Here is a 111437-nt window from a genome sequence, read left to right on the forward strand (position 1 = left end):
CTCCGGCAGTGGTGCCGGGTCCGGAAACGGGTCCGGTGACTGCTACGGCGGTTCGGGGTCCAGCTCGGGTTCCTCGGGCGGCTATTCCTCCGATCCCGGCGCGTACGGACCGGAGTCGACGGCGTTCCTCGCCGCGTTCGCCTACGGCCTCAACAACCCCGATGCCGCCGCGCCCGGGACGAACGACTGGAACTGCAAGCCGACCGCAGAGCACCCCCGCCCGGTCGTGCTGCTGCACGGCACCTGGATGAACGCCTACAACGGTTACGCCTACATGGGTCAGCCGATCAAGGACGCCGGTTACTGCACGTTCACGTTCAACTACGGTCGCTCGAACATCATGGAAGGCGGCGGCGTCGGTTCGTTCCTGCCCGGTGTGATGGGCACCGGTTACATCGAGGATTCGGCCAAGCAGACCGCCGCGTTCGTCGACCGGGTCCTCGCGGCCACCGGCACCGCCGAGGTCGACATCGTCGCCCACTCGCAGGGCGGGGCGATGGCGAACTACTACACCAAGTTCGAGGGCGGTGCGGCCAAGGTGAACAAGCTGATCACCTTCGGCGCCACCCACCACGGCACCAGCCTCGACGGCATCGGCGCGCTGGGTCGCATGATCAACAACCTGGGTATCGATATCCTGGGTCCGATCGAGATCTTCGTCGGGCACGCGGGTATCCAGCAGACCATCGGCTCGGATTTCGTCAACAACCTCAACGCCAACGGCGATACCGTCGCCGGTGTCGATTACACCGTGGTCGGCACCCGGTACGACGAGGTCACCAACCCCTACGAGCTCACCTTCATGAAGGCGGGCCCGGGGGCGCACGTCACCAACATCACCCTGCAGGACGGCTGCGAGCAGGACATCTCCGATCACCTGACGATGATGTACTCCCCGCGTGCGCTGTCGATCGCGCTTCGTGCGCTCGACCCGGTTCAGAACCCGCAGTTGACCTGCGCGTTCAACCCGTGGCTCGTCGGTGGCGGCGGTTCGATCTGACCCGCTCGCGCTGACAACGACGAAGGCGCTGTCCACGTGATGTGGACAGCGCCTTCGTCGTGTTCGGGATCAGGCAGGGACGGAACGGTAGCTGCGCGCGACGAGTGCGGAGCGCAGGTACCACAGCCCCGAAGGCTGGGTGGGATCGAACCCGGTGAGCTGGCCGATCCGCTTGAGCCGGTAGTCGACGGTATTGGTGTGCACGTGCAGGACGCGAGCGGTGCGCTGGCGGTTGAGGTTGTTGGCGATATGGCGCTGCAGGGTTTCGAGCAGCTCGGGGTACTGATCGAGCGGATCCAGCAGCGAGCCGAGGAATTCGCGGCCGGGGCCGGGGCGGGTCAGCTGGTATTCCAGGGCGAGCTCGTCGAAGCGGTACAGGCCCGAGGTCACCTCGAGCCGCTGCACCATGTCCAGCAGTTCGTGGGCCTGGTCGGCGGCATCGGGGACCCCGGTGGTGGTTGTTTCGACCATCGCGGCGGTGATGCCGACCTGTGCGGCCTGGGAGAGCTGGGCGACCAGTGCGGTCAGACCCTCACGGTCGAAGGTCGCGGCCGGGATGAGTACGGTCCCGCCGTCGACGCTGAGCAGCGACAACGCCGAGTCGCCGCAACGCTTGGCCAGCTCGGCCTGCACCCGGCGCAGCTTGCGGCGGGCGACGACCTTCGAATCCAGCGCCGGATTGGCTTCCTCTCGGTGCTGGGGGATCGCCAGGGCGAAGACCGCGTAGGTCTCGGCGATCGTGATGCCGCATTCGCGGGCCATCGTCGAGGTGCTGTGGCCGCCGAGCAGCGCCGAGGTGAGGGTGTGCACGGCGGTGTGGTGTTCGCTGACCACGCCGCGGAGCTCACGAACATAGGCCATCGAGATCTGGGCGGTGATCGTGTCGAGCAGTTCCATCACGACCTTGACGCCGCCGACAAGACTGTCGAAGTCCTTCCCGGAGGCGCTCGATACCACCAGGTCGAGGCCCATTTTGAAGCCCTCGGCAATCGAGTGGTGGATCGTGTCGATCGGCACGCCCTCACGGGCCCACGCGCTGGCCGCATCCTGCAGACGCTGCAGTTGACTGGGGACATCGCGCCCGTCGAGCATGCCGACCGCGAATTCCAGGCAGATCCGGGTGATCGTGGTCACATCACCGGAGATGGCGTCACCCGGTAGCGTGCCGCACGGTGCGACGTTGGCGACGAAATGGCCGACCATCTGACGCGACAGCGCGCGAACGTCCTTGAGTGGCAACGACATCGGCCTGCCCGAGACGGTCAACGACGGTCGGGGTGGATTGTGGACGGACATCTATTTCCCTTCGCCAGTTTCGGCTGTACCCCCCGCTGTCCAGCGAACCTCACCCTAACGAACTACAAAGGAAACCGGAATGGATTGTCAGGTTCTGGGTACGGGGCCCACGACTGGAGGTCGGCGTAGTGACCGGTCACAAGTCTGGTTCTTCGCTATGAGTGGTTGTAGAGTTCAGCGCCATGCGACCTGCCGTCCGTTGTCTGGTCTGGGAACTGGACGAGACCCTGTGGGAGGGTGTCGTCCACGACGAGACCGGCACCACGCCGCGCCCACCGGCACTGCGCACGCTGACGAAACTGAGCGAGCGCGGTGTGCTGCATGCTGTCGCCGCACGCGGTGACCGAGCCAGAACCATGCGCACGCTCTACCGCCACGGTCTCTACGAGATGTTCTCCGCGGTCGAGGTCGGCTGGGGTCGCAAGTCCGCCTCGATCGTCCGGATCGCAGGCACCCTCGGCCTCGGCCTCGACGCCCTCGCGTTCGTGGATGCCGAGCCGGTCGAACGCGCCGAGGTCTCGCGCGCATTGCCGATGGTGCGTTGCTATGCCGCCCGCAATGTCGACGTGCTTCCGCTGCTGCCCGATTTCCGGCACGATCTGCGGTCCGGCCGCGTACCGACCCCGCCGTTGGGATTCGCCCGCGTCCCCGCCCTCTGACCGGGACGAATCTGCATCAGCCGCATCATTGCATCGACTGCCACAATGGCCGTGATTCGGTCATTCTCGCAGCCCTGATCACGGCAGCAGCGACAGCGTGAGCGCGGCCAAACGGTGCGGCGCGGCCACCACGTCGTAAGCCGCGATCTGCCCGTCGCGCACCAGGAACGTCACCGCGAACACCGGGCCGCCCGCACCCGCCACCACCAGGCCGGGCCTGCCGTCGACGAGGACCAGCACCGCCTCGAGCGACCGGCGGCGCAGTGCGAGGGCGCCCTCTGCCACAGCCCGGGCCCCGCGCACGACGACGGCCATCCCGGGCGAGAGCGCCGCCGGATCGGCGGTGCGCACCACATCCGGCGCGAGCACCGCCAGTAGTCCGCCGAGGTCGCCCCCGCGAGCCGCCCGCACGAAGGCCGTCACCGCGGCCCGATGCGCGAGCAGTTCCATCGGCTCGATCCGGGCGGGCGCGTGCACCCGCAGCCGCGCACGACTGGCGAGCTTCTTGGTGGTGGCGGGTGTGCGTCCGAGCATCGGCGCGATTTCGGCGAACGGCACCGCGAACAGATCGTGCAGAACGAAGGCGACCCGTTCCTCGGGCCCGAGCGCGTCGAGAACCACCAGCAGCGCCCGTCCGACGGAATCGGCCCGCAGTGCTTCGGCCTCGGGGTCGATGCCCGCGCCGGTCGCCGCCCGCGCGGGCGCGTCCGGTGCCGCGACCTCGGCGCGGCGAGCACGGGTGCGCAGCATATCGAGACAGATCCGCGACACCACCGTGGTGAGCCAGCCGTCGAGATCGGCGATCTCGGCGTCGGTCGCGGCCAACCGCAACCATGCCTCCTGGACCGCGTCCTCGGCTTCGGCCCCGGAGCCCAGCATTCGAAAGGCGACACCGCGCAGGCGATCGCGCCGTTGTTCGAACGCGTCCGCCGACACGTGGGTCCGGTCCGCGCGCATCGGTCACCTTTCGCTCACGCCGGTCGTCTATCGAATGGACGGCACTCGCTGTCCGATCACGGCGGCTGTCTCCACGATGGCAGAGGCGGCCGATCACCCCGAAACCGGAGGACCTGATTCGATGCACACCACCTATGTTGTCGTCACCGTGCTCGCCGCGGTGGCAGCCTTGGCAGCCGCGCTGATCGACGTCGTTCGTGCCGACTGGGTGCGCGAGAACATGCGCCATTACGGCATCGCCCCGTGGACGCTCACGCCGCTGGCCCTGATCAAGGCGGTGGGTGGACTCGCTCTGCTCGCCGGCCTGGCCTATCGGCCGCTGGCGGTGGCTGCCGCGGCCGGGCTCGTGCTGTATTTCGTGGCCGCCGAATTCACGGTCGCACGCTCGGGCCGGTACTCGGATCTGGGCTACCCGCTGCCGTATCTGCTGCTCGCGGCCGCTTCGCTGGGCCTCGCGGCGGCATGAGGCACGTGGTGGCGCGCCGTCGCGGGCACGCCACCACCACCTGGGTCAGGCCTCGGCCAGGATGAAATCCGCGGCCTGTTCGCCGATGAAGATGGCGGGGGCGTTGGTGTGGCCGCGGATGATCAGCGGCATCACCGAGGCGTCGGCGACGCGCAGCCCCTCGACGCCGCGGACCTTCAGGTCCGGGGTGACGACGCTGGCGGCGTCGGTGCCCATCCGGCAGGTACCGATCGGGTGGTAGAGGGTGTGCGAGAACTGTTCGATGGTCAGCGCGATGACGGCCTCGAGATCCTCGGGTGCCTCGGGCGGGTAGATCAGCGCACCGAGTGCGCTCTTGAGCGCGGGCTGCCCGGCGAGTCCGGCGCACACCCGAAGTCCGGTGGTCAGCGCGGCCCGGTCGGCACCGTCGGGATCGGACAGATACCGCGGATCGATCACCGGCTTGGCGGTCGGATCGGCCGAGGCCAGGCTGATCTTGCCGCGGCTGCGCGGGCGGAGCAGGATCGCGCCGAGCACCACACCGTGTTCGGTGGGCTCGACCAGACCCTCGTGGTAGAACGGCGCCGGTGCGTAGATCAGCTCCAGATCGGGGTGCTCGAGGTCGGGTTCGCTGCGCACGAAACCGTAGGCCTCACCGACATTGGAGGTGAGCATGCCGCGGTGACGGACCAGGTAGTTGACCAGCTCGAGGGGCTTCTCCGCGGTGAACAGCGAGTCCGAATCCACGCTGTAGCCCAGCGCCGAGATGAGGTGGTCCTGCAGGTTCGCGCCGACCTCGGGGGAGTGGGCGACCAGCTCGATGCCGTGTTCCTTCAGCTCGTCCTGATCGCCGATGCCCGAAAGCTGCAGCAGTTGAGGACTGTTCACCGCCCCACCACACAGGATGACCTCGCGATTCGCGGTCACGGTGAGTGTCTGCTCGCCGTTGCGGTACTCCACACCGGTGGCCTTGGTGCCCTCGAACAGCACGCGGGTGGCCAGCGACTCGGCCAGCACGGTCAGGTTCGGCCGCTTCATCGCAGGACGCAGGTACCCGTCGGCGGTGCTCCAGCGTCTGCCGTCACGCTGGGTCACCATGGTCTGGGTAAAGCCCTCGGGCGCGGGCCGATTCGCCGATTCCAGGTCGTGGCCCGCCTGGCGCGCGGCCTCGAGGAACGCGTGCGTCGACGCGCGCGGGCTGCGCTGGCGCTGCACGTGCTGCGGCCCCTTGGAACCTTCGTCGGGGAACTGCGCGTCCTGGACGTTCTCGATCTTGCGGAACTGTTCCACCGCGGCGGCGAAGTTCCACTTCTCGCCCGCCAGTAGCCCCCATTCCTCGTAGTCGGCGCGGAAACCGCGCACCCACATCATCGCGTTCATCGACGACGAGCCGCCGAAGGTCTTGCCGCGCGGCCAGTAGATCTGGCGGTCGCCGAGCTCGGCCTGCGGCTCGGTCAGATAGTCCCAATCGCGCTCGCTGCGAAACAGCTTCGAGAACGCGGCCGGAATATGGGCGAATTTGTCGTCGTCGGCCGGACCGGCCTCCAACAGAACGACCGTGGTGCTCGGGTCGGCACTGAGCCGATTCGCGAGCACCGCCCCCGCGGATCCGGAGCCGACGATCACGTAATCCGCGGACGTCCCACCTGCTTGCACTGTCCAACTCCGATCTGCACTGCGTCTGTCGTTCGGCGCGCCTGCTCACGGGCGTGAAAAGACCGCGAGCCCAGCCGGACTCGTCGTCTGGCGTGACGCTGCAAGCAGAGTACTGACAGAAGGCCGATGGTGGGTTGTGCGTCGGTCAGCCCGCTGCGGCGGCTTTGCCCGCGCGACGACCGTAGAAGCTGCCGTCGCCGAGCGAGGCGCCACTGACGTAGCCGTAGGCGCACAGTCCCGAGGTACAGCGACCCGCCGCGAACAGGCCCTCGATCGGCTCACCGCTCACGTGCAACACCCGCGAATCCAAGTCGGTGCGCAGTCCCCCGAGGGTGAACCCGGCGGTGAACCCGCGCAGATCGAAGCAGGCGAGCGACCCCGTGATCGGGCGCACCCACTCGGGCTTCTTGCCAAGCACCGGATCGGTGCCGTGCTCGGCGTGCTGGTTGTAGGTGGCGACGGTGGTCTGCAATGTCTGTGCGGGCAGCCCCATCTCGGCCTCGAGTTCGGCGACCGTCTCGGCGACCCACTTCGGCTGGAAGCGGAAGAACGGGGTGGCGCTCTCGGTCGCGAGCGCCTCCTCGAGCGAGGTCTCGTCGATGATCAGGAACGCCTGGTTGTCGTTCTGCAACAGCGTCGCCTGACCGATCCGGCCGGGGTAGGTGTCCTCGGTGACGTAGCGCTGACCGCGTCCGTTGACGAGGATGCCGCGCGCCATCATCTGCGGATCGCCGAAGATGGCCACCTCGCTGGCGTCCATGTGCGCGAGTTCGGCGCCGAGCGCTTGGGCCAGCCGGATGCCGATGCCGTCGTGTTCCTCGATGGCCGCACCGGGCCTGCCGCTCAGCCGCGGGGTGTAGCGGTCGATCATCTCGGTGTCGTAGGCGAAGCTACCGGTCGCCAGCACCACACCGCGCGCGGCCCGCACGGCGACGGGTTTGCCGTAGGTGGTGGCCAGCACGCCCACCACCCGGTCCTGCTCGTCGACGACGAGCCGACGGATCCGGGTGTCGTACTCGACGTCGATGCCGAGCTCGGCGACGGTGTCGGCCAGCGGCTTCATCAGCATGTAGCCGCCGCTGCGCTCACCGATCTTCTTGCCCGCCAGCTCCGGAACATGGCCACGCGGAGCGGGTTCGGCGATGTCGAGAAACGGCGCGGAGTTCTCGCCGCCGGAGTACATCAGACCTTCGTCGTGCGGGGGCTCCCAGCCGGGCTCACCCCAGAACGACTCCTTGAACGGCACACCACAGTCGACGAGCCAGTTGTAGTGCTCGACGCTGCCCGCGCAGTAGTCGTTGATCTTGGCCTCGTCGACGCCGGGCCCGAGCGCCGCGGTGAGGAACGCCGCCATGTTCTCCGGGGTGTCGTCGAATCCGAGCGCCTTCTGCAGCGGTGTGCCGCCACCGAGGTAGACGAATCCGCCCGCCAATGCCGCCGCACCGCCCCAGCCGCCGGTTCGTTCCAAGATGAGCACCTTCGCACCGGCCCGCGCGGCTTCGATCGACGCGCACACGCCCGCGATGCCGAAACCGGCCACCACCACATCGGCCTCGAAATCCCAGTGCGTCACCTCGCTCGCGCGCAGCGGGCGGACGGTATCGATCCGATGTGGCTGGTTGCTCACGGGCTTCCTCCGGTGCTCGGGGTGCGGGCGTTACCGCCCGTCCTAGGAATGGTGCCGCCAATAGCGCGACAAAACAAGAACGTGTTACAGATTCTCCCGCCCAGCGGGACACTTGCGCACCCCTCGGGCTCCGGTACGGTGGCGATCGAACCTACATAGACGAGATCTGGTGGTGATGTGATGAGCGCGAACATTCGAGACATTGCGGTGCAGACCCTGGCGGGCGAGGACACCACACTGGGCGAGCTGGCGGGCGAGCGGGCAGTGCTGCTGGTCAACGTGGCTTCCAAGTGCGGTCTGACCCCGCAGTACAGCGCCCTGGTGGAGCTGCAGAAGACCTACGGCGAGCGCGGTTTCACCGTGATCGGCTTCCCGAGCAACCAGTTCATGGGCCAGGAGCCGGGCAGCGCCGAGGAGATCCAGGAATTCTGCTCGGTCACCTACGGCGTCGACTTCCCGCTGCTGGCCAAGGCCGACGTCAACGGCGACGAGCGGCACCCGCTCTACTCCGCACTGGTCGAGACGGCCGATGCCGAGGGCGCGGCGGGCGATGTGCAGTGGAACTTCGAGAAGTTCCTCGTCGGTCGCGACGGCACGGTCGCAGGCCGGTTCCGCCCGCGCACCACCCCCGATGCCGCCGAGGTCGTCCAGGCGATCGAAGCCCAGCTCTGAACTACTGAGCGTTCGCCAGCAGCGCGTACTGCGCCGCGGCCTGGCGTCGAACCCCCGCGGGTTCGGCGCCGCTGACGAAGGCGCCGTAGCGGCGGTAGCTCACATAGCAGCGGGTCAGCGCCGGCGCGCTGCCCGCCCGGCGCTCCACACACCGCGCCTGCGGCAAGCCCTCGGGCGCCGCGACTGGGTGCGCGGCCGCGCTGAGCGTGTCCTGCCAGGTGCCGCCGAACGCGATGGCCGCGGCATCGTCACGGAACCGGAACAGCGTGGTGCTGTAGGAATGCGCCACGCTGTCCACCCCACCGCGATCCCAGGCCGCACCGAGCTCGGCGGGTTCGGTGGGGCGGTAGTGCAAGCCGGCGCGCCCGGTCCACGACGCGAACTCGCGCGAGGCGATGGCTATCTGCTGATTGGCCGGACCGGGAATCAGGGTGCGCCGCAACAGATCATCGGGATCGCGGGGCAGGTCGGCGATCCGGTCGGGTGCGGTCGGGGTGAACGTGTCGAGCAGGGGTACCTGGGCGTCGAGGACTGCTGCGACGCGCTTGGCGAGCGCATCGATGTCCGGTGACGGATGCTGCAGGAACAGGCTCACCACGATTTCGCCGCGGGCGAAGGTCGCTCCGATCGTCTTGATGCCCGGTCGCCAATGCGCGTGTGCGGCGGGGTAACCCGGAATCGGCACCGGCCGGTTGTCCGGGCTGACCCCGAAATCTGTCGCCGCGAGTTCGCGCGCAGCCTCTTCGGCGATCTTCGCGCCGGGAAACCGCAACAGCACGACCCTGGTGATCCGCGCGTCGGTCTCGATCGCGGGTTTCGCCGTGTCGAAGGCCTGGGAGCCCTCGGCGATGTCGAAGCCCACGATCATCCGATGCCGTTCCAGCACACCGAGATTGGCAGTGGAGATCGCCGAGGCATCCGAGGCCCGTCGCGGAGTGTCGAGGACATCGGTGCCCCAGTTATGGGTCAGCGCCGGATCGACCTCGTGCGGAAACACCACCGCCCCCGCCATCCGCAGACCTTCCAGAATCGGGCCGTCCGTAGGCTTTCGGCTGATCTCGATATCGGCGGGCACTGTCGTATAGCTGCCCACATCGAGGGACCGGACGTCGATCTCGCCGGGTGTCGCGGTGCCGTTGACGGTGCCGCAGCCGACGAGCAGAACCGCGAGTGCGCCCAGAGCCAGTCGCGCGGTCACAGGGGTGCGGTGCTCAACCATTGGTCGATCATCTCCTGATGGGTGTGGCCCTTCCAGTACACCTGGAGCAGCACAGTCGAATACGGCGCGGCATCGAAGCGCACCAGCAGCCATGGTCCGGTGGAGCCGTTGAAACTGTGCACGGTCAGCGGTCTGCCGTATCTCGACCGCAGCTGCTGGGTCGCCCCGGCGGGCAGGGTCGCGACGAACCGCCCGACGGTCTCGGCGTCGGAGTGGGCCATCACCTGCAGCTGCACTGTCTCGCGATCGGTGCAGTCGAACCCCGTGTCCCACACGGCCTGCGGGCTCTTCGTCGCGAAACTGCACCGCAGCCCCCGATACCCCTCGCTGTCGGGACTCGCGGGCAGCAGGTCGGGGAACATCGCGATCGTCGGTCGTGCCGCCGCCCACGCATCGATCGAGGTGGTGGTCGGCGCGATGGCAGTGGTCGTCGGCCCCGCACCGGTGCTTCCGGACCCTCGGCTCAGAAGGGCCGCCGTCACGATCGCGAGCACCGTGACCAACCCGATCGCGCCTACGGCCCACCATGCCGCGCGCCCTCGGCGAGTGCCCGTGCCGTTGAAGCCTGCCCGATTGTTCACATCGAAGAGTCGGCCGCCCGCGACACCGGCTTCTGCCACGGGTTGTCTGCCCATCGGGGTGACCTGTGGACCTCGATTGTCAGGCCCGAGGACTCCGGCGGAGTCGGTCACCGGACGCGTCGGAGCGAGTCCTGTCGTCAGCGCCGTGGTCGCCGCCGCGACCATCTGCGCGCAACTGGCGAATCGGTGATCGGGATCCTTGGCCAGCGCCCGAGCGAACACCGCATCCACCGCGGCCGGTAGACCCGGAACCAGTGCGCTGATCCGCGGCACCGGCTGCATCACGTGCGCACCGACCAGCGCACCCGCGTTGGTGGCGGTATACGGAGGCCGCCCCGCGAGCAGGTGAAACAGTGCGCATGCCAACGAATACTGGTCCGAGCGCGGGCCCGCGGCGCGTCCGTCCAGTTGTTCGGGCGCCGCATATCGCAGCGTTGCCACCAGCGTCCCGGTCCGGGTCAGTGCGGTGGCCTCATCGATGGCCTTCGCGATCCCGAAATCGGTGAGCAGTACCCGCTCACCGCTGCCGCCCGCACTCTCGCCCAGCAGGATATTGGCGGGTTTGACGTCGCGATGCAGCAAACCGGCCGCATGCGCGCAATCGAGCGCGTCCGCTGTCGCCCGCGCGATCCGCAACGCCCGATCCGGTGCCAAAGCCCCTGTTCGCAGCGCTGATTCGGCATCGCTGCCCGCGACATACTGCATCGCGATCCACAGCCGCCCGTCCTCGCTGCCCCGATCGTGAATCGCCACGATGTTGGGATGATCGAGGCGGCCCGCGAGATCGGCCTCGCGCTCGAACCGTCCACGGAACACCGGATCCGCCGAGAACGAGGAGTGCAGCAGTTTCACCGCCACCAGTCGCGGCAGTCGCGGATGTCGGGCGGCGTAGACGCTGCCCATCCCACCCGACCCGAGCACCCGCTCGATGCGATAACCGGCGACGACGTCACCGGGCCCGAGCTCGTGCATGGTGCCACGCTAGCTCAGGACCGGCGACCATGTGATTGGCACGTTCAGCGGCTGATCCTGCGCACGGCGAGCGCGGCCGAGACGGCAGCGACGAGCGTGATCGCGACGCCGATCAGATAGACGACCGCGACCGCATCGGCCGCAGATGACGCGGTCGTTCCGACCGCTTCGAAGAACACCGACCCGAGGCCCGCGATCCCGACCACGGTTCCCAGCTGCACACTGGTGACGAGAATGCCGCTGGCGTCGGCGGCGAGCGTCACCGGCACCGCGGCCAGCGCCCGGGTCATCAAGGGGCTGAAGGCAAGCCCGTTACCCAGACCGAACAGCGCGAACGCGATCGACGCCGCGAATCCGACTCCCGCACCGTCGCCCAGCAGCCACGCCAGCCAGCCCAGCGAGGCCGCGCTCACCACCAGCCCGAACAGAATCATCCTCGCGTGCAGACGGACCGGGACCCGATGCCAGGACAGGCCGACTACCGCGAACGTGGCACCCATCGGCAAGAACTGCGCGCCCGCCCGCAGCGCGCTGTAACCGAGGTCGCTCTGCATGTGAACGGCGCTCACGAACAGCCACCCGCCGAAGGTCGCCATCACCAGGAGCAGGGTCGCCGCCGTCGCGAGCAGACCGGGCGCGCCCAGCGCCTGCGGCGCGAACAGCGGATCTCGACCTCGCCCGGCGACCGACCGCTCGACCAGCACGAACACGACCAGTCCCAGCACGCCCGCCCCGAGGCAGAGCAACGACCACAGCGGAAATCCGAGCTCTCGCCCGAGCACCAGCGGGACAACCAACAACAGCACGGTGGCCGTCAGCGCCACCAAGCCCATCCCGTCGACCGTCCGATCGGTGCGCGCGGCGGTCACCGGGAGCACGCGCGGCGCGAGCACCAGCAGGGCGAGCCCGATCGGCACATTCACCAGGAACACCCCGCGCCAACCAGTGCCGCCCAGGTTCGCGTCGACGATCAACCCGCCCAGGATCTGGCCCGCCAGCAGGCCACCGGAGACGATCGCCGCATAGATACTGAGCGCCCTGGCCCGCGCCGCTCCGGTGAACGTGCGCTGGATCAGCGTCATCACCTGCGGCGCCATCGCGGCCGCGCCGACGCCCTGAGCGAATCGGAACACGATGAGCGACTGTTCGTTCCACGCCGACCCACAGGCGAGTGAGGCCAGGGTGAACACCACCAGCCCCGCGATGAAGGTGCGCCGCTGAGTGAACCGGTCACCCAGGCGCGCACCACCGATCAGCAACACCGCGTAGGCGATCACATAGCCGGCGACGATCAATTGCAGTGCGGCCCCGCCGGTATCGAGGTTCGAGCGAATGGCCGGAATAGCGACATTGACGATGGAGCCGTCGAGCACCACCATGAATTGTCCGGTGAGAATCACGACGAGCACGGCGATCGAACGTCTGCCCGTCACCGAATCGGGCGCCGGGACCGGCGCGAGCATCTGGATCATGCTCTGATCGTGGGACCGGCAGGCACTGGAGGAATAGGAGCCCATCGTTACGGGTACTCCGGGTGCCCGGCTCCGCATCCTGGCCGGCCGTGGGTCGGAATAGCTTGTCTGCCAACGCAACCGATGCTCTAGGCTGAAATCGTCCCCTCGGCTCCGATGCTCGAAAGGCGCTACCGATGTCGCATTCTTCTGCCGCCTACCCCAGCGCTGTTCCGGTCGGGGTCGACACCACCCGTGCGAGTATCGCGCGTGTCTACGACGCCGCGCTCAACGGCAAAGACAACTTCGACGTGGATCGCCAAGTGCTGGACCAGGTCCGCACCGTCGCCCCCCAGGTCAACGACCTGGCCTGGGCCAACCGTGATTTCCTCATCCGCGCCTGCCGGTTCCTGGCCAGGGCGGGCATCGACCAGTTCCTCGATCTCGGATCGGGTCTGCCCACCGCGGAGAACACCCACCAGGTTGTCCAGCGGGTCAACCCGGAGTCCAAGGTCGTCTACGTCGACAACGACCCCTCGGTTCTCGTGCACGCGCAGGCGTTATTGGCGAGCAACAGCCGCACCCGCATCGCCGAAGCCGACATCTTCCGGCCTCTGGACGTTCTCGGTAACCCCACGGTGCGCCGCGAACTCGACTTCACTCGTCCGCTGGCCCTGTTCCACATCGGCACGCTGCACCACTATCTGGGCGAGGACGGCCCCGCGCTGATGCAGACCTACATCGACGCACTGCCCTCGGGCTCGTTCGTGGCGATCGCCCACTTCCACGACCCGGAGAACGCCGAGTACAGCGAACTCGCCAAGAAGATGGAAGAGAAGTTCATCCACAGCCCGATGGGCAGTGGACGCTTCCGCACCCGCGACGAAATCCAGGCGATGTTCGGCACTCTCGAGATGGTCGAACCCGGCCTCGTCCGCTGCGACGACTGGTGGTCCGACGGCCCCCACCTCACCCCGCTCTCCGACGTCCGCAACTGCATCGTCGCCGGCGTCGGCCGCAAACCCTAGACGGTCACGCCGATCCGGGCCGGGTCGGCGGAGGGCTGAGATCGGACAGCCGCAGCGCGCCCTATGCTGTCGGGCGTGGCACGCACCGAAGGAACTCGAGCGCCCGGCCGCCCGGCCGGGGCCAGCCGTGACGCCGTGCTCGACGCGGCCGTCGAGGCCTTCCTGGCCGGTAAGCGGGTCGACGCGAATGCCATTGCCGCCCAACTCGGCCTCGGCCGCACCAGTATCTACCGGTGGTTCGGTTCCCGGGACGGACTGGTCGGCGCGGCGTTGGCGCGCCAGCTCGATCGCATGGTCGCCTACGCCGAACGGCGCAGCACCGCGACCGGCGGCGAACGGCTCGTCGAGATTCTCGACAACGCCATTCACTGGCTGGTCGAGGACGGTTCGCTACGCACCTATTTCGATCAGGAATCCACGGCGGCATTGCGCGTGATCACCCGTAGTGACGGGGTAGTGCACCCGGCGGCGGTCTCGATCGTCGAAGGTCTGCTCGAACGTGCCGAGCAGCAGGGGTATCGTCCGCCCATCGATCGCGCCACCCTCGCATACGCCCTGGTCCGGCTGTGGGAAGCATTCCTGTACAACGACGCCGTGGCGGGTTTCCAAGGGGACGTGGAGCGGCTGAGCCGTGTCCAGGCTGCCCTGCTGCGGGCCTAGGTGTAGCTGCTCGTCTCCCGCGCGCCCGCGCAGTACCACCCGGCGATGGCGTCCAGCGCCGACCGTCGCGGTATCGGTTGCCGTGTGCGGTGCCATTCGTCCGCCGCCGCCAGTGTCGCCCCGATGAGGCCGTAGGCGAGCAGGCGGGTCCGATGCCGACCGACGTCGTCGGGATGCAGATGAGTGGCCAGCGTGGCGACGAATTCGGCCAGGGCCGTGGCGATTCGGGCCTCGACTGCCTGGTCGCCGAGAGCGCCGGAATTGAAGACCAGCGTCGGTGTGGAATGCGGGCCGGATTCGACGAGGTCGAACAGGACCTCCACGGTGCGCCACACCCGGTCGAAGTCGGAGCTCGCCGCGTCGCGGACCTCGCTCAGCCGGTCGGTGAGCTCGGCCAGGTACTCCAGAATCACCGCGAGGTAGAGCGCGCTCTTGGTCGAGAAGTACCGGTAGAGAACGGGTTTGGTGACTTCGGCGACCGCGCTCACGGTGTCCATCGTGGTGCCGTGATAGCCGTGCGCGGTGAAGCTCGCCCGCGCGGCCGTGACGAGCCGACCGCGCTGGGTGCTGTGACGGGTGCCGGATCGGGCCGCCGCGAAGGAAGTGCTCATGTGCCGGATCCTGCTTCCATTTGATACACGAGGAACTCTATGTAACATACTGGACCATGCAACTGGCCTTCACCGAGGACGAGCTCGCCTTCCGCGACGAGCTGCGTGCCTTCTTCGACCGTGAGATCCCCGCGGACATCCGCCGGCGGAACCGGCACATGCACGAGCTGAGTAAGAACGACTACGTCAGCACCCAGCGCATCCTCAACAGCGCCGGGCTGGCCGTACCGAACTGGCCCGTCGAATGGGGCGGGCGGGACTGGTCGCCGGTGCAGCACCACATCTGGCATCACGAAATGCAGCTCGCCTCGGTGCCCGAGCCGCTCACCTTCAACGCCAACATGATCGGCCCGGTACTCGCCGAGTTCGGCTCGCCCGAGCTCAAGCAGCGATTCCTGCCCGCGACGGCGAATCTCGACATCTGGTGGTGCCAGGGCTTCTCCGAGCCCGACGCCGGATCCGACCTGGCCTCGCTGCGTACCGTCGCGGTGCGCGACGGCGACGACTACGTGGTCAACGGGCAGAAGACCTGGACCACCGCCGCTCAGAGCGCGGACTGGATGTTCTGCCTGGTCCGCACCGACCCCACCGCGCCGAAGAAGCAGGCGGGGATCTCGATGCTGCTGTTCGCCATGGACACCCCCGGGGTGACGGTGCGGCCGATCGAGCTGATCGACGGTGGCTTCGAGGTCAACGAGGTGTTCCTGGAGAACGTGCGCGTCCCGGCCGACCAGCTGGTCGGTCAGGAGAACCAGGGCTGGACCTACGCCAAATTCCTGCTCGGCAACGAACGCACCGGCATCGCCGCGGTCGGGCAGACCAAGGTCCGCCTCGAGTTGGCGAAGGAATACGCCGCCCAGACCCGGCTCGGTACCGGCACCCTCCTCGACGACGCGGCTTTCGCTGCCCGGATCGCCGACCTCGACAACGAGCTGCTGGCACTGGAGCTGGTGCAGCTGAGGGTCGCGGCAAGCTCGAGCGGCGGTGCCCCCAACCCCGTCTCCTCGATTCTCAAACTGCGCGGCACCGAACTACAGCAGGCCGTCACCGAACTGCTCGTCGACATCGCGGGCCCCGCCGCCGTGGCCCGGGTGGGCGAGACCGACGACTGGGCGCGCCGCACCATCGCCGGATACCTCAACTACCGCAAGACCTCCATCTACGGAGGATCGAACGAAGTGCAGCGCACCATCATCGCCTCGACCATCCTCGGACTGTGAGTACTCGCCATGGATTTCACCTTCACCACTGAACAGACCATGCTGCGCGACACCGTGCGCAGCGTGCTCACCCGCCACTACACCCCCGAGCGTCGCGCGGAGGTGATCGCCGATGATCCCGGCTGGGATCCGAAGGTGTGGGCGGCCTTCGCCGAGATCGGTCTGCTCGGGCTGACCGTGTCGGCCGAGGACGGCGGCATCGGCGGCGGCCCCATCGAAACCATGCTCACCCTGGAGGAACTCGGCCGCACCCTGGCGCCGGAACCGGTCTTCGACTGTGCCCTGCTGCCCGCCCTCCTGATCGGCCGGGCAGGCACCCCGGACCAGCGCACGGCCCTGTTGCCCGGCATCGTCGAGGGCGAGCAGCTGTTCGCCTTCGCCCAGGCCGAGCCCGGCCTCCGTTGGCCGTACACGCAGGTGGAAACCCTGGCGCTCGACGACGGAAACCAGTGGACGCTGACCGGTCGCAAAAGCCCTGTGTCCTATGGGGATCGGGCCGACCGCCTGATCGTCTCGGCCGTGGTGCCCACCGGCGAGACCGCCCTGTTCCTGGTCGACGCCCGTGACCCGGCGGTCGTGCGCACCGCCTACCGCACCTACGACGGGCGTCGCGGCGCCGATATCGAACTGCGCAATGCGCCCGCCGAACTGCTCGGCGCCAGCCTCGACGCCGGTGCCGTCATCGACGAAGCCGTGATCACCACCCAAGCCGCACTGGGTGCCGAAGCGGTCGGTGCGATGGCCGAGGCGCTGCGCCTCACCACCGAATATCTGAAGACCCGCAAGCAGTTCGGTGTCGCACTGCGCACCTTCCAGGCCCTCACCCATCGAGCCGCGGACATGTACGTCTCGCTGGAACTGGCCCGCAGCATGAGCCTGTACGCGGCGATGTCCCTGGCGGACGGAGTAGTCGACCCGACGGTGGCCTCCCGCGCGAAGCGGCGGATCGACCTCTCCGGCAAACACATCGGCCAACAGGCGATCCAGCTGCACGGCGGCATCGGCATGACCGCCGAATACCCGGTCGGTCACTACACCGCGCGGCTCACCACCATCGAGCACACCCTCGGCGACACCAGCGATCACTTGCGTTACCTGTCGGGTCTGCTGGCCGAGCCCGAGAAGGCGGAGATCTGATGCGCATCCGTGGCGCGGTCCTCGACCACCCCGACCGGCCGCGGCCCTTCGCGTCGTCGCGCCCGATCGGGGTCTACGACCTCGAACTCGACGAACCGGGTCCCACCGAGGTGCTGGTCCGCATCGAAGCAGCCGGTGTGTGCCACTCCGATCTCAGTGTGGTCGACGGCAATCGGTTGCGGCCGCTACCCATGCTGCTCGGTCACGAAGCGGCGGGCATCGTGGTGACACTCGGCGAGCAGGTCGACGATCTGGCCCTCGGCGACCGGGTGGTCATGTCGTTTCTGCCGCGCTGCGAGCGCTGTGCGGCGTGCGCCCGCGGCGGGGCGCTGCCCTGCACCGAAGGGACCCGAGCCAACACCGCGGGTGAACTCCTGCACCACCCAGGCAGACTGACCAGGGCCGGACAGCCGGTGCGCCATCACCTCGGCGTCTCCGGATTCGCGACGCACGCCGTGATCGACCAGGCTTCGGTCGTCGCGGTCGGTGCTGATGTGCCGCCGGAGGTGGCGGCACTGTTGGGGTGCGCCGTGCTCACCGGCGGTGGCGCCGTACTCAATGTCGCCGACCCGGGCCCCGAGGACGACCTGATGGTGGTCGGGCTCGGTGGTGTGGGAATGGCCGCGCTGCTCACCGCGACCGCGATCGGCGTGCGGCGCATCGTGGCGGTCGACCGCCTGCCCGCCAAGCTCGAGGCCGCCCGCGACCTCGGCGCCACCGAAACCTACACACCCGAACAGGTTGCGGCGCAAGGAATTCGAGCGCGCTACGTGATCGAGTGCGCCGGTCACGCTGCCGCGTTCGAAACCGCCTTTCTGGCCACCGCTGCCGGTGGAACCACCGTCACCGTCGGCCTGCCCGCCCCGTCGGCCACCGTGACGCTGTCACCGCTGATGTTCACCGCGGAGGCCCGCACCGTGGTCGGAAGCTACCTCGGCTCGGCCGTGCCGGCGCGCGACATCCCTCGCTACGAGCAGATGTGGCGGGCAGGTCGGCTGCCGGTCGAGAAACTGATCTCCGCCCGCATCGGACTCGACGACCTCAACGAGGCGATGGATCAGCTCGCCGACGGCGCTGCTGTGCGCCAGGTGATCGTCTTCGCACCGGAAAGGCCCACACGATGACATCCACTCTTTCCGACCTCCCGGTCGCCCAGTTCCTCGGCGGCCACTGGGTGGACAGCGCGACGACGATGCCCGTGCACAATCCCGCCACCGGTGCGCAGATCGCGACCGTCGCCGACGGCGACGACGTGACAGCCCTGGCCGCGCTGGACGTCGCGGCCGCCGCGCAGCAGGACTGGGCGGCCACCGACGCACGTCGGCGCAGCGACATCCTCCTGCGCGCGTTCCACCTGCTCCATGCCGACGCCGAGCGGATCGCGCGCACGATCACCCTGGAAATGGGCAAGCCGCTCGCCGAGGCACGCGGCGAAGTCGCCTACGGCGCCGAGTTCCTGCGCTGGTTCGCCGAGGAGACCACCCGCGGCAGCGGAGCCTACTTCCCGGCACCGAGCGGCGGCCGCCGCATCGCTGTCCGGAAACAGCCGGTCGGCCCGGTCTACGCGATCACACCGTGGAATTTCCCCCTGGCCATGGTCACCCGCAAGGTGGCCCCCGCGCTCGCCGCGGGCTGCACTGTCGTGCTCAAGCCAGCGCCCCAGACCCCGCTCACCGCACTGGAATTCATGCGAATCCTGGTGGAAGCAGGACTGCCACCGGGCGTCGTCAACTGTGTGACGACCTCGCGCGCGCCGCTGGTGTCGGCGCCGATTCTGGCCGACCGGCGGCTACGCAAGATCACCTTCACCGGCTCCACCGCCGTCGGCCGCACCCTGCTCGGACAAGCCGCGCAAGGAGTCCTGCGGGCCTCGATGGAGCTCGGCGGCAACGCGCCCTTCGTCGTGTTGGAGTCCGCCGATCTGGACAAGGCCGTTGACGGCGCGGTGCTCGCCAAACTGCGCAACGCCGGACAGACCTGCGTCGCCGCCGACCGCTTCCTGGTTCACCACTCGTTGGCAGCGGAGTTCACCGAACGATTCCGCACCGCCGTCGCCGCGCTGCCGGTGGGCGAGGGCCTCGACGAATCCACCCGCATCGGACCCGTGATCGACGACGCGGCGGTGCGGCGGATCACCGCGCTCATCGAGGAAGCGGTCAGCCAGGGCGCACACCTGCATACCGTCGGCGCCGAGATCGACGGATCCGGGCACTTCCTCCGACCCGCGGTCCTGACCGACGTCGACACCCGGACCCGCCTGTGGAATTCGGAGGTATTCGGCCCCGTCACCGCGATCCGCACCTTCACCGACCCGGCGGAGGCGCTGCACCTGGCCAACGACACCGACTCCGGCTTGGCCGGTTACGTGTTCGGTGAAAACTTCGGCGACACCCTCGATTTCGCCGAAGCGCTCCAGACCGGCATGGTCGGCGTCAACACCGGCGCGATCTCCGACCCGGCCGCACCCTTCGGCGGGATGAAGTCCTCCGGGCTGGGCCGAGAAGGTGGCAGCACCGGTCTGGAGGAATACCAAGAGGTGCAGTACCTGGCCATCGCCCGCTGACGACCCGCGCCCACGCCGATCCGGGTACCAGTACCACCTGGATACCGGGATCGGCATCGGCGACGATGGTGGGATGAGGGAAGTGGTCGACCTACGTTCGGTGCGCACCGAACGCCGAGCCCAACTCGGTGCGTTCCTGAAATCCCGTCGCGCCAAGATCACCCCGGGTGAGGTGGGTCTGCCACCGGGTCCCCGCAGGCGCACGCCAAGGTAGGCCACCATCCTGCGTAGGTCATCGGCGTTGTGCGCGTAGGGGTTACAGCAATCAGGGCGTTGTGAACACCCGGCGCAGCACCGATCACCCTGCATCTCACCAACCTGTCCCTGCCGCTGATCGACGGTGCCTGGGTGCAGACCTTCACTCCGGTCGACGAGGTGCAGGGCGCAAGACTGACCAGGCTGTTGGCGATGAGCTACGAGCAACGTCGCGCAGCCTGGGTCGACCACGTCGCACTGTGGCCCGGCGCCGCCCGCCCGGCACCTGTCGGCCTACAACGCTGGGAGTAGTTCGTCGCCGTAGACGCTGAGACAGCGCAGCGCGAGCTCGATGTGGACCCGTCGGCTCTCGATCGTATGACCCAGGCGGCGCTCCGCCTGTCTGAGCCGATACCGGACGGTGTTGCCGTGCACTCCGAGCAGACTCGCGGTCGCATCGATATTGCCTCCGGCGCACAGGTATTCGAGCACCGTGTCGCGAAGACGGGCGGTCGGCTCGCTCCGATCGGCGAGTTGGCCGAGTTCGCGCTCGATGAGCGCGCGCACGGAGTCGATATCTCCGTCGCCGGTGAGCAAGCAGACCAGGTCGACGTCCCGGTAGAAGGTGACCGCGCTCGTGTTGCGCGCGCTGGTCGCGATCCGCTGAGCGGCACCGGCTTCCAGGTGGCTGCGCCGAAAGCCCGCCAGTCCGGAACGCGGGGTACCGATCGCGAGATGAATGTGCGCGATCGGCGGCACCGGTACATCAGCGATGTCCGGGAGATGCGAGGTTGCCATCCAGGCCCACAGGCCGTGGACGCCGCTGCTGATCAGCAGCGGCGGTGGCGCCCCGAGGGCGTGGGCGATGTGGGACGCGTGCTCGCGAAGCAGACCGGTCGCGTGTCGAGCGGGCACCTCGCGGTCGGTCCAGAGAACGATCGCGACGTGGGATTTGTCCATCGGGTATCCGAGATAGTCGGGCGAATCGGCGGACGGCGCCGGCTCCCCGCGCAGGATGGCCTGAACGATCTCTGTGCGCTGGGCGTCGAAGTTGCGGGTGTGGTGCTCACGCTCGTTCATATACGCGGCGACGATGCCGTCGAGGCAGGTATCGAGCCACTGCGTGCTGTGTTCCCAGAAGATGACCAGCACCGCCCCGCGCAGCTCGGGATCGGGGATCTGCTGGTGGAGGACCTGGGTGATGTATCGCCACAACCCCCGCTGCGCGGCTCGGTAGGTCTTGAGCAGCATGTCGACGCCGTAGCCGCGGCGCGCCACGGTCCGCGCGCCGTCCATGGCTTCGGTGGGTGGGCGTGCCTCGAACTGCGTGCGCCCGATCACCGCGAGGAAGCCCAACCAATGGGCTCTGGTGGCTGCCCGGACTTCCCGATGGACCTCGACATCGGCGAGGTAGTGCGGGAACGTCTCCTGGATCGCGGAGTCGACAGCGGACAAGATCAGTTCGGACTCGGACTCCGACCGCATCCGCAGCGCGAAAGCCGCGAGCCATTCGACCGCCGATGCCTTGTTCGCCACAGGGGTGGGCGTCGACTCGCCACCGTGGCGTTCCGTGCGCGGGATCGCCGTCTTCACCGCACGGTCAGGTGGTAGTCGGGCCGTGCGGGCTGCGCGGATGTGGTGTCGGAGGGAGCGGATACCAGCATAGTTGCACCCTAGCGCAACCGGACTGTGATGTCCGGATAATTCCTGGTCTGCGATGTTCGACGGTAGGGATTGTGGGGGCGTACGAATCGTGCATTCGTGCTTGGAAAGGCGAACAAATTTGAAATATTCAGTTGGTAGGTCGGGGTGTCACTGCTACATTCGAATCGGTCAACGCCGGGCGGCGTAAATACTCCGGACAGCGTCGTCCCGGAATCCGTCTGGCGTCGGCTGAATTGTTTGATACTCGAAATACATTAGTTCGTCGGCTGCCAATTCTCGGTATTCGAATAGAACTTCGGTAGGCGACCGGGGGAGTGAACGGCTCGATGTCGGGGTGATCCGCCCGCGTTGTCGGGCACCTGGGCGCGCAGATTGCCGACACTTGCGGCGCAGTTCGGTGCCGGACTGGATCGGCTGGTGGGTAACGTTGCCCGGATGAGCTCGCCACGTCGTGCCAACAGGGGACCTGCTGCTGCCGCGGAGAATCGCGTCGCCCTGCTCGTCGCGGCGAAGGCCACGTTCGCCGAGCACGGGCTGGACGCTCCGCTGAACCTGATCGCGCGCACGGCGGGAGTGGGTCAAGGCAGCCTGTACCGGCACTTTCCGAGCCGTGAGGCGATTATTCTCGCGGTCTTCGAGGAGAACCTCGGCCAGCTGGAGTCGATGGTCGCCAATGTCGACTCGACTCTGGACGAACTGCTGGCCGAGATCGTCGACCAGATAGTCGAGGTCGCGGTGCTGTTCGACCTGTTTCGTCTCGCCGACAGCAGTGACCCGCGCCTGGCGGACATCATCGGCCGCCTGTATGCCTTGCTCGACGAGAAGCTCGCCGACGACAGTCGTCGCGGGAGTGTGCGCCGTGGCGTCACGGCCGAGGAGATCTTCCTGGCCGTGGGAATGCTGGGAGCGCTGCTGAACAAGACGCCGGAATCGGAACGAGCATGGGTGGCGGGCAAATGTTGGGGACTGTTGCAGCGCGCCCTGTGTGACTAGAACTCGCGTACTTGACTAGCGAGACGATTGCGTTAAGAATACGTTCCAGCAACCGGATATCTGTGTCCGGTTGTGGTCGAGTATTCGTGTCGATCCCGCCCTCGGCCTCGTTCGAAATGGCTGCTGGATTTCATCCGGTACCAGGTATCTGATTTCAGGGGAAATTCTTGAAGAATGCACGCTCGATCGCCCCGATGATGTCGGCGATTGCCGCGCTGTCGGTGGCGTTCGCCTCGACAACAGTGTTCGCACCACCGGTGCATGCGGTATCGGACCCGTTCTACAGCTACCGCGACAGCTTGTCGCTGGCCGACGTTGAGCCCGGCACCGTTCTGGACAGCCGGACCACGACCTATCACCTGGCCGGCATCCCCACGCCGATCACCGCGGTGCAATTGCTGTACCGGACGACCGACGCCCGGTACCGACCCAGTGCCAACGTCACCTCCATCTTGATCCCGCCCGGTGGAGTGGACCCGACACGGGCGGTCGCCTACCAGTCCTTCTACGACTCGCTCGACCCGGAGCACGGTCCCTCGCGTTCGATCGCCGGTGATGTCAGCTTCGGTGGCATGGTGCTCACCTCGGAGGCCACGGTGATCGCCGACATCCTCGCCCGCGGTTATGCGGTGATCATCGCCGATACCGAAGGGCAGCAGGCGAATTTCGCGGCGGGCCCCGAGTACGGCATGAACACACTCGACTCGATCCGGGCGGCAGTCCGTTCCGAGGTCACTGGGCTCACGGCCCAGACGCGAATCGGCCTGGTCGGCTACTCCGGCGGCGCGATCGCGACCGACTGGGCCGCGGCGCTGGCACCGGAATACGCCCCCGAAGTGAACGCGAACCTCGTCGGCGCGACGCAGGGTGGTCTGCTGGTCAATCCCGCGCACAACCTGCGCTACGTCGGCGGCAGCGTCGGCTGGTCCGGTGTGGCCGCCATGGCGATCATCGGTGTCGCCCGCTCTTATGACATCGATTTCTCGACCTACCTGAGCCCTTACGGCGCACAGATAGTCGCCGCACTCCGGTCCGCATCGATCGCCAACGTGCTGTTCCAGTACCCCGGCCTGAGCTGGCAGCAGATGGTCAAGCCCGAGTACCTCGACCCCAATACCGTTGCGCCCCTTGTCGAAGCGGTCGGCAAGGTCAACCTCGCGAACGCGCCGACACCGACCATCCCGCTCTACATCGCCCAGGGCGCCAACGGAGGTCTGGAAGGCACGGACGGGAGCAAGCCGTCGGTCGGCGCCGGTGACGGTGTCATGGTCGCCGGTGATGTCCGCAGCCTTGCCCGACAGTATTGCGCGGACGGAAACCCTTTCGTCGAATACCGGCAGTACGACGAGCTCAGCCACATTCCGACGTTGGGTGTGTGGAGTGTCGGCGCCGTCTCGTGGATCGATGCCCGCTTCGCGGGTGAGTCCGCCGGGTCGAGCTGCGGGACGATCCCCGAGGGCAACCCGCTGACGTCGGATCTGTGATCTCGGGCTGCCGGTCGCCTGCGACCGGCAGCCGTCGTCAAGCTCGGGATTCGGGAGAGTTCCCAGGCCCGCGCCAGATGTAAGGGTTTGTTGAGAGTGTGAACTGGTCACGGCCACCATGGCCTACCCGCTGGTAGCTTGTTGTGGCGTGTATCGCAATCTGCAAAAGTCCGTTGCGTCGGTGCGGGGCCCGGCGGACATGCGTCTACTTGCGCTGCCTGGTCAGGAGTTGCTGTGTTCAGTGAAGGAAATCTGCCGATTCCGCGCTATTCGGTCTCATCCCAACACGGGCCGTTCCTCTCGCCGCAGGAGTTGGTGGCCGCGATCCATGGGCGTACCGACTGTGATCTGCCGTTGGCGCGATGGGCTCGCACTCTCGGATCGTTGTATCGGGACTGGCTGACCGAGCCCACTGCTGTTCGCGTCGGCCAACAGATCGTCGAGGTCGTGCACGACATAGATGTCTGGATCACCGCCCGGCTTCCGCGGCCCCGCCCAGGTGTTCCGCGTGGCATCGATTCGGTGGGCGGGGTAATCGGTCGTGTCGCCGAGGCCGCTGCCTGCGCTCAATGGGCACTACACAATACCCAGGACACCAATCAACGGCACCGAGCGTGGAACCATCTCGCCGAAATGCGCGAAGGCTACGAGGATATGGTGCGGTTGATCCTCGATGGATCTATCCATCTGCCCGAGTCCTGGCCCAGCATCAGTTGGTCGGCCCCGACGATGTAGCACTGGCCTGAGGCGCCTCGCCCCTTCGAATCAACATTTCGGGATGCGATGTCGGATGGAAGCGGCTAGCTGCTCATCGTTTGTCTTTCCAATCGGGGGTATCCCGATTGAGTAAGGACAACACGGGGGATGCGAGGAGTAGCGGAATGAGCACCACCAGTGTAGTCGTGACTATCGTCGTCGCAGTCGTAGTCGTCATTGTGCTTGCTGCCGTCATTGTGGCTTTGATGCGCAGTCGGCGTGAACACCGGCGGGTCGACGCGGCGGAAATCCGCGATCGGGCGGCGGAACAAGAATTCGAAGTCGGACAGCGGGAAGCGCGGGCGGAGGAGATCGCCGCCCGAAGCCGTGCCGCACAGGCCGAAGCCGACGCCAAAGCTGCTCATGCCGAACAGCTCGCCCAGCAGGCGCAGGCACACCACAGCGACGCCGCGGAATCGCGCGCCGACCTGGACAAAGAATGGGAGCGCGCGGACAGGATCGACCCCGATCAGAAGCCCAGTCAAGCGAAGGAAGATCCAGAACAGCCGACGCACAGCACCTGAATGGCCTCGGTGGTAAGTGGCACGCACCGTCAATGGGAGTGCGGCCTGGGGATATGAATGCCTGCGGCACGGAGCTCGTTCTCGAAAACCGCGGCTGCTCGGGTCGTGGCCGATTCCCGATCCTCGCCGTGGCGGGCGATGAGCGTGTACCGAGTCGCGGCATCGGTGCGTGCTTGCAGGGCGGTCACAATTTTCAGGTGTTCGGGGTTGGCGAGGTAGTGCTCGGCCATGGCGGTGGCGAGCTCGGTGATGCGCGGATCGTCCGGTTGCCAGGCCACAGCCTCAGCGGCGCGTTTGATCAAGGCGACATAGTGGGGGTCGTCGAGCGCGTGCTCGAGATGGGTGAGGTAATCGTCGAAGCCATCGGGGACAAGGGCTTTGGCCAGCACCCAGCCCTCCTGAGCCTTCGCCACTTCGTCGATGGCGAAGCCGAGGCCGGTCATCCGCTCGAGCAACGCGACCGCGCGGTCGCCCAGCAACGCCCGGTCGCCGGCGGCGAGCCGATCCAGCGTGTCACGGCGCGCGATCAAATCCTCGATCCGTTCGGTGAGCTGACGCCCGACGTCGGCGAGTGCGGCAGCGAATGACCCCGCGTCGGCAGCGAGCAGGGGCTCGACCTCGGCGAGCGGCACCCCGGCGGCCGCCAGCGTCCGGACCTGCACCAGTCGCGACAACTCTGCTGACCCGTACCGGCGGAACCCGGAGCTGTCGCGGTCGGGCTCCGCGACCAAGCCGAGCTTGTGATAGTGCCGCACCGTCTTCACCGTGACACCGACGAATGCCGCCGCCTGCCCGATCGTGACCCCGTTGTTCATCTGCTCAGACTGCCCTGTGTGGCGGCCGCTCGCGCGGCCTGACCGCCTCCGAACACCTCGTCGAGGAGCTTTTGCTGAGCGGTCTGGAACGGCACCGCCACAGACATCTCTGAGTCGTCTACGCAGGTCAGCGAGGCGGTCATGGTCTTGCTGCCGTCGGGGCTCGCATACATCAGCGTCGCATAGCCCGCATGGCCGCCGTTGTGAGTGATGACGATGCCGCCGCCGTCCGGGCCCAGGTCCCGGATGAAGACCCCTAGGCCGTAGTCCATCGTCGGGATGCCCGTCGGATGCGGTGCGCACATCTGGGTCAGCAACTCCGGGGGAAGGAGCTTGCCGCTGAGCAGCGCGGAGATGAAGGTATGCAGATCCCGGGTCGTCGAGATCATGTCACCGCCGCACGGGTTCCAGGAGGGGTTGTGCCGGGTGACGTCGACGATCTTCTCCTCGCCGTCGTCCTCGAACCGGTAGTAGGCGTGGGCGTGCGGCTCGGGAATCTCCGGTGAGTTCTCCGGAACCACGGTGCCCGACAGGCCGAGCGGTTCGATGATCAGACGCTGCATCTCCTCGGCGAAGGAGCGGCCGCTGACTTTTTCGATCAACAGCCGGGCCAGGACGTAGTTGGTGTTGGAGTAGCTCCAGCTCGTGCCGGGCTCGAATCGCGCGGGCTTGGACAGCGCCAGCTCCACCAGGTCCTGCGGCCGGTAGGCGTGGAATCGGTTGTCCACCCACTCTTTACCCAAGGGGGTGCCCGGTGCGGGGATCCCGAGCACGATCGTCCCGTCCTCGTACATCTCGCCGGTGAAGTTGAATACCCCGCTGGTGTGCTGCAACAGGATCCGCACCGTGATCCGCTCGTCGAGCCCGAGCTCGGGCAGATAGTTCGCCACCGGGGTCTCGAGGCTGATTGTGCCAACAGCCACCAGCTGCAGCACCAGGGCCGCGGTGAATGTCTTTGTGTTGCTGGCGATCCGGACATGCCCGTCGATCGGGGGCTTCGCCGTCCCGCCCAGCTCGGCCACCCCGGCACTGCCGACCCACTCGCCCCGCTCGTCGTGCACGCGCAGCGATACTCCGAGGAACCCGGATTCGACGATCTGCTCGATCGCCTTCTGCAACTCCGGGCGATCTTGTCTGGCGGCCGCAGTCCGCGGAGTGCTCTCTTCGTCGCCGGAAAGGGTGATCGACATGGTGGTTCGCTCCTTCGATTTCCAGTCGGCTTCGTGCCGCTGCGACGAGCTTCCACCCTGACCTAAGGTCAACAGCAATAGTGATCTAGCTCACCTGCGGGGTCACGAAATCCGCCGTTGTCATGGCGCACGGTTTCGGTGGCACGCGTGACACCTGGCTGCTCGGCTACGCCGAAGCCTTCGCCGATGCCGGTATCGGCACCCTCCTGTTACCGGGTGTGGATCCCGACCGCGTCATCGTCTGGGGAACGTCCTATTCGGGCGGTCATGTTCTCGCCGTCGGATTGAACCGGCCGACCACCGTCGCCGGTCGCGTGTCCTGCCCGATCCTTTTCCAGATCGGCAGGCGCTCGGCGATCAACTGCGGTTTCTGTCCGAGGTTCTCGCACCCGAGCCCACGCCCGATCGCGAGCGGCCGTCACCCGCAATCAATTGACAATTGCGACCTGACGAATGTCGGCCGGGCGTAGCTGCGTGGTGAACCACCCACGCTATTTCATCCGAATCGGGTGAAGCAGCCAGGACTCGCCGACGGCATCATTCGAAGCACATCCGGCGCCTGGGTGTTGTCGCCGTGTTGGAAGGAGCCGAGGTTCGCGTCGGCGTTCTGACTCATATCCGAGCCGCCATCGCCGGTCTCTACTCGAAGGGATCTCATGTCGCGCAAACGCACGCACGCTCCGCAGATCGCCCCGGCGTATACCGGGCGGCTGTCGATGGATCCGGTACCCGCGCTGCGGATGCCCGCGGAAAGTATGGATCCTGATGTCGCCTATCGGTTCATCCACGACGAGCTGATGCTCGACGGGAGCAGCCGACTGAACCTGGCTACTTTCGTGTCGACGTGGATGGATCCTCAGGCCGAGAAGCTGATGGCTGAGACGTTCGACAAGAACATGATCGACAAGGACGAATACCCCGCCACCGCAGCGATCGAGCAGCGATGTGTATGCATGGTCGCCGACCTGTTCCACGCTGAGGGTCTGCGCGACGACGACCCGGCCAGTGCCATCGGGGTGTCGACGATCGGATCCAGCGAGGCGGTGATGCTGGCCGGGCTGGCCATGAAGTGGCTGTGGCGCGCGAAGGTCGGCGACGGGTGGAAGGGCCGCACCCCCAACATGGTGATGGGTTCCAACGTGCAGGTGGTGTGGGAGAAGTTCTGCCGCTACTTCGACGTCGAACCGCGGTATCTGCCGATGGAGAAGGACCGCTACGTCATCACGCCCGAGCAGGTGCTGGAGAACATCGACGAGGACACCATCGGCGTCGTGGCCATCTTGGGCACGACATTCACCGGTGAACTCGAACCGATCGGCGATATTTGCGCGGCACTCGACAAGCTCGCTGCCGACGGGGGACCGGATATCCCGGTGCACGTCGACGCGGCCAGCGGCGGCTTCGTGGTGCCCTTCGTCCATCCCGAGCTGGTGTGGGACTTCCGGCTACCGCGCGTGGTGTCGATCAATGTCAGTGGTCACAAATACGGGCTGACCTATCCCGGCATCGGGTTCGTGGTGTGGCGCAGCCCCGAGTACCTGCCCGACGACCTCGTCTTCCGGGTCAACTATCTGGGTGGCGACATGCCGACCTTCACACTCAACTTCTCCCGGCCCGGCAATCAGGTCATCGGCCAGTACTACAACTTCCTGCGGCTCGGTCGCGCCGGCTACGGCCAGGTCATGCATTCCCTCTCCCAGACCGCGCGATGGCTCGGCGATCGGCTGCGCGAGAGCCAGCACTTCGAGGTGATCACCGACGGCTCGGCGATCCCGGTGATCAGCTTTCGGCTGTCCGGCAACCCCGGCTACACCGAGTTCGACGTCTCGGAAGCGTTGCGCGCCTACGGTTGGCAGGTGCCCGCCTACACCATGCCGGACAACGCCACCGATATCGCCGTATTACGCATCGTGGTGCGGGAAGGGTTCTCCGCGGACATGGCCAGGGCATTGAGCGATGACATGACCACCGCGCTCGGACATCTCGACGCGCTCAAGCCCAACGGATACTTCGACCGGCTGCGCCCGTTCGCGCACTGAGCCCGGCCGGGGAATATCCTCTGCAAAGGTCGGCCCAATTATTCAACGCACATCGCAACATTCGCGCGAAATCAAATGACCGTCTCAGCGGGCCGCCTTGCACCCCCAGATTCACGTTCCGACGCATTGCCGATCAGCTGGACAGCGCTGTGGTGCGGGGGATGCGTTGCGCCCATGTCGGTATCCAGACCTCGGTCTCGGGTGTGTCCGCTCGTCTGGAGTCGAGGTAGTTGCGGAGCTTCCTGAGCGCGGGATGCGGATTGTCCTTCCGCCAGATCAGTGACATCGGGTAGATCGGTGTCGGGTGACGCACCGGTATGCGCCGCAGGTCGTAGCTGTCCGGCCATAGGTACCGTGTGCCCTCACCGATCAGGGTCGCCAAATCTGATGAGTCGGCTATCTCGTCGAGCAGAGCCTCTTTTGCGAAGACAGGGCCGAGCACGTCGATGGTGAACCCGAATGTGGCGGTGAGTTCGGTGTAGTAGTCGGTGACTTCGCCACGGCCGACAAGGCCGGGCATCCAGATTCGGTGTCCGGCCAGCTGCGTGGGCGTGACGGTGCGGGCGTTGGCGAGCAGGTGACGCGGGCCGACGAGCAGTTGGTGCGGTTCGTTGATTACTCGGGCAGTGCGGATCGCCGGGGGTAGATGTTGCTGAGGGGGGACGGCATGGAAGCTGGCATCGATCGTTCCTGCTTCGACAGCGGCGATCGCGGCATCGACGTCGGCATCGAGGGTGACAAGGTCCAGTTCGATGTCGGGATGCGCGCGATGGAAGTCCTGCAGGGCCATTGCTGTTATGACGCGCCGGGCGACGATGTCCACGCGTAGTGCGCGGCGGCCGGGGCGAACGGAAGCGTCGGCGCGCTCTGCGACTCGAAGCAGTTCCCGGGCATGGGGCAGAAATGCCTGGCCGTCGATGGTGAGCTGGGCGCCGCGGGCCGTGCGGGCGAACAAGCGCACACCCAGATGTTTCTCCAGAGTCGCGATGCGCTTGGAGACCGCCTGCTGCGTGATCGATAGCGCTGTGGCAGCTTCCTGGAACTGGCCCTGGTCCGCAGCGGTGACGAAGGTGCGCACGGCATTGAGATCCACGCGTTGAACCCTACTCGCACAACACTTGGTTGTGGCTCGCCGTCGGATCGGTTGTTTGATTCTGCTCTGTCGGCGCCTTGCTTTGATCACTGCGATCAACAGTGAGTTGTTCGAAGGGGAGGATTCGGGTTTTGGTGGCCAGACGATCGTTGGGTCGGCAGTTTGGATTGCTGTGGGCGTCCTACGCGGTCAGTGCCTACGGCTCTGGGCTGGGGTTCGGTGCGTTGCCGCTGATCGCGGTGCTGGTGTTGGATGCCGGCGCTGTTCAGGTATCCACGCTGTCGGCGGTGGGACCAGCGGTGGGCGCGCTGATCGCGTTGCCGCTCGGGCCGTGGGTGGAGTTCCGCCGCAAGCGATCGGTGATGATCTCGATGGACCTGGCGCGGTTCGCGGTCATGCTGACGATCCCGGCCGCCTATGCCTTCGGAATGCTCAGCTTCGTGCAGTTGCTGGTCGTCTCGGTGGTGGTCGCCGCGACCAAGATCGCCTTCGGGGCAGCGAGTGGGGCCTACCTCAAGGCGTTGGTCCGGCCGGACGATCTGCTCGTGGCCAACGCACGGTTCGAGTCGACGACGTGGAGTTCCATAGCCGTAGGGCCGCCCCTGGGCGGAGCGGCGATCGGCCTGTTCGGGCCCGTCGTCACCGTGGTGGCCGACGCGCTGAGCTACCTGCTCTCCGCGCTGGGGATCGCCGCGATACGGGGCCGCGAAGAACCTCCGCAACGCACCGACAAGCGCCGGATTCGAGCGAGTGACCTGCTCGAGGGCTGGCAACACCTATTGGCATGCAACGGCTTACGGGCGCTCTACCTCAACCAGCTGCTCGTCAGCGGTCTGATCATGGCCACCGAGCCGCTCTTGGCCGTGTTGCTGCTCCGAGAGCTCGAATTCTCGCCCTGGCAGTACGGCCTCGCCTTCGCCGCCCCGTGTCTCGGCGGGCTCATCGGCTCACGCCTGGCCGGGCGGGCCGTGGCGAGGTACGGCCAATTCCGGATCCTGCGTACGGTCGGTACGCTGCGCGTGGTCTGGCTGATCGGCCTCGCGTTCGTGCAGCCCGGGGTGGTAGGCCTCGTAACGGTGATCGCTGTCGAGCTCGCGATCATCATCAGCATGAGCCTGTACAACCCGGTACTGGCCACCTACCGACTCGAGCAAACCCCCAAAGATCTTGTGGCCCGCACCCTTTCGGCCTGGTCCATCAGCAGTAGCGCCGCCATAGCCATCCTCGGCGCACTAGGTGGAGTGCTCGCCTACGCCACCAGCCCACGCACAGCAATCGCGGTTGTAGGACTGCTGATCCTCGCCACTCCGCTGGTGCTGCCCCGCCGCCAGGACTTCAGATCTACACCCGACCTCGCAGTGCCCACAACCCGAGCCCAATCGCAGGTAGCGGTCGGTTCACATGAAGCCAAGCAATAATGCCACCAACAACTTTCAGCTACAGCTCGAGCGGCGGTTCGACCCGACCGGGATTCCGCACCGGCCAGCGTTGCGAGTCTCCTCCAGGTCGACGACGCGTGCCGGAAATATCGACTTGGAGACCGGAGCTGCTGGCGGCTACATGCAAATGGGATCCGCTCGGAGCGATTTCAACTCGAACCTCACGCCTGAGTCCCAGCTCAGAGACCGGACAGAGGTTACCGGCGGCACCGGTGAGTGCTTGCGGCTGTTTGTCTCGGCTCAGGCCGGTTATTCGTTACTCGACTGGCCCGACAGGAGCAGGGCGGTCGGACCCGACTGGAAGGGGTTAGACAATGAGCACAGCTGACAAGGCCAACAACAAGGCTGAAGAACTCGCCGGTCAGGCGAAGGAGAAGTTCGGCAGCGCGGTCGACGACAAGCACCTCGAGAACGAGGGCAAGAGCGACCAGGTCAAGTCCAATCTCAAGGCCGCGGGTGAGAAGGTCAAGGATGCTTTCCGCAGCTGACCGATAATTCTGTCGCTGCCGTCGAGCGGGTGCGCGCCCTACCGGGTGCCGCCCGCTCGTTCGTGTCCGCATACCGCCCGACGAACGGCGCACCCTTGTCGCTATGCGCGCTGCAGTCCCTGAACGCCATTCATGGAGCCATCAGCACGCCGTCGAGTCCAGAAAAGTCGTGATGGTGAGGATCGCGATCGCGACTCCGGGTGTGTACCGCGCCAGCCGCGCGAATGGTGAGTTGTCTTACAGCTCAGGGTCTTACAGGTCTCGGCTCATCATTTCGAGGTGGAGTCGTCGTCGGCCCGGTCGGTGGTGGCGGCCAGGCTCGCGTCCGCGGCGAGGGTACCGGCGGGTGCGGTGTTGGCGGTGAACATGCCGTGACGTGCGTTGCGTACCCAGGCTGGGGCGTGTGCCGACCGCGTTCAGCGATGTTGGGCCGACTCCGGACCGCGTCGCTCCATTGACGCCGATGGTGGATGCTGAGAGACTAGATGTGTCAATCTCTCATTCACTCAATCTGGGACGCGGTGGAGTAAGCCGATGGCGCCAACTACTGATACCCCTATTTCCTTGAATCGTGCGTTCGAAGCTGCGGTGGAGTGTCCCGACGAAGTCGTGCTGAACGTCGCGGGGACCATGCCGGATGGCTTGCGCGGCACGCTGTATCGCAATGGCCCGAGTAGGTGGGAGGCCGGGGGGTTCTGGGCCGGGCACGCCTTCGACGGCGACGGGTTGGTTTCGAAGTTCGTCATCGACGGCGGCGAGGTGCGGTTCCGGTCGCGGTACGTGCGGACTCCGAAATTCCTTGCAGAGGAACGTGATCGAGGCGCGAGGGTGCGAGGCTTGTATACGCAGGCATCCGGCATCTTGGCGAATACGGGACGGCCGCCCGCCGACAATGCCAACACTCACGCGGTGGTGCACGCGCGGCGCCTGTTGGCACTCAGTGATATAGGAAGGCCCTGGGAGATCGATCTGGATGATCTGCGCACTGTGGGGCGGTGCGACTTCGGCGGGAAATTGCCCCGCTCGTCGCGGTTCTCGGCGCACCCGAAGATCGATCCGGCAACGGGGGAAATGTTCAACTTCGGTCTGGATGTGACAGTCGGCCGCCGAACTCCGGCAGGCCTGCGTTGTTTTCGGGTAGACCCATCGGGTCGGCTGCATCGCCTCGGCACCGTCGGTCTCGATCACGTTGTCGTGCAGCATGACTTCGCAATCACCGAACGTTACCTGGTATTCGCCTTGGCGCCGCTGGTCGTCGACCCGGTGCGGGCCGGACTGGCGGTGCTCGGCCGGGGAACCTATGGCGATGCAGCGGACTATCGGCCGGAGAAGGGGATGCAGATCGTGCTCGTGCCGCGTGACGGCGGCCGTCACCGGATCGTTGAGTGCGACCCATTTCTTTACGTGCACGTCGACAACGCGTACGACGAACGTGGCGATGTCGTCCTCGACGTCGTATGTCACGACTCGCTCGCATTCTTGACCAGCGGGTTGAAGTCCTTCCGCGACGGGCTGCCACCCGTCGGACGTCCGGCCCGCGTGCGGATCACCAAGTCGGGGCACGTCGAGCGCACGATCATCGGTGAGTTCGAGTCGGTGGAGTTTCCCATGCATGATGAACGACGTACCGGGCGACCACATCGGTTCAGCTACTTCGCTGCCTACCATCCTGACACTTCCGGCGCCATCGTGAAATTCGACCATCGGACGGGTCGTGAACGTCGTCACGTCTTCCTCGGGGGCGAGTTCGCCGGCGAGCCGATCTTTGTTCCCCGGTCGAAAACCGCGGCAGAGGACGACGGATGGATTCTGGTTATCACTTATCTAGCCGCCGAACATTGCACCGCGCTGGTTGTCCTGGATGCCACCGACATCGAACGCGAGCCATTGGCGATCGCCCGTATGACCAGCCATGTATTTCCTGGTTTCCACGGTAGTTTCACCGACGACGTCGCAGGCCGATAGTCGACCCGCCGCACCGGCACCGGCCGAACCCGGGCTCGTGGTCGATGGGGAGGTCATAGTCGAACACGCAGACAGGTCCTCGTGGTTGGAGGTTCTGGGTACACGCGGTCAGGGTCGCGGCGAGCCCGGCGGCGGTGCGGCCAGGAGCGTGCGTCGCTGCGGGCACACTTTCCATGTAGGGCATCGAGAACCGGTACGGCGTTGAGGGCGGTGACGCGCCCCTGATGGCGCCGTGAACTATCTGGTGGCCGCCATACCGAGTTCGCCTCGATGCATCTGATCGGGGCAACGGTCGAGCAATCGCGACGAATGTTGGTCTGTGAAGCCGTCGCGGGCAGCCTCGGCGCTGTGGCCGGCACCATACCTTTCGCGATCGCCAAGACCGGCGAACCACTCGCAGCGCTGGCAACGCTGCCGCATTCGCTCGCCATCGCTGTCGGCACGGGCACCACTCTCGGCGTGACCGCGCTGGCGGGCCGCCGCGTAATCCGCACGGCCGCTGCATGACCGGAGGCCGCTGCGGCAAAAGACTCGGCTGCGTCGCTGGCACCGAGCAGTTCGGAACGGCGAGGTGGCAGGGCCGAACGCCGCAGACTGGCTGGTGTCCGCGGGCTAGGTCGACTTGGCGCGTAGTCGATCGCGTTCCGCGCGTAGCCGAGCGACGGTGTCTTCGAGCTCGAGGATGCGAGCCACCGCGGTCAGATTGACCCCATCGCCGGTAAGGGTGGTGATGCGGTGCAGGCGCGTCAGGTCTTCGCCGCTGTAGCGGCGGGTGCCGCCGGCGCTACGCGCGGGCGTGACCAGGCCGTGCTGCTCGTACAGGCGCAGGGTCTGGACCCCGATGCCGGCCAGCTCCGCGGCAACGGAGATCGCATACACCGCCTGTGCTGGTGACGGCCCTGAGTTGTGCGGGGAGACCATCGGCGTCCTCTCGATTACTACGATTCTCTCCTAGATTACTTGTTTCCAGTACTTGCACTCATCTAGGTAGAGTGCTAGAAAATATCTATGTCAGATGACAGAGGTTATCTGAACATCGTACTAGTGAGAATGGAGTGAGTTGGAGGTGGCGACCATGTTGATGCGCACCGATCCTTTCCGTGATCTGGACCGGTTGACCCAGCAGATGTTCGGCACTGCGGCACAGCCGGCAGCGATGCCGATGGATGCTTGGCGCGACGGCGATGAGTTCGTGGTCGAGTTCGATCTGCCCGGAATCGACCCGGAATCGCTGGATTTGGACGTCGAACGCAATGTGGTGACCGTGCGCGCGTCGCGGCCCGGCCTCGACGCGAATCGGTCGATGATCGCCGCGGAGCGCCCGCGCGGGGTGTTCAGCCGTCAGTTGTTCCTCGGCGAGAGCCTCGACACCGACCAGATCCGCGCCGACTACCGCAACGGTGTGCTGCGGCTGTCGATCCCGGTCGCGGAGAAGGCCAAACCCCGCAAGATCGAGATCGCCCGCGATCACGACCGCGAACCCCAGGTGATCAACGCCTGAATCCATTGGGAGAGGTCGGCGATGTCTGCCTCGAGCACCGAGGCAGACAGTCGCATATCGAACGATCTCCGAGCCCTTGCGAATGAGCTGAATTCGACTCCCTGCAGTCCGGTGGCCGGGCCCGCGGATCCGGCCACCGCCGCCATCCCGTCCGCTAGCCGAATCGAGGAGGACCCGATGACAGCCTTGCCGAGTGGTTCCGAGGCCGATCGCGTCGAACAGGAGACCTTCGTCTCGGATTCGGACCGCGAATCAGGCCTCGACGTCGCCGCCGTGTACGCCCAGGAGCCTGGGCGCGGCGCCGATCTGACCGACTGTATCGACCAAGCCTGGAGCCTTCCTGATGCCGACGACGACCTCTCCTGTCTTGCCTGCTGAGCGCTGCACGCACCCGGACCCGCATCAGCACGAGGCCAGGGAATCCCGGTACTGGCAGCCCGGCCACGTGAGCTGGTTCGACGCGGCGAAAGGGTTCGGGTTCTTGCGCTCCGACCGGGGCGGACCGGCGGTGTTCTGTGACTACACCGCCATCGCTACCCCGGGCTACAAGCACCTGCACGCCGGACAGCGCGTGATCTTCACCGTGACCGACACCGGTCGTGGGCCCGAAGCCGGCCAAGTGCTGACCTATGACGAATCCGGCACTGACATTGCGATCGCCACATCCCGACCTGGGGGTTGGGTGCGATCGCTGCTGCGGGCTCGCGCAACCCGCAGCCACTGAGCGCACGCAGTTCGACCTATTGCGAGGAACAGCAATGCCTACCGACTACGCCACTGACAGACAAGAACCGGCCACGCAGACCGAGACCACCGTCGTCCGGTGGCCCGAACCCAGCCCTCTCGACACGTGGTGGACCGAGATCATGGATGGTGTTTCACCACTGGGCGAATCGCGCTCTCGTCACTGACCGCCACGACCACGGCCCTTTCGTGTGTGGCTCCGGGGGCCGGGCGCTGGGTCTTTCCTTGATCGGTGTGCTGTGGCCAACTACGGTGAGCGCCAGCATCCGGATGGATCACCGAGGCCGGACCCCGCTGGCTCGTTACCCCCGAGGAAGGTCGCCGATGGGCTTCGTACAGCACTTCGACCACGTCGGCATCACCGTTGCCGATCTCGACACCGTCACCGCGTTCTTCGTCAGCCTGGGCCTGCAGGCTGATCAGAAGATGGCTGTCGAAGGCGAGTTTCTGGACACCGTGATCGGCATGAGCGGTGCCGCCACCGAGATCGTCATGCTGCGCTTGCCTGGCGGCGGGACAACGCTGGAGCTGTCGAGTTTCACACGCCCGGATCACCTTCCGGGTTCGCCGGTCGCACCGGCCAACGAACTGGGGCTGCGCAACGTCGCCTTCGAAGTAACCGACCTCCAGGCCGCGGTTGAGCACGCGGCAGCCGGCGGCTACGGCCTGGTGGGCGGTATCGGCGAGTACGAGGGCTCGTGGCGGATGGCCTACGTGCGCGGACCCGAAGGAATCATCGTCTCGCTGGCCGAGCGCATCCAGGACTGAGGAGGCAGCATGAGCTCGACGGTGACCGACGAACAGATCCGGACGCTGGCTGCGACCGCGAAACCCTACAGCCTGGCGTTGCTGTACTGGGGGCCCGAGCGTTCGATGGATGGTGCGGACGCCATCGAACTCGAACATCAGCGACGCATGGTGTCGCTGCGCGCCGAGGGGGTGATCGCTGTCCTGTGCCCGGTCGTCTCCGACACCGTGGCCGGTGTCGCGATCATGACTGTGTCGGCCGAGCAAGCGGCGGAGATCATGGCCGCAGACCCCTGCGTTCGCGCCGAAATGCTGCGCTGCGAGGTACACCCATGCCATGGCTTCCCCGGCGACACCCTCCCCGCATGAGCGATCCGGGCCCCGCCGATCGGAGCAGGGATGACCGTTCCCAACGCCGCGAGTCCGAAGGGTGACCAGGAGCGGAGGTCGAGTACCCCGCGTCGGCAGATCATCCGCGCCCGTGGTCCCTGAAAAAAGAAGCGCCGCAGTGTGATTCGATGATCGGTTCGCTCGACGCGAGTATGTCGTACGGACTGTGCTGCCGGGAGGATTCCGCCGGTGCATCGTTTCGCGAAAGGACAACTCGATATGACACGGTCTGCCATCGGGCGCACAGTTGCGATGATCGGAGCCGCGGGCACCCTAGCCGGGGCCGTTGTCGCGGGCGCCGGTGTTGCCAGCGCCGCTGACGTCCCTGCCTGCAAGGTGGCATCGTCGAGGAAGCCGGGACGACATGTGGTCGTCTCGGCCGACCTGATGAACGCCGATCAGGGTTGCACGCCGGCTGTACTGCCGCCGAGCGGCATGGCGGGCAGACCGAGTTTGCGATGGTCCCAGGAGCGGATCCGCGTCGGCTCGACCCGAACGACGATGCGTTTGTGCATCATGGACTCGACCAGGGGACGAGCCTGCTCGGTGTAGGGACCGACGTAGCGGCGGAAGACGTCGATTCCGGCGTTCCAGTACTCCTCATCCTCGGGGTCCTCGATCAGGTGCGCTGTTCCTTCGATCGAAACGCCGCGCAGCTGGTCATAGGTGTCGCCCGCCTCGGCCATGCAGGTCAGGGTCGGGTTGCGGCGCAAGTTGGCTGCCTTCTGCGACTTCGCCTTGGTCTCGAAGTAGATCTTGCCGTCGATGTGCCCGAACCACATCGCTGTCAGGTGCGGTTTCCCCTCGGCATCGAGGGTGGCCAAGGTGAGCACCCTGCTGCGGTCGAGGAACTGCGCGATCTCCTCCGCGCTCATCTGCACCGTAGCCCGCTGTTTGACTCCCACGTCCACCTCCCGCTCGATCTTTCAGCCGACCTTATCGAGCAACCGCGCTCGGCGATCCCGAACGCGATCATTCGCTGGTCGGCGCGGCTGTGGGCCGATCACCGGGTGCATGCCGAATCGTGCCGTAAGCGAGGAATAGGAACCAATTCTATACCGACGCTGCGTCATACGCGGCGATGACGTCTGCGGCGATCCGTCCGCGGGTAGAGACGGTGTGACCGTTTTCGCTGGCCCACGAGCGAATGGCGGTGAGATCGCTGCGTGGGGTGGTTGCACTCGCGGATTTCTTTCCGGCGAGACGACCGGCGGAAGTCTTGGCGCGGCCGATTCGACGGGCGTAGGGGAGCCACTGGTCGAACGTTTCGCGCAGCTTGGTGGCGTTCGTATCGGACAGGTCGATTTCGTAGGTGAGTCCGTCCAATGCGAACGTGACGGTCTCGTCGGCGTCGGAAGTGCCGTCGAAGTCGTCGATAAGGCTGACAACGACTTTGCGAGCCATGGGAATCCTTTTCATTCGAGTGCGGAAGGTTTCACACGGATGCTAGTAGCTGGAGGCCGGTCGAGCGCGTCCAGTGCCAGCGCACTGGCAGCGGTTGGGCCGTTCCGCGCTGTGCGCTGACGCCACAGAGGATCTCGCGACGGTGGCGCAATGATCCTCGGTCGAGGTATCTGACAGAGTACGACCGTCATATCGAGAATCGACTCACGGATTCGGGCTCGATGGTGATGAGCAACCATTTGCCGGCCAGCATCTTGTTGAGTTCGTCGGCTCGACTCTCGTCGTCGAGGTCCCAGTAGCGAGCCGCCAGGCGGGCGAGCAGCTCGTGGGCTCCGTCGGGTGAGATGGTGGTGTGGCCGGCGACGGAAACCCAGCGCTCGCGTTCACCGACGGGGGCCGCGACGACGATGGAGGCGCGGGGGTCGCGCCGCAATCGCGAGACCTTCACCGAGTCCGGGTCGGTGAACAGTTGGATTGTGCCCTCGGTGGTGACCTCGAACCACACCGGCCGGGGTTGGGGCGGTATCGGTCCGTCGGCTACGGACAGAAACCCGTACAGGTGGCGTTCGAGAAACTCGATATCCTTGGCGGTCAACGAATGTGGTGCGGTGCCCATCGTGATCCTTCCGAAGAGTGAGGGGTGTTGTGGGCCCAGTCAACGCAGCCGACTCGGGCAATTCCATAGGTGAGAAGCCGGATTTGATGTCTATTCGTCTAACCATCGCCGACGCACCGACGCGGCAGGGGAGTGCGTTTATGCCACGGGCCAGGTCAGTGCCCGGTCCGCGCGATTGCCAATAGGTGCGCGCTTGCGTCGATCAGCAGTGGGTCCTGCTCCAGTAGTCGTGCACAGTGCAGTGCTGCGGTGACGAGGGATCGAAAGCTGTGTTGTCCGGCGTGATCGAGTGTTGGCCAGGCCGGACCTTCGACGCCGTAGGCCACGACATCCAGGTAGCGACTGATCGCGGCCGCGATCAGGATGCCTCCGGGACGAAGCACGCGTATGGCCTCAGCCAAAGCAGGGCGCACCCGGAACGATGAATCTTATGGTCGTACCACGCGGTCCGTGCACGGAGAGGTGATGTCACTCGTGCCGGAATTTGCCCAGGTCAGTGGTCGGGGATGTGCACCGTGATTTCCCCGCCGAGGTGATACCCCTCGGCCAATCGCAGGTTGTCGCCACTCCAAAATCTGCCCGGGTCATACCAATTCGGACGTCTGTTCGGCAACAGGCCCATGGCCTCATACGTCATGGCGACGATCTCCGCGCAGTAGGCGTTCTCCAGACCGGCCTGATCGGATTGGCGCTCTTTCGACCGCTTCGGTACCGGCACCCGGCCCAGCAACCAGCGCCCCGCGAGCGCGCCGGTGGAGGGGAAGGGCATGCCGTCGAGCCTGGCCACCACTCGCAGCGCTGCATCCTCCATCTCGCTGGTCACCGGGCGATCCAACTGACGTATCCATGCCTGTTGCCCGTACTCCTGGCTCCATCGGATGACCGCGGCCCGCAAATCGTGCAGCTGTGCTCCGCGATGATGGCTACCCGACCAGATATCGGGCAGTGCCCGACCGAGCTCGGCATGCCATATCAGCGCTGGTAGGTCATCGATGACCACTGCCATGCCGACGTGGTTCACCGGGCTGTTGGTCAACCCCCGGATCGCGCGATCGGCGCGAGAATGCCCGCGAAACAGCCATAGATCCCCCGTTCGTGTTAGCTCTACTGCTTCGTCCAAGCCGATACTTATCGGCGTTTCGTCAGGCACAGCGACTAGCCTAGGCGCATGCGCTGGTGGAAGATATTGGGTCTGGCCGGGACCGCGGGTGTCGCGGCGACCGGGGTGGTCATCGTCCGGGCCGAACGCAAACGGCGCGCGTACACCCCAGATCAGGTCCGCGAACGGCTGCACGCGCGCCTCGGCGATCAATCCAACCGACCGAACCCCTCCACGCCAGTCGACGACGGAAAGTCCTGATCGAAGATCGTCGTGGGCCTCCCTCTATTCGAGGGAGGCGACACGACCTGCCATCGGCAGAAACGCGTGTTCGTCTGAGCCGACCGTCCAACGATGCCGTCTACGCGAGCGGCGGGGCCCAGTGTGGGCGAGCCGCTAGATCGCGGGTATCTGCTCGCCTTGTACGACTTCGATGTCGAGTTCGATCTTGACGGTGGTGCCGACCGCGGCCACTCCCGCGCGCACAACCGCGTTGTAATCGATGGCGAAGTCGTTGCGGTGCAACAGCGTTTCGGCGTGGAACGCGGCGCGTACACCACCCCATGGATCTGGCCCGAACCCACCGAAGGCCACCTCGAGATCGACCGAGCGGCGCTGCCCGTGCATAACCAGCTCACCGGGCATCACCCAGGTGTCACCCCCGGTACGACGAAACCCGTGAGCGGTGAAAGTGATCATCGGATACCTGTCGACGTCCAAGAACTCCGGCGAGCGCAGGTGATTGTCACGCATCGAGATACCGGTATCGATACCCGCTGCCTTGATCTCCGCGTGCCCGGTGGACCGCTCGAACGACTCGGCGATATCGAGTCGCCCACTCACGTCGGCGAATCGGGCTTTGATACTCGCGATTCCCAGATGACGCGCGGTGGCGATCACCGTCGAATGTGCCGGATCGATCGTCCATGGCCCCGGCGGGGGCAACGCCACTGCCCCTATCGCCGGCACCAACACCACCTCACCGAGCGTGCCCGTCCCCGTAGAAGAGATCTGCGCGATCCGCGCCACCGGCTCGAAACCGACAGCGGTGAGCACCGCGGTATGAATACCCGCGGGCAGCAGGCTGGTGCTCACCGCTCCGGTTTCGTCGACAACCGCGCGGGCGATCTGGCGGCCTGTCATATCCGTCACCGTCAACACCGCGTCCGGCACCGGCCATCCCTCCGCGGTGCGAACACGACCGGTCAACCCGCTCATCAACGATCCCCGAGCTCGTGACCGAGCCGCACGTCGTAGGCGGCCTCGCCACCGGTCACGGTGACCTGCCCGGTCACCGGCGGATAACCACGAGCGACCACGGTGTATTGCCCCTCGAGAAGATCGGTCACGACGTAGCGACCGTTCTCATCGGTGCGCACCGATGCGGCCACCTCACCCGCAGAGTCGAGCACAGTGACCAGTACGTCCGGCACCGCCCGCTCGCCGTCGGCCCGCGCCGATCCGGCGAGCACCGCCATCGCGGTCAACTCGATGTCATGACGCAAGACGCCACTGTCGGGCACCGTCAATGTGATCGCGCTGGGACGCATGTGCTCAGCGGCCGCGACCAAGGTGTAGACACCCGACACCACACCGTGGCACAGGTAGGCGCCGTCGCCGCCCGTGACCGCGGCCCCGACCACCTCACCCCGCATATCGGTCACTGTGACGGTCGCACCCGACAACGGCGACCCGTGAACCGCGGTACGGACGACACCCGACAACTCACCGGAACCCACCAGGGTCAGATCCATCGGCTGGGTCCGCTGACCCACCGACACATTGACCGCGGTCGGCTGGTGCCCCATCGCCGACACGATCAACACATGGGCACCCGACTCCGGCGCACTGATCGCAAAACCACCATCAGCGGCACTGCTCGCTCGCGCGACCTGACGGCCACGCTGATCGATCAACGTCAACACCGCACCCGACAACGGATGACCATCCTCGCGGCGGACATGACCGTCCACCGCTCCACGGCCGATGCCCGACCCGGACAACTCGCGGGGGGACGGAGCGGACTGCGCCGACGCGTCGACCTGGTACGCCCGATGACCGTTCTGATCTACCGGTGCGCGTCCGGCCGAGGCAGGCACCAGCTCCGACTCGGACAACACTCGCTCAGCGCCTTCCCAGACCGGGTCTTGTTCCCACCTCGACTCCGCGAGTACGGCCAATTCGGCATCCAGCGCCGCCATTGCGTCGGCATCGGTCGGATTGTCCTGCGACGCGGACTCTTTCGCGGTCGGGTCGAGGGCCGGATCGATATCGATCGTGCTACGCAACGGACGGTTCGGAAGCCACGCGGTCGCAAGGAGGGCGACGACCGCCGCCCCCGCGGCGATGAGGAAGATCCGACCGGTCGCATCGCCGTAGGCGGCACGCACGATCGTCGCGATCGGTGCGGGTAGGCCGTGGAGGTTCAGATTGCTGCCGCCGGAGGAACTGGTTGTCACACCGATCTTCGCGAAACCTTCTGTCGACAGCTCGCTCACCCGGGTAGCCAGGACCGACCCCAGTACGGAGACGCCGATCGCGCCACCGAACGTGCGGAAGAACGCGACGCTGCTCGATGCCGCGCCGATATTGTGCACGCTCACGGTGTTCTGCACGGCCAGCACCAGGTTCTGCATCATCATGCCGACACCGAGCCCGACAACGGCGATGTAGGTGCCGACCAGCCACAGGTTGGTGGCGTGATCGATCGTCGAGAGCAGCCCGAACCCGACCACCAACAGCGCACCGCCGGTGACGACGAACGCCTTCCATTTCCCGAACCGGGTGATCAGCTGTCCCGAACCGGTCGACGCGACGAGCATGCCCGCGACCATCGGGATGGTCAGCACTCCGGCCACCGTCGGTGAGTATCCGCGAGAGGTCTGGAAGTACTGGCCGAGGAAGGTGGTCGCTCCGAACATGCCGATTCCGACGGCGATCGAGGCGATGATCGCCAGGCCGGTGGTGCGCTCGGTGACGATCGACAGCGGGATGATCGGCGACTTGGCTCGGGATTCGACCAGCAGGGTCGCGAGCAGCAGCACTACGCCCACGCCGACATACAGGGCCGATTCGCGGGAGAACCACGCGTAGTAATCGGCCTTTCCCGCGAACGACACCCAGATGAGCAGCACCGACACACCGGCCGTCATCAGGGCGGCTCCGAGCCAGTCGATCGACACCCCGTCCTTGCGTTCGGTCGGCAGCCGCAGGGTCCGCTGCAGCAGCACCAGGGCGATCACGGCCAGGGGCACACAGACGAAGAAGCACCAGCGCCAGCCGAGCGGACTGTCGACGATGACGCCGCCGAGGATGGGTCCACCCGACATCGACACCGCCATCACCGCACCCATGTAGCCGGAATAGCGTCCGCGTTCACGCGGCGAGACGATGGAACCGATGATCGCGACCACGAGCGCGGTCAATCCGCCCATGCCGATGCCCTGGATGACTCGTGCCGCCAACAGCATGGGCACATTGCCCGCCACGCCCGCGATCACCGAACCGATGACGAAGATGACGATGGCCGACTGGACCAACAGCTTCTTGTTGAACAGATCGGCGAACTTGCCCCAGATCGGGGTGGACGCGGCGTTGGCCAGCAATGCTGTGGTGATAACCCAGGCGTATGCGGTCTGCGACCCTTCCAGGTCGCCGATGATCGTGGGCAGCGCGGTCGCCACGATCGTGGTGCTGAGCAGTGCTGTGAACAGCGCCGCCAGCAGCCCGGTCATGGCTTCCAGGATTTGACGATGGGTCATCGCGACCGGGGTCCGCCCCGTCCCCGCGTCGACTGAATTAGACATCCGCTTCCTGACTTCCTGTCGAATCCGGCCGACGCGCGCCCACCGCGCTGTGGGGCGCAACCGTGGCCAGTGAATTCCTGAGCTTGAGAACAACCGAGGTGGCCTGTTCTGCTTCGTCCTCGCTCCAATGGGCGAGAGCGGTCTGCAATCCCCGTGCCCGCGATATTCGGACGCGCCGCAGCAGATCGCTTCCTTCGCCGGTGATCTGGATGAGAGTGGCCCGGCCATCGTTGGGATCGGCGTGGCGGGCAATGTTGCCCGAGCGCACCAGCTCGGCAACATGCCTGCTCAGTGTCGATGGGCTGATGCACAAGTCCACCGCGAGATCCACCTGTCGGCACGGACCTCTGGCCTCGAGCGAGCCCAGCACGCCGATGCCGCCGGGAAGCAGATCACCTTCGTCCGGATGGGAGAGGGCAGCGCGGATGGCCCGGCCCATGAAATAGAGCTCTCTGATCAGGCTCTGAGCCGTATCGGGTGACACTGCCATGACTGCTCCCAGACGGACGAAATTTACTTGCAGAATGCAACTATACATTACATTACTTGCGCTAAGCAACGAGCCGATCGGGGTAGTCCTTGCCGGCACCTATGCGTTGAGCTCGGTCTCTGGCGATATAGCCGCGCCGATGCCAGCGCTTGGTCGACAGCGGTAAGCGCAGGCTGCATGGCAAGCCGAACCGAATCTGTGCCAGCTGCTGCCCGGTCTTTACCTGCACTCGTGAACCGAGAAAGCGCTGCCATTATTGTCATAGCAGCCAAGTTCTTCGCTGTATTCACCAGACTGTTCCCTGTCGTGCTGTGTGAAGACACAATCGGAGCCATGCTCGTGCAACAACCCGTCTCTGCCTTGCCCCCGCTGACAGCTCGACTGCTCAGTCGTTGGCCACAGATCGCCGAGCGGATGCTGACCGAGGGCCTGGACGCCACCGCACCCGCCGAACTGCCCGACGGTCACTTCACCGCCGAGGTCTTGCCGACGATCTACGCCTGTGGCAGGGCTGTCCTCGAAGCTATCGGCGCCGACCGTGAGTTCACCCGTGCCGAGGTCACCGCGTTCGTGGCGCCGGTCGCCGAGCGCCATGCCGAGGACAGACTGCCGCTGTCGATGCTGATCAGCGCGATTCATCGATCAGCACAGGCCGTGCTCGCCGAAGCCGCGGCGGTCGCTGACCCCACGCAGATGGATGAGTTCGTCCAGGTGTTCAACCGACTGCTCGAATTGCTGCGACGCATCAATATGACCGTCGTCGAGACCTACACCGAGGTCGAACAGTCGATCTACCATGCCGAGCGGGAGGCCCGGCGCGAACTGTGCTCGGCGCTGGTTCGCGGGCTACCCGCCGAAGAACTCGCCGTGCGCGCGGACACCATCCTCGCTGACCGGTACACAGTGCTGGCGATCCATGTCAGCGAACCGGCGCGCACCGGCAGCGCGGTCAACCTGGTGACTCGGCGCCGGATTCGATTGCTGCAACGCGCACTCTATGAGCTCACCGGCGCCACCACTCCCGCGACTTTCGACGGCGCGAGCGGGATTGCGTTGGTGGGCAACAGCTCCGAGTCCGACATCATCGACGCCAAGCGGTTCGATGAGCTGGCCGCCAGGCTGTCGCAGCAGTTCGGAGTCACGGTGTATCTCGCGGAATTCTCTGGAGTAAGCCGCGACGGGATTCCGGCGGCGGCCAAGGACGCGGGCGAACTGACCGAGCTGGCGCGTCTCTGCGGTCGACCCGGGGGCTGCTACCGGCTCGATGATCTGTTGCTGGAGTACCAGCTCACCCGGCCGGGTCCTGCGCGAGAACGGCTGGCGCAGCGCGTGATTCCGCTACTGGCGAGCCCTCATCTGCTCGAGGCATTGGAGGCCCACCTGCAATATGGGGCCGACCGCAAAACAGCCTCGCGCCGCATCCACGTCCATCCCAATACCTTTACCTACCGGCTGCGCCGCATCGCCGAACTCACCGGTCTCGACCCGGCCCAACCCACGGATTCGCGCATGCTGGCAGCGGCGCTCACCGTACACCGGCTCGGATCCTCTCAACATCAACCCGAGGCCTAGGATGCAGTATTTGTGAGACCGGTGCCGTCGGACAGTGATCCTGTGCGCTCGGCCGGTTCTCGCAGGCTGTCGAAGTCATTTCGCCCTCCTGCGCAATCAGTCCGGTGCGGATCGGATGCTTACTGCGTCGCACGATCTGGGACAGTTCGCAGTTACAGCATCACACTTCCTTGACGCGTCAGCAGGTGTGTTCGGCGGCCTTTTTGATACCGCTGACTTGGCTCTCCCACATGCCGCGAGCGTGTTCCACCTCGTCCGCGTCGGCATTGTTGTCTTGGCTCAGCAGCAGATGAGTCGTCGCGCCGTCCTCGGTCAGCTCGTAGGTGAGCGTGTGGTAATTCTCCGGCACGTCCGGCTGGCCGGTGAGCGAGCTGAAGTGGGTCATCTTCAGCAATCAGCCGGGCTCGAATTCGAGGATCTCGCCCTTGTCCTCGTATTGCCGCCCCTTGAACTCGCCCCTCCAGACGATCGGGCCGCCTACCTCCCAGTCGGTTATCACCTCGGCCCCGAACCAGAGCTCGCGGAGCTGCTCGGGATCGGTCATCACGGCCCACACGTGCGTGGAGGAGGTGCTGATATCGATCTCTGCGGTGGCAATGTATCCGGTCATTATTGCAACTCCCATAGTCGAGTGCCTTCACCGTATAAGGGCAGTGCACTGTGGTCTTGGACAAACACGTCATGCGGCCGAACGCACCGTCCGCGCCCGGCCATAATCGCCAAACCAGACGGCACCAAGTTCGGCAAAACCTGAGGTGGCGCAATCTGGCGCGACCCGGAGATGACTCGCCGTATTCCTTCTACCAAATCTGGCTCAACGCCGAGGACGCCAAGGCCGGCGACTACCTCGAGATCTTCACCTTCCTCCCGCAGCCAGGACGAAATCACGGTGCTCGAGGAATTCGCCAGGAGCGATCCGCTCGACAAGAGGCCCAGCGCGCATTCGCCGAGGACATCACCACCTTGGTCCACGGTGAGAAAACGATGCACCCTGTGTGCGCCGCCACCCAGGCACTCTTCGGCAGCGGCGATCTGACAACGCTGGACGCATCCACGCTCTTACGGTTGATCGTCGGGCGTCATGTCTGCAGCAAGACGGCAAGAGCCCTGTGTCCTCCTCGCAGATCAACAGCTCTGAAACCGCCACGCCCCGAAACGATTTCGCACGTGCTGCGCACCGAAGCCGCGCCGACACGCCGGAGTTCTCCTACGATGGACGGCGGCAGATACCAGCACAGCATGAGGGGTCGATGACGATGGGTGACAACGCGAATGTGATCGATCAGTCGAAGCCGAGCATCGCCCGGGTCTACGACTACCTTCTCGGCGGCAAGGACAACTACGAAGTGGACCGCGCGATCGGTGACCACTTCAAGGTGGATCTGCCCGGATCGGTGGCCATCGCGTTCACCAACCGCCAGGCCCTGATTCGCGCCGTGCGCACCATGGCCGAAGCCGGACTGACCCAGTTCCTCGATTTCGGCAGTGGCCTGCCCACCGCCGACAATGTGCATCAGATAGCGCAGGGGATCAATCCCGACGCACGGGTGGTCTACATCGACAACGACCCGATCGTGCTCGCGCACGGGCGTGCGCTGCTGGCGACCAACGACAACACCACCGTCATCCACGCCGACGTGCGTGATTACACCAGCATCCGGGCCGACCCCGAGGTGTCGCGGCTCATCGATTTCGACAAGCCGATCGCGATGATCTTCAGTGCGATCCTGCACCACCTCAATGATGACGAGGACCCGCGGGCGGTGGTCGCGTACTGGGCTGACCAGGTGCCCGTCGGCAGCAGCGTGTTCATCTCCCACTTCCGCTCCGGTGACAATGCCGAGACCATCAAGGCCGAGGCGAAGTTGCAGGCGACGTTCGGGCGTGGTCGCTGGCGCACCGACGACGAGATCACGGCCTTGTTCGGCGATCTCGCGGTGCGGGAACCCGGCGTGATCCCGGCAGCCCGTTGGAATCAGGACCTCGCAGTCGCTGATAGTGCGGCACCGATCGTTTCACCTGATCACGAGTTGTCGGTGTGGGAGGAACTCATCGTGGCGGCCATTGCCGACAAGCGCTGAGGCGGTTCATCCGGCTCGCGGCCACGGCGGAATCTGGCCTGACGGGCGCACCCAGCTGTGCGCGTGACCGGGTTGCCTGGGTCGCGCACAGCCGTTAGCCTGCACACTGCCGTCGGACCACGACCGGGGACGGCCACATCATCGCACCGGGGGAATATTCATGTCGGCACCACAAACATCGGGCTATTTCGCGTCTACCGCCAATGGCGTCTACTGCGCCTACTGCGGTTCGACGCCAGCGGCGCAGGTCGATATTCGGGGGCACCGCGGCTTCGTCATCTTCATGCAGTTCCTGAAGTCCTCCGGCCCATTCTGCCGCGATTGCGGACTCGCGACTTATCGCAGAATGACGGTCGAGAGCATGTGGATCGGCTGGTGGGGCCTCCTGTCAGCCGTGATCAATCCCGTCACCATGCTGATCAATCTCGGCTCCCGCTCGACGCTCACCAAACTGCCGCCGCCGATTCCTGGCGGACCGCGCACCCCCATGCAGCCGGGCAAGCCGCTGTTCCAACGTGTCGAATTTCTGCTGGCCATCGCAGTCATCCTTTTGGGACCGATCATCCTGCTCGCGCTGGCATCGCTGAGTTAGGACTGCAACGACTCTCGGGTAAGTAGCGCTGGCAGATCTGTGACGAGGTGTCGGATGATGCGGTGGCCGAGCCGGATTCGTTGAAGGCGGGACCGGGGAATCGGTGGCTGGCTGTGGATGATAGCGCGGTGAAGGAGGGGCCGAGCGGCCTCCGGCGATGCGGAAACCGAGGGCCGCAAGGCGCCGAAACTCCCTCTGCGTCGGTCGCAGAGAGACTGTCTGACAGAGTAACTCGGCCTTGCCGCTACTGCCTTCAACTGGAGCTGAGCGCACTGTCGCACGCGAGAAAAGGTGATGCTGGTGGCCTCGACCTCGGGGAGTCGGCGGCCATCGCTAGGCCGCCAGCATCCAGGCCGCCAGCGCAACAAGGGTGAGAAGGTAGGTGGCGCCGGTGAAGATGCCGATACGGTGCACGAGCGCGCCTGTGTGCGAATTGGCTGTCTGGTCGTCGAGAATTGGGATCAGCATGCCGTTGTCACCGCCGTCGGCCAGGGTCAGCGCAGTGGTGAGCAGCAGTACGTCGGCGAGTATGAGCAGGGGCCAAGCGGCGTGAGAGGCGCGAAATCCGGCATAGACCAGCGGCCCGAACAGAATCAATGGAGCCAGCCCCAACGTGCCCAGGACACTGAGCAGCAAGAACCAGCCCGCTGAGGTCCACCGCGCCAGCGCGGCGAAGGCGACTACGATGAGTTGGACCGATCCCATGATCATGTCCGAATTCATACCAGCGGAGTCCGACATCGCTGAAACCCGCCGGAGCCGCGGGAACACTCCTCCTTCCCCCCGCACAGCAGCGCGCCTATTTCTCTGGCACGGTAGCGCTTTCGACCCGCTGAGCGTACTTTTCGATCGTCCACGGCACAGGTGTCGGGCTGATCTCGGGTCCGCTCCACGGATGCAACTCCTGTCGGGCAACGACATCGACACAGCAACGGACGCTGCAGGTCAGGTGCGCGCGATGCTCGGCATCCTCGGATTGGACCCCCTGGACCCCCATTGGGACCAGCGCGCAGACACCACCGACACGGTCCATCATGCGCTTGACGTCTTGGTGACCGAACAACTTCAGCAACGTGCCGCCGCACGGGCGGCCAACGGCTGGGCCGCCGCCGACAGCGTGCGGGACCGTTTGGCTGCTGCTGGTATCGAGGTGACCGATACCGCCGATGGCCCGCAGTGGGCGCTCCGGTAGCAGTATGTGTCAGACGGTTTCCGGTGGTGGGTGAATTGCTTGTCCGCTGATGATGACGTCAGCGTGTTCTTGTGTTCGGTCGGTGGTGAAGTGCAGCTCCTCTTCGGCCATCCAACGTTGCCACAGCCCAAGCGCGCCGTCTCCATCGCGATCCAGCCCTCTGGCGAGTCTTACCCCGGGCGGGGTCTGAACCCAGACCAGTAGCGACAATCGGTCGCGCACAGCTGCACGGCCGGCGGATACCCCTTCGAGGATCAGGACAGCAGGTGGGGCGACATCATGCCATTCCGCCAAAGTCTGTGTGTCCCAGTCGTAGCGCTGATATCGGCCGACTCCTCCATGGGCGATCGGCGACAAGATCTGCTGCTCGAGACGAGGCCACCAATCGAATTGATTGTCCCAAGACGCGAAGTCATCAGTATGGAGCAGCGTCGCGGCGCAGGCAGCGGCCAGCTGTGCCGCAAGCGTGGACTTCCCAGCGCCGCCGGGGCCGTCCACAGCGACCAACCTCGTCGACCCCAGCCGCGGCGTGCTCCGCTCCACGAGGGAGACGAGGTCGTCAAGCCGAATATGAGTCATTGTCTCGCGCTCACGGTGCCCTGATGGAAGTACAGTCGCCAGCCGTGTTTCGTCCGCCGCCACAGCGAACTCCGGAAGGCGCGGCGCCCATCGGATTCGGATATGTAGGTCAGATGGACGACATCGTCGGCAAGAAGTTCGCCGTGCATATCGAGCGCCGAGATCGGCTCGGCCAACGTCGCGGCCTGCTCGACGACCACCGTGATGATCTCTGATCGGCTCCATCGGCGCCCCGAGGCGCCGATCTCGCAAAACTCGGGATCGAGCAACTCGGAGATGAGTTCCGGTGATGACCGCACTCTCGGATCGAGGAGTCGCAGTTCACGGATGATCGCGGCATCTACTGCTTCGGTCAGCTGATCCGACATACATCGCATCTTGGTCCCTGACTCAGTCGAAGTCGAACCAACTCCATCAGCTGGGGGAAGTGGAGCCGACCCCGGTTGGCCTCCGGTGGCGCAGCAACACCTCCTCGTTTCCCGATCAGTGGGCGAACAGTTGGACCTGGTTCTCGCTCAGGGCGCGGCGATGAGCTGGAAGAACCGTGCGGTGTAGATGTAGGGCGCGCGCGTGGCCATCGCCAGCTCGAGTCGTTGGAGTCGTTCGAAGAACCGCGGGTCGTTCTTGCGAGCGTCGTCGACGAGCAGGTCGCAGACACTGCGGATCCCGCAATGTGCCCGCAGATGCAGGCCTGCCTCGGCGAGATCGTGGGTGACCGAATCGGCGTAGCAGGCGCGGGTTTCGGTGTCGTAGGTGACGGTGTGGCGAGTCGAGCTGTCGAGCTGGCGCAGCGCTTCGTCGAGGTCGAGGTTCCGCACCGCGGTGAGTAGTGGATCGGCGTCGGCGTTCGGTGCGATCACCGACACCACCCCGTTCGGCGCCACCATCGCTGCCAGCACGGCGATCAGCGTTTTCGGGTCGGGCACGTACTGGATCAGGTTGTGGCAGAGCACCACATCGAACTGACCGCTTGTGAAATGCTGGGCCAGCTCATCGACGCCGAGGCGCCGCGTGCTGATCCGGTCACCGACGCCCTGCTTCTCGGCGAGGGTGCGCGCGTCAACCAGCGCCGGTTCGGAGATATCGACGATGGTGACTTGGTGCCCGCGATTAGCGAGCTCGACGGCGTCGAAGCCGTTGCCCCCGGCGACGTCGAGTACCCGGCTGCCTTGGTGGAGGTGAGGCATCAGGTTCGCGGCGGCGATGCTGTAGCGGAGTTTGCCCCACGGGGTCGTCTGCCATTGTTGAAAGGTCGCCAGTTTCGCATCGAACACGGTTTCCGAATCAGCCATCGCACCAACGCTTTCGGTCCAGAAGATTCCTCGGATCTGCGGCCCACACACTGCACCAGCTCCGACGATAGCCAATTGCGTCGCTCGCGGCGCTGACACCTCACCGACCGGGGCAGGCGAAGAGAACGAAGCAAGTGGTGGATGTGTCGGAGCTACCGGCCTTGGCTGGGTGGCCGGTCGCAGACACGGGTACGGTGACCAGTGCACCATGACGATTACTGGGTGCCGAGTCGATGTCCGCAGGGGCAGCCCTATCTGGCTGTTGTCCGAAATCGTGGGCGAGTATGCCGGGATGCTCGCGGCCGCACGAGGCCGGAATGTCGGTGGTGTACTCGCAGCAGCAACCAAGCCCCGCAGGGGAACTCGCCTTGAACTCAGGTCTGCCCAGCACCTCGGCTGTGTGACTCTCGTGTGCCTGCTTCTACCGACGCAGAGCGTCGGTAGAACGCTCAGATCATGGATGCGGTGGCGCCGAAGGCCGGTGACGTCGTGCTACCCAAGACCAGGCACAATTTCTTCGCGTGGACCGAATTGGGGCCGGTGCTGCGAAGTCTGCGGGTCGAGCGGTTGATCGTCGCGGGACTGCAGACCGATGTCTGCGTCGAAGCGACTGTTCGGGCCGGGCTCGAACACAATTTCTCCGTCGCGGTCGCCGAGGACGCGGTCAGCACTGACGGCCCCGACCTTCATTTCGCGTCGTTGAACTCGATGCGAGTCATCTACGTCGAGGTCGGCACCTGGCGGGAACTGATCAAGCCGAACGCGCCGTGGGATCGCGCCTTTCGGACGCCCCACTACGGGCGAAACCCCGAATACTGGTCGGATCCGGTGTTCGTCGAAAGCTGAGTCGGCTGCCCTTCGGCTCAGCGATCACCGTGACATGTCCGGTGGGGACGTGCGCGGCGATCTACGCAGGTATTGCCAGCTCACTATCGAGGCACGACTGTTCACAAAGACCAATCCAGTGCTGTCCGGCGGTTGACGTAGGCCTCATCCATCAGCTCGAGCAGATGTTCCTGGGCGAGCTGGGTGCGGACATCGCTGGCGATGTCGGTGATCTGAACCCTGTTCTGTGCGATTTCGGTCGGCCCGATGACCGCGATGAGGTGGTCTCTCATCGTGCGGGCGTGTCGAACGCGCGCTCCCAATGACCCGTCATAGTCGACTCGGCTACGAAGTCCTCGGTGACGAGCTCTGTCGGCGAGTGTGCGCGCTGCTGCGTCCTGGTCGGCGCTGACAGGTAGGACGGTGATGTGAGTAGGAGAGAGCCAGAACGGCAGGCGCCCCGCATAGCGTTCGAGTAGCGCTGCGGTGACGCGCTCCATCGACCCGACGGTGCCTCGATGGATCATGACGGGGTGGTATTCGCCGCCATCTGCGCCGATATAGGTGAGGCCGAATCGTTGGGGCTGATTGAAATCGAGTTGTACGGTGGCGATTGTTTCCTCGCGGCCGCGTCCGTCCTGAACCTGTAGATCGAGCTTGGGGCCGTAGAACGCTGCTTCTCCCGGACCTTCGACCAGTTTCAGTCCGTGTTCGTCGAGGACGGAGCGTCCGGCCGCGCGAAGGTTGTCTTGGGCGTGTTCCCACTGGGCGTCGGTACCGAGCCATGTCGAGGAGGTGTCGTCTCTGGTCGACAGTCGGACGTAATCGACGGGAAGTCCCAGGATCTGTTGCGCACGCAGCGCTGCTCGCAGTCCGAGTTCGGCTTCGTGTAGGACCTGGTCGGGTCGGCAGAAGACGTGAGTGTCGTCGAGGTTGATCTGGCGGACGCGACTCAAACCAGAGACGACACCGGAACGTTCGGCTCGGAACATGGCGGCGAGTTCGTTGAAGCGAAGCGGCAGTTCGCGATACGAACGTTGAGTCGATGCATAGATCAACGCGTGGTGGGGGCAGTTGGCCGGCCGCAGCATCAGCTCGTCCTCGCCCATCCGCATGGCGGGGAACATGTCCTGGCTGAACTTGCTCAGGTGGCCGGAACGCTCGTAGAGCGCCCGCTTCCCGAGGACCGGCGAGAACACGCCGAGGCAGCCATCGGCCGATGCCAGCTCCTTGGCCAGCTTTTGCAACTCCTCCCGAATAACGGCCCCGGCAGGCAGCCACATCGGAAGACCGGAACCGGCAAGCGGGTCGGTAGCGAAGATGTCCATGTCGAGATTGAGATCCCGGTGGTCGGCGACCATAGTGTCTGCTCCTGGTGGTTTGGTACCGGAACAGGCGGGGAAACGACGAAGCCCCGGAACACTGTTCCGGGGCTTGAGATGTCTGAGGGAGATCAGTCCATCACGAAGGCGCCGGAAGTAACCGGCGTCGTCGTAGAAATGAGATGTCCCTCCATAGCGCTGCAGTTTACATGATGCGCGCGTCGTTGCACGTTGACTGTGTCCGTCGACAAACCAACCCTGTCACCACCCGAAGACAATGCCATGACCCGCAAACCCTGCTGGTCCAACCAAATTGGCATCAGAAGAACTGATCGATTTCGGAGGATGTCCATTGTAGGCACCGCGACCGAAGATCGCTGGCGGCAGACCGGGTGAAGGCCACACGATGAGCAGCATGATCGTTCGCCGGATGACGGGGCGGCACTGAAACTTCGCATCCAGCGTGTCATCACCGGTAGCCGAGGTGACCTCGATACACAGTACGAGTTCGTCCAGTGGCTCTCGCGCGGTCATCAGCTACTCAGGCCTCCGCGAATCGACGATACGCCGGTGTGGGTTGACCCCGCACCGGAAATATGGTCTGCGCGATCGGAGAACTGTGTCGAGATGTGGAGTGGTAGGCGAATTCTCGACGAGGCGCAGGTGGGTAATCCGGGAGGCCGAATCGCCAGTTCGAACCCGAACCTCACCTCGCTGACTGGTCTGGCACGTCAGGAGATTCACGAACCAGGAACTGCCCGCTTCCGCATCGCTTGAACCTGGTTGCCGTAGCGGAAGTAAGTGGCCGCCGTGCGAGCGATCCAACCCACCACGATCGCGCAATAGACACCGGAAAGCCCCCACTGCCACACGACGGTGAACATCCATACATCGGGCAGGGTCACGCCGACCGAGAACAGCGAGACGTACATGACGCCCTTCGTGTCACCAGCGGCACGCAACTGGGCAGCGTAGACGGTGCCCATCGCCATGATCGGCGTCAAGACTAGCAAGGTCCATGCCACTGTGCTCGCGGCCGCTGTCACCGCGGGGTCGTCGGTGAACAGCCGGAAGAAGCCTGGCGCCGCCACCGCGATCAGCAGCGCCGTCCCGCCCGAGGCGGCCAGCATCAACACAGTCCCGGCCCGGACCACAGCGCGGCGACCGTGCTCGTCACCGGCACCGAGACACTGACCAACCAGGACCGAAATCGCCACGGCTGTCCCGAATACAAACATCCAGACAATCGCTATCGCCAGGCTCATCAGACGATGCGCGGCCAGGGCCACCGTCCCCGTTGTCGCCACAAGCGATGCGATCAAGGCGTCGGAGCCGTAGCTCGCCATTCCGAAGACGACATCCGGTACCGCCAGTGCGGACCAGGCCCGCAACAGTCCATGCGCTGCTGGCGCGGACCCCCTCTCGAAGCCCAGTTTCGCGCGTGCCTGAAGACACAGCTCGCCGGTTCCGGCGATGACAGCAATGGATGAGCCGATCGCCGCCCCCACCGGCCCCAGCCCCGCACCGAAGATCAGAACCGCTGACAGCGCCGAGTTCAGTGCGGCAACCGCCACGGCATTCCAGGCACCCGAAACCGTGTCGCCCGTTGCGGCGAGTACGCCACGCACATGCGCGGTCGCGGCGCTGAACGGCAACCCGCACAACAGGACCCACAGCATCACCGTCGCCTCGACGCGGTCCATGCGCGGGGGAGCGGTGAACGCAATGATTGCTGGCGCTGCTATCGCGGTCGCGAGTGCGAACACTGCGCCGATCCCCAGCACAGCGAACAGCCCGGCCCGAGCCAACCCTCGGATCGAGTCCGCGTCACCGGCGCCGTGCCAGCGGGCGACGCATACTTGGGTGGCAGAGCCCCACGGCACGACCAGCGCGGTGCAGAAGACCCAGACCGGCACCACGAGCGCCGCGGTGCCGAGTGCCTGGGTGGAATGGTGGCCCAATAGCGCGGTGTCGGTCAGTCCGAGCACGACGGTGGTTGCCGAGGTGAGAACGACGGGCCCGGCAATCCCCGCCACCTGCCGTAGCTGATCGACGAAGCGCGTATCCGGCAGCTGGGCCGCCGAATGAATCTCGGTCACTGGATGATTCGTTTCGTACACCGCCCCATGGACAGACTCTATTGAGTCCTGCGCGGGATGGCCTCCGCAGGTTGATGATTGACCCCGTCGATCCCGTAGCTCCCTGGTAGTCGTGTCCTATCCGGCATGCCGAACAGACCGAGAACAGATCGACGTGCGCGCCACTTCGGCATCGTGCAGCGTACGCACAGCTGCTGGAACTGATCGAGAGGTTCCACTTACCCCTACACCTGGTGGTCGGAAACCACGACGATCCGGCCGTGGGGCGCGAAGTATTTTCTGGGACAAAGTTTCTCGGAGAATCGGATGAGACCCGCTACGTCGTCGACCACGAGTCGTTCGCGGTGGTCACGCTGGACTCGTGGAGCTCTGACGGGCCGGGTGGACGGTTGGGTGAGAAGCAGTTGAGGTGGCTTGATCAAGCGTTGACGGCCCGGCGTGATGTACCGGTGTTCGTGTGCCTGCACCACCCGCCGGTCGGGGTGGGTATCCCGTTTCTGGACGGGATGCGATTAGCGGACGGAGCCGAGCTGGGTGAGGTCATCTCACGGCATCGCAATATCGTCAGAGTGCTCACCGGGCATGTCCATCGCGTGATCACGGCGCCGTTCGCGGGGACTGTGGTTTCGGTGGCACCGAGCACGTTTCGGCAGACGTCGCTGACACTGCGGGCAGATCGGCAGATCGGGTACCTAGCCGAACCGACCGGGCTGTTGTTGCATGTCGGCACCGACAACGGTGTGGCAACTCATACCGTTCCGGTCAGCGATGCGAGCGCATTGATCGGCGCGTTCTGAGCATCACGAGGCTTAGAGGCAGGGCAGGAATCAGCCGACGCGGGCACGCCCGGCAGTCCCATCAATCGAACGTACTGAGATGCCGCAGCCTGCGCGATCCCGAGGGCCGCGGCGCCACCCGACGAACGCACTCAACTGCCGAGTCGAGTGCACGCTCAGACGTCGGCGGGTTCGGAAACGAAGTCCAGGATTGACGGGACAGCCGCGAGCAACGTCCGGAAATGGCGGTGCACACCCTCGACCGGGGTGATGGCATTGACGCCCCACACCGTCATACCCGCTCGCAGCCCCGACTGGACGCCCGAAGCCGAGTCCTCGATCACCAGACAGTCATGAGGGGCGGCGCCGAGCATCTCGGCGGCCCGCAAATACGGTATGGGAGAGGGCTTACCCTCGGTTACCCCTGCCGCGTCGACGATCACCGTGGGCACAGGCAAGCCTGTCCTCGCGAACCGGCCGCGTACGCGGTGCTCATAGTTCGAGGTCACCAACGCCCAGTTGCCAAGCCATGCTTCCGACATCCGCTTATGCTGCCTATGGCGCGGTCGCGAACATCCGCATCTGCCGATGAGCGTGCGAGATTCGGATGCATCGTCGTTGGATGGCGCGCCTACTCTGAGAGCATGGTGCGGGATCTACTGTCGTTCGCAGTCGTGGCCGGGCTGTTGACTATCGTTCCGGGATTAGCTACTGCACTGGTTTTGCGGGCGGCAGTGAGTCGCGGCCGTCGTTGCGCGTTCGCCACTGCTGTCGGGATCGGGAGCGGCACGCTGGTGTGGGGTGTAGCTGCGGCCGCAGGGGTTTCGGCGCTCGTGACGGCCTCCGAGTTGGGGTACACGGTGTTGCGAGTCGCAGGCGCGATTTATCTGGTGTGGATGGGGACCAGCATGATCCGCGACGGACTTCGGCATTCCCTCACGGTGCCGGAGACTGCGGGGAATCACTCATCCGAGGACTTGTTCGAGGCGTGGGCGCGTGGCCTGGGCACCAATCTGCTCAACCCGAAAGTCGGGGTGTTCTACGGCGCACAACGTCGAGGGCATACTGTGGTTCGCAGCGATCATCATTGCTGCGAGCCGCGCGAAAGCGTGGCTTAGCCGAGATGTGGTGCGCCGCACGATGGACACCCTCACGGGAACCATCGTGGTCGGATTCGGGCTGAAGCTGGCCGCCAGCCACCGCTGATCGCCATCGCGACGAGAAGACCGGCTAGTCATCCACCAATGTCCTCTACTGCCGCCTATCAGGCGCTCCCGCTGACCGGCATCGGCCCTGTTCTGGGTTGGGGTGCACACCGGCTGGCTCTCCGCCTGCCTGCCCCGCTCCGGCCCCCGTTCACGCGCAGAGGCTCACAGATCGAACCGACGTCAGGCCGCAACGGCCGCCTTGGGCACCTTGACGACGAACAGACTGATCAGCAGGGCCGCCGCGGTGAAGATCACGGCAGCGATCACAGCGGTGGAAAGGCCGTGCGCGAGAATGTCCTTGGTCCCGGTGTTGTCCTGGGCCCGTGCGGCTCTGGCCGACTGATAGACGGTGGTCAGAATGGCCACCCCCAACGAAAGTCCGATCTGCTGGGTTGCTTGGAGCAATCCGGACGCGGCGCCCATATCGCGAGGCTCGAGTCCGCCGAGCACGGTCATGTTCAACGTGACGAAGGCCAGACTCAGACCCGCGCCGAGCAGAACGAAGGGGCCTAGAACGCCGGTGAGGTAGTTGGTCGACTCATCGGTGGTGGTCAGCCAGATCGCTTCCAGCATCATCAGCACCACCCCGGTCAGGAGTACCTGCTTGCGGCCGAATCGGGCGATCAGTGTCGGCGCCGACTTCGCCACACCGAACTGGACCGAAGCCATGGGCAGAAAGGCGATTCCGGCGATCAGTGGGCTGAAACCGAGCGCTTCCTGGATGTAGAGCGAGAGCAGGATGTAGGTGCCTGCCATGGCCGCCATCAGCAAGACGAATGTCAGGTAGGCACCGGCCCGAACCGGGTCGCCGAGCAGGCGCAACGGCATGATCGGGTGATCGGCGCGCCGTTCGATGTAGACGAACACCGCGATGAGCGCGATGCCGACGACGATCGGCACCACGGTGCCCGGCTCGGTCCACCCGCCGGATCCGTGGGTGAGCCCGTAGGCGACGCCGACCATGCCGAGCGTGGACAGGATTGCCCCGAGAAGATCGAATGTGCCTGTATGGCGCTCGGTTTCGGTCAGATAGCGCAGCGCGAGAACAATCGTCAGCACGCCGATCGGCACATTGACGAAGAACACCAGCCGCCAGCTCACGGTGGTGAGGACGCCACCGAGGATCAGGCCGAGGGTGATGCCGAAACCGGTGACCATGGAGAAGATTCCGAGCGCGCGGGTGCGTTCGGGGCCCTCCGCGAAGGTGGCAGCGATCATCGACAGGGCAGCGGGGCTCGCGAAGGCGAAGCCGACGCCCTGGAGCGCGCGTGCGGCGATCAGCAGGCTCTCATCGGGCGCGAGGCCGCCGAGGATCGAGGCCGCGACAACCAGGCCCAGGCCCCAGATGAACATTCGGCGTCTGCCGAGCAGGTCGCTGGCCCGGCCGCCGAGGAGTAGCAGGCCGCCGTAGGCCAGCGAATAGGCACTGAATACCCAGGCGAGCGCCGATTCGGACATCTCGAGCCCGGATCGGATTTCGGGCAGGGCGATATTGACGACATTGCTGTCGACCGCGACCATGAGCTGGCACGTCACGATGACGCCCAACACGATGGACAGGCGGCGGTCGCGCTTGCCGGCGGTCGGCGCATTCTCGTCGTGAAGTCGGTTGGTGGGCTGGGTATCTCGGCTGATCATCGCTGTCCGATCGAAGGATTCGGGGGATGGTCGAGCTGCTGCGCGACGGTGCGCTTCTGCTCTACGCTTGTAGACTGAGACCAGCATAGGGATCCCGCCCTATTTCGTCTACAGATGTTGAGTGAGGTTGCGATGACAGTGCACGAACTCGACGCGGTGCCCGCATCCGTCAGCCGGGCCGAGCGGCGCAGTCAGACCCGGCAGCTGATCCTGGACGCCGCGCGCGAGCTCTTCGCCGAGCGTGGCTACCTCGAGACCACGATCCGGGCCATCGCGCAGCGCGCAGATGTCGATCCGGCGCTGGTGATGCAGCATTTCGGCGCCAAGAGCGCACTGTTCGACGCGGTGTCGGGCATTCCGATCACCCTCGACGACGCCTTGGAAGGCCCGCCGGAGCAACTCGGTGAACGACTGCTGCGGCACGCCTTGGCGGATGTGGACCGCAAGGATGATCGGACGATGCCGGTGCTGCGGTCGATGCTCACTCATCCGGAGGCCGCGCATGCCGTGCGCTGCGCGATCATGAATCCGGAGACCAGCCCGTGGACGCGCGTGCTGGTCGGTCCAGACGCTGAGCGGCGGTCCGCGTTGATCGGCACGCTGGTACTGGGCGTGCTGGTCGCGCGCTACATGGTCCATATTCCCGGGGTGTCGGATGCGCCGGCGGAGCGGTTGGTCGAGTTGGTCGGACCGTGCCTGCGCCCGCTGGTGATGGATGGTTTGCCGCCGGAAGCCGAAGAGCCGCGCACTGCTCTGGCCGCGCTGGCCGAAGCGGATGCCGCGCGTCGGGCCGCTGCCGAACGGGTCGACGAGTGCGCCAGGATCGCGCTCGCTGGTGGCGCGTCCTACGGTGAGGTGGGTCGACTGGTCGGGATCAGTCGGCAGGCGGCCCGCAAGCGGTGGCCGAACGCCACGACCGGTGACAACTAAGGTTGTCACTTCGGTGGGTGGCTCATGGATAAAGATCTGGTCCATCAACTGTGACAACGTGAGTTGTCATTTCGGCAGGCATAGAGGGTGCGGCCTGCGCCGTGGCATCTAGCGGTCGGTATCTCTGTTGAGCTCGGGTAGGCACCCGCAGGACTCGCCCCGATCGAGGGTGACCGGCATCGGGGTGCGTTCCATGGAGTCATCTGTTGTCGCGCGATCGAGAACGTCGGCGATCGCGTGCTGCGCGATGGCCTCGATGGGTTGCTGCGCCGAGGTGAGAGTGATCTGGCCGAAGTTCTGCGTCGTACCAGCGTCGAATCCGACGACGCGGATGTCGGCGGGCACACGCAGGCCCGCGTCGGTGACTGCGCGCATGGTCGCGGCGGCCTGCGCGTTCGTGCCGACCACCAGGCCCTGTGGGGGAGGCGTGCCGGAAAGGAGACGGGCGCTGACTGCCCGGTAGGCGCCCTCGGGGGTCAGGTCTGTGTGGATCAGGGTGTCGGAGCCGGTGATCGAGATGAAGCCTTCGTGGCGCTGCGCGACGGTTTCTCGGTCACCGTATTCGACGTCTTGGGCGGTGAAGCCGCCGACGAAAGCGATGTCATGACAGTGGTGGACCTCGGTGAGGTGGGCGGCCGCCAGTCTGCCTGCCGCGACGTGGTCGGCGCAGACCAGCGGCGTCGGAGCGTCGACTGGCCCGCGTCGGCTGTGCACCCATGCGACGGGCACGCGGGCGCGGCGGCAGGACTTGGTGATTTCAGGGGTGTTGACCGCGCCGACCACGATCAGTCCGTCGATGCCGACGTCGGTGAACGCCGCAGTGAACTCGAGTTCGCGGTCGGGGTCGTATCCCGTGTTGCCGATCATGGTCAGGTGATCACGGGCGCGCGCCTCGATCTCGAGTCGCCCGGCCAGTGCGGCATACAGCGGCAGTCTGAGATCGGGGACCAGCAGACCGAGTTGGCGCCACTTGCGCGGTCGTCGCAGCGCTCTGGCATTGCGATCGGGGCGATAGCGCAGCTCGTCGGCGGCGGCGAGGACCTTGACGCGCAAGGCATCCGACACCGGCCGGGGCCCGTCGTTGAGGACGTAGCTCACCACGGCGGTCGAGACGCCGGCCAGCGTCGCGACATCGGCGAGGGTGGGCCGTTTCGTGGTCACATTCGCTCCAGTTTCGCAGCCCCCGCCGGAGGCCGTTCGGGTTTTGTTCATGCGGATTCCTACCCTATCCGGCGCTCGATTAGTGATTACGCTAATCGATTAGACACGTTACAAGCGTGACCCAGTGCCGCAACATACGACAGGTGAAGTAGACGACATGTCCTACGCACGACTCAGCGGAGTCACCCATCACGATCCCGACGACGCCTACGACAGCTACATCCTGTTCACCGGCGCGGACTCGATCACCCGCCTGATAGACCTCGCGGGCACCGTCGTTCGGGAGTGGCCGTTCGCGGGGGTCCCGCCCCGGATCATCGACCCGGCGCTCAACGGCGGCCGCATCGGTGACCTCGGAGTCCAGCTCAGCGAGAGCGGCGACGCCCGCGGCGGAATCTACGCCAACGGGACTGTCGGCCAGCTGGATTGGGCGGGGGACACGGTGTGGGAATGGGGGAGCCAGGCGCCAGGCGGAGCCGCACGTCAGAATCACGACTGGGAGCTGCTGCCCAACGGCAACCGGCTGTTGCTGGTCACCGTGCCCCGGGTGGTGCCCGACCTCGGTGCGGCGACCGTGGGTGATCAAGGACTGATCGAGGTCGATCCCGACGGCGCGATCGTGTGGCAGTGGCTCGCCGGTGACCATCTGCACGAGTTCGGCTTCACCGAACTCGGGTGGCAGGCCCTGCGCGCCACCGCGGCCCGTGACCCCGAAGACCCGTGGGGCTACCTGGAAATGAACAGCGCGAAATCGCTGGGGCCCAACACCTGGCACACCCAGGATCCCGACACGGTCTTCCATCCGGACAACATCGTCGTCAGCTTCCGCAAAGCCAATATTGTCGCCCTGATCGACAAGGCATCCGGCGCGATCGCCTGGAAGCTCGGCCCGTATTTCGACGCCGTCCCCGGCGCCCAGCATCAGCGCATCAACGTCCACAAGGTGCCGCGCCCGGTCGACCAGATTTCGGGCCAGCACAATCCGCACATGATCGCGCCGGGCCTGCCGGGCGCGGGCAACATCCTGGTCTTCGACAATCAGGGTGGTGCCGGCTATCCGCCTGCGTCGCTGGGTATCTACGCGGGATCGCGGGTGCTCGAGATCGATCCGACCACCGAGCAGATCGTCTGGCAGTACACCGCCGAGGACTCCGAGCGGCCGTCGTGGACGTTCTTCAGTTCCTTCGTCAGCAACGCTCAGCGACTGCCCAACGGCAACACCCTCATCACCGAGGGAATGCGGGGCAGGTTGTTCCAGGTGACCCCCGACGGCGCGGTGGTGTGGGAGTACCACAGCCCTTACGAGGGCTACGGCGTCGCCGGTGAGCCCGAGGTTCGCCAACCGCGCGTACCCGGAGTCGACCGACTCACGTTGACACCGTTGGTGTATCGAGCTCAGTCGGTTCCCTTCGAATGGGTTCCCGACCTCGCGTCGGCATCGGTTGACAGCTGACCGGACCACGTCGACACCGAACTGAAGGAAGGACGACGAGGTGACAACCAGCGTGGGAACCACGACAGCTTCCGATCCACCGGCGACCTCGAAACGCAGCGCGCGACGACCACGCCCCACCGGCACACCCGTGTGGATCGCGCGCGCGAAGGCACTGGCGTGGACGGTCACCGGGCTCGGTCTGGCCGCCCTGGTGTGGTCACTGGTCGCAGCAAGCGGGCAGTTCCCGGACGAGCTGTTTCCGGCCCTGCCCGAGATCGGGCGAGCCGGGTACAGCATGTGGCTCGACGGCATATTGGCCGACGACATCATCGCCAGCTTGCGCCGTGCCGCAACAGGATTCGTCATCGGTGCGCTGGCAGGCATCACCGCGGCAATCCTGACCGCGAACACCGCGACCGGACGCACACTGCTTCAACCGGTCCTGCGATTACTCTCTCCCATTCCGACGATCGGACTGGTCCCGCTGGCGATCCTGTGGTTCGGGCTCGGCGAGGACAGCAAGGCGCTGGTGATCGCGCTCGGCGTTTTCGTCCCGGTATGGATCAACAGTCACACCGGCTTGTCGGGCACCCCACGGGACTACTTGCAAGCCGCGCGCTGCCTGGGCGCTGGGCGGCGCCAGACGCTGCTCAGGATCGTGTTGCCCGAAGCGGCCCCCGACATCGTCTCCGGACTGCGTGTCGGTGCCGCGATGTCGTTCGTCCTCATCGTCGTTGCCGAAATGACGGGAACGACCGAGGGAATCGGCTATCGCATCTACCAGTCGCAGATGTTCTCCCAAGCCGACCGCGTGATCGCGTGCCTGATCGTTCTCGGCATCATCGGCGCCGTCTGCGACCTGGCGATCGCCTCGCTCACCGCGCCGCTGACGAAATGGTCGGAAAAGGAGCACTGAGATGGCACTACATACCCACGACCTCGTTGTTCACTACCCCGGACAACAGGCCCCGACGCTCGACGGGATCAACATGTCGATCCCCGACGGCTCGTTCACCGTGTTGGTCGGCGCCTCCGGTAGCGGCAAATCGACCCTGCTGCACTGTCTTGCCGGTCTCATCACCCCCACTGCCGGGACGGTGACCGATAACGAGACCCCGGTACTGGCGCCGGATCCGCGCCGTGGCATGGCCTTTCAACGCGATGTGCTGTTTCCGTGGATGTCGGTGGCCGACAATATCGAGTTCACCCTGCGGGCTCGGGGCGTGCGCGCCCGGCAACGACCGGCGCGCATCGTCGAACTACTCGATGTTGTCGAGCTGCCCGAGGGAGTCGGCGCACGCCGTCCCAGCGAACTGTCCGGTGGCATGCGCCAGCGAGTGAGCATCGCCCGCATGCTCGCCGGCGAGCCCGCCGTGATGCTGATGGACGAACCCTTTGCGGCACTGGACGCGCTGACGCGGCTGAAAATGCAGGACCTGCTCATCGACCTGTGGACCCGGTACCACCGCACCGTCGTGTTCGTCACCCACGACATCGACGAAGCGATCCGGCTGTCCGACACCGTCAGCGTGCTGCGCGACGGCCACATCGTCGAACACATCGCGAATCCCTTGACCCGGCCGCGTCATTCGGACGCACTGGCCGAACAGCCCGGCTACAGCCGGATCCGCAAGCTCCTGCACCACGAGCTCGGCATCGACCACGCCATCGCCTGACCCACCTTTTCGAGCTAGGACTCACCGTGAAGAAATCTCTCCGACGTATTGTCGCCGCGGCCTCGGCCGCTCTTGCCCTCTCGGGCGTTGCCGCCTGCGGCGAGGCGGGCAGTACCGATCCCGCCACGCTCACCGTCGGATTCGTCGTCGACCCGTCCTGGGCTCAGATACCCGTCGCCGACCGGCTGGGGTTGTTCGGCAAGCACAACGTCAAGGTAAAGGTCATCAACTTTCCCTCCGGGGTCGAAGCACTGCAGGCGGTCGCTGCCGGACAGGTCGACATCGCCACCGCCGCCGACGTGCCCACCTCCGCCGTACTCACCCGGTCACCGTCGCTGCGCATCGTCGGAGACGGCTCACGCTGGCAGGGCTCACGCATCGTCGCCCGACGGAGCGCCGGCATCAACGACGTCGCCGACCTGGCGGGCAAATCCATCGGCACACCACTGGGCACCAGTGCCGCCTACTTCGCCGCGAACGCCCTGGCGCACAACAACATCGCAGCGAACTTGGTCCAGGTGGCACCCTCGGCGATGGTCACCGCGGCCACTCAACGCGATATCGACGCGGTGTCGGTCTTCCAGCCCTACCAGGCCCAGGTCATTTCCGCGCTCGGCGCCGACGCGGTCGAACTGTCCGGCGGCAGCTACAACCAGCACAGCCTCTACCTGGCCACACAGGACGCCCTCACCCGCAAGGCCGACGCCGTGACCTCGTTCTTCGCGGCGCTGTCCGACGCGAGCGAGCAACTGAAAGCACTCGCCGATCCCGCTGTCGAGGCGGTCGCGGCGGCCACACAGCTACGCCCCGACCTGCTGCGTACTGTGCTTCCGCAGTTCGACTTCACGATGCAGTTGCCGCCCGCGCTGCCGGGCAAGCTCGACGAGCTGGGCCGATGGGCCGAGAGCCAAGGCAAGATCAAGGCCGGTACCCCGCTGCCGGACTATGCGACGCTGACCGACAACCGCTTCCTTCCGGTGAGTAAATGACCGACGCTCCGGAAATTCTCGCCTGGCAGCGAACATCGTTGGCATTACTGGCGACAGCGATCGCGGTGATCCAGTCCAGCCTCAGCACGCCGACTCCATAGTTCGCTACAGGGTCGCGCGCGCACCTCACGATCCTGCTGGCGCGCACCATTTCGGATTCTTCCTCGACTTCGCGTTCGACTGCGAGCGAGGGTGGGGCCGAGACGTCGCACCAGCCGCCGGGCAGCGTCGATCTTTCGTCACTGCGGTCGCGGATGAGCAGGATGCGGCCATGGTCATCGAAGACGCCGCCTCGGAGGTCGACTTCGGTTGTCATACATCCCTTTTCGAAGAACACGGTCTTCTGCAAGTCGCGATGTGTCCTCGGGGTCGGGTGTTGTTACCGGTGGGTGGCTCGGGCGGTGTTCGTCCGCTCGCGAAGGATTTCGGCGAGGCGGTCGGCCTGCTCGTCGACGGTCTGGGGCCCGTTGCCGGTGAGCAGGTTGTGGTCTTCGTCCCAGACCGTCTTGGGTGCGGAGGGGTTGAGGGTGAGGCTGACGTCGTAGCCGGCGTCCTCGAGGGCGACATCGACGTAGTAGGTCAGGCGGGTGCGTTCGCCGGGCACTTTCGGGTACTGGGTGGCGAGCATCATCTTCTCGCCGTACTTGGGGACGGTGGTGATGTGTGCGCCCTTGAAGGCGTGGTCGGGGTCGACGGTGGTCTTGCCGTCGGCGTCGATGCGGTACTTCGCGGAGGTGAGGGCGATGGGGGCGTGGCAGATCAGGGAGATGGGGACGTTTTCCTCGTGCAGGGTGTTGAGCAGTTCGCCCATCCAGGGGTTGTCGTGGAAGTCGACCATGGGGGCGTGGCCGCCGGGCATGTGAACGAAGTCGACGTCGGCCAGAGTGAAGGCGTCGGCGGGGTCACGGTGGCGTTCGATGAGCTGGGGGAGGGACAAGTACTCGAGCTGGGGCAGGGCGTCGAAGCCTGCGACGATGTCATCGCGGATGGCGACGGCTTCTTCGTCGGTCTTGGGCAATGCCTGCGAGACGGGCAGACGCCCGAGGAGTCGGTGAGCGAGGGCGAGCTCGTCGTTGCGGCGTTCGAGGAGGCCGGGGTTCTTCTCGCGCAGTTGCTGGGGGCTGAGGTGCTTGACGTTGCTCTGCAAGGTGGTGCGGGCGGTTGCGAGGCCGAGGCTGCCTGCAGCTTGGAAGTTGAGGGCCATGCCATTGATGTCGAGCTGCGGTGGTCGGCCGTCGGGGGTGGCGAGGATGAAGTCGTGGGTCTTGTCGAACTCGGCCATGACGGCGGCGAGCTCGACGAGGAAAAAGCCGGTGGGAATCTCGGTGTTGGGAGGTTGGCTCAGTGGGAGCAAGCGAGCCGAGGACAACACGATCAGGGCCTTGGGGCGAGTGGTGGACTCGGACATGAGGTTTGCTTCTTTCGGAGTGTGCCGGCCGGGGCCAGAGGTGGGGTCAAGCCGGGACGCCGGTGGAGCGCTTGATCAGCGAGTCGAAGGCGCGGTCGGGCAAGATCTTGCTGAGCAAGACCAGGGGGCCGGCGCCGAAGCCGACGCGGTAGCGGGTGCGTGGACGTCGCACGGTCGCCGCCTTCGTCACGACCTTGCCGATGACAGACGGCGGCGAGGTCATGCGGGCGTCGGGCCGTGAGCTCTGATCCAGCGATACCGCCATCGCGGCAGCTTGTTCGGCATAGGGGCTGTGGCCGGAGGTGGCGCGCAGCTTGTCGGCGGCGATCAGGCCCCATCCGGTGCGGATGGAGCCGGGCTCGATCACGACGACATCGATGCCGAACCGCGTCACTTCCAGGCGGAGCGCGTCACTGAGTCCCTCGACGGCGTACTTGCTGGCGTGATACCAGGCGCCCATCGGGGTGGCGAAGCGCCCGCCCATCGAGCTGATGTTCACGATGGTGCCGGAATGCTGGGCGCGCATGTGGGGCAGGACGAGCTGGGTCATGCGGGCAAGGCCGAACACGTTCACCTCGAGCTGGGCGCGGGCTTCGTCGAGGGGAACGTCCTCCAGTGCGCCGTAGGAGCCGTAGCCGGCGTTGTTGACGAGTACGTCGATGCACCCTTCTGACTCGATGATCTCGGCGACCGCCTTCTCGGCCGAAGCCTCGTCGGTGACGTCGAGAGACAGCGTGCGCACACCCGAGGAGGCCAGATCCTTCATCTGTTCGGTGCGCCGTGCCGCGCCGTAGACGGTGAAACCGGCCGACTGGAGCTGGCGCGCGGCGTCCTCTCCGATGCCGGAGGAAGCGCCGGTGACCAGGGCTACCTTGTTCGTCATTTCCCTTCCTTCCCTCTGATGCGGCTCGGTGGCCGAGCCCTGCGCCACATAACGAACCTGCGGTCTCTTCGAGAGTATCGGACCATCGGTCTGATATCAATAGACCTCCGGTCTTCAATCAAAAGACCTTCGGTCTGTAACATCGGGGTGTATGACGACGTTCCAGCGTGCCCGTAGCCAAGAGCAGCGCGAAACCCGGCGATTGAGCATCCTGGCGACCGCGGCGTCGATGCTCAGCGAGATGCCGGTATCCGCGCTGAGCCTCAACGAGCTCAGCCGCCGCGTGGGGCTGGCGAAGTCGAATGTCCTGCGCTACTTCGAATCACGCGAAGCAGTCCTGCTCGAACTCCTCGCGAGCATGGCCCGCGACTTCCTGACCGAGGTCGTCGACCAACTGCCCGCCCACATCGACGGGGCCGCCCCCGTCAGAATCAAGTCGACCGCGTCGGCTCTCGCCGCCTCGTTCGCTTCCCACGAGATGCTCTGCGAGCTGCTCAGCGTCCAAGCCGGCATCCTCGACCACAACATCTCCACCGAGGTCGCCACGCACTACAAGCGCGGAGCGCACGACACCCTCTCCGGCCTTGCCACGTTCTTTCGTAATGTCCTGCCCGAACTCGACGACCGGCAGGCCGCCGAGGCCGCCAACATGACGATCGTCCTCGTCGGCTCGCTGTGGACACACACTCATCCGGGACCGGCTGTGCGCGCGGTCTACGAGGCCGACCCGAATCTGGCTTTCCTGCCGACCTTTGCCGTGGCACTCGATCGTGCCCTCACGCTCCTGTTGACCGGCCTGCTCTCCGACCCTGACCGGTAGTCACCACCGCGGACGAAGCACCCGCAGTTCGACGCCGACTCAACCGTGAGTGCGCGGTAGGAAGGGTTCGACCGCGTTCTGGTGGAACGGGAGTCGAGCGCTTCCGTCGGAGTCGGCACGCTCACGCCAGTAGATGGATACATCATGAGGACCCGCGGGGCAGGCGACAGTTCTCGAGGTTCTGCGAGAGCGGGTTCAGGTTCTAATAGTCCCGAATCCCGATCTTTCGGCGGATGTCGGTGTCGCTGACTACATTTCGAGCGTATGAGGTCAAACGGTTCGCTCGCCCCGCTGGTTGACGCTGTCGCTGTGTTGGATCCACAGCCCCGCGAGCGCCAATGGGTGAGTCTGACCTTCTGCGTCCTCGATGCCGTCTACAGCATCGGCGCGAACTACCACCACCACGTAGTGCCAGTCGTCCGACGTGTGGCAACTGACTTCGGAGTGGACACCCCCGCGGCTACTCCGGCGGCGGCGACGTCAATGGCTGATCCTGTGCCTCTCAGCGCGCTGATCAGCCGCTACGCGGACCCGGATGCTCTCATCGTGGTGACAAAGAACCGGCAGAACACGTCCACGCGTGGCGGGATCCGCAAAGCAGATGCGGTTCTCCGCTATGCCGAAATCCTCAATCAACATGGCGTGGCCACGTTGGCAGACGGTCGCGCCGCACTGTCCGATGATCAGCGGATGGAGCTGATCGACCACGCGCTGCGAATGGTGCCGGGCGAAGGCGCGGCGGGTGTCAGGCGGGGTTACCTGTGGATGTTGGTCGGCGACCACCAGAGGGTCAAGCCAGATCGGATGGTCCTTCGGTGGTTGGCACGTATCGGTTTCCACGTCGACGTGGAGGGCGCACGCTCGCTACTGGATCAAGTCTCGGAATCGCTGACCGACCGGCTCGATCGTGTCGTCTCACCATGGGAAGTCGACCATGCCATCTGGAATGCCGAGCGCCACAAATAGCGGCGGCGTCAGGATATTCGGGACACCGGCGTGGCCGGTGTACTGCACGGATCGACCAACTCGGCCATCACCTGGTGCGGTTTGTGCCTCGAATCCGCGCTGACGAACTCGGTCAGGGCAGAGATCGACGGTGCCTGCTGGAACAGAGGCGACAGTGCCGCCGAGCGAGACGCCGAGCGCCCCGACCTGACTGGTTGGCGTCACTGGCATGAGCTCCATAAGTCGTCGGCCGCGCGGCCAATCCCTCCGACAAAGACCTTCGAGCGCAAACCGAAGCATCCCGAACAGCAACGGGCGCGGCGCGCCATTCAGGCTGGCCGACGAGGTCGACTGATTGTGCTCCTTCGAGGGCGCACCTGCGTCGGACTATCGGGACCTCGATCGGGCAGGCCCTCCGCTGTTGCGCGTATTCGAACTGTCAAGAGTTGACGCCGAAATCCTGGCCACAATGCGGCACGCGCTCGACGGACACGAAGAGCTCAATCCCGAGTACCGGGGCCACCCGAACACGATATTGGTGCACCCGGTGACCGTTGTCGCACCGTACACGGTTACCCGGATCGCAAAGACCTTGGCAGAGACTGACTTCCGACTGGTCTCGGCAGCACTGCCCGAGGATGCCGAACAAGCGCGGCAGGCCTTGGGTGACTCGATCTCAAGTCTGCGCCACCCATTCGAGTACTTGGCCCCGCATTTCGACACCCTCCGTGATTTCTATGTCGAGGCCGCTCAGCGGTCGATGGCTGCTGTTACTTGGTGGGATTGATCCCCGCGATGTTCAGTCCGGGCCTCACGTCCGCACATGCCGCGTCCCGCGCGATCCTGAGAGCCGCGGCACCAGCCGACGAACGCACTCAACTGCCGATGAGCGAGCGTTGGGTGCAGATCGCCCGAGGTGGTGGTGGATGTAGTCGGACACGCTGCGGACCAACTGCCGAACACCAGGTAGGCCCGGCAGAGATCGTCACCTCGGTCGGTACCGTCGTCTTCACGACCCGCCTCGGGCCAACGGTGGCTGAGGGCAGGACCTCTGCATGGCGAACTGCCTTCGAGAGCTCTGCCGATTACCGCGTGCGTTCAGTGGGGGTGCGGACGGCGGCGAGTTGGGTGGCGCTGGCGACGAGATTGCCCTTGCTGTCCCAGGTTTCGACTGTCTCGTGCATTCGGCCTGCGGTGACGTCGGTGGCCTGCATGGTGACGTGGAGGGGTCCAGGCGCGGGGCGGCGGCGCAGGTAGGCGGTGAAGCTGATGGTGGGCGCCCAACCGGGCATGCCCAAGGTCAGGGAAGCCGGGGGTATCGGGTCCAAGGCGATCAGCAGCGAGAAGGAGTCCCAGTCGGAGCCATCCGCCAGGCGCAGCCAGGCGGCGATACGACCCTCCATGGACGGCTTGCCGACGACGAAGCCCAGGGTCGAGGGGTCAAGGCGATGCTCGACGACATCGAGCAGCGGCACGGGAAATGGCGCGCCCGGCGGGTTCGAAGGGGAATGGAAGCAGTCGTGCTCGGCCAGGATGGCCGGGGCCGTCGCGGCCGTCCACCAAGGGTCGGAATCCACGAGCAGTCCGAGGGTGATCAGGGCTTCGGTGCAGGATCGGCCGTTCTGCTCCAGCCGAGCGCGCAGCTGCGTCGAGGCGCGGCCGGCCCGCAAGACTTCGACGGTCACCCTGGCCGCGCCCGGCGAGGGAGGCGCCAGGAACGTGGCGCTGATCGCGGTCAGGTGCGGGTGATCGGAACGAGCGGCGGCCGCGCGGGCCAGCACGGCCAGGAGATAGCCGCCGTGCAGCTTGTCGCCAACGGCCCACTGCGAGTCGAGGTCTGCTGCGAAGGCGTCGTTACTGGGGATTACCGCCGTGGCGTCGACGAAGGTCTGCATGCAGCCAGGTTGACATCGTCAGGTTGACAATGTCAATGTGATGAGGTGACGGACAGAAGGGTGCGGGCCAATCCAGGACAGGGCGGGCGGCTACGGGAGGAGATCCTGGAGGCAGCCGAGCAGCTGCTCGAAACCGCCGGTACCGAGGACGCGCTCACCGTGCGCGCCGTCGCCTCGGCCGCCGGAGTTTCCACGCCGTCGGTCTATCTGCATTTCACCGACCGGGAAGCCCTGCTCGAGGCGGTCTGCTTCCGGGTCTGGGGTCAACTCGAGGAACTGTTCCACCGCTGCCAGGTCGCAGACCCCTTCCACTCGCTGGGGCGGTTCGGTCGCGCCTACGTCAAGTTCGCACTCGAGCACCCGGTGCAGTACCGGGTCCTGCTGATGCGCACATCCAGTTCCGAAAATCCTGCCGCGACAACCTGTTTCCGGTTGATGACCGACGCGATCGCCACCTGTGTCGCCACCGGCCTGATGCACGGCGACCCAGGCACACTGGCGCTGCATCTGTGGTCGGCTGCGCACGGCTGCGTCTCGCTGCTCATCACCCAGCCGCAACTGCCATGGCCCGAGGACCTGGACGCCTTCATCGACGACACGATCCGCATGGCAGGTTTCGGCGTCGCCCTACAAGCGCGCCTGCCCGAGATTCGAACCAGCCCCGCACTCGTTGCCGCTCTGGAGGGCCTGCACTCGCCCTGATCCCGGTGAGGCCATCGGTCTGACGGAGATCCCTGACCTGCCGAGAACCGAAGATGAAGGGCGGGACCCGAGGCCGGTCGTGTTGAGCGTTGCCGGTTTCCTGCCGGCCGTAGCGCTAGAGGTTGTCGATCGCTGTACCAGGTCTGCGCCATAGCTTGACCAGTAGAGGATCGGTATGTCTTCAGATGCGATTGTCGCGCACGTATCGGTCCGCTTGCGGACCGATACGCTGTTGCCGTGAGAGGGACGCTGGGAAAGGGTGATGGCTGTGAACTGCCTGCCATCGCTGTCTATCGGCTCAGCGACGATCCGCAGCCGGGCATCGTGTTGGTCGAGTTGGTAGATGTACGCGGCCGACCTCACCAACTGGTCGACAAGACCGCATACTTCGGCGGGGAACTGCTTCCTATATCGCGCACAGGATCGACGGAACCGAACACGTTGCGAGGACAGATTCCGAGTGGGTCGCGGTCAGGGTGTTCAGCACAATCATCTGGGCTGCACGTGGTCTCCGTGGAGCGAAGGTGGGAGTTCAGCCTGCGAGCGTGAGTTGGTCGTCGGTGATCTGTGTACGCAGATCACCGGTCCTGGCTGAGCGCACCCCCGACGGACGCTGCACCGGCGGAGTCGGGACGGGTTTCACCGCGGCATCGCGATTCAGCCTTCGAACCGCGCCGGACGAGTTCCGCCGCGAAACCAGCCCGCTCGACAACCCGCCGCCGGCACCTATCGCGCGGACCGCGTGGTGGGTCGAGCCGGTCTTCGTCGCTGACATCGAGTACCGCGAGATCGGCGGAGCAGATGCGCCACCCGGCAGCGGGTCCATCGGCGATCGATTCGGACCACGCTAACCACACACTGGTCCCCATGGTCGTGCAATCGACCCCAAAGTCTCTGCCCCAATAGTCGAACCGCACTGCAGACTGCCGATGGCCTGCGGCGCGATCGCAGAGGTTGCGACGACATTCGCTGACGCCAGCTGCGGTTACCGTGTAAGTTAATGGTGATTCTTCACGAAGGCGGTAAATTTCGACGGGTTTGCATCACTTCGGGGAAGCGCAACGACGCGATGGTTCCTCCCGTCCGAAGGTAGAGAAAGTGGTGTGGCCGGATGCGATTCAGTGCTCCTGTAACTCTGTCGGCTCTAATCGTGGCCGGGGTGGTCTGCTCGGGGTCCAGCGTTCATGTCCCGAACTCCGACACGTCGGTCGACCCGGCGGAAGCCCTGCTCGCCACCTCCGTCGCCAGAAACGAAGGTAGCGGGGTTGTCGAGGGCGATGAGGACGCGGCACTGTCTCGAATGGTGGGTCTGCTTCCTGTGGTGCCCGAGCCCTCCCGCAGCTGGCGAGAGGTGAAGTCCCTTGCTGACGTGGATCCGATTGTCACCGAGGCGGTTTCGGTGCGGAGCGTCCCGTTGCCGATCGGCCGTGGTGTGCTCGGGATTCCGGAGATAGTTCTCGCTGCCTATCGCAATGCAGAGTTGACACTCGAATCGACACAGCCCAGCTGTGGGGTCACCTGGAACCTGCTCGCAGCTATCGGCCGAATCGAATCCGCGCACGCAAGCGCCGGTCGCACCGACGCTGCGGGGACAACGACGACCCCGATCTTCGGCCCGGCGTTGGATGGCACGCTCCCTGGCAACGAGGTCGTCTTTGCCGGCGACGGCAGCGCGGTCCGCGCGCTGGGGCCGATGCAGTTCCTGCCCGGCACCTGGAGCCGGTACGCCGCGGACGGCAATGGTGACGGCGTTTCGGATCCGCACAACATCTTCGACGCGACCGCGGCAGCGGCAAAATATCTATGCTCCGGCGGCCTCGACCTGCGCGATCCAGCGCAGGAGCTACGGGCGGTGCTGCGCTACAACAACTCGCGGTCCTATGCGGCCGATGTGCTCAGCTGGTCCACGGCTTATCGCACCGGCGGCACTGCGAGTCAGGCGCACATCGTGGAATCGGTCCCCTCGATGCCGACGCCTAGCCCGGGCAACGAAGATGTCGTCGCGGCGAACAACAACACCTCGGCTGCCCCGGCCGAAGAACCCTCGGAGACTCCCGAGATGGCGGCCGAAGCACCCGCGGAGGTCCCCGACGCGCAACAACCCGCCCCGGGAATGATCACCATCCCGGGCTTGCCGCCGATCCCGTGCGGCATCTTCTGCCCGCCGGTGGGGCAGGAACCGGGACCTGGCCAAGAAGCGGCCCCTGATCCGAATGCCGTGCCTGTCCCAGATGCTCCGATCGAGTCGACTGCACCCACTCCGCCGCCGGCGATCACATTGCCGTTCGGCATCGTGGTTCCCATTCCCAGGAGCTGAGGCTGTGCCAGTGGCGAACACTCGATGAAACGTGACCCGCTCAGTTCCGGGGGTGGGCGGGCAATGGTGCCACGACCCTTCGACGTGAATATAAGTTAGTGGTTATTCTGAAGTAATCAGCGGGAACCTCGTCCTCGCTTTCATGCCGACCGAGACGGCACCGCCCATGCCGAGCGAGGTGTAGATATACCCGCCATGGTCAATTGGAGATACGCGTCGTCGATGGCGCCCTCGCCGAAAACCTCTGCGAGTAAGCCGCGTCCGACCTCCCGCGATCGGCGGCGCGGACCAGCCCGAGCGCGGCCTCAGGGGTGTGGGCGTCGGGTTCCTCTTCTGGGCCGTTGATTCGGCTGGTCTGTCCGAGCTGACAGGCTTCGGCCACGACCGCCTCACCCTGTCATGATGGAGGCATGGATGAGCGCACTAAGGTCCTGTACGCGATCGTGACAGGTGCCGGTGGCGCGGCCGATGTCGGGGAACTGGTGGCTCTGGCGCAGGCGGATGGTTGGGAAGTGTGTGTTCTCGCATCTCCCAATGGCACTCGGTTTATCGACGCCGAGGCGCTGGCGGCGCAGACGGGATACCCGGTGCGCTCAACGTTCAAGGAACCGGGCACCACAGACCTGCTTCCTCCTCCTGACGCGGTTGTTGTGGCTCCGCTGACGACGAACTCGATGGCGAAATGGGCGGCGGGGATTGGCGATACGTTGCCACTAGCGTTGCTAGTCGAGACGGTCGGTGCCGGGTTGCCCGTGGTGGCAGTACCCCACGCTCGTGCGACACAGTTCAAGTTCCCTGCAGTCGCTGCTGCGCTATCCGCCCTCACTGAGTGGGGCGTGCGATTCATCCGGACCGCTGAGGGTGATCCGGTTCCGTGGGCAGCTGCGTTGAAGGCTCTCGACTAGCACTCGCACCGCCCGTGTGAGGTCTCTAATGTTGGTCGCGGTCGTGCCTGCGGATGGCGGTCAGTTATTCCCGAACTCAGGCGAATTCGCGCCGCCAAATACGACTGGTCGCCGCCGATCTACAGAGATCGACCTACCCCGCATCCACCAAATGGCTCCGACCATTCGAGGCGACATGCGAGCCCGCGAATAGCTCAGGAATCCGATTCAAGTAAGCGGACTCTCGGCCTGCTCTCCGAGCCCCGATCGGTAGTAGCCATTGCGGACTAAGCCGGGGCCCCAAGACGTAGAGCAACCATCCGCGGTGAGGAAAGCACCCTCGGGTGGGGATCGGTCGAGATCTCATAGGTTGGGTTGTGCCAACCCTGGGGTGGGTTCCGGGCAGTCGACTGCTGCGGGATCGTTGATGGCACACCGGAAACGGTGTCGGAGGGGATCGATCGCGGGTATCGGTCCCTCTGCTGGAGATCAGGGGCAACACGATGTTCGTAGGGCGAATTCAGTTGCGTGCCAACGTGGTAGCGGTCAGTCTGACTGTCGCGGTTCTCGGTGCCGCAGTCGCGGGCTGTGACCCGACGACCGGGCCCCGCAGTGTGGAGGTCACCACGACCCGCACCGCCGAAGCAGCCGAGTTCAGTACCGACGAAGAGTCGTTCCTCGAAGAGATCAGAATCAACGACGCGGCCTTGCCGGGGAAACCGGCGAAGGAGCTGGTTGCCGCGGGCCACGCGACGTGTGAACATCTGCGTGGCGGCGTGTCGGTTCTGGACGAGACATCCGCGGTTGAGCAGAACTACCAGTTCGATCAGGGCCCGCTGTTCGTCAGCGCCGCGACCACGAATCTGTGCCCGGACTTCGTTTCGTGACCACGTGCGCATCGTCGACCTGCCCAAGGGCGGTGGATGGGGCAGGGCTCCACGCATCGAAGAGGGCCGGCACTCTTAGTCCGATCATCGATGCTCGGCGCGGCGGGCTAGACTGTGCGCCCGGAAGGCTCTTACCTTCTGCCGATTCCGGCTGAGAGTCGGCCGACGGTGGCGAAGGAGCCCGCGCGTGGATACGCCTTCCGGTGGCCGCGTCTATCAACGTTGTCCGCCCGAACCGAATCGACGGTAATGCCCCGATGAGCACAGCGACCGCCAACGAGGCGTTCGAACACCCTGCCCTGTTCTATGCGAACGAGCAGGAATACACGCAGCAGACGGGGGCATTCCTGCGCGAGGGTTTGGCGGCGGGTGAGCCGATGGCCGTCGCGGTACCGGGGCCCAACCTCGAGTTGATCAAGGACGAGCTCGGCGTCGATGCTCGCGACATCTCATTTCTCGATATGACCGAAGTCGGTCGCAACCCGGGGCGGATCATTCCGAAGGTGCTCAAGGGGTTCGCCGACGCGCATCCGACGGGGCGGGTGCGCATCATCGGCGAGCCGATCTGGGCTGGGCGTAGCGCCGTGGAATACCCCGCATGCGCGCAGCACGAAGCGCTGATCAATGCCGCCTTCGAAGGCCGCGCGGTGACCATCCTGTGTCCCTACGACCAAACACGGCTGGACGCGGCGGTCCTGGCCGATGCGCGGCTCACCCACCCCACCCTCATCAGTCAGGGGCGCGAGCAGGCCAGCAACGACTACGACTGGCAGGCGATCGTGGCTCGCTACAACGAGCCGCTGGTGTCGGCGCCCGATGCCGCCGTCTTCGCCTTCGGCGAAGCCGAGCTTCGATCGGTCCGCAACTTCGCCGTCGACCACGCGAGCAAAGGGGGACTCGACGCCCTACGGCTCGAAGACGCCAAGCTGGCGGTCGCGGAACTGACAACCAACAGCGTGGTGCACGGCGGCGGCCGGGGACTTTTCGCGATGTGGTCCGAGCCGGGACACCTTGTGTTCGAGGTTCGCGACGGCGGGTGCCTGAGCGATCCACTGGCCGGGCGCAGGCCACCTGAACAGGGACAGTTCGGCGGTAGGGGCCTGCTGCTGGTGCACTACCTGGCTGATCTGGTGCGCATACACACCGGCGAGGACGGCACGACGATCCGCTTCTATCTCGACGTGTGAATCAGAATCTGCCTCGCATATCGTCGATAAACCTGTAGCGGGCCCAATCCCGGTTAGCCGCGTTCACTCCGAACGGTCGCAGCGTAAAGTCTTCGGTCGGGTGGTCATTCGAATCCGCAACACACCGCTCGGTCGTGTGGGGTGACGGTCGGCCCTACCTCACACCGATCGGATAGGTGTTCGATTCGGACCGGTCGACCAACGAGGACAGCAATGACGGATACCGCAGCACCGGCCCGAGCAGTGCCCGAGCAGGCCCCGCCGATGCAGGCCGCGGTAGCCACCGACGAAGTCGAACTGCGGCGGCTGCTGGCCGGTTTGACCGCGGTGCGCGACGGTGATTTCGGCACCAGGTTGCCCACCGACGCCGACGGGCTGCTCGGCGAGATCGCCACGGTGTTCAACGGCATGGTGGACCAGCTGTCGCTGTTCACCTCCGAGGTCACCCGTGTCGCGCGCGAGGTCGGCACCGACGGACGCCTCGGTGGGCAGGCCGAGGTACCCGGTGTGTCGGGCACCTGGAAGGACCTCACCGACTCGGTGAACGCGATGGCGGGCAACCTGACCAGCCAGGTGCGTGATATCGCTCAGGTCGCCACCGCGGTCGCGCGCGGTGACCTGAGCCAGCAGATCACGGTGAACGCGCGCGGGGAGATCCTCGAGCTGAAGAACACCATCAACACGATGGTCGACCAGCTCTCCTCGTTCGCCGACGAGGTCACCCGCGTGTCGCGTGAGGTCGGCACCGAGGGCAGGCTGGGCGGGCAGGCCGACGTCAAAGGCGTGTCCGGGACCTGGCGAGATCTCACCGACTCGGTGAACTTCATGGCCGGCAACCTCACCGCGCAGGTGCGCTCGATCGCACAGGTCGCCACCGCCGTGGCAGGCGGTGACCTCACCCAGAAGATCCGTGTCGATGCCCGCGGCGAAATCCTCGAGCTCAAAGAAACCATCAACACGATGGTCGACCAGCTCTCCTCGTTCGCCGACGAGGTCACCCGCGTGTCGCGCGAAGTGGGCACCGAGGGCAGGCTGGGCGGGCAGGCGGACGTCAAAGGTGTCTCGGGGACCTGGAAGGACCTCACCGAGTCGGTCAATGTCATGGCCGACAACCTCACCGCGCAGGTGCGCTCGATCGCGCAGGTCACCACGGCGGTCGCGGGCGGCGATCTCACCCAGAAGATCCGTGTCGATGCCCGCGGCGAAATCCTCGAGCTCAAAGAAACCATCAACACGATGGTCGACCAGCTCTCCTCGTTCGCCGACGAGGTCACCCGCGTGGCCCGCGAGGTCGGCACCGAAGGCAACCTCGGCGGGCAGGCGACCGTTCGTGGCGCCTCGGGCACCTGGAAAGACCTCACCGACAACGTCAATGTGATGGCCTCCAACCTGACCAACCAGGTGCGCTCGATCGCCCAGGTCGCCACCGCGGTGGCGCGCGGTGATCTGAGCCAGAAGATCACCGTGGAGGCCAAGGGTGAGGTCGCCGCGCTGGCCGGGGTGATCAACACCATGGTCGACACGCTGTCGGCGTTCGCCGACGAAGTCACCCGCGTGGCCCGCGAGGTCGGCACCGAGGGCATGCTCGGTGGTCAGGCCCGCGTGCCCAACGTGGCGGGTACCTGGAAAGACCTGACCGACAACGTCAACTCGATGGCCAACAACCTGACCAACCAGGTGCGCAACATCGCCCAGGTGACGACCGCGGTCGCCCAGGGCGACCTGACCCGCAAGATCGACGTGGACGCGCGCGGGGAGATCCTGGAACTCAAGACCACGATCAACACGATGGTCGACCAGCTGTCTGCCTTCGCCGCCGAGGTGACTCGCGTCGCCCGCGAGGTCGGCTCACAGGGCCGACTGGGCGGCCAGGCCGAGGTCGAGGGCGTCTCGGGCACCTGGAAGCGGTTGACCGAGAACGTCAACGAGCTGGCAGGCAACCTGACCCGCCAGGTCCGCGCTATCGCCGAGGTCACCAGCGCCGTCGCCGAAGGCGACCTGACGCGCTCGATCACCGTCGAAGCCTCCGGCGAAGTCGCCGAGCTCAAGGACAACATCAACTCCATGGTGGAGTCGTTGCGCGAAACCACCATGGCCAACCAGGACCAGGACTGGCTCAAGAGCAACCTGGCCCGCATCTCGAGCCTGATGCAGGGCCAACGCGATCTGCATGTGGTGGCCGAGCTGATCATGGACGAACTGGCGCCGCTGGTGTCGGCACAATTCGGTGCGTTTTATCTGGCCGACGAGACCGCCGAGCAGCCGGAGCTGCGATTGATCAGCTCCTACGGCAGCCCGGACGGGCCGGGCAGCGCGCCTCGGCTCACCTTCGGCCAGTCGCTGGTCGGGCAGGCGGCGCGCAGCCGCCGCACGATCGCCGTGGACGACGTTCCCGGTGACTACGTCACCATCTCCTCGGGGTTGGGGCGAACCGCGCCGGTCAATCTCCTTGTGCTGCCGATCGTGGTCGAAGACCAGGTGCTCGGTGTGATCGAGCTGGCCTCCCTGCATCGCTTCACCCGCATCCACCTCGATTTCCTCGATCAGCTCATGGAAACGGTGGGCGTCAACGTCAACACCATCGTGGCCAACGCGCGCACCGACGAACTGCTCGTCGAATCGCAGCGCCTGACTTCTGAGTTGCAGGCACGCTCGGAAGAGCTGCAGGTACGCCAGGAAGAACTGCAGCTGTCCAACGCCGAGATGGAGGAGAAGGCGGCGCTGCTGGTTCAGCAGAACCGCGACATCGAAGCAAAGAACCTCGAAATCGAGCAGGCCAGGCAAGAGCTCGAGACCCGCGCCCAGGAACTCGCGCTCGCCTCGAAGTACAAGTCGGAGTTCTTGGCCAATATGAGCCACGAACTGCGCACACCGCTGAACAGTCTGCTCATCCTCGCTCAGTTGCTGGCGCAGAACCCGACCCGCAATCTCACACCCAAACAGGTCGAATACGCCGGCATCATCCACTCGGCGGGTTCGGATCTGCTGCAGCTGATCAACGACATCCTCGATCTGTCCAAGGTCGAGGCGGGCAAGATGGATATCACCCCCGAGCGGGTGCCGCTGCGTAAATTGCTGGACTACGTCGAGGCGACCTTCCGCCCGGTGACCACGCAGAAGAGTCTCGGATTCCGGATCACCACGACTGCGGGTCTGCCACTGGAGTTGCTCACCGATGATTCTCGGCTGCGGCAGGTGCTGGGCAATCTGTTGTCCAACGCGGTCAAGTTCACCGAGAGCGGGTCGGTGGAATTGCGAATCGAGCCGACGGAGACCCACGAGTTGCCCGCCGCGGTACGCCGCCACGGCATGGCCATCGCCCTGCGAGTGATCGACACCGGCATCGGCATCGCCCAGCATCAGCTGGAGTCGATCTTCGGCGCCTTCCAACAGGCTGACGGCACGACGAGCCGCAAATACGGCGGCACCGGGCTCGGACTGTCGATCAGCCGCGAGATCGCCTACCTGCTCGGCGGAGCCATCGCGGCCGAGAGCACCCTCGGCCAAGGCAGCACCTTCACCCTCTACCTGCCGGTCGCTCGCCCCGACTTCCACGAAGTGCTCGAGCTCGAGCACACGGACCGACAGCAGACCCACGACCGTCTGGAACTCGCGTCGAATTCGGCGACGCCACAGCAGCGTCGGCTGCTGGTAGTGGAGGAGCGACCGCAGGGGCTGCTGTCGCTGGTCGCGCAGAGCGCGGTGGCCGACCTCGCCGACAACAACGACCCGCGCGGGCCGGTCCAGGTGGTCAGCGCGATCGGTGTGGTGGAAGCGGCGGGAGCACTCGCGGCCGAGTCGTTCCACTGCGTAGTGCTGGAGCTGGACATGCCCGACAGCGCCGCGCTGGAGTTCCTCGAGACGATGGACGGCGATGCCGCGTTGAGCAGCGTGCCGGTGCTCGCCCACAACCGCCGCCTCGACGCCGAGCAGGAACGCCTACTGCAGGATCGCATGCGGCGACGGCCGCTGGAGTTGCTGTCGAGCCTGGATGAACTACGCGAGCGGATCGCCCTGCATGTCACCGCCGAGGCACCCGGGGACGTACTGCCCCTGGTGCGCCGGGACGACGCACCGGTCGCCACGCCGCATCGCCCGCTCGGCGAGCTGGCCGGGCGCACTGTGCTCATCGTCGACGACGATGCCCGTAATCTGTTCGCGCTCAGCAGCATTCTCGAACTGCACGACATCACCGTGTTGCACGCCGAGAACGGGCGCGAGGGCATCGACAAGCTGCTCACGCACCCGGAAACGGATCTGGTGTTGATGGACGTGATGATGCCCGAGATGGACGGCTACACCGCGACATCGACCATCCGCGAGATGCCACAGTACGAGAAGCTGCCGATCATCGCCGTGACCGCCAAGGCCATGCTGGGTGACCGGGACAAGAGCCTGGCCTCCGGCGCCAACGACTACGTCACCAAGCCGGTCGACGCGGATGCGCTCCTGGCCTGCATCGTGCACTGGCTCGGTGTCAGATGACCGACTCCGGAATCGGTGACACCGATGCCGGGACAGACCCGGTCGTCTCGCGCCTCGCGGCCACGGTGGAGCGGCTACACAACCAGATCCGGCAGGCACAGGCCACAGCCGACGGCCGGGCGCTGATCGAAATGGCCAAGGGTGTGCTGGTCGAACGGCTGCACTGCGGGCCCGCGCAGGCGGCAACCCAGCTGGAGATCCTGTCCGCCCGAGCCGGGGTCGCGCCCCTGGAGTTGGCCGTCGACCTGGTGAACCAGGCGGCGCAGGACAAAATGAGCGCGGTGGTCGGGGAGTTCCTGCAGGCCACCGCCACACCACCCAGCGAGCCGACGGCGGTCGTGCGGCTGCGCACCGCCGAGAGCGGACTGCTCGCGGCGGGCGATACCCAGCGGGTAGCGGAGTCGGTGCTCGAACACGCAGTGTCACCGCTGGGCGCCACAGCGGTCGCGATCTGGTCCGCGGGCATCGACGCGTCGCTGTCTCTGGCGGGTTTCGCCGGGATCGCCGGGCACGAAGCCCAGCGGTGGCGCTATGTGCCGCCGGGGGTGGCGACCCCGGCGCGGCATGCGCTGATCCAACGCACGCCGCAGTGGATCGAGGACCTGAGCGTGTCGGGGCTGCCGTCGATCGGAGACCGTGCCGGCGGCCGAGCAGCGATCCCGGTCGGCGCGGCCGGCAAGATACTCGGGGTGCTCGAGGTGTGCTGGCCTCGGCCGATCGAGGTGCAACCGCGCCAGATTCACCAGCAACTGGAAGCGCTGGCCGAGCTGTGTGCGCACACGCTCGAGTCCGACTCTGCTGCAGTACGAACCACCGAACGCGCTGATGTCGCCGACCTCGTGCGCTTGGCCGATGGGTTGTTCGACCCCGCACTGGTGCTCATACCCCACCTCGACGAGGGCACGCTCGCCGACTTCTCCATCCACCATCTCAACAGCTGCTTCGTCGACCCGGCCGGTCGACCTCCCGGCCTGATCAGCGGCTCGTCACTGCTCGAGATGTACCCGATGGCCGCGGTCGAGGGACGACTGTTCGAGCGGATCGAGCATGTCTTCGCTACTGGCGAGACCTACCGCGCCGACCGGGTCATGCTGACCGAACTGGTCGACCAGATCCCCTTGACCGTCGCGGCCGCGCTCAGCATCAGCCGCCACGGCGACGCCGTGCTCATGGTGTGGCGGATAGAGGACGAGTCGGGGCGACTGGCGACGCTGCTGCAGCACGCCCAACGGCTCGGCCGCGTCGGCGGTTTCGAGGAGAACGCGGCCACCGGCGAGATTACTTGGAGCGACCAGCTTTTCGCGCTCTACGGACTGGCACCGACCACCGACCCCGTCCCGCTGGCGCAGCTGCCAGGCCATGTCCACGACGCCGACACCGAGGCAGTGCGACGGTTTCTGCGCACGCTGCTGCGCTACCGCCGTCCTGCCTCCACCGCATGCCGACTGACCAGAGCCGACGGCGTGACCCGTCACGTCCGGATCATCGCCGAACCGGTGGTCGACGCGGCCGGGCACCTGCACGCCGTCCGCGGTGCGTACCAGGATGTCTCGTCCCAACACTGGACCGAGATCGCGCTGTCGGCGACCCGGGACCGGCTCACCGACACCGAGATGCGCGCCGCCGAACAGAGCAGTCTGGCCAGGCAGCTCCAGCAGGCCATCATGCCCGACGCGCAGCCGTCAACCGACGCGTTCGGTTTGCGTATCGCGGTGCGCTACCGACCGACCGAGCAGGACGAGCTCGTCGGTGGCGACTGGTACGACACCATCGTGCTGCCGTCGAAGGAGATTTTGATATCGGTCGGCGACATCACCGGCCACGGCATCACGGCCGCGACCGGAATGGTCGTGCTACGCAACGCCTTACGTGGGCTTGCCGCAACCGGTGCCGGACCGGGCCAGATGCTGGCATGGCTGAATCTGGTGGCGCACCACCTCACCGACAGCATCTTCGCCACCGCCATCTGTGGCGTCTACAACCCACTGACTCGGGTCCTGCGCTGGGCTCGCGCAGGCCACCCGCCACCAGTGCTGGTCCGAGCCGGCCACGCCTGCTCCCTGCCTGAACTCAAAGGCATAATCCTCGGCGCGCTGGCGGAAACAAGCTACGAGGAAGGCGAAATCCAGCTCGAATTGGACGACACACTCCTGCTCTACACCGACGGCCTCATCGAGCGCCGCGACCGGGATCTGGACCTCTGTATAGAACGACTTCTCACGATCTCGGCCGCATTCACCGGAAGCCTGGATGAGCGTCTCGACCACCTGCTCGACAGCAGCGACGCCGACACAGACGACGACACCTGTGTAGTCGGTATCCAGGTGGGAACAAGCCAGGGCCCGCCGACCGGCAACCTCTGATCGCCGCCCTCACGTGTACGAGGCGGAGATGAAACAAGCTCACCGCTTCGAAGTACTCGATGACGACATGTATGTACTCATCGAATGAACAGCGAGTCGATTATGCTGACGCGCAGCTGCTTTGGGCCGCCTCCCGGATCAGACGGCGTAGGAAGCGGTGCTCCGGATCATCGGTGAACACCGGATGCCACCACATCGCCTGGGTCAGCTCGCCGAGGTCGACCGGGCAGGGATAGGCCGTGAGACCCTCGCTCATCCCGGGAACCGCCAGCAAGCGGCGGGGGACCAGGGCGATACGGTTGCTGCCGCTGATCAGGCACCGGACGGTCAGGAAGTTCTCGGTGACGATCTGGCGCGTCGGTTCGATGCCGAGCATCCGCAACCGGCGCGCGGCCGGGGTGGAGGCGGTCTGGGAGTGGTAGACGAGAACCCAGGGGCGCCGCTGCAGGTCCTCGGCGCTCAGTTCGCCGCCGGCCGGTTCGTGGTTCCGATCCGTCACGACCATCCAATCATCATGGAAGACAGTCTCATTGGGTAGATCGGTGACGAACCCGTGCGGCACGAGCATGACGTCGTAGGTGGTGAGGGTGTGCTCGGCTCGGGCGACGAGTTCGGGTGAGGAGGGGAGTATGCGCAGGCGTGCGTGCGGTGCGGCCGAGGTGAGCAGCTCGGCCAGGCGTTGGCCGAGCAGGGCGGTGGTGTAGTCGCTGGTCACGACGGAGTATTCGCGGCTGGTGTCGGTGGCGTCGAAGGTGCCGCGCGCGGAGAACACCCGCTCGACGCCCGTCAGCGCGGCCCTGGTGCGCTGACGCAGCTCGATACCGAAGGGTGTCAACCGGTACCTGTTGCCGACCCGCTCGAGGATGTCGTCGTCGAAGTGGCGGCGTAGCCGAGCCAAGGCTGCCGAAACGGCCGGTTGCGTGACGCCGAGCTGCTCGGCGGCCCTGGTCACACTCTCGTGCTGCACCACGGCCTCCAGCGTGACCAGCAGGTTGAGGTCGAGATTGGCCAACGGGCGAGCAGGCTTCTGCATAACTCCCATTTATACAGACAATCAGAAATCACGCCTTCCCTGATGGTGATGTGGGTCTCAGAGTGGAGTGAGTCACCACAACGCTCGCTTATGTGCACTGTCCCAGGGAAGTGATTCGATGCACCCTCACACCGCCCGCACCGTCCTCGTACTCGGCGGCGGTCTCGCCGGGTCGGCGGCCGCGGTCTTTCTCGCCCGCGCCGGTCTCGACGTCGATCTCGTCGAGGCGCGCGGCCGCGGCCACGCCATCGGTTCCGGCATCACCTTGCAGGGCAACGCGTTACGCGTGCTCCGGGATCTGGACCTGTGGTCCGATATCAGCCGCGAGAGCTGGGGTTTCGACACCCTGGGCATCCGCGCGACCGACGCTCACGGCAGCCTCCTCGCCGAGATTCCCGATACCAAGACCGGCGGCCCCGACCTCCCGGCCGCGGTCGGGATGGAGCGGCCGGTGCTGGCGGCAATGCTGCACGACGCCGCGGAAAAGGCCGGTACGCGACTACGTTTCGGCGTGCGCGCCACCGAATTCGAGGCCGACGACACCGGCGTCGATGTCGTCTTCGACGACGGCGCCAGCCGACGCTACGACGTGGTGATCGGAGCCGACGGTGTCCGCTCGCCCGCCCGTCGCGCCCTCGGCATCGACTCCGAGCCGCAGCCAACCGGCATGGGCATCTGGCGGTTGGTGTGCTCGCGTCCGGCATCGATCACCCGCACCGATCTCTACTACGGCGGCGTCGCGCACATCGCCGGATACTGCCCGACCGGACCGGACTCGATGTACGCCTACATCGTCGAGGACACCCACGATCGTTCGGCGCTGTCCAAGACCGAGCAGCTCGAAATGATGCGCGCACTGGCCGCCGAGTACCACGGACCGTGGGACGAAGTCCGTGCGCTGCTGACCGATCCCGACGCCGTCAACTACACCCGGTTCGAGCAGCACGTGATCGACGGCCCCTGGAATCGCGGACGCATCGTGCTGATCGGCGACGCCGCCCACGCGTGCCCGCCGACCCTCGCCCAAGGCGGCGCGCAGGCGCTCGAAGACGCGGCGGTGCTCAGCGAACTCCTCATCGCCGAACCGGTCGGTCCGCAGCTGTGGCGCAGCTTCACCGACCGCCGACTGCCACGAGCGAAAGCCGTGGTCGAGGCCTCGGTGCAGCTCGGCCGATGGATGCTCGACCACGATCCCGACGCCGACGTCCCCGGCTTGATGCGCCGCATCGCCGAACTCGTCGCGACACCGGCCTGAACCCCATCCCCTCGTCTTTCGGAGCCTCCTCATGAGCGATCATGTCTTCACCCACCTGCGGCACACGGCACTGGCCGTGCCAGACTTCGACAAGCAGCTCGACTTCTACACCAACCACTGGGGCCTCTCGGTTGCCGCGACCGATGGCGATGTCACCTATCTGGCCGCGGAGGGCTCGCCCGAGCAGTACGTGGTACGCATCCGCCGCGCCGCCGAAAAGCGCCTCGACCTGATCTCCTTCGGCGTCACCGACAGCGCGGCGGTCGACACCGTCGCCGACAGGCTCGGCCGGGGCGGGGCCACCCTGGTCAGCGAACCGGACCGATTGCAGACACCCGGCGGGGGATACGGTTTCCGGTTCTTCGACAACGAAGGCCGCACGATCGAGGTGTCCGCCGACGTCGCGGCTCGCCGACATCGCAAAGTCGAAGTGGGCGAAGCGATTCCGGTCCGGCTGTCGCACGTGGTGGTGAACTCCGCCGACCCGGAAACCACCGTGGCCTTCTACGAGAAGCATTTCGGTTTCAAGGTCTCCGACATCCTCATGCATCCGCGCATGGGCAAGATGATGTGGTTTCTGCGCACCAACCGTTGGCACCATTCGCTGGCCATCGCGCGCGGCCCCCATCCCGCGCTGCACCACGCGTCGTTCGAGCTGCGCGGCCTCGACGAGTACATGCGCGGCACCGGCCGCATGCTGCGCTCGGGCGTCGAAAAGATCTGGGGCCCCGGCCGACACCTCGCGGGCAACAACACCTTCTCGTACTTCCTCGACCCGAACGGCAACACGATGGAGTACACGACCGAACTCGAGTCGCTGGACGAGGACACCTGGCACCCGCACCTCTACGACTTCACCCAGCCCGAGGTCAGCGACCAATGGGGGACTGCCAACGCGATGGACGAATTCGTCGCCGCGAAATCGTTCAACGACCCCGACAAGGGTCTGTTCATCGCACCACCGGTGTGAAAGGGGTTATCCACCATGCGTTTTGCCATGATTCGCCATAACGACGCGGCTCCTGTCGCCGCTGTCGTCGACGACGACAGCGTGTACCTGTTCCCCGGTGGCACCACGGTGCTCGAACTCGTCCGGGCCGGGCTGACCGCCGCGCTGGAGATGGGCGCGCAGATCCAGTCGATGACCACACCGATTTCGGTGGCGGAGGTCGCGTTCGACGCTCCGCTGGCACCGCCGACAATTCGCGATTTCGTCACCTTCGAAGAACATGTCGAAGGAGTCCGTGCGAGTGTCCAGGGTCGCGGCGGAGTGCCGGCGGCCTGGTACGCGGCGCCGCATTTCTATTTCACCAACCCACACACGGTGAACGGTCCGCGCAGCGAGATCCGGGCACCGCACCACTGCGCGGAACTGGACTTCGAACTCGAGGTCGCGGCCGTCGTCGGCCGTGCCGGTCGCGACCTGACCGTCGAGCAGGCCGCCGATCACATCTTCGGCTACACGATTTTCAACGACTGGTCGGCCCGTGATCTCCAGCGTCTGGAAATGCAGGTCGGGCTCGGCCCGGCGAAGGGCAAGGACTTCGCCAACACCCTCGGCCCGGTGCTGGTGACCGCCGACGAAATGGTGCCGTTCCTCGACGCCGACGGCTTCCTCGCACTGCACTGCGCGGCACGGGTCAACGGGGCCGAAGTGGGCAGCGATGTCTTGTCCAACATGGGCTGGACCTTCCCCATGCTGCTGGCCTACGCCTCACGCGACGCCGTGCTCGCCCCGGGCGATGTACTCGGCTCGGGGACCGTCGGCAACGGCGGCTGTCTGGCCGAGCTGTGGGGCCGCCGCGGACGTCTCGACCCGCCGCCGCTGACAGCCGGCGACACGGTCGAACTCACCGTGGAACACCTTGGCACCCTGGTGAACACGGTCGGCGAGCGCACCAGCGCGCCACACACCGTGTCTGCACCCCGACTCCGCGACCGCGCGCAGCACCGGGCCGAGGTGACCGCACCATGACAACCCACACCGTGGTCGTCACCGGCGCGGCAGGCGGCATCGGCCGCGTTGTCGCCCAACGACTCACCGACGACGGCTACCACGTCGTCGCGCTCGATCGCCAGGGCAGCGAAAGCGTGCGCGTGTTCGATGTCACCGACGAGCGGCAATGGCGAGAACTGGCAACCACTCTCGACGCACCGGTGCACGGACTGGTCAACTGCGCAGGCATCACCCGACGCGCGCGCCTTGGCGAGGTGACCGTCGCCGACATGACCGACGCCTACGCGGTCAACGTGCTGGCACCGCTGCTGGCGATCCAGGCGCTGGTCCCCGTGATGGGCGCCGGATCGGCGATCGTGAACATCGGTTCGCTCGCGGCGCTCACCGGCCACTACCCGGTGGCCTACACCACGAGCAAATGGGCACTGCGCGGTTTGACCCACACCGCCGCACTGTCCTTGGGTGAGAACGGAATCCGGATCAACATCGTCCATCCGGGCTTCATCGACACCCCCATGACGGAATCGGCGCCCGCGCGATTTCGGGACTCGTCGATCAGTGAGACCGCGTTGGCGCGTGCCGGCACCGCCGCCGAAGTCGCCGGCGCGGTGGCCTTTCTCCTCGGCGCCGATTCCACCTACATGACCGGCGCCGAGATCACCGTCGACGGCGGAGCGAGCTCGCACGGCGGCGTGAAGTCGATCTCGGACGCGCTGCGACCCGAACTACAGGAGCACAGATGACCGGAACAGAAACCGCCGCAACGCCACCGGACCGCAGCGATCCCGAATCCGCGATCGCCGCCGCGGCCCAGCGATGCTCGAACTGGGCGCGGTGGGGTGCCGACGATGTGCACGGCACGTTGAACTTCCTCGACGACGCCAAGCGGGCCGAAGCCGGGGCGTTGATCCGGCTCGGCCACAGCTTCAGCCTGTCGCAGAGCTTCGACACGAACGGGCCGCAGCGCGGTTGGCGGCGTCGCTCCAACCCTGTGCACACCATGCTCGATACCGGCACCGACGCCGAAGCCGGGATCCAGGGATTCCCGCACGGTCTCGGCGGCGCCGACGACGTGGTGTCGATGCCGCTGCAGTGTTCGACGCAATGGGACGGACTCGGCCACATCTTCGACCACGGTCGGGCCTGGAACGGTCGGCGCGCGGGCGAGGTGGTGACCTCGCAGGGTGATCAGTTCACCGGCATCGAAACCGTGGCGGATCGGATCGTCGGCCGCGGCGTGCTGCTCGACGTCGGGCGCGTCTTCGGCACCGGCACCGAACTACCTGACGGTTTCGCCATCACCACAGCCCATCTCGAGGAAACGATCCGCACACAGGGAGCCTCCTCGGCGGTCGGCCGCGGTGACATCGTCACCGTGCGCACCGGCCAGCTCAGCCGCGCCCGGCGCGAGGGTTGGAACGACTACGCGGGTGGCGCGGCCCCGGGTCTGTCGTTCACCACCGCGGACTGGTTGCACCGCACCGAGATCGCCGCGATCGCCACCGACACCTGGGGATTCGAGGTGCGGCCCAACGAATTCGACGACGCCTTCCAACCTCTGCACCAGGTCGCCATCCCGCACATCGGGTTGTTCCTCGGCGAGATGTGGGACCTGGACGCGCTCGCCGAACACTGCGCGCGCACCGGCACCTACGAGTTCTTCCTCGTCGCCGCGCCGATCCCGGTCACCGGCGCGGTCGGCGCACCGGTCAACCCGATCGCGGTCGTCTGAACCCCGACGAAAGCAGCGTCGAGCGCGGATCTCGTCGCGTCTCGAAAACTTGTCAATGAGAGGAAAACCCTGATGTTCGAATACTTTCCCGGAAACTATGTGTGGAACCTCGGTGTGGTCGCGGCGCTGAACAGCGGCGGCTACATCGACGAGGTCGATCGGGCCTGCCGTCCCATTCGGGAAGCGGCCACCCGCGGTGAGGACGCGGGCACCGAGGAATTCCTGGCGTCCTGGACAGCGGTCGTCGACGACCTGGTCGAGGCCGCGGGACGTGACCGTGCGGTCGGACGCACCCGGTCGGCGGGCCACGCCTACGCACGTGCCGCGAACTACCTGATCCACGCCGAGCGGATGCAGAGCCCGCAGACGCCCGATCGCAACGCGATCTATCGCCGGGTGCTGGAATTGATGCAGCAGTCCTTCGACCTGGTCGATCCGAACACCGTGCGCGTCTCGATTCCCTTCCGCGACACCACACTTCCGGCCTACTTCACCCGGCCCGACGTGGCAGGCCCGGTGCCCTGCATGATCGTGTGGAACGGCCTGGACAGCACCAAAGAACACATGTATCTGTCCGGGTTCGCCCACGAGCTCGCCGAGCGGGGGATCGCCACCCTCATGGTCGACTGCCCCGGCAGCGGCGAGGCACTGCGCCTGCAAGGACTCACCGCCCAGATCGAGACCGAGGAATGGGCGGCCGCCTGTGTCGACTACCTCGAGACCCTCGACGGCATCGACACCACACGCATCGGGTTGGTCGGCTGGTCGCTGGGCGGCTATTACGCCCCCCGTGCGGCGGCCTTCGAGAAGCGGCTGGCGCTGTGTGTGGCATGGGGCGCCAACCACGACTGGGGCAAGGTGCAGCGTCGCCGAATCGAACGCGAAGGCGAACGGCCCGTGCCGCACTACTGGAACCACGTGATGTGGGTCTGGGGTGAGAACGACCTCGACACCTTCCTGAACAACGCCGACGGCGTCAACCTCGACGGCGTCGTCGAGCAGATCAGCGTGCCTTTCCTCATCGTGCACGGCGAGAACGACCGGCAGATCCCGCTCGAATACGCCCACCGCTCCTACGAGCAGGCAACGGCCAGCCCGAAACGACACCTGCGTGTTTTCACCGCTCGCGAGGGCGGCGCGGAACACATCGGGCTGGACAACTTCCCCCTGGTCAGTACCTATATCGCCGACTGGGTCACCGAAACCTTCGCCGAACTGGGGGCAGAACAGCAGACGGCAACCGTCGTCGGCTGAAGGCCGCGGCGATGTCGGCCGGTGCGCTGCCGGCCGCCCCCGACATCGCCGTCCGTCGCGTTCGCACTATCTCGCAGGGCAATCAGATAGCGGCGGCTCGTCTACCTGCCTGCACCCAGATCGATGATGGCCAAGTCCTTCTCGATCTGGGTCCTGGCGTCCAGCACGAGTGGGACCAGCGTCTTGTCGACCAATTGTGCGAAGCGCTCGGCGTGGCACGACAGCGACACCGCGCCGATGGCCTGACCGTCCCGGTCGGTGATCGCCACGCCCACCGCGGCCACTCCACGTTCGGTGCCTTCGTAGTTGATCGCGAACCCGCGGCGCCGCGTGGTGTCCAAATCCGTTGTCAGGGAATGGAATTCGCCGGTGCCGAGCAGCGGCTCGCCGCCCGCGCGGGCGAGCCGGTACAGCCGTTCCACCTCGTCGAAGGGCAGGGCGGCCAGTAGCGCCTTGCCTCCGGAGGCCTGGTGCGCAGGCATCACCACGCCATCGCGGTCGTTGGTCGCATACACCGATTGCGCGCGCACGGTGCCGAGGAACCGCACGCTTTCGCGCACCCGGATCATCAAGTTCGCCGATTCGCCGCTGCGCCGCGACAACACCTCGAGATGCGGCTGGCACAGCGCGCGAAACGCTTTGGTCCACGCCAGTCTGGCCGGGGCCGCGTCCAGTGAGGGACCGGGCAGGTAGACGTGGTTGTCGTTCTGCACCGCGAAGCCACGGTAAGTCAGCGTCTGAAGCAACCGGTGTGCGCTCGACCGCGAGATGTCGAGGTGGGTGGCGGCGTCCATCACACGCAGGCTGCCGTAGTCGCGCAGCAGTTGCAGCAACCGCAACCCACGGTCGAGGGAGCCGACCGCGCTCGTCGGTCGCTCGGGCAGGGGAGTGTTCCGCATAGCGGAATTATATTCCCTCGTGAAAGCCCACGGACTTAGTTTCGCTCCATGCAGAATTGTGACTCAGATTACGCACCTACCATCGTGGTAGGTGGCGGCATCGGCGGTCTGGCCACCGCGCTCGGGCTGATCAAAGCCGGGAAACAGGCCGTTGTACTGGAACAAGCTCACGAGTTCGGGGAAATCGGTGCGGGCCTGCAGCTCGGCCCGAATGCCACCCGCATCCTGGATTCGTGGGGCTTGCTCGAGCGGGTGTGCGCGGTCGGTGTGCTCCCGAACAATATCGTCATGCGGGACGCGATCTCCGCGGAGGAAATCGGACGCCTGCCGCTGACGGGCGAATTCCGCACACGGTTCGGTGGCCCCTACGTGGTCATCCACCGCACGGACCTGCACGCGATCCTGCTCGAGGCATGCCGCGAGGCCGGGGCCGACCTGCGCACCGGCGTCCGCGTGGAACGGGTCGAAGACACCGGCGACGGCACCCTCGTCGTCGCCGAAGATGATCGCAGCTTCACCGCCGAAGCCACCATCGCCGCCGACGGACTCCATTCCGTGCTGCGCCACACGATCGTCGGTGACGACCTCGTCGCGTCCGGGTACGTCGCCTACCGCGGGACGGTCCCGATCACCGACGTGTCGAGACAGGACCGCGAACTCGACGATGTCGTCGTGTGGGTCGGGCCTGGCAGCCACCTGGTCCAGTACCGGCTGCGCGCCGGCGAAGTGCTCAATCAGGTCGCGGTGTTCGAGTCGCCCTCCTTCGTGCGCGGCGACGAGGAATTCGGTGGCACCGCCGAGCTCGAGGCCGCCTTCGCCGACTGCCATCCGCAGGTGCGCGACGCGATCACCCACATCGGCAAGCAGCGCCGGTGGCCGCTCTACGACCGGATGCCCGCCGACACCTGGGGCGAGGGCAGGCTCGTGCTGACCGGCGACGCGGCACACCCCATGCTGCAATACCTGGCCCAGGGCTGCTGCCAGGCACTCGAAGACGCCAAAACGCTCGAGTTCCTGGTCGCCGCCGACGCCCAGGACACCGACTGGCCGGCGGTGATCCGCCGGTTCAGTGACTCCCGTATCCCGCGCACCGCCGAAGTGCAGACCAGAGCACGCATGTTCGGCGACATCTGCCACGCGGGCGGTGTCCACCGCGTGGTGCGCAACGAACTGCTCGCCACCCTCGGCGCCGAGGACCTCTACGGCCACGCCGACTGGCTCTACCGGGGCCCGGTCTTCGATCTGCTGCGCCAGGCCCGCCTCGCCGTCGCCTGATCCCACCCCGATTCCTTCCACCGAAAGACGATTCCGACCATGCGACTCGCAGTTCTCGACGGCGACCGTGCCGCGATTGCCACCGACACCGACGTCTACGACATCACCGATCTGCTCCCCATCTCGGCGGGCCCCTACGGCGGCCCGTGGCTGCCGTGGCTGGAACGCGGCGGCCTCGTCGCCGACCTGCGCGCACTGGATCTCTCGCAGTGCCCGCGCCATCGCCTCGGCTCGGTCGCGCTGCGCGCGCCGCTGTCGCGGCCGGGCAAGATCGTCGCCGCCCCGGTGAACTACCTCGACCACAAGGTCGAGATGCACGAGCAGAAGACGATCGCCGAGTACGGCGTGTTCCTCAAGGCCAACACCTCGGTGATCGGGCCGGGGGAGACCGTCGAGCTGCCCTACCTCGACAAACGCACCGACCAGGAAGGTGAACTGGCCATTGTGGTCGGCCGTACCGCCCGGAACGTGCGAGTGCAGGAAGCTCTCGACTACGTCGTCGGCTACACCTGCCTGCTCGACATCAGCGTCCGCTCCACCGAAGACCGCTCGACCCGCAAGTCTTTCGACACCTTCACCCCGCTGGGACCGTGGATCGTCACTGCTGACGAAGTCGGCGACCCCGACACCTTGGCGCTGAGCTGCTGGGTGGGTGGGGAGCTGCGCCAGCGGACCAACACCTGCGAGCTGATCTTCTCGGTCGCCGAACTCGTCTCCTATGCGAGCTCGGTGATGACCCTGCACCCCGGCGACGTCATCGCCACCGGGACGCCCGCCGGGGTCGGCGCGCTCGACGACGGCACCTCGATCCGGCTCGAGATCGACCGGATCGGTGTGCTCGAGGTCGGCGTCACCGCCGAAACCGCCATCGCCTATGCCGATCGGCCGGGCGCCCAGCTCGACGCCCGTTTCGCGAGTAAGTGAGCGACGCAATGGAAATCGCAGCTCACAACATCAAGGCCCGCATCGAATCCGCGCCCATGCAACCACTGCAATACGCGGTGGTGACGATCTGCGTGCTGTTGAACATGCTCGACGGATTCGATGTGCTCGCGCTGGCATTCAGCGCCTCACATATCTCCGACGAATGGTCACTGAGCGGGTCGCAACTCGGCATCCTGCTCAGCTCGGCGCTGTTCGGCATGGCCGCCGGATCGATCGTCGTCGCCCAGGTGGCCGACATCGTCGGGCGCCGGCGCACCATCGTCGTCGCCGCGCTGATCGTCGCGCTCGGCATGGGGTTGTCGGCGATGGCCACCGGGTTCACCATGCTGCTAGCGGTGCGGATCGTCACCGGCATCGCTGTCGGCACCCTGCAGGCCTGCCTGAATGTCATGGTGGCCGAGTACTCCTCGGCCCGGCACCGCTCGACCGCGATCAGCGTCTACACCGCCGGTCAGCCGATCGGCGGCACACTCGGCGGCATCATCGCCGGTATCCTGCTCGCACAATTCGATTGGCGTGCGGTCTTCGCCTTCGGCGCCGTGGTAACACTGTGCGTCGCACTGCTCGCCGCGGCGATCCTGCCGGAATCGGTCGACTTCTTGATCAACCGGCGCCCACGCAATGCCCTGACACGCACCAACGCCATCCTGACCCGGCTGCGCCAACCGGCCCTGACCGAGATGCCCTCGGCTGCGACCCGCAACAACGACATCATCGGGCACTGGCGCGACATCACCACCGGCCCGAACCTGCTCACGACATCGCTGCTCGGATTCAGCTTCTTCGTGTTGATGGCCGGGTTCTATTTCGCCAACTCCTGGACGCCGAAACTGGTCACCAGCAGCGGGTTCACCTCCGCCGACGGCGTGCAAGCCGGTGTGTGTTTCAGCGCGGGCGGAATTGTCGGGGCCCTGGTGTTCGGGCCGCTGGCCATGCGATTCGGCGTGCGTCCCACACTCACCGCACTGTTCGGTGTCGCCGCGGCCGCCTTCGCGCTCTACGCGCTGTCGATGGGAACGCTGCACACGGCCCTGGTCGCGGCCGTGCTCCTCGGGATGACCACCAGCGCCGTGATGGCCGGCATGTTCTCCATCGCCCCGATGTACTACGACTCCTCGGCGCGGGCGACCGCGGTCGGGCTGGTCATCGGTATGGGACGAGTCGGCGCGATCTTCTCGCCCATCATCGCCGGCAGGCTCATCGACCTCGACTGGGCGCCGAAGAACCTCTACTTCCTGTTCTGCCTGCCCCTGATCGCGGGTGCGCTGGCGATCTTCGCGCTGCGTTCCCGGCGCGCTGTCCTGACCGACAGCCGCACCGAGCCGGGGGCGACCGATGCCGCGCCGTCACTGGCGCACTGAACTCCGACCGGCGGTCCCCGAGCCGCCCCGCTCTCCGAGGGAATCATCATGACCAGCAACAACATCACAGAACCCGAATCCAGCCCCGAACTCGACCGTCTCTACGCCGACTTCGCCCGCAACTCCACCGCCCCGCTGTGGACCCAAACCGGCAACCTCATGCCGGAAAGTCCTGCCCCCGCCGCGGTCGCGCACCTGTGGCAGTGGTCGGAGCTGCTCGACATCGCACGCCGCTCCGGTGAGCTCGTCCCTGTCGGCCGCGGCGGTGAACGTCGAGCGATCGGCCTGGCGAACCCCGGTCTCGCCCCCACCCCGTATGCCACGCCGACCCTGTGGTGCGCGATCCAGTGGCTCGGCCCGCGCGAAGTCGCACCGGAACACCGCCACGCCCAGAACGCGTTTCGCTTCGTGATCGAGGGCGAAGGTGTGTGGACCGTCGTCGACGGGGACCCGGTGGCTATGCGCCGCGGCGATCTGTTGATGACGCCCGGCTGGTGTTTCCACGGGCATCACAACGAGACCGATCAGCCGATGGCATGGATCGATGGACTCGACGTGCCACTCGCGCACGACCTCGATCTCGGCTTCTTCGAGTTCGGGTCCGAAGTGGTGACCGACGCATCGACCCCACCGATATCGCGATCGGAGCGGTTGTGGAGTCATCCGGGCCTCACTCCGCTCTCGGCGGATGCATCACGGCGATCCACGCCGATCGCGGCGTACCGCTGGGAGTACACCGACCGGGCTCTGCGTGAGCAATTGCTGCTGGAGCAGGAAGGACATCCGGCTACCGTCGAGCCGGGTCACGCGGCGATCAAATACACGAACCCGACCAACGGCGGCGATGTGCTCCCGACTATCCGCTGCGAATTCCACCGCTTGCGGGCGGGCACGACCACCGCGTCTCGGCGCGAGGTGGGCTCGTCCATCTGGCAAGTTTTCGACGGCACAGGTCATGTCCGGCTCGGCGACCAGCGCCGGGCACTGACCACCGGCGATCTGTTCGTCGTGCCGTCCTGGGTGCAGTGGTCCCTGGAAGCGGAGACCGAGCTCGACCTGTTCCGGTTCTCCGATGCTCCTGTTGTCGAGAAGCTGGGATACCACGACCCGGCCAAGTAATGAAAGCGGCTGTTCGGCAACCACGATGGCCCAGGTGCAGGCGTCGGCCGACAGCTCGATTGAGCATGTCGGCGGCGGGCGCTGTTCTCGCAATTCGACGCGAAGCAACATCGAGATTCATCCGGATCGTCGCGCGCGGGACAACAACGGATGCGCGCAGCGCCCGAGTGATATGGAGGTTCCCGCCCGCGTCCGAATGGAGAGCATCACGGCGTCTGTGCTGGTACGAGGGCGGCGGTCACCGCGGACTGGACTCCCTGCCCGGCAAGGATGATGGGTTCGATCGAGCGCAGTGTGCGACACAGCACGAACGCTCCCTCGAGGGCGGTCAGAGTCGATATCGCCAGAGCACGACTCTGTTGCTCGGTGATGTCGAGTTGTCCGAACCATTGCGCGAGTCGAGTCAGCCAGTCCTGAAAGACCTCCGCAGCCTCGCTTCTGAGCCGTTCGTTGGTGCTCGCCACTTCCAGTGCGATGGTCTCGATCGAACATGCCTCGCTGTAATCCTGAGATTCCATGAGTCTGCCGGCGTTCTCGAATAGTTGCGGTATTGCGGTTGCGGGATCGGCGTCGGCCAGCTGCGTGCCGACGAAAGCGCCGTAACGGACTCCTTCGCGCCGAATGACTTCCACGCTGATCGATTCTTTGCCGCCGGGGAAGTGGTGGTAGATCGAGCCGAACGGTGCCTGCGCTGTGCTGGAGATCTGTTTGAGGCCGGTAGCGGACATGCCTTGGCGGCGATACAGCTCCGCTGTCGCCTCGAGTATCCGTTCACGTGTGCCGAGATCTGCCATGGCGATCACTCCTTGCGCGGTGGTATGCGACAGCATATCGTGGGCCAGTAGAACGATCTATCTAGGAGGTGCGGGATGCCTACAGTGCAGGTACCGGCGGGGCCCATCGCCTACGAGGACACCGGTGGAGACGGACCCGTCCTCGTGTTCGGCCACGGCCTGCTCATGGACGGTCGGCAATGGCGCAAAGTCATTCCGTTGCTGCCCGAATACCGTTGCATCACACCGACGTTGCCCCTGGGCGCGCACGTCGAGCCGATGCATCCCGACGTGGACCTGACCGAGCAGGGAGTGGCTCGCATCCTCGCGGACTTCCTCGATGTCCTAGGACTAGAGGCAGTGACGTTGGTCCTCAACGATTGGGGCGGTGGGCAGTTCATGATCTCCGAGGGTCGTGATCAGCGGGTGGGAAGGCTGGTGCTTGCTTCGTGCACCGCGTTCGACAACTATCCGCCCAAGCCGGCGCGCCCCGCAGCCCTGCTGTGCCGCCTGCCGGGTGGGGGATGGCTGCTGAGCAGGATGTTCGGGACGAAGTTCTTTCGGCGCAGTCGCCGCGCGTACGGTGCGCTGAGTAAGACGGGGCTACCGGACTCGCTGTACGACGAATGGTTTCGCCCCGCCGTCGAGAACGCCGCGATCCGCCGCGATCTGGTCAAATTCGCCACCGGGGCGCCCTCTCGACGCCGACTGCTCGAATTATCCGATCAACTACGGACATTCACGAGTCCGGTACTCGTGGTGTGGGCACGCGAAGATCGGATGATGCCGCTCGAGCATGCGGATCGTTTGGTTGCGCTGTTCCCTGACGCGGCCAAGCTGATCATCGATGATTCGTGGACTCTCATTCCGGAAGACCAGCCGCGAGCCATGGCAGAGGCATTGCAGGAGTTCGTAGGATGATTGGCCTCGTCGGTGGTGCGCTGTTCAGTTGACCAGAATCGGTGCCCCGTCGGATGGCACATGCGTGATGTTGCGGACCCGGCCCCGCGTCGTCGCGGTCGCGGGCAGGGACAAGGCGTGGCGGCGCAGGATCTCTTGGAGCACCGCCGCACCCTCCATCAGCGCGAAACCCGCTCCGATGCACCGGCGCACCCCACCGCCGAACGGCAGCCAGGTATTCGGCGCCACGCTGCCGTCGAGGAAGCGGCCGGGCCGGAATACCGCGTCCGGGAAGGCTTCGGGCCGCTTGTGTGCGAGCAGGATCGAGGTCGCGACGACGGTTTCAGCGGGCAGGTCGTGGCCGCCGATCATCATGTCGCGGGTGAGCTTTCGCACGACACCTCCGATGACCCAGTGGTAGCGCAGTGCTTCCTTCATCACCGCTTCGAGGTAAACGGTGTCGCCGTCGAGCGCGGCTCGACGGGCGAGGTCCTGCTGGGCGGGGTCGGCGGCCAGTTCGCGTAGCGCCCAGGACAGTGCGGCCGAGGTCGTCTCGTGCCCGGCGGCGAGCAGGGTGACCAACTGATCGCGGAGTTCGTCTGAGGTGAGCGGGGTGTCGTTGCCGCTGCCCGCTGCCATCAGTCGCGACAGCACATCAGCGCCCGGGGCGTCGCTGCATGTACGTCGCTGCTCGATCTCGGCGTAGAGGTGGACGTCCAGACTGGCCCGGTCGTGATGAAACCGCTTCCATGGTCCGCGGGTTTGTAGGGCTGGGTAGCGGGAACCGAGCAGGGTGAGCGGGGCGATGTCGGTGATGCGGCGCATGGGTGGACCGAGTAGGTCGCGACGGCGCGGATCGGCGACACCGAGCACCACCTCGCCGATGACATCGAGGGTGATCCCGGTCATCGCGTCCAAGCTGCGGACGGTCGACCCGGACTGCCAGGTCTCCACGTGGGTGGCGGCGATCTGCTCGATCATCTTGCGATAACCGGTCAGGGCGGGCCCGGTGAAGGCGGGCATCAGCAGTCGGCGGGCGCGAGCGTGCTCGGCTTCGTCGGTGATGAGCACCGAATGATCGCCGAGCAGCGGACGCAGAATGCCGTTGCTCTCGCCGGCGTGCAGGTCGGTGGGGGAGGCGGCGAAGATCTCGCGGACATGTTCGGGGCGGGTGAACACGACCATATGCCGGGCGTACGGCGGCACCATGCGCAGGGTGAAGGTGTCGCCGTAACGGCGAGCGGTGGCGGTCAAGAACCGCTCCCGCGCTTGCACATACCGGATCGTCTGCGCGATCGCGGGTAGTCGGGGGCCGGGCGGGTACATGGCGACGGTCCTCTCCTAGACGCTCACTCCACGGTAACCCCGGTTACTCGGGCCGGGCGTCGATCTGGAATCCACGTGTTCGCTACCTCGCGGGCAGCGCGGCGGGAATGGAGTTCTGTCTGAATTGTGAGTCATCCGTAGATGATTTCAGCACGAAATGGCTTTCCGGTGCTGGCGGGGGTCGCGTTGATCTGTTCGATGGTGGCGTGTGCCGGTGAGAATGCCGCCGAGCCCGTCAGCGTCGCGCACCAGCCCGACGGCCCGACCGCTGCAGACCGATGGCACGTTGCCCGACGCCACCGATACGTACGGCTACCGCGATTCGTTCGCCCGATATCAGGGCGCCGAACGGTCGGCAGTTCGTGGCCGATGGCATGAAGATCGACCTGGCGCGCGCGACGGTTACCGTCACCGATGACCCGAAACACCCCGAATTCCGTGCGGTGACATGGACCGTGAACGAATACTGATCTGCTGTCTACTGATTCGGCCGCTCAGTCCCGACTCGGTCGTCAGGGTGAACGAGCTGTTCGACCGCACCGACTGTCAGGGCGCTCGGTTCACCACGGCGAGCGCGAGTTCGGTGCACAGGGCAGCTACTTCGGTGGTCGGCTGACCGGGGTCGCCCAGCCAGGTCGCCACGAGCTGGTTGATCCCGCCGACGACGAAAAGTGCTTCCTGGCGCCGGATCTCCGGATTCGCGGGGGTGTCGAGGAATTCCGCGCTGTACTGCATCACGAGGTCGGTCACGATGCCGACGGCGCGGGAGCGCAACTCTTCGAGCCCCGCGACGCTGTGGGTATCGCTGGTGAGGATGCGGTGGATGCTGGGGTCCTCGGCGATCGTGTCGAGGTAGGTCGTCAGTGCTCGCAGGAGTTTGCGTTTCAGGGTGCCCGGCTCGGCCTGGCTCGCCTCGACGAGGGTGGTGAACAGCTCTTCGTGCACCTGCTCGGCGACGGCGAGGACCAGTGCGTCGCGGGTGGCGAAATCTTCGTAGAAGTAGCGCGGCGTCAACCCCGACGCGGCGCACACGCGGCGCACGGTGACTTCGCTCGGGCCTGCCTCGCCCCAGATCTGGCGACCCGCGGCGAGGAGTTTGTCGCGGCGTTCGTCTCGTCGATTCGCCGCGCTGATTCCCCGGTAGGGCTGGACCACCTCTGCACGCGCCATTGACAGGACTTTAGCAGCCGACATACTTTGGATATCAGTCGTTATCCAAAAAATTGTCGCTCAACGAGGAGTGTCGATGACCACCGTTCCCACCCGTCACCCCGATCGTCCCCACCACGTTCCCGCCGTCGTCGGCGGCTTCGCGGCGATGCTGGGGGTGCACAGCCCCGACTCGAAGCAATGGCAGCGTCTCGGCGAGGGCCTGCTCGTCGGTGACGACGCGATGGATCGGCTGGTGGACTGGATGGTCGCCACGGGCTCGAAGCAGATGCGTCCGCTGTTCGATCGAGCGCTCACCGACGGCATCGGCGCGGTGCCGAATGCGCCGGATGCGCTGCGCGAGTTCTTCGCCGCGGTCGAGACTGTTCCGGCGTGGGTCGATCACGACAAACTCGTGCGCGGGGCCAAGGTCCTGCGCACCGGCGGGTCCGACGGCATGTACATCGCACGCGACGTCGCCATGCTCGGCGGCTACCAGTTCTCCGGCTTCAACAAGACCCTGTTGCGTACAGGAGCACTGGAAAAGGGCTCCAACCAGCGGTGGGCCGAGACGATGCAGTGGGCGATGGACGTCCTGTCCGAGGACGGATTGTCCCCGCTGGGTCTGGGATATCAGTCCACGATCCGGGTGCGACTCATCCATGCCTTCGTCCGCAGGCACGTGGCTGCCATGCCGGATTGGCGGACCGAGGACTGGGGCTTGCCCATTAATCAGACGGATATGGCGGCCACGCTCGTCGGCGCCTTCATCGCACCGGCGATCGGTGGGATGGGTCTGGGCCTGTTGCTCATCCCCGCAGAGACCGACGCTGTCGCGCACTTGGTCCGCTACGTCGGCTGGCTGCTCGGTGTCGAGGAACAGTGGCTGCCGCGCTCCTTCCGCGACGGTGTGCGCGTCCTGGTGCACACGCTGTCCGCCTTGGCCGACCCCGACGAGTCGACTCGCCAACTCGCGGTGCCGATGTCACGAGACCCGTTGTCGTGGAACTATGACCGGCTGCCCACGATCCGGCGCCGCCTTGCCTATGCCCAGCATCTGTCGGTGACAGGGACCTTCCTCGGCCGCCACACGATGCGTGCGCTCGGGCTGCCGACGGCGATCGTTCCGTGGTATCCGGCGATCCGCATCCCCGTCAACGTCGCGCGCTCGGTCACCCGGCTGTTGCCCGGCGGGCTCGACCGTGCGGCGACTCGTGGTGCGCGAGAACAGGATCGGTTCATGTCGACGCTGGTCAGCGCCGGACCGACCGTCGGCGCGGCGGCCGCGAGACTCACCCACGCGGCCTAGCGCCGCAATGGGTGGAATGCGGCCGAACACGGCACGGCCGGATCCAGACAACGGTGGTTGCCCCGGATTGCACGCCGATGAGCCTTGGTCGGCCAGTTCCTAGATAGCGTTGGCCATGGCCTGCCCCAATGAGTGTGACCATCTGTCAGGCCGCGCGAGAATCTCAGCGATTCAGTGCTTGGAGCGGTTCGAGGCAGACCACGAACTTCTCGATTTCGTTGATGGAGGGTTCTTCGCGGGGCCCGCATTTGGTTCCGTCTACTGTGTCTGGGTTGATCGAGACGACCTTGAAAAGGAAATCGTCGGGTTTGGTGGTGCACGGTATCTGCTTGACAGGAGTTTCGGTCCTATCCCAGCAGGTGTTGGGTCTCCAATTGACGTCCCAGCACAGGACCCAGCCGGTTACTGACGAAGTTCCATCGTCCGGGTTGCATTTCTCCGGTCCGCTGACAATTGCGCTGATCTTCGCGTCCGCTTCGGTGCTGTCGCAAGGGAGCTTTTCTATCTTGTCGGTGAAGCGGGACAGTCGCGCGCATTCCCCGTCGATCCAGTCGATAGGAGGGGGCCGCGTCGAGAAAGAGATCGCGGCGGCTACTGCGAGAGCGGTGACGGCCGCGCCAGTTCCGATCATCAAGACCCGCTTCCAGCGGATATTGGTTGACGGTGACTTAAGTTCGAGGCATTCGCGGCGACGGGCGGCGGCATCACGATAATCCGGTTTTGTCGCGAGGATCTCACTGTAGAGATCGGCGGCGGCGTTCCAGGCGCGGCCTTCTTGTGCGCCGATGGCTTGCTGATATTTGTGAGCGAGATCGAGTTCTTCGGCGGCGGCGCGGCGCAGTGCGGCGGCATCGCGGTAGTGGGGGTCCGATACCAGCAATTGGTCGAGTTTATGTATGACGGTGTCGTAGTCGTGGTCATCCAGTGCGGTGCGGGCCGCAGCGTAGAGCTGCTCATTGACCGGTTTCTCCGGCTGTGATTCCAGGATGAACGGTCGGCTGTTTCCTCCTCGCAGGTAGAGGACGGGGGTGACCCATTCGAGGGTACCCTGTGCGCCCATGATCGAAATTCGGCCGCTGCGAACAGCGTTCTCGACAGTGCGGTTTCGCGCGATCGCCGTATAGAACCCGGCAGCAAAGGAGGTCGCGGCCGTGTCGCTGATTCTGAACTGCATGGCAGCGACAGCGCTGACTCCGCTTCGCGCTAGCACTGCTGCGGTGCCGGAGAACAGATCCCTGGTGCTCTCCGCACCGGATGAGCAGGAATTGAGGACAACCAGTCGGGGCGTCGGTCTTGCTTCGCTGAGCAGACAGGCCAAGCGAGTGGCGGGGATCGGAACTGCGCCACCATCGGAATCGACCCAGGCGATAGACCCTTCATCGTTGGTGACGTCGTAATGGCCGTGGCCGATGAAGTGCAGGACGTGCCATTCATCGGACAACAGTTTTTCCTGTACGCCCGCCCAACCGGCTTCCTGTAGCCACTCGAAGTGCAGCAGGCCGCGGGTGGTCAACGGTTCCAGTGCCTTCTCCAGCCGTTGTTGTTCAGTGGAAACGGCTAGCGACGACATTCCCCGTGGGGTGGCCACCAGGCCCAAGATTCGCAGTGGCGGTGTCACTTTGAGTGGTTCGCAGGTGTAGGGCGCCGGTACATGACGAACCAGGGGCGCGGTCAGGCAGACGTAGTTCTTGGTGTCCTGGTCCCATAACGCTTCCCACGGCAAGGCGGCCAGCTCGGGAGCGCCGAGGCGCAGTTCCACCCGCAGTTGCTCGTTGTGATCCTGGGCGGCGGCGACACTTGCCCGATACGTCTCGAGGACATCGCCGGTGAACAGTGCCCGGAACAAGTATCCGCCGATGTCCTGTAGGGCCTGCTCGCCCGGGTCAGCGACCCGACGTCCGGTTACCGATGACGCCAGTACCACCGCCTCCAAATAGGGTTGCTTCTCGAGTAGCTGGTGGGCATCCAGCTGCATGGTCGCGGAGGGTTCGGCCCCGACAGGTGAGTGCAACACGCGCGTCGTGTACTGATCGCCGCCGGAGTTCGCTTCGATCTTGATTTGAATCGTGCATGTCATTTCGCTGATCACACCCTCGCATCAAGCTGCGGCTCACGTCGTTCGACAGGCAGGTTTTCGCTCGCCGGCCGAACGCCGACAACGTTGTTCGTACGTCGGGCAATCGGATGCCACGTGAGGTCCACGCTGAGCTGGGCGGCCGCGCCCGTCTCGGCCACGATGGCACCCGCTTTCGCATTGAATTCCAGACCGAACTGGACCCGTACCTCGGCTGGCGGCGCGGCCAGCTCACCGAGTTGACCCAGAACTCCCTCTGCCATGACCCTGATCACCGAGAGCGCGGAACCGAGCGAACGCTCGGCCTTCTCCACGGCCTCTGCCATCTGGTCCCGCCCACCGCGGGTCACCACGTCGCCGTACCGGGGTAGGGAGTCGACATGCACCAGCACCTCGCCGCCGCTTTCGACCGGAAAACTGACCATCGACATCACTTCTGCTCCTTCGATCAACCACGGAATCGGTGAACCTCCGGCGCAGAACTTGTCACGCGGGTCGTGCCGACGAAGGGCACCGAGCCAGACGCCGCTGAGCGGCATACATCTGGATTTCTAGGCACTCGCCACCGTCGGTAACGGGCAGACCATTCAAGTGGCGCTTTTACTACTGACCCAGCTCTCGCTTTTGCCTCGTAGAAAGATCATCTCGCGCTGAGCGGACGCAAGGATCGAGTAGTCGTCTACCTGTATTCCAGAAAGGCGTTCCGCCGCGACAGCTCGGCCCGTAACTGCAGGAATCGGAATAGTCCCGGTTGGCCGACGACGGCTTCGTAGCGGTCGACGACCTCGTCGATGAAGGCGGGGATGTCAGCGGCAGGAATGCGGGCTGTCCAGTCCGCGAACCCGACCGTGCACCACTGGGCGAAGGCCTCGCGTGAGCCGAAGTCCCATTCCCGGTCGGTTACGGAGTGCGCGGTGACCTCGAGGTCGGCACTCGCCGCGATCGAGGGCAACGTGCCGGGGTCGATATGCACGAAGGGGCGCGCGAAGCCGGCGAACGCTGTCGACCAGCGCGCATCGCCGGTAACCGCCATCGCTACGTTCTCGATGCTCGGGCGAGGCCCGCCGCAGACATACTGCACGAGCACCCGTCCGCTGGGTTCGAGTGCCCCGGCGATGTGCCGGTAGGCAGTCTCCTGGTCGAGCACCCAGTGCAATGCGTTGAACGAGACAACGAGGTCGAAGTCGCGAGGAAAGGTCATGGTCGTGACATCGCCGACTTCGAAGGCGATGTTCGTGAGCTGGTCGTCGGCCGTGCGGGCGGCCTCGATCATCCGCGGCGACGGGTCGATACCGAGCACAGAACCGGCGGGCACCCGCGCCGCGATCAGGCGAGTCACATAGCCGTCGCCACAACCCACGTCGAGAACGTGCTCGGCACCCGCGAGCGAGACGGACTCCACAGCGTCCGTCGCCATCGCACGCTGGAGTCCACTGATGTGGGCGTAGCCCGCGCCGTCCCAGTCGGCCATTTTACGACCCGCCCTGCGGCGGAACATCCTGCTTGACCGGCGGGGCGTCGTCCGGGGCGAGGTGGGTCAACCATGCAGCTTCGACACTCAGTTCATGAGCTGGCATACCCGTATTGTCGCTCGCCGGCGCAGATGAAAGCTGCACCGAGACCACGCAGGCGTGTTCGGCGCGCGAGTCGGGCGCTGAATAGTTCTCGTTTCAAAGTCGAACTCCCAGCTCCGATCTTGGCCATCCGCGCGGCGGCCCGAGATGATTCTCCGCCCAACAGGAGCTCGAAGCAGTTCGCCGACCACCGTGCGACGCTGCGTCGGTCACAGGCGTCGTCTTTCGAATGTCGGAGTATGCGTGTTTAATGGAGTTACCTGACAGCGTTCTCGCTCAGGTTCTGTGAAATGAGGTACGACCATGATCGTGCTCGGGTTGATTTTGTTGTTAGTCGGCTTCCTAACCGGGATCTCGATTATCTGGACGATCGGAATCGTCCTTATCGTTATCGGAGCGATCCTCTTCCTGCTCGGTACAACTGGGCGCGCGGTCGGCGGCCGGAAGCATTGGTACTAGCGGTACGCGGATCACGACCCTCAGGGTGATCAACGAGGGCACCCTGAGTCTTGAATGTCTGCCGGCTCGCAAGATCGCGACCAACTCAGCGGTATGGTTGGGCAGTCGGCGATTGCGCCCCGAGTTCGCGATGCCGGGCGCGGCAAATCATGGCGCGCCCTCGTCGAACTAGGACGCCAGGCTGTCCTATATCAGCGGCATACTCGAATCATGAACGAAACCGAATCCACTGCGGGACAGCTGAATAAGCCCGACATTACCGCCTACAACGATCCGGACGCGCCGTGGAACCAGGCGTGGGACGAAGAGGGCAGCATCGCCAACTGGAATGCCGATGTGATCACCGAGTTTCGGGAGAACTCGGGCAAGGTGGGCGGCGCTTACGCGGGCGGGGACCTCGTCCTGCTCACCACCACCGGAGCCAAGAGCGGCAAGCGTCACACGACTCCACTGGGCCCGCTATACCGGGATGACACCATGTACGTGAGCTCGTTCATCGAGGACAAATACCCGGCTTGGTGGTACAACATCAAGGCGAATCCGCAGGTCACCATCGAACTCCGGGACAAGACCTACCAGGCGACCGGAACGGTGCTCGAAGGCGCGGATTACAACGAGTTCGCAGCCTGGGTGCTGGCCAACAACCCACTGATGGCTGACTTCCAGTCCAAGATCGACCGGCCCGTGCCGCTGGTCGTGCTGACCCTCGACAGCGAGTGCTGAGTGCACTCAGGCGCGGCCCGCGCGGCATCACCGTCAACGCTGTCGCCCCCGGCTGTGTACTCGCCGATATGAACGCCTGGCTCATCGACAACCCCGACGGTCAGCGCGAAGCCTCGTCCAACGACGCCCTCGGGCGCGTCGGCCACCCCGCCGATATTGCCGACATCGTCTCCTATCTCGTCGGCGACGACGCCCGGTGGATTACCGTCCAAACCCTCGAAGCCAGCGGCGGTACCGTCCTCGGAGTGGGCCAGATCGGCTGTGCCGCAGTCGATCACGGTGCACGATAGTGCTTCCGGTCGGCACGCTGCTGACCGAGTCAGATATTTCCGTGCCGACCGACGCTGGTCTCCAGATCCGTTGTGCCAGAGCGAATTGCATGGTCTGCCCTGCCGGGAACTGAGAGCACGTTCGGTCACTGACCGGATCCGACCAGCGACCGAGCGTCACCTTCCCTTGAAGGACCGTCGCAGGGTTTGAGCGCTACGGAAACCGAGCCATGGTCCTGAACCGACACTTCTGCACGCCCGAGCTCCGGGCTTCGGCCTGGTCGGGGCGCCCTTCTCGCGGGGTGAGCGGCCCACCGGCGGAGCGCCAGTCGATCAGGCCTCGGCTCATGTCGACCGCTTCGAAGCCGTTTTCGACCAGGAGGTTCGCCGCTCCCGTGGAGCGAAGGCCGCTGGTGCAGAAGGTGATGAGTAGACGGTCCTCGGGGAGTTCCATGCAAAGCGGGAATCGCGGCCCCGACCGCGTCACTGGAACACACGGCCGACAGCGCCTGCTGCTGATCAGTGTTCAGCTGAACAACCACTGGTCTGGGTGCCGCGCTACCCACCGGGCTCACGCCGAATTCTGCAATATCTCACCCGGGACGCGATCGACAACTGTTGCGGCGCAATGTTTGAATCATAAGTGCGGGGTAGTCGACATAGTGGTGCAGCGTTGCGCCTCCCTGACGTCGACATCGAAGGAAAGACTTCATGAGCACACGCAACACCGCTACGACCTTGCTCGCGCAACTGCGCGTTATCCGCGATCTGACGGATACCGAAATCCGAATCGCCGAGACTCGAATCGCACAGGCTCGCACTGAGGCAGTACGCCGTGAACTGGCTGAGAACGCCGACAACGCCCGCGCCCGCGCAGAAGCCATCGAGGCCGCGATCCGTGAACTGGGTGGTGCGCCGGAGCGGATCGGCCCGTTCATCGGACGCGCTGCCGCAGCGGTCAAGGCGATCGGCGAACAAGCCCAACCTTTCGACGAAGCCCTGCTCGCAGACCTCGTCCTCGAACACCAGCTGCTCGACCGTGCCCGCTACGTCAAAGCACTCGCGACCACCGTTCAGAACGCCGATGTAGTCGCAGTGGCGCAGCGGTTGATCACCGCCCATACGGCCACCGTCACATGGTTGACGACCGTACTCGCCGAGGACGCGCTCGGCGGGCCCGCGGCTCTGCGTCGAACACCGATTCAGGCGGTTACGGGGACTGCGGTGAAGCTGATCAATATCCCTGTTACGTGGTCTACTCGCAGCATCGACCGCGCGTTGGACACGTTCCGTGCTGCCCCGCCGGCACTGGGCGAGTTGCTCGCCAGGGGTGCGCACGCGGGCGATGTCGCCGTGAAAACCCTCGCGGCCTCGCGCGATGCCGTTCTCGAAACCACCGAGCAGGTCTCGCGGCGTGAAGGCGCGGACTCCACCGCCGAGGCAACGCATTCACTGCGCACCGCCGCCGGCCTTCTCGATCCCAGTGAGCTGCCCATCAGTGGCTACGACGACTTGAATGTCACCCAGGCGGTGGCAGCGATCAAGGAACTCACCGATCCCGCGGCAGTCCGGACGATCCTCGCCTACGAGGAGGCGCACAAGGCGCGGCAAGGTGTCGTTTCGGCCGCGCAAACCCGTGTCTCGGCGATCGCCCGAGAAGTGAGTGGGCTGAACTGAGAAGTCCCCTGACAGCTACCCCGTCGGTGCAGCGGTGGTCCTACCTTGGGTCCAAAACGTGGACCGAGCTGGTCCGCCGGGCCTTGAGCCGGTACCGCGAAGTTCGACTACGTAGCATCGGCGGGCTGTTTAATGTTGCCGGAGAGGGAAGTCCGCGTGGAAATTAGCGAAGGGCATCGGGCATCGAGTGGGCTCAACAATTTGTCGAGTCGTTCGTAGCCTGGGCCGGGACGAGCCAGTCGGTATCCGGGTTGTTCCGAATGATAGGTGACTTGCGCGATGATGCAGCAACAACGATGACCCCTTTCAATATCGAACGCTTATACCTTGCAGCCGGAATCGCACTGCTATTGGCCGCGACGCTTCCTCGCCTCTTCAAAGATCGGGCGATCACCGCGCCGATGCTCATGTTGGGAGTCGGAGCCATCGGTGGACTCGTGATCGGACCCAGCGGCCTGCAAGCGGTATCACCCTTGTCTCATCCCACCGTGATCGAGCACCTCGCGGAGCTGTGTGTGATCGTGGCCCTGATGGGTGTCGGGCTCGCGATCGACCGGCCCTTACAGTGGCGCACCTGGGGCTCGACCTGGCGCCTGCTGCTGATCACCATGCCGCTGTGCATCGCAGCGGTAGCGGTGTTCGGATGGTGGGCGGCAGCGCTGACTCCTGCCGCGGCAGCGCTGCTGGCGGCTGCGCTGGCACCCACAGACCCGGTGCTTGCCTCGGATGTGCAGGTCGAGGGCCCGACGCCCGGCGGTGCCGGCTCAGCCGAGGAGGACGACGAAGTCCGTTTCGCGCTCACTTCGGAAGCGGGCCTCAATGACGCCCTGGCCTTCCCGTTCGTTTATCTGGCGATATTTCTCGCGACCAAAGGCTCGGTCCAGACCTGGTTCGTCGGCTGGTTCACCTGGGAACTCATCGGCAAGATCGCGGTCGGTGCCCTCGTCGGCGGGATCGTCGGAAGTTTGCTCGGTCGTGGTTTGTTCCGATTCCCCATCGAAGACGCACGCCTCGCCGACCGCGGGGAACCGATC

The 111437-nt window shown here is 65.7% G+C and carries 111 protein-coding genes and 4 pseudogenes (2 of these 115 running past the window's edge); 70 read left to right on the forward strand and 45 right to left on the reverse strand.

Annotated elements, in window-relative coordinates; all coding sequences use genetic code 11:
- A protein-coding gene (locus OHS03_RS09480; RefSeq protein ID WP_328662383.1) for an esterase/lipase family protein crosses the window boundary here: on the forward strand, positions 1 to 1000 show its 3' portion. It extends 182 nt beyond the left edge of the window; only the last 1000 of its 1182 coding nucleotides appear in the window; the start codon falls outside the window, past its left edge; its stop codon occupies positions 998 to 1000.
- A 69-nt stretch (positions 1001 to 1069) separates the two neighbouring features.
- On the opposite strand, the gene OHS03_RS09485 is transcribed toward OHS03_RS09480, so the two are convergent.
- Positions 1070 to 2296, reverse strand: a complete 1227-nt coding sequence (locus tag OHS03_RS09485) for a PucR family transcriptional regulator (RefSeq protein WP_328662384.1) — start codon at positions 2294 to 2296, stop codon at positions 1070 to 1072.
- 182 nt (positions 2297 to 2478) lie between these two features.
- Between OHS03_RS09485 and OHS03_RS09490 the strand changes: the two genes are divergently transcribed.
- Complete coding sequence (locus tag OHS03_RS09490; RefSeq protein ID WP_328662385.1) at positions 2479 to 2955, forward strand: HAD-IIIC family phosphatase; 477 nt, start codon at positions 2479 to 2481, stop codon at positions 2953 to 2955.
- A gap of 78 nt (positions 2956 to 3033) precedes the next feature.
- Here the strand turns inward: OHS03_RS09490 and OHS03_RS09495 are convergent, their stop codons facing one another.
- A complete protein-coding gene (locus OHS03_RS09495) occupies positions 3034 to 3912 on the reverse strand; it encodes a sigma-70 family RNA polymerase sigma factor (RefSeq protein ID WP_328662386.1) in 879 nt (292 codons plus the stop codon).
- 121 nt (positions 3913 to 4033) lie between these two features.
- Here OHS03_RS09495 and OHS03_RS09500 point away from each other — a divergent pair, with 121 nt between their 5' ends.
- Positions 4034 to 4378 carry a DoxX family protein gene (locus OHS03_RS09500; RefSeq protein ID WP_056817455.1) on the forward strand — a complete coding sequence of 115 codons (345 nt, stop codon included), beginning with the start codon at positions 4034 to 4036 and terminating at the stop codon, positions 4376 to 4378.
- A gap of 45 nt (positions 4379 to 4423) precedes the next feature.
- Here OHS03_RS09500 and OHS03_RS09505 read toward each other — a convergent pair whose 3' ends face one another.
- Positions 4424 to 6013 (reverse strand): GMC family oxidoreductase, encoded by a 1590-nt coding sequence (locus OHS03_RS09505; protein WP_328662387.1) that lies wholly within the window; start codon positions 6011 to 6013, stop codon positions 4424 to 4426.
- Between the two features lie 145 nt (positions 6014 to 6158).
- Entirely contained in the window at positions 6159 to 7640 is a 1482-nt protein-coding gene (locus OHS03_RS09510) for an FAD-dependent oxidoreductase (RefSeq protein WP_235569604.1), read from the reverse strand.
- Positions 7641 to 7820: 180 nt separating this feature from the next.
- Here OHS03_RS09510 and OHS03_RS09515 point away from each other — a divergent pair, with 180 nt between their 5' ends.
- Positions 7821 to 8312, forward strand: a complete 492-nt coding sequence (locus tag OHS03_RS09515; RefSeq protein WP_056817451.1) for a glutathione peroxidase — start codon at positions 7821 to 7823, stop codon at positions 8310 to 8312.
- A 1-nt stretch (position 8313) separates the two neighbouring features.
- Here OHS03_RS09515 and OHS03_RS09520 read toward each other — a convergent pair whose 3' ends face one another.
- From OHS03_RS09520 to OHS03_RS09530, 3 genes are read right to left on the reverse strand one after another with little or no spacing between them, the layout of a single operon-like run.
- A complete protein-coding gene (locus tag OHS03_RS09520; RefSeq protein ID WP_328662388.1) occupies positions 8314 to 9531 on the reverse strand; it encodes a DUF7373 family lipoprotein in 1218 nt (405 codons plus the stop codon).
- Positions 9507 to 11084: a serine/threonine-protein kinase gene (locus OHS03_RS09525; RefSeq protein WP_328662389.1), complete on the reverse strand. Its 1578-nt coding sequence runs from the start codon at positions 11082 to 11084 to the stop codon at positions 9507 to 9509. Before OHS03_RS09525 ends, OHS03_RS09520 begins: the two co-directional genes overlap by 25 nt.
- A 44-nt stretch (positions 11085 to 11128) precedes the next feature.
- On the reverse strand, positions 11129 to 12556 hold the full coding sequence (locus OHS03_RS09530; protein ID WP_328662390.1) for an MFS transporter: 1428 nt from the start codon (positions 12554 to 12556) through the stop codon (positions 11129 to 11131).
- A gap of 176 nt (positions 12557 to 12732) precedes the next feature.
- Between OHS03_RS09530 and OHS03_RS09535 the strand changes: the two genes are divergently transcribed.
- Together OHS03_RS09535 and OHS03_RS09540 are read left to right on the forward strand one after the other, a co-directional pair.
- Positions 12733 to 13563, forward strand: a complete 831-nt coding sequence (locus tag OHS03_RS09535) for an SAM-dependent methyltransferase (RefSeq protein WP_328662391.1) — start codon at positions 12733 to 12735, stop codon at positions 13561 to 13563.
- 75 nt (positions 13564 to 13638) lie between these two features.
- A complete protein-coding gene (locus OHS03_RS09540) occupies positions 13639 to 14223 on the forward strand; it encodes a QsdR family transcriptional regulator (protein ID WP_328662392.1) in 585 nt (194 codons plus the stop codon).
- On the opposite strand, the gene OHS03_RS09545 is transcribed toward OHS03_RS09540, so the two are convergent.
- Positions 14220 to 14834: a TetR/AcrR family transcriptional regulator gene (locus tag OHS03_RS09545; protein ID WP_328662393.1), complete on the reverse strand. Its 615-nt coding sequence runs from the start codon at positions 14832 to 14834 to the stop codon at positions 14220 to 14222. The two genes, OHS03_RS09540 and OHS03_RS09545, sit on opposite strands and share 4 nt — an antisense overlap.
- Before the next feature lie 56 nt (positions 14835 to 14890).
- Between OHS03_RS09545 and OHS03_RS09550 the strand changes: the two genes are divergently transcribed.
- From OHS03_RS09550 to OHS03_RS09575, 6 genes are all read left to right on the forward strand, one after another.
- Positions 14891 to 16054 carry an acyl-CoA dehydrogenase family protein gene (locus OHS03_RS09550; RefSeq protein ID WP_328662394.1) on the forward strand — a complete coding sequence of 388 codons (1164 nt, stop codon included), beginning with the start codon at positions 14891 to 14893 and terminating at the stop codon, positions 16052 to 16054.
- A 9-nt stretch (positions 16055 to 16063) separates the two neighbouring features.
- Positions 16064 to 17191 (forward strand): acyl-CoA dehydrogenase family protein, encoded by a 1128-nt coding sequence (locus OHS03_RS09555; protein WP_328662395.1) that lies wholly within the window; start codon positions 16064 to 16066, stop codon positions 17189 to 17191.
- Positions 17191 to 18315, forward strand: a complete 1125-nt coding sequence (locus OHS03_RS09560) for an alcohol dehydrogenase catalytic domain-containing protein (protein WP_328662396.1) — start codon at positions 17191 to 17193, stop codon at positions 18313 to 18315. The genes OHS03_RS09555 and OHS03_RS09560 overlap by 1 nt, the downstream gene beginning before the upstream one ends.
- Positions 18312 to 19754 carry an NAD-dependent succinate-semialdehyde dehydrogenase gene (locus OHS03_RS09565; protein WP_328662397.1) on the forward strand — a complete coding sequence of 481 codons (1443 nt, stop codon included), beginning with the start codon at positions 18312 to 18314 and terminating at the stop codon, positions 19752 to 19754. Before OHS03_RS09560 ends, OHS03_RS09565 begins: the two co-directional genes overlap by 4 nt.
- Positions 19755 to 19827: 73 nt before the next feature.
- The gene (locus tag OHS03_RS09570) at positions 19828 to 19968 is read left to right on the forward strand and encodes a hypothetical protein (RefSeq protein WP_407942467.1); all 141 of its coding nucleotides are present in this window, start codon (positions 19828 to 19830) and stop codon (positions 19966 to 19968) included.
- A gap of 134 nt (positions 19969 to 20102) precedes the next feature.
- Complete coding sequence (locus tag OHS03_RS09575; protein WP_328662398.1) at positions 20103 to 20261, forward strand: hypothetical protein; 159 nt, start codon at positions 20103 to 20105, stop codon at positions 20259 to 20261.
- Here OHS03_RS09575 and OHS03_RS09580 read toward each other — a convergent pair.
- Positions 20244 to 21542, reverse strand: a complete 1299-nt coding sequence (locus OHS03_RS09580; protein WP_328662399.1) for a PucR family transcriptional regulator — start codon at positions 21540 to 21542, stop codon at positions 20244 to 20246. The two genes, OHS03_RS09575 and OHS03_RS09580, sit on opposite strands and share 18 nt — an antisense overlap.
- 507 nt (positions 21543 to 22049) lie before the next feature.
- Between OHS03_RS09580 and OHS03_RS09585 the strand changes: the two genes are divergently transcribed.
- The 4 genes from OHS03_RS09585 to OHS03_RS09600 all read left to right on the forward strand — a co-directional run bounded on the left by OHS03_RS09585 (position 22050) and on the right by OHS03_RS09600 (position 25371).
- The gene (locus OHS03_RS09585) at positions 22050 to 22607 is read left to right on the forward strand and encodes a TetR/AcrR family transcriptional regulator (protein WP_328662400.1); all 558 of its coding nucleotides are present in this window, start codon (positions 22050 to 22052) and stop codon (positions 22605 to 22607) included.
- A 167-nt stretch (positions 22608 to 22774) separates the two neighbouring features.
- Positions 22775 to 24091, forward strand: a complete 1317-nt coding sequence (locus tag OHS03_RS09590) for a lipase family protein (protein ID WP_328662401.1) — start codon at positions 22775 to 22777, stop codon at positions 24089 to 24091.
- Between the two features lie 234 nt (positions 24092 to 24325).
- Positions 24326 to 24826 carry a hypothetical protein gene (locus OHS03_RS09595; protein ID WP_328662402.1) on the forward strand — a complete coding sequence of 167 codons (501 nt, stop codon included), beginning with the start codon at positions 24326 to 24328 and terminating at the stop codon, positions 24824 to 24826.
- Between the two features lie 146 nt (positions 24827 to 24972).
- Entirely contained in the window at positions 24973 to 25371 is a 399-nt protein-coding gene (locus OHS03_RS09600) for a hypothetical protein (RefSeq protein WP_062990881.1), read from the forward strand.
- A 29-nt stretch (positions 25372 to 25400) separates the two neighbouring features.
- Here the strand turns inward: OHS03_RS09600 and OHS03_RS09605 are convergent, their stop codons facing one another.
- Positions 25401 to 26186 carry a MerR family transcriptional regulator gene (locus OHS03_RS09605; protein WP_328662403.1) on the reverse strand — a complete coding sequence of 262 codons (786 nt, stop codon included), beginning with the start codon at positions 26184 to 26186 and terminating at the stop codon, positions 25401 to 25403.
- Complete coding sequence (locus tag OHS03_RS09610; protein ID WP_328662404.1) at positions 26183 to 27376, reverse strand: serine hydrolase domain-containing protein; 1194 nt, start codon at positions 27374 to 27376, stop codon at positions 26183 to 26185. Before OHS03_RS09610 ends, OHS03_RS09605 begins: the two co-directional genes overlap by 4 nt.
- Positions 27377 to 27483: 107 nt before the next feature.
- Here OHS03_RS09610 and OHS03_RS09615 point away from each other — a divergent pair.
- Positions 27484 to 27657, forward strand: a pseudogene (locus tag OHS03_RS09615) (alpha/beta hydrolase); the annotation flags it as partial.
- A gap of 375 nt (positions 27658 to 28032) precedes the next feature.
- Positions 28033 to 29415: a glutamate decarboxylase gene (gene gad / locus OHS03_RS09620; RefSeq protein ID WP_328662405.1), complete on the forward strand. Its 1383-nt coding sequence runs from the start codon at positions 28033 to 28035 to the stop codon at positions 29413 to 29415.
- 133 nt (positions 29416 to 29548) lie between these two features.
- Here the strand turns inward: gad and OHS03_RS09625 are convergent, their stop codons facing one another.
- Positions 29549 to 30508, reverse strand: a complete 960-nt coding sequence (locus tag OHS03_RS09625; protein ID WP_328662406.1) for a LysR family transcriptional regulator — start codon at positions 30506 to 30508, stop codon at positions 29549 to 29551.
- A 134-nt stretch (positions 30509 to 30642) separates the two neighbouring features.
- On the opposite strand from OHS03_RS09625, the gene OHS03_RS09630 reads away from it, so the two are divergent.
- From OHS03_RS09630 to OHS03_RS09645, 4 genes are all read left to right on the forward strand, one after another.
- Entirely contained in the window at positions 30643 to 31926 is a 1284-nt protein-coding gene (locus OHS03_RS09630; RefSeq protein WP_328662407.1) for an MFS transporter, read from the forward strand.
- 335 nt (positions 31927 to 32261) lie between these two features.
- Positions 32262 to 32435, forward strand: coding sequence for a CsbD family protein (locus OHS03_RS09635; RefSeq protein WP_328662408.1), 174 nt, complete (start codon positions 32262 to 32264; stop codon positions 32433 to 32435).
- Between the two features lie 534 nt (positions 32436 to 32969).
- A complete protein-coding gene (locus OHS03_RS09640; protein ID WP_328662409.1) occupies positions 32970 to 34400 on the forward strand; it encodes a carotenoid oxygenase family protein in 1431 nt (476 codons plus the stop codon).
- Between the two features lie 348 nt (positions 34401 to 34748).
- Positions 34749 to 34907, forward strand: a complete 159-nt coding sequence (locus OHS03_RS09645; protein ID WP_328662410.1) for a hypothetical protein — start codon at positions 34749 to 34751, stop codon at positions 34905 to 34907.
- Between the two features lie 105 nt (positions 34908 to 35012).
- Here OHS03_RS09645 and OHS03_RS09650 read toward each other — a convergent pair whose 3' ends face one another.
- Positions 35013 to 35321 (reverse strand): MerR family transcriptional regulator, encoded by a 309-nt coding sequence (locus tag OHS03_RS09650; protein ID WP_056817405.1) that lies wholly within the window; start codon positions 35319 to 35321, stop codon positions 35013 to 35015.
- Positions 35322 to 35460: 139 nt separating this feature from the next.
- Between OHS03_RS09650 and OHS03_RS09655 the strand changes: the two genes are divergently transcribed.
- The 5 genes from OHS03_RS09655 (at position 35461) to OHS03_RS09675 (ending at position 37761) form a co-directional block, all read left to right on the forward strand.
- Entirely contained in the window at positions 35461 to 35901 is a 441-nt protein-coding gene (locus OHS03_RS09655) for an Hsp20/alpha crystallin family protein (RefSeq protein ID WP_328662411.1), read from the forward strand.
- A 177-nt stretch (positions 35902 to 36078) separates the two neighbouring features.
- Entirely contained in the window at positions 36079 to 36279 is a 201-nt protein-coding gene (locus tag OHS03_RS09660) for an Rv3202a family protein (protein WP_328662412.1), read from the forward strand.
- Entirely contained in the window at positions 36245 to 36625 is a 381-nt protein-coding gene (locus tag OHS03_RS34665; RefSeq protein ID WP_407942470.1) for a cold-shock protein, read from the forward strand. Before OHS03_RS09660 ends, OHS03_RS34665 begins: the two co-directional genes overlap by 35 nt.
- A gap of 344 nt (positions 36626 to 36969) precedes the next feature.
- Entirely contained in the window at positions 36970 to 37413 is a 444-nt protein-coding gene (locus tag OHS03_RS09670; protein WP_328662413.1) for a VOC family protein, read from the forward strand.
- A gap of 9 nt (positions 37414 to 37422) precedes the next feature.
- On the forward strand, positions 37423 to 37761 hold the full coding sequence (locus OHS03_RS09675) for a YciI family protein (RefSeq protein ID WP_328662414.1): 339 nt from the start codon (positions 37423 to 37425) through the stop codon (positions 37759 to 37761).
- A gap of 419 nt (positions 37762 to 38180) precedes the next feature.
- Here the strand turns inward: OHS03_RS09675 and OHS03_RS09680 are convergent, their stop codons facing one another.
- From OHS03_RS09680 to OHS03_RS09700, 5 genes are all read right to left on the reverse strand, one after another.
- A complete protein-coding gene (locus tag OHS03_RS09680) occupies positions 38181 to 38687 on the reverse strand; it encodes a pyridoxamine 5'-phosphate oxidase family protein (RefSeq protein ID WP_063055031.1) in 507 nt (168 codons plus the stop codon).
- Between the two features lie 148 nt (positions 38688 to 38835).
- Complete coding sequence (locus OHS03_RS09685) at positions 38836 to 39186, reverse strand: histone-like nucleoid-structuring protein Lsr2 (protein ID WP_328662415.1); 351 nt, start codon at positions 39184 to 39186, stop codon at positions 38836 to 38838.
- A gap of 187 nt (positions 39187 to 39373) precedes the next feature.
- Positions 39374 to 39802, reverse strand: a complete 429-nt coding sequence (locus OHS03_RS09690; RefSeq protein WP_328662416.1) for a pyridoxamine 5'-phosphate oxidase family protein — start codon at positions 39800 to 39802, stop codon at positions 39374 to 39376.
- A 155-nt stretch (positions 39803 to 39957) separates the two neighbouring features.
- On the reverse strand, positions 39958 to 40185 hold the full coding sequence (locus OHS03_RS09695; RefSeq protein ID WP_328662417.1) for a hypothetical protein: 228 nt from the start codon (positions 40183 to 40185) through the stop codon (positions 39958 to 39960).
- A 110-nt stretch (positions 40186 to 40295) separates the two neighbouring features.
- Positions 40296 to 40952 (reverse strand): hypothetical protein, encoded by a 657-nt coding sequence (locus OHS03_RS09700; RefSeq protein WP_328662418.1) that lies wholly within the window; start codon positions 40950 to 40952, stop codon positions 40296 to 40298.
- An 18-nt stretch (positions 40953 to 40970) separates the two neighbouring features.
- Between OHS03_RS09700 and OHS03_RS09705 the strand changes: the two genes are divergently transcribed.
- Positions 40971 to 41162: a hypothetical protein gene (locus OHS03_RS09705; RefSeq protein ID WP_328664544.1), complete on the forward strand. Its 192-nt coding sequence runs from the start codon at positions 40971 to 40973 to the stop codon at positions 41160 to 41162.
- Between the two features lie 135 nt (positions 41163 to 41297).
- On the opposite strand, the gene OHS03_RS09710 is transcribed toward OHS03_RS09705, so the two are convergent.
- The 4 genes and pseudogenes from OHS03_RS09710 to OHS03_RS09720 all read right to left on the reverse strand — a co-directional run bounded on the left by OHS03_RS09710 (position 41298) and on the right by OHS03_RS09720 (position 45197).
- Positions 41298 to 42119 carry a YceI family protein gene (locus tag OHS03_RS09710; protein ID WP_063054959.1) on the reverse strand — a complete coding sequence of 274 codons (822 nt, stop codon included), beginning with the start codon at positions 42117 to 42119 and terminating at the stop codon, positions 41298 to 41300.
- Positions 42119 to 43102, reverse strand: a complete 984-nt coding sequence (locus OHS03_RS34670) for an MSCRAMM family protein (RefSeq protein WP_407942506.1) — start codon at positions 43100 to 43102, stop codon at positions 42119 to 42121. The genes OHS03_RS09710 and OHS03_RS34670 overlap by 1 nt, the downstream gene beginning before the upstream one ends.
- Positions 43103 to 43150: 48 nt before the next feature.
- Positions 43151 to 44662 (reverse strand): annotated as a pseudogene (locus tag OHS03_RS34675) (MDR family MFS transporter); the annotation flags it as partial.
- 37 nt (positions 44663 to 44699) lie between these two features.
- Entirely contained in the window at positions 44700 to 45197 is a 498-nt protein-coding gene (locus OHS03_RS09720; RefSeq protein WP_063003223.1) for a MarR family winged helix-turn-helix transcriptional regulator, read from the reverse strand.
- Positions 45198 to 45530: 333 nt separating this feature from the next.
- On the opposite strand from OHS03_RS09720, the gene OHS03_RS09725 reads away from it, so the two are divergent.
- Positions 45531 to 46769, forward strand: a complete 1239-nt coding sequence (locus OHS03_RS09725; RefSeq protein WP_328662420.1) for a PucR family transcriptional regulator — start codon at positions 45531 to 45533, stop codon at positions 46767 to 46769.
- 178 nt (positions 46770 to 46947) lie between these two features.
- Here OHS03_RS09725 and OHS03_RS09730 read toward each other — a convergent pair whose 3' ends face one another.
- Both OHS03_RS09730 and OHS03_RS09735 read right to left on the reverse strand, forming a co-directional pair.
- On the reverse strand, positions 46948 to 47154 hold the full coding sequence (locus tag OHS03_RS09730; protein WP_328662421.1) for an SRPBCC family protein: 207 nt from the start codon (positions 47152 to 47154) through the stop codon (positions 46948 to 46950).
- Between the two features lie 9 nt (positions 47155 to 47163).
- A complete protein-coding gene (locus tag OHS03_RS09735) occupies positions 47164 to 47379 on the reverse strand; it encodes an SRPBCC domain-containing protein (protein WP_328662422.1) in 216 nt (71 codons plus the stop codon).
- A 56-nt stretch (positions 47380 to 47435) separates the two neighbouring features.
- Between OHS03_RS09735 and OHS03_RS09740 the strand changes: the two genes are divergently transcribed.
- The 3 genes from OHS03_RS09740 (at position 47436) to OHS03_RS09750 (ending at position 49442) form a co-directional block, all read left to right on the forward strand.
- A complete protein-coding gene (locus OHS03_RS09740; protein WP_328662423.1) occupies positions 47436 to 48023 on the forward strand; it encodes a hypothetical protein in 588 nt (195 codons plus the stop codon).
- 2 nt (positions 48024 to 48025) lie between these two features.
- Positions 48026 to 48850: an SAM-dependent methyltransferase gene (locus tag OHS03_RS09745; RefSeq protein WP_328662424.1), complete on the forward strand. Its 825-nt coding sequence runs from the start codon at positions 48026 to 48028 to the stop codon at positions 48848 to 48850.
- 160 nt (positions 48851 to 49010) lie between these two features.
- Positions 49011 to 49442: a hypothetical protein gene (locus OHS03_RS09750; protein WP_328662425.1), complete on the forward strand. Its 432-nt coding sequence runs from the start codon at positions 49011 to 49013 to the stop codon at positions 49440 to 49442.
- Between the two features lie 333 nt (positions 49443 to 49775).
- Here the strand turns inward: OHS03_RS09750 and OHS03_RS09755 are convergent, their stop codons facing one another.
- Positions 49776 to 50153, reverse strand: coding sequence for a hypothetical protein (locus OHS03_RS09755; protein ID WP_328662426.1), 378 nt, complete (start codon positions 50151 to 50153; stop codon positions 49776 to 49778).
- A gap of 184 nt (positions 50154 to 50337) precedes the next feature.
- Between OHS03_RS09755 and OHS03_RS09760 the strand changes: the two genes are divergently transcribed.
- Positions 50338 to 50634, forward strand: a complete 297-nt coding sequence (locus OHS03_RS09760; protein ID WP_407942471.1) for a CysS/YqeB C-terminal domain-containing protein — start codon at positions 50338 to 50340, stop codon at positions 50632 to 50634.
- A gap of 9 nt (positions 50635 to 50643) precedes the next feature.
- On the opposite strand, the gene OHS03_RS09765 is transcribed toward OHS03_RS09760, so the two are convergent.
- From OHS03_RS09765 to OHS03_RS09775, 3 genes are all read right to left on the reverse strand, one after another.
- Positions 50644 to 51132: a uridine kinase family protein gene (locus OHS03_RS09765; RefSeq protein WP_328662427.1), complete on the reverse strand. Its 489-nt coding sequence runs from the start codon at positions 51130 to 51132 to the stop codon at positions 50644 to 50646.
- A 77-nt stretch (positions 51133 to 51209) separates the two neighbouring features.
- The gene (locus tag OHS03_RS09770) at positions 51210 to 51581 is read right to left on the reverse strand and encodes a nuclear transport factor 2 family protein (RefSeq protein ID WP_328662428.1); all 372 of its coding nucleotides are present in this window, start codon (positions 51579 to 51581) and stop codon (positions 51210 to 51212) included.
- 147 nt (positions 51582 to 51728) lie between these two features.
- A complete protein-coding gene (locus tag OHS03_RS09775; protein ID WP_328662429.1) occupies positions 51729 to 52505 on the reverse strand; it encodes a methyltransferase domain-containing protein in 777 nt (258 codons plus the stop codon).
- 456 nt (positions 52506 to 52961) lie between these two features.
- Here OHS03_RS09775 and OHS03_RS09780 point away from each other — a divergent pair, with 456 nt between their 5' ends.
- Positions 52962 to 53351, forward strand: a complete 390-nt coding sequence (locus OHS03_RS09780) for a cysteine hydrolase family protein (RefSeq protein ID WP_328662430.1) — start codon at positions 52962 to 52964, stop codon at positions 53349 to 53351.
- A 101-nt stretch (positions 53352 to 53452) separates the two neighbouring features.
- Here OHS03_RS09780 and thrS read toward each other — a convergent pair whose 3' ends face one another.
- Together thrS and OHS03_RS09790 are read right to left on the reverse strand one after the other, a co-directional pair.
- Positions 53453 to 54691 (reverse strand): threonine--tRNA ligase, encoded by a 1239-nt coding sequence (gene thrS / locus OHS03_RS09785; protein ID WP_328662431.1) that lies wholly within the window; start codon positions 54689 to 54691, stop codon positions 53453 to 53455.
- Positions 54692 to 55392: 701 nt separating this feature from the next.
- Positions 55393 to 56751, reverse strand: a complete 1359-nt coding sequence (locus OHS03_RS09790; RefSeq protein WP_328662432.1) for an MATE family efflux transporter — start codon at positions 56749 to 56751, stop codon at positions 55393 to 55395.
- A gap of 200 nt (positions 56752 to 56951) precedes the next feature.
- Here OHS03_RS09790 and OHS03_RS09795 point away from each other — a divergent pair, with 200 nt between their 5' ends.
- Complete coding sequence (locus OHS03_RS09795) at positions 56952 to 57548, forward strand: metallophosphoesterase (protein ID WP_503629753.1); 597 nt, start codon at positions 56952 to 56954, stop codon at positions 57546 to 57548.
- 155 nt (positions 57549 to 57703) lie between these two features.
- On the opposite strand, the gene OHS03_RS09800 is transcribed toward OHS03_RS09795, so the two are convergent.
- A complete protein-coding gene (locus OHS03_RS09800) occupies positions 57704 to 58069 on the reverse strand; it encodes an HAD family hydrolase (RefSeq protein ID WP_328662433.1) in 366 nt (121 codons plus the stop codon).
- A 102-nt stretch (positions 58070 to 58171) separates the two neighbouring features.
- Between OHS03_RS09800 and OHS03_RS09805 the strand changes: the two are divergent.
- Positions 58172 to 58733, forward strand: a pseudogene (locus OHS03_RS09805) (LysE family translocator).
- A 182-nt stretch (positions 58734 to 58915) separates the two neighbouring features.
- Here the strand turns inward: OHS03_RS09805 and OHS03_RS09810 are convergent.
- The gene (locus tag OHS03_RS09810) at positions 58916 to 60373 is read right to left on the reverse strand and encodes an MFS transporter (RefSeq protein WP_328662435.1); all 1458 of its coding nucleotides are present in this window, start codon (positions 60371 to 60373) and stop codon (positions 58916 to 58918) included.
- 132 nt (positions 60374 to 60505) lie between these two features.
- Here OHS03_RS09810 and OHS03_RS09815 point away from each other — a divergent pair, with 132 nt between their 5' ends.
- The gene (locus OHS03_RS09815; RefSeq protein ID WP_328662436.1) at positions 60506 to 61303 is read left to right on the forward strand and encodes a TetR/AcrR family transcriptional regulator; all 798 of its coding nucleotides are present in this window, start codon (positions 60506 to 60508) and stop codon (positions 61301 to 61303) included.
- A 108-nt stretch (positions 61304 to 61411) separates the two neighbouring features.
- Here the strand turns inward: OHS03_RS09815 and OHS03_RS09820 are convergent, their stop codons facing one another.
- Positions 61412 to 62464, reverse strand: coding sequence for a LacI family DNA-binding transcriptional regulator (locus tag OHS03_RS09820; protein ID WP_328662437.1), 1053 nt, complete (start codon positions 62462 to 62464; stop codon positions 61412 to 61414).
- A 157-nt stretch (positions 62465 to 62621) separates the two neighbouring features.
- Here OHS03_RS09820 and OHS03_RS09825 point away from each other — a divergent pair, with 157 nt between their 5' ends.
- Genes OHS03_RS09825 through OHS03_RS34680 form a run of 5 tightly spaced genes read left to right on the forward strand, consistent with a single transcriptional unit; the run spans position 62622 to position 66665 of the window.
- A complete protein-coding gene (locus OHS03_RS09825; RefSeq protein ID WP_328662438.1) occupies positions 62622 to 63917 on the forward strand; it encodes an aryl-sulfate sulfotransferase in 1296 nt (431 codons plus the stop codon).
- A gap of 40 nt (positions 63918 to 63957) precedes the next feature.
- Positions 63958 to 64815: an ABC transporter permease gene (locus OHS03_RS09830; protein WP_328662439.1), complete on the forward strand. Its 858-nt coding sequence runs from the start codon at positions 63958 to 63960 to the stop codon at positions 64813 to 64815.
- 1 nt (position 64816) lies between these two features.
- Positions 64817 to 65575, forward strand: a complete 759-nt coding sequence (locus OHS03_RS09835) for an ABC transporter ATP-binding protein (protein ID WP_328662440.1) — start codon at positions 64817 to 64819, stop codon at positions 65573 to 65575.
- Positions 65576 to 65601: 26 nt separating this feature from the next.
- Positions 65602 to 66564 carry an ABC transporter substrate-binding protein gene (locus OHS03_RS09840; protein ID WP_328662441.1) on the forward strand — a complete coding sequence of 321 codons (963 nt, stop codon included), beginning with the start codon at positions 65602 to 65604 and terminating at the stop codon, positions 66562 to 66564.
- Positions 66561 to 66665, forward strand: coding sequence for a DUF202 domain-containing protein (locus OHS03_RS34680; protein WP_364653962.1), 105 nt, complete (start codon positions 66561 to 66563; stop codon positions 66663 to 66665). The genes OHS03_RS09840 and OHS03_RS34680 overlap by 4 nt, the downstream gene beginning before the upstream one ends.
- 278 nt (positions 66666 to 66943) lie before the next feature.
- On the opposite strand, the gene OHS03_RS09850 is transcribed toward OHS03_RS34680, so the two are convergent.
- Together OHS03_RS09850 and OHS03_RS09855 are read right to left on the reverse strand one after the other, a co-directional pair.
- The gene (locus OHS03_RS09850) at positions 66944 to 67972 is read right to left on the reverse strand and encodes a DJ-1/PfpI family protein (RefSeq protein WP_328662442.1); all 1029 of its coding nucleotides are present in this window, start codon (positions 67970 to 67972) and stop codon (positions 66944 to 66946) included.
- Positions 67973 to 68018: 46 nt separating this feature from the next.
- On the reverse strand, positions 68019 to 68855 hold the full coding sequence (locus OHS03_RS09855; RefSeq protein WP_328662443.1) for an oxidoreductase: 837 nt from the start codon (positions 68853 to 68855) through the stop codon (positions 68019 to 68021).
- A 151-nt stretch (positions 68856 to 69006) separates the two neighbouring features.
- On the opposite strand from OHS03_RS09855, the gene OHS03_RS09860 reads away from it, so the two are divergent.
- The 3 genes from OHS03_RS09860 to OHS03_RS09870 all read left to right on the forward strand — a co-directional run bounded on the left by OHS03_RS09860 (position 69007) and on the right by OHS03_RS09870 (position 71407).
- A complete protein-coding gene (locus OHS03_RS09860; RefSeq protein WP_328662444.1) occupies positions 69007 to 69675 on the forward strand; it encodes a TetR/AcrR family transcriptional regulator in 669 nt (222 codons plus the stop codon).
- Between the two features lie 309 nt (positions 69676 to 69984).
- Complete coding sequence (locus OHS03_RS09865; protein ID WP_328662445.1) at positions 69985 to 70641, forward strand: DUF8548 family protein; 657 nt, start codon at positions 69985 to 69987, stop codon at positions 70639 to 70641.
- A gap of 448 nt (positions 70642 to 71089) precedes the next feature.
- Positions 71090 to 71407, forward strand: a complete 318-nt coding sequence (locus OHS03_RS09870; protein WP_328662446.1) for a hypothetical protein — start codon at positions 71090 to 71092, stop codon at positions 71405 to 71407.
- A gap of 298 nt (positions 71408 to 71705) precedes the next feature.
- Here OHS03_RS09870 and OHS03_RS09875 read toward each other — a convergent pair whose 3' ends face one another.
- Positions 71706 to 72515, reverse strand: a complete 810-nt coding sequence (locus OHS03_RS09875) for a thioesterase family protein (protein WP_328662447.1) — start codon at positions 72513 to 72515, stop codon at positions 71706 to 71708.
- A gap of 45 nt (positions 72516 to 72560) precedes the next feature.
- Between OHS03_RS09875 and OHS03_RS09880 the strand changes: the two genes are divergently transcribed.
- From OHS03_RS09880 to OHS03_RS09915, 8 genes are all read left to right on the forward strand, one after another.
- Positions 72561 to 73217 carry a TetR/AcrR family transcriptional regulator gene (locus OHS03_RS09880; RefSeq protein WP_328662448.1) on the forward strand — a complete coding sequence of 219 codons (657 nt, stop codon included), beginning with the start codon at positions 72561 to 72563 and terminating at the stop codon, positions 73215 to 73217.
- Between the two features lie 545 nt (positions 73218 to 73762).
- Positions 73763 to 74068, forward strand: coding sequence for an ATP dependent DNA ligase (locus OHS03_RS09885; protein WP_328662449.1), 306 nt, complete (start codon positions 73763 to 73765; stop codon positions 74066 to 74068).
- 299 nt (positions 74069 to 74367) lie between these two features.
- Positions 74368 to 75534 (forward strand): lytic transglycosylase domain-containing protein, encoded by a 1167-nt coding sequence (locus OHS03_RS09890; protein WP_328662450.1) that lies wholly within the window; start codon positions 74368 to 74370, stop codon positions 75532 to 75534.
- A gap of 410 nt (positions 75535 to 75944) precedes the next feature.
- Entirely contained in the window at positions 75945 to 76439 is a 495-nt protein-coding gene (locus tag OHS03_RS09895) for a flavoprotein (protein WP_328662451.1), read from the forward strand.
- Between the two features lie 482 nt (positions 76440 to 76921).
- Entirely contained in the window at positions 76922 to 77305 is a 384-nt protein-coding gene (locus tag OHS03_RS09900; RefSeq protein WP_328662452.1) for a DUF732 domain-containing protein, read from the forward strand.
- A 257-nt stretch (positions 77306 to 77562) separates the two neighbouring features.
- Entirely contained in the window at positions 77563 to 78492 is a 930-nt protein-coding gene (locus tag OHS03_RS09905; protein WP_328662453.1) for an anti-sigma factor RsbA family regulatory protein, read from the forward strand.
- 213 nt (positions 78493 to 78705) lie between these two features.
- A complete protein-coding gene (locus OHS03_RS09910; RefSeq protein ID WP_328662454.1) occupies positions 78706 to 82977 on the forward strand; it encodes a HAMP domain-containing hybrid sensor histidine kinase/response regulator in 4272 nt (1423 codons plus the stop codon).
- Positions 82974 to 85340 (forward strand): SpoIIE family protein phosphatase, encoded by a 2367-nt coding sequence (locus OHS03_RS09915; protein ID WP_328662455.1) that lies wholly within the window; start codon positions 82974 to 82976, stop codon positions 85338 to 85340. Before OHS03_RS09910 ends, OHS03_RS09915 begins: the two co-directional genes overlap by 4 nt.
- Positions 85341 to 85440: 100 nt before the next feature.
- Here OHS03_RS09915 and OHS03_RS09920 read toward each other — a convergent pair whose 3' ends face one another.
- A complete protein-coding gene (locus OHS03_RS09920) occupies positions 85441 to 86382 on the reverse strand; it encodes a LysR family transcriptional regulator (protein ID WP_328662456.1) in 942 nt (313 codons plus the stop codon).
- A 109-nt stretch (positions 86383 to 86491) separates the two neighbouring features.
- Between OHS03_RS09920 and OHS03_RS09925 the strand changes: the two genes are divergently transcribed.
- The 6 genes from OHS03_RS09925 to OHS03_RS09950 all read left to right on the forward strand — a co-directional run bounded on the left by OHS03_RS09925 (position 86492) and on the right by OHS03_RS09950 (position 92571).
- Positions 86492 to 87628 (forward strand): FAD-dependent monooxygenase, encoded by a 1137-nt coding sequence (locus OHS03_RS09925; RefSeq protein ID WP_328662457.1) that lies wholly within the window; start codon positions 86492 to 86494, stop codon positions 87626 to 87628.
- 31 nt (positions 87629 to 87659) lie between these two features.
- The gene (locus tag OHS03_RS09930) at positions 87660 to 88598 is read left to right on the forward strand and encodes a VOC family protein (protein ID WP_328662458.1); all 939 of its coding nucleotides are present in this window, start codon (positions 87660 to 87662) and stop codon (positions 88596 to 88598) included.
- Positions 88599 to 88625: 27 nt separating this feature from the next.
- On the forward strand, positions 88626 to 89603 hold the full coding sequence (locus OHS03_RS09935) for a fumarylacetoacetate hydrolase family protein (RefSeq protein ID WP_328662459.1): 978 nt from the start codon (positions 88626 to 88628) through the stop codon (positions 89601 to 89603).
- A complete protein-coding gene (locus OHS03_RS09940) occupies positions 89600 to 90328 on the forward strand; it encodes an SDR family NAD(P)-dependent oxidoreductase (protein WP_328662460.1) in 729 nt (242 codons plus the stop codon). Before OHS03_RS09935 ends, OHS03_RS09940 begins: the two co-directional genes overlap by 4 nt.
- Positions 90325 to 91317, forward strand: a complete 993-nt coding sequence (locus OHS03_RS09945; RefSeq protein ID WP_328662461.1) for a cyclase family protein — start codon at positions 90325 to 90327, stop codon at positions 91315 to 91317. The genes OHS03_RS09940 and OHS03_RS09945 overlap by 4 nt, the downstream gene beginning before the upstream one ends.
- 72 nt (positions 91318 to 91389) lie before the next feature.
- Positions 91390 to 92571, forward strand: a complete 1182-nt coding sequence (locus tag OHS03_RS09950; protein ID WP_328662462.1) for an alpha/beta hydrolase family protein — start codon at positions 91390 to 91392, stop codon at positions 92569 to 92571.
- A 101-nt stretch (positions 92572 to 92672) separates the two neighbouring features.
- Here OHS03_RS09950 and OHS03_RS09955 read toward each other — a convergent pair whose 3' ends face one another.
- Entirely contained in the window at positions 92673 to 93470 is a 798-nt protein-coding gene (locus OHS03_RS09955) for an IclR family transcriptional regulator (RefSeq protein ID WP_328662463.1), read from the reverse strand.
- Positions 93471 to 93518: 48 nt separating this feature from the next.
- On the opposite strand from OHS03_RS09955, the gene OHS03_RS09960 reads away from it, so the two are divergent.
- Genes OHS03_RS09960 through OHS03_RS09975 form a run of 4 tightly spaced genes read left to right on the forward strand, consistent with a single transcriptional unit; the run spans position 93519 to position 98170 of the window.
- A complete protein-coding gene (locus tag OHS03_RS09960; protein ID WP_328662464.1) occupies positions 93519 to 94745 on the forward strand; it encodes an FAD-dependent monooxygenase in 1227 nt (408 codons plus the stop codon).
- Between the two features lie 39 nt (positions 94746 to 94784).
- Positions 94785 to 95669, forward strand: coding sequence for a fumarylacetoacetate hydrolase family protein (locus OHS03_RS09965; protein WP_328662465.1), 885 nt, complete (start codon positions 94785 to 94787; stop codon positions 95667 to 95669).
- Between the two features lie 8 nt (positions 95670 to 95677).
- Entirely contained in the window at positions 95678 to 97051 is a 1374-nt protein-coding gene (locus OHS03_RS09970) for an MFS transporter (RefSeq protein WP_328662466.1), read from the forward strand.
- Between the two features lie 48 nt (positions 97052 to 97099).
- Positions 97100 to 98170: a cupin domain-containing protein gene (locus tag OHS03_RS09975; protein ID WP_328662467.1), complete on the forward strand. Its 1071-nt coding sequence runs from the start codon at positions 97100 to 97102 to the stop codon at positions 98168 to 98170.
- 206 nt (positions 98171 to 98376) lie between these two features.
- Here the strand turns inward: OHS03_RS09975 and OHS03_RS09980 are convergent, their stop codons facing one another.
- Positions 98377 to 98964 (reverse strand): TetR/AcrR family transcriptional regulator, encoded by a 588-nt coding sequence (locus OHS03_RS09980; RefSeq protein ID WP_328662468.1) that lies wholly within the window; start codon positions 98962 to 98964, stop codon positions 98377 to 98379.
- 75 nt (positions 98965 to 99039) lie between these two features.
- On the opposite strand from OHS03_RS09980, the gene OHS03_RS09985 reads away from it, so the two are divergent.
- A complete protein-coding gene (locus OHS03_RS09985; protein WP_328662469.1) occupies positions 99040 to 99864 on the forward strand; it encodes an alpha/beta fold hydrolase in 825 nt (274 codons plus the stop codon).
- 24 nt (positions 99865 to 99888) lie between these two features.
- Here the strand turns inward: OHS03_RS09985 and OHS03_RS09990 are convergent, their stop codons facing one another.
- Both OHS03_RS09990 and OHS03_RS09995 read right to left on the reverse strand, forming a co-directional pair.
- Positions 99889 to 101169, reverse strand: coding sequence for a cytochrome P450 (locus OHS03_RS09990; RefSeq protein ID WP_328662470.1), 1281 nt, complete (start codon positions 101167 to 101169; stop codon positions 99889 to 99891).
- A 546-nt stretch (positions 101170 to 101715) separates the two neighbouring features.
- Positions 101716 to 102339: a TetR/AcrR family transcriptional regulator gene (locus OHS03_RS09995; RefSeq protein ID WP_328662471.1), complete on the reverse strand. Its 624-nt coding sequence runs from the start codon at positions 102337 to 102339 to the stop codon at positions 101716 to 101718.
- A gap of 76 nt (positions 102340 to 102415) precedes the next feature.
- Here OHS03_RS09995 and OHS03_RS10000 point away from each other — a divergent pair, with 76 nt between their 5' ends.
- Positions 102416 to 103627 (forward strand): oxygenase MpaB family protein, encoded by a 1212-nt coding sequence (locus tag OHS03_RS10000; protein ID WP_328662472.1) that lies wholly within the window; start codon positions 102416 to 102418, stop codon positions 103625 to 103627.
- A gap of 163 nt (positions 103628 to 103790) precedes the next feature.
- Here the strand turns inward: OHS03_RS10000 and OHS03_RS10005 are convergent, their stop codons facing one another.
- The 3 genes from OHS03_RS10005 to OHS03_RS10015 form a co-directional block, all read right to left on the reverse strand.
- Positions 103791 to 105716 carry a CHAT domain-containing protein gene (locus OHS03_RS10005; RefSeq protein WP_328662473.1) on the reverse strand — a complete coding sequence of 642 codons (1926 nt, stop codon included), beginning with the start codon at positions 105714 to 105716 and terminating at the stop codon, positions 103791 to 103793.
- Positions 105713 to 106132: a CU044_2847 family protein gene (locus tag OHS03_RS10010; RefSeq protein ID WP_162256219.1), complete on the reverse strand. Its 420-nt coding sequence runs from the start codon at positions 106130 to 106132 to the stop codon at positions 105713 to 105715. The genes OHS03_RS10005 and OHS03_RS10010 overlap by 4 nt, the downstream gene beginning before the upstream one ends.
- 248 nt (positions 106133 to 106380) lie before the next feature.
- Entirely contained in the window at positions 106381 to 107172 is a 792-nt protein-coding gene (locus OHS03_RS10015; protein WP_328662474.1) for a class I SAM-dependent methyltransferase, read from the reverse strand.
- 406 nt (positions 107173 to 107578) lie between these two features.
- Between OHS03_RS10015 and OHS03_RS10020 the strand changes: the two genes are divergently transcribed.
- From OHS03_RS10020 to OHS03_RS10030, 3 genes are all read left to right on the forward strand, one after another.
- Positions 107579 to 107734: a DUF6131 family protein gene (locus OHS03_RS10020; protein WP_328662475.1), complete on the forward strand. Its 156-nt coding sequence runs from the start codon at positions 107579 to 107581 to the stop codon at positions 107732 to 107734.
- A 210-nt stretch (positions 107735 to 107944) separates the two neighbouring features.
- Positions 107945 to 108457 (forward strand): nitroreductase/quinone reductase family protein, encoded by a 513-nt coding sequence (locus tag OHS03_RS10025; protein WP_328662476.1) that lies wholly within the window; start codon positions 107945 to 107947, stop codon positions 108455 to 108457.
- On the forward strand, positions 108451 to 108747 hold the full coding sequence (locus OHS03_RS10030; protein WP_328662477.1) for an SDR family oxidoreductase: 297 nt from the start codon (positions 108451 to 108453) through the stop codon (positions 108745 to 108747). Before OHS03_RS10025 ends, OHS03_RS10030 begins: the two co-directional genes overlap by 7 nt.
- Positions 108748 to 109027: 280 nt before the next feature.
- Here OHS03_RS10030 and OHS03_RS10035 read toward each other — a convergent pair.
- Positions 109028 to 109183: pseudogene (locus OHS03_RS10035) on the reverse strand (rhodanese-like domain-containing protein); the annotation flags it as partial.
- Positions 109184 to 109437: 254 nt separating this feature from the next.
- On the opposite strand from OHS03_RS10035, the gene OHS03_RS10040 reads away from it, so the two are divergent.
- Both OHS03_RS10040 and OHS03_RS10045 read left to right on the forward strand, forming a co-directional pair.
- Positions 109438 to 110403, forward strand: coding sequence for a ferritin-like domain-containing protein (locus OHS03_RS10040; protein ID WP_328662478.1), 966 nt, complete (start codon positions 109438 to 109440; stop codon positions 110401 to 110403).
- Between the two features lie 296 nt (positions 110404 to 110699).
- Positions 110700 to 111437: the 5' portion of a cation:proton antiporter gene (locus OHS03_RS10045; RefSeq protein WP_328664158.1), read on the forward strand. Its footprint extends 540 nt past the window's final position; only the first 738 of its 1278 coding nucleotides appear in the window; the start codon lies at positions 110700 to 110702; the stop codon falls past the right edge of the window.

It is taken from the genome of Nocardia salmonicida, from assembly GCF_036142455.1.
Lineage (GTDB): Bacteria > Actinomycetota > Actinomycetes > Mycobacteriales > Mycobacteriaceae > Nocardia > Nocardia salmonicida.

What these genes read in the sequence shown, in the direction of transcription:
- OHS03_RS09485 (WP_328662384.1), bottom strand. Translation starts at nt 2,296, where the DNA reads ATGTCCGTCCACAATCCACCCCGACCGTCGTTGACCGTCTCGGGCAGG.
- OHS03_RS09490 (WP_328662385.1), top strand. Translation starts at nt 2,479, where the DNA reads ATGCGACCTGCCGTCCGTTGTCTGGTCTGGGAACTGGACGAGACCCTG.
- OHS03_RS09495 (WP_328662386.1), bottom strand. Translation starts at nt 3,912, where the DNA reads ATGCGCGCGGACCGGACCCACGTGTCGGCGGACGCGTTCGAACAACGG.
- OHS03_RS09500 (WP_056817455.1), top strand. Translation starts at nt 4,034, where the DNA reads ATGCACACCACCTATGTTGTCGTCACCGTGCTCGCCGCGGTGGCAGCC.
- OHS03_RS09515 (WP_056817451.1), top strand. Translation starts at nt 7,821, where the DNA reads ATGAGCGCGAACATTCGAGACATTGCGGTGCAGACCCTGGCGGGCGAG.
- OHS03_RS09520 (WP_328662388.1), bottom strand. Translation starts at nt 9,531, where the DNA reads ATGGTTGAGCACCGCACCCCTGTGACCGCGCGACTGGCTCTGGGCGCA.
- OHS03_RS09525 (WP_328662389.1), bottom strand. Translation starts at nt 11,084, where the DNA reads ATGCACGAGCTCGGGCCCGGTGACGTCGTCGCCGGTTATCGCATCGAG.
- OHS03_RS09530 (WP_328662390.1), bottom strand. Translation starts at nt 12,556, where the DNA reads ATGATCCAGATGCTCGCGCCGGTCCCGGCGCCCGATTCGGTGACGGGC.
- OHS03_RS09535 (WP_328662391.1), top strand. Translation starts at nt 12,733, where the DNA reads ATGTCGCATTCTTCTGCCGCCTACCCCAGCGCTGTTCCGGTCGGGGTC.
- OHS03_RS09545 (WP_328662393.1), bottom strand. Translation starts at nt 14,834, where the DNA reads ATGAGCACTTCCTTCGCGGCGGCCCGATCCGGCACCCGTCACAGCACC.
- OHS03_RS09550 (WP_328662394.1), top strand. Translation starts at nt 14,891, where the DNA reads ATGCAACTGGCCTTCACCGAGGACGAGCTCGCCTTCCGCGACGAGCTG.
- OHS03_RS09555 (WP_328662395.1), top strand. Translation starts at nt 16,064, where the DNA reads ATGGATTTCACCTTCACCACTGAACAGACCATGCTGCGCGACACCGTG.
- OHS03_RS09560 (WP_328662396.1), top strand. Translation starts at nt 17,191, where the DNA reads ATGCGCATCCGTGGCGCGGTCCTCGACCACCCCGACCGGCCGCGGCCC.
- OHS03_RS09565 (WP_328662397.1), top strand. Translation starts at nt 18,312, where the DNA reads ATGACATCCACTCTTTCCGACCTCCCGGTCGCCCAGTTCCTCGGCGGC.
- OHS03_RS09570 (WP_407942467.1), top strand. Translation starts at nt 19,828, where the DNA reads ATGAGGGAAGTGGTCGACCTACGTTCGGTGCGCACCGAACGCCGAGCC.
- OHS03_RS09585 (WP_328662400.1), top strand. Translation starts at nt 22,050, where the DNA reads ATGAGCTCGCCACGTCGTGCCAACAGGGGACCTGCTGCTGCCGCGGAG.
- OHS03_RS09600 (WP_062990881.1), top strand. Translation starts at nt 24,973, where the DNA reads ATGAGCACCACCAGTGTAGTCGTGACTATCGTCGTCGCAGTCGTAGTC.
- OHS03_RS09605 (WP_328662403.1), bottom strand. Translation starts at nt 26,186, where the DNA reads ATGAACAACGGGGTCACGATCGGGCAGGCGGCGGCATTCGTCGGTGTC.
- OHS03_RS09610 (WP_328662404.1), bottom strand. Translation starts at nt 27,376, where the DNA reads ATGTCGATCACCCTTTCCGGCGACGAAGAGAGCACTCCGCGGACTGCG.
- gad (WP_328662405.1), top strand. Translation starts at nt 28,033, where the DNA reads ATGTCGCGCAAACGCACGCACGCTCCGCAGATCGCCCCGGCGTATACC.
- OHS03_RS09635 (WP_328662408.1), top strand. Translation starts at nt 32,262, where the DNA reads ATGAGCACAGCTGACAAGGCCAACAACAAGGCTGAAGAACTCGCCGGT.
- OHS03_RS09640 (WP_328662409.1), top strand. Translation starts at nt 32,970, where the DNA reads ATGGCGCCAACTACTGATACCCCTATTTCCTTGAATCGTGCGTTCGAA.
- OHS03_RS09650 (WP_056817405.1), bottom strand. Translation starts at nt 35,321, where the DNA reads ATGGTCTCCCCGCACAACTCAGGGCCGTCACCAGCACAGGCGGTGTAT.
- OHS03_RS09660 (WP_328662412.1), top strand. Translation starts at nt 36,079, where the DNA reads ATGACAGCCTTGCCGAGTGGTTCCGAGGCCGATCGCGTCGAACAGGAG.
- OHS03_RS34665 (WP_407942470.1), top strand. Translation starts at nt 36,245, where the DNA reads ATGCCGACGACGACCTCTCCTGTCTTGCCTGCTGAGCGCTGCACGCAC.
- OHS03_RS09670 (WP_328662413.1), top strand. Translation starts at nt 36,970, where the DNA reads ATGGGCTTCGTACAGCACTTCGACCACGTCGGCATCACCGTTGCCGAT.
- OHS03_RS09675 (WP_328662414.1), top strand. Translation starts at nt 37,423, where the DNA reads ATGAGCTCGACGGTGACCGACGAACAGATCCGGACGCTGGCTGCGACC.
- OHS03_RS09685 (WP_328662415.1), bottom strand. Translation starts at nt 39,186, where the DNA reads ATGGCTCGCAAAGTCGTTGTCAGCCTTATCGACGACTTCGACGGCACT.
- OHS03_RS09690 (WP_328662416.1), bottom strand. Translation starts at nt 39,802, where the DNA reads ATGGGCACCGCACCACATTCGTTGACCGCCAAGGATATCGAGTTTCTC.
- OHS03_RS09705 (WP_328664544.1), top strand. Translation starts at nt 40,971, where the DNA reads ATGCGCTGGTGGAAGATATTGGGTCTGGCCGGGACCGCGGGTGTCGCG.
- OHS03_RS09710 (WP_063054959.1), bottom strand. Translation starts at nt 42,119, where the DNA reads ATGAGCGGGTTGACCGGTCGTGTTCGCACCGCGGAGGGATGGCCGGTG.
- OHS03_RS34670 (WP_407942506.1), bottom strand. Translation starts at nt 43,102, where the DNA reads ATGGCGGCGCTGGATGCCGAATTGGCCGTACTCGCGGAGTCGAGGTGG.
- OHS03_RS09720 (WP_063003223.1), bottom strand. Translation starts at nt 45,197, where the DNA reads ATGGCAGTGTCACCCGATACGGCTCAGAGCCTGATCAGAGAGCTCTAT.
- OHS03_RS09725 (WP_328662420.1), top strand. Translation starts at nt 45,531, where the DNA reads ATGCTCGTGCAACAACCCGTCTCTGCCTTGCCCCCGCTGACAGCTCGA.
- OHS03_RS09730 (WP_328662421.1), bottom strand. Translation starts at nt 47,154, where the DNA reads ATGACCCACTTCAGCTCGCTCACCGGCCAGCCGGACGTGCCGGAGAAT.
- OHS03_RS09735 (WP_328662422.1), bottom strand. Translation starts at nt 47,379, where the DNA reads ATGACCGGATACATTGCCACCGCAGAGATCGATATCAGCACCTCCTCC.
- OHS03_RS09745 (WP_328662424.1), top strand. Translation starts at nt 48,026, where the DNA reads ATGGGTGACAACGCGAATGTGATCGATCAGTCGAAGCCGAGCATCGCC.
- OHS03_RS09750 (WP_328662425.1), top strand. Translation starts at nt 49,011, where the DNA reads ATGTCGGCACCACAAACATCGGGCTATTTCGCGTCTACCGCCAATGGC.
- OHS03_RS09755 (WP_328662426.1), bottom strand. Translation starts at nt 50,153, where the DNA reads ATGATCATGGGATCGGTCCAACTCATCGTAGTCGCCTTCGCCGCGCTG.
- OHS03_RS09760 (WP_407942471.1), top strand. Translation starts at nt 50,338, where the DNA reads ATGCAACTCCTGTCGGGCAACGACATCGACACAGCAACGGACGCTGCA.
- OHS03_RS09770 (WP_328662428.1), bottom strand. Translation starts at nt 51,581, where the DNA reads ATGTCGGATCAGCTGACCGAAGCAGTAGATGCCGCGATCATCCGTGAA.
- OHS03_RS09775 (WP_328662429.1), bottom strand. Translation starts at nt 52,505, where the DNA reads ATGGCTGATTCGGAAACCGTGTTCGATGCGAAACTGGCGACCTTTCAA.
- OHS03_RS09780 (WP_328662430.1), top strand. Translation starts at nt 52,962, where the DNA reads ATGGATGCGGTGGCGCCGAAGGCCGGTGACGTCGTGCTACCCAAGACC.
- thrS (WP_328662431.1), bottom strand. Translation starts at nt 54,691, where the DNA reads ATGGTCGCCGACCACCGGGATCTCAATCTCGACATGGACATCTTCGCT.
- OHS03_RS09800 (WP_328662433.1), bottom strand. Translation starts at nt 58,069, where the DNA reads ATGTCGGAAGCATGGCTTGGCAACTGGGCGTTGGTGACCTCGAACTAT.
- OHS03_RS09810 (WP_328662435.1), bottom strand. Translation starts at nt 60,373, where the DNA reads ATGATCAGCCGAGATACCCAGCCCACCAACCGACTTCACGACGAGAAT.
- OHS03_RS09815 (WP_328662436.1), top strand. Translation starts at nt 60,506, where the DNA reads ATGACAGTGCACGAACTCGACGCGGTGCCCGCATCCGTCAGCCGGGCC.
- OHS03_RS09825 (WP_328662438.1), top strand. Translation starts at nt 62,622, where the DNA reads ATGTCCTACGCACGACTCAGCGGAGTCACCCATCACGATCCCGACGAC.
- OHS03_RS09835 (WP_328662440.1), top strand. Translation starts at nt 64,817, where the DNA reads ATGGCACTACATACCCACGACCTCGTTGTTCACTACCCCGGACAACAG.
- OHS03_RS34680 (WP_364653962.1), top strand. Translation starts at nt 66,561, where the DNA reads ATGACCGACGCTCCGGAAATTCTCGCCTGGCAGCGAACATCGTTGGCA.
- OHS03_RS09850 (WP_328662442.1), bottom strand. Translation starts at nt 67,972, where the DNA reads ATGTCCGAGTCCACCACTCGCCCCAAGGCCCTGATCGTGTTGTCCTCG.
- OHS03_RS09855 (WP_328662443.1), bottom strand. Translation starts at nt 68,855, where the DNA reads ATGACGAACAAGGTAGCCCTGGTCACCGGCGCTTCCTCCGGCATCGGA.
- OHS03_RS09860 (WP_328662444.1), top strand. Translation starts at nt 69,007, where the DNA reads ATGACGACGTTCCAGCGTGCCCGTAGCCAAGAGCAGCGCGAAACCCGG.
- OHS03_RS09870 (WP_328662446.1), top strand. Translation starts at nt 71,090, where the DNA reads ATGCGGCACGCGCTCGACGGACACGAAGAGCTCAATCCCGAGTACCGG.
- OHS03_RS09875 (WP_328662447.1), bottom strand. Translation starts at nt 72,515, where the DNA reads ATGCAGACCTTCGTCGACGCCACGGCGGTAATCCCCAGTAACGACGCC.
- OHS03_RS09895 (WP_328662451.1), top strand. Translation starts at nt 75,945, where the DNA reads ATGGATGAGCGCACTAAGGTCCTGTACGCGATCGTGACAGGTGCCGGT.
- OHS03_RS09900 (WP_328662452.1), top strand. Translation starts at nt 76,922, where the DNA reads ATGTTCGTAGGGCGAATTCAGTTGCGTGCCAACGTGGTAGCGGTCAGT.
- OHS03_RS09905 (WP_328662453.1), top strand. Translation starts at nt 77,563, where the DNA reads ATGAGCACAGCGACCGCCAACGAGGCGTTCGAACACCCTGCCCTGTTC.
- OHS03_RS09910 (WP_328662454.1), top strand. Translation starts at nt 78,706, where the DNA reads ATGACGGATACCGCAGCACCGGCCCGAGCAGTGCCCGAGCAGGCCCCG.
- OHS03_RS09915 (WP_328662455.1), top strand. Translation starts at nt 82,974, where the DNA reads ATGACCGACTCCGGAATCGGTGACACCGATGCCGGGACAGACCCGGTC.
- OHS03_RS09920 (WP_328662456.1), bottom strand. Translation starts at nt 86,382, where the DNA reads ATGGGAGTTATGCAGAAGCCTGCTCGCCCGTTGGCCAATCTCGACCTC.
- OHS03_RS09925 (WP_328662457.1), top strand. Translation starts at nt 86,492, where the DNA reads ATGCACCCTCACACCGCCCGCACCGTCCTCGTACTCGGCGGCGGTCTC.
- OHS03_RS09930 (WP_328662458.1), top strand. Translation starts at nt 87,660, where the DNA reads ATGAGCGATCATGTCTTCACCCACCTGCGGCACACGGCACTGGCCGTG.
- OHS03_RS09935 (WP_328662459.1), top strand. Translation starts at nt 88,626, where the DNA reads ATGATTCGCCATAACGACGCGGCTCCTGTCGCCGCTGTCGTCGACGAC.
- OHS03_RS09940 (WP_328662460.1), top strand. Translation starts at nt 89,600, where the DNA reads ATGACAACCCACACCGTGGTCGTCACCGGCGCGGCAGGCGGCATCGGC.
- OHS03_RS09945 (WP_328662461.1), top strand. Translation starts at nt 90,325, where the DNA reads ATGACCGGAACAGAAACCGCCGCAACGCCACCGGACCGCAGCGATCCC.
- OHS03_RS09950 (WP_328662462.1), top strand. Translation starts at nt 91,390, where the DNA reads ATGTTCGAATACTTTCCCGGAAACTATGTGTGGAACCTCGGTGTGGTC.
- OHS03_RS09955 (WP_328662463.1), bottom strand. Translation starts at nt 93,470, where the DNA reads ATGCGGAACACTCCCCTGCCCGAGCGACCGACGAGCGCGGTCGGCTCC.
- OHS03_RS09960 (WP_328662464.1), top strand. Translation starts at nt 93,519, where the DNA reads ATGCAGAATTGTGACTCAGATTACGCACCTACCATCGTGGTAGGTGGC.
- OHS03_RS09965 (WP_328662465.1), top strand. Translation starts at nt 94,785, where the DNA reads ATGCGACTCGCAGTTCTCGACGGCGACCGTGCCGCGATTGCCACCGAC.
- OHS03_RS09970 (WP_328662466.1), top strand. Translation starts at nt 95,678, where the DNA reads ATGGAAATCGCAGCTCACAACATCAAGGCCCGCATCGAATCCGCGCCC.
- OHS03_RS09975 (WP_328662467.1), top strand. Translation starts at nt 97,100, where the DNA reads ATGACCAGCAACAACATCACAGAACCCGAATCCAGCCCCGAACTCGAC.
- OHS03_RS09980 (WP_328662468.1), bottom strand. Translation starts at nt 98,964, where the DNA reads ATGGCAGATCTCGGCACACGTGAACGGATACTCGAGGCGACAGCGGAG.
- OHS03_RS09985 (WP_328662469.1), top strand. Translation starts at nt 99,040, where the DNA reads ATGCCTACAGTGCAGGTACCGGCGGGGCCCATCGCCTACGAGGACACC.
- OHS03_RS09990 (WP_328662470.1), bottom strand. Translation starts at nt 101,169, where the DNA reads ATGTACCCGCCCGGCCCCCGACTACCCGCGATCGCGCAGACGATCCGG.
- OHS03_RS09995 (WP_328662471.1), bottom strand. Translation starts at nt 102,339, where the DNA reads ATGGCGCGTGCAGAGGTGGTCCAGCCCTACCGGGGAATCAGCGCGGCG.
- OHS03_RS10000 (WP_328662472.1), top strand. Translation starts at nt 102,416, where the DNA reads ATGACCACCGTTCCCACCCGTCACCCCGATCGTCCCCACCACGTTCCC.
- OHS03_RS10010 (WP_162256219.1), bottom strand. Translation starts at nt 106,132, where the DNA reads ATGTCGATGGTCAGTTTTCCGGTCGAAAGCGGCGGCGAGGTGCTGGTG.
- OHS03_RS10015 (WP_328662474.1), bottom strand. Translation starts at nt 107,172, where the DNA reads ATGGCCGACTGGGACGGCGCGGGCTACGCCCACATCAGTGGACTCCAG.
- OHS03_RS10020 (WP_328662475.1), top strand. Translation starts at nt 107,579, where the DNA reads ATGATCGTGCTCGGGTTGATTTTGTTGTTAGTCGGCTTCCTAACCGGG.
- OHS03_RS10025 (WP_328662476.1), top strand. Translation starts at nt 107,945, where the DNA reads ATGAACGAAACCGAATCCACTGCGGGACAGCTGAATAAGCCCGACATT.
- OHS03_RS10040 (WP_328662478.1), top strand. Translation starts at nt 109,438, where the DNA reads ATGAGCACACGCAACACCGCTACGACCTTGCTCGCGCAACTGCGCGTT.